This window comes from Psychrobacter sp. JCM 18902 (assembly GCF_904846615.1).
Taxonomy (GTDB): domain Bacteria; phylum Pseudomonadota; class Gammaproteobacteria; order Pseudomonadales; family Moraxellaceae; genus Psychrobacter.
Genome location: NZ_CAJHBK010000001.1, coordinates 230687 through 346029 on the forward strand (window position 1 = coordinate 230687; position 115343 = coordinate 346029).

The 115343-nt window shown below is 43.5% G+C and carries 92 protein-coding genes and 2 tRNA genes (1 of these 94 cut by a window edge); 65 read left to right on the plus strand and 29 right to left on the minus strand.

The window, feature by feature from the left end:
- Positions 1 to 352, minus strand: partial view of a dienelactone hydrolase family protein gene (locus JMY05_RS01040; protein ID WP_201613926.1) — the 5' end (the start) only. 440 nt of this gene lie to the left of the window's left edge; only the first 352 of its 792 coding nucleotides appear in the window; its start codon is at positions 350 to 352; its stop codon lies beyond the left edge, outside the window.
- 312 nt (positions 353 to 664) lie between these two features.
- Here JMY05_RS01040 and JMY05_RS01045 point away from each other — a divergent pair, with 312 nt between their 5' ends.
- Both JMY05_RS01045 and JMY05_RS01050 read left to right on the plus strand, forming a co-directional pair.
- Entirely contained in the window at positions 665 to 2752 is a 2088-nt protein-coding gene (locus JMY05_RS01045; RefSeq protein WP_045444711.1) for a catalase, read from the plus strand.
- Between the two features lie 245 nt (positions 2753 to 2997).
- Complete coding sequence (locus JMY05_RS01050) at positions 2998 to 3786, plus strand: MBL fold metallo-hydrolase (protein WP_045444715.1); 789 nt, start codon at positions 2998 to 3000, stop codon at positions 3784 to 3786.
- 63 nt (positions 3787 to 3849) lie between these two features.
- Here JMY05_RS01050 and JMY05_RS01055 read toward each other — a convergent pair.
- The 7 genes from JMY05_RS01055 to leuS form a co-directional block, all read right to left on the minus strand.
- Positions 3850 to 3925, minus strand: a tRNA-Lys gene (locus JMY05_RS01055).
- A 160-nt stretch (positions 3926 to 4085) separates the two neighbouring features.
- Positions 4086 to 4161 (minus strand) — tRNA-Lys (locus tag JMY05_RS01060).
- Between the two features lie 338 nt (positions 4162 to 4499).
- Positions 4500 to 6449: a MacB family efflux pump subunit gene (locus tag JMY05_RS01065; RefSeq protein ID WP_045445145.1), complete on the minus strand. Its 1950-nt coding sequence runs from the start codon at positions 6447 to 6449 to the stop codon at positions 4500 to 4502.
- Positions 6450 to 6646: 197 nt separating this feature from the next.
- Positions 6647 to 7987, minus strand: coding sequence for an efflux RND transporter periplasmic adaptor subunit (locus JMY05_RS01070; RefSeq protein ID WP_045444717.1), 1341 nt, complete (start codon positions 7985 to 7987; stop codon positions 6647 to 6649).
- A 235-nt stretch (positions 7988 to 8222) separates the two neighbouring features.
- A complete protein-coding gene (locus JMY05_RS01075) occupies positions 8223 to 9299 on the minus strand; it encodes a DNA polymerase III subunit delta (protein WP_201613929.1) in 1077 nt (358 codons plus the stop codon).
- Between the two features lie 58 nt (positions 9300 to 9357).
- Entirely contained in the window at positions 9358 to 10077 is a 720-nt protein-coding gene (gene lptE, locus JMY05_RS01080) for an LPS assembly lipoprotein LptE (protein WP_227678063.1), read from the minus strand.
- 73 nt (positions 10078 to 10150) lie between these two features.
- The gene (gene leuS, locus JMY05_RS01085) at positions 10151 to 12838 is read right to left on the minus strand and encodes a leucine--tRNA ligase (protein ID WP_201613931.1); all 2688 of its coding nucleotides are present in this window, start codon (positions 12836 to 12838) and stop codon (positions 10151 to 10153) included.
- A gap of 143 nt (positions 12839 to 12981) precedes the next feature.
- On the opposite strand from leuS, the gene JMY05_RS01090 reads away from it, so the two are divergent.
- Both JMY05_RS01090 and JMY05_RS01095 read left to right on the plus strand, forming a co-directional pair.
- Positions 12982 to 13593, plus strand: coding sequence for a hypothetical protein (locus tag JMY05_RS01090; protein ID WP_045444720.1), 612 nt, complete (start codon positions 12982 to 12984; stop codon positions 13591 to 13593).
- Positions 13594 to 13631: 38 nt separating this feature from the next.
- The gene (locus JMY05_RS01095; protein ID WP_201613933.1) at positions 13632 to 14003 is read left to right on the plus strand and encodes a Spx/MgsR family RNA polymerase-binding regulatory protein; all 372 of its coding nucleotides are present in this window, start codon (positions 13632 to 13634) and stop codon (positions 14001 to 14003) included.
- Positions 14004 to 14034: 31 nt separating this feature from the next.
- Here the strand turns inward: JMY05_RS01095 and JMY05_RS01100 are convergent, their stop codons facing one another.
- From JMY05_RS01100 to JMY05_RS01125, 6 genes are all read right to left on the minus strand, one after another.
- Positions 14035 to 14268 carry a hypothetical protein gene (locus JMY05_RS01100; protein ID WP_045444725.1) on the minus strand — a complete coding sequence of 78 codons (234 nt, stop codon included), beginning with the start codon at positions 14266 to 14268 and terminating at the stop codon, positions 14035 to 14037.
- A gap of 12 nt (positions 14269 to 14280) precedes the next feature.
- Positions 14281 to 15195 (minus strand): acetylglutamate kinase, encoded by a 915-nt coding sequence (gene argB / locus JMY05_RS01105; protein WP_201613935.1) that lies wholly within the window; start codon positions 15193 to 15195, stop codon positions 14281 to 14283.
- 82 nt (positions 15196 to 15277) lie between these two features.
- The gene (locus tag JMY05_RS01110) at positions 15278 to 17056 is read right to left on the minus strand and encodes a phosphomannomutase/phosphoglucomutase (protein WP_045444728.1); all 1779 of its coding nucleotides are present in this window, start codon (positions 17054 to 17056) and stop codon (positions 15278 to 15280) included.
- 90 nt (positions 17057 to 17146) lie between these two features.
- Positions 17147 to 17611, minus strand: a complete 465-nt coding sequence (dut, locus tag JMY05_RS01115) for a dUTP diphosphatase (protein WP_045444733.1) — start codon at positions 17609 to 17611, stop codon at positions 17147 to 17149.
- Positions 17612 to 17673: 62 nt separating this feature from the next.
- On the minus strand, positions 17674 to 19077 hold the full coding sequence (gene mgtE, locus JMY05_RS01120; protein WP_201613937.1) for a magnesium transporter: 1404 nt from the start codon (positions 19075 to 19077) through the stop codon (positions 17674 to 17676).
- Positions 19078 to 19193: 116 nt separating this feature from the next.
- Positions 19194 to 21227, minus strand: coding sequence for a UvrD-helicase domain-containing protein (locus JMY05_RS01125; protein ID WP_060490569.1), 2034 nt, complete (start codon positions 21225 to 21227; stop codon positions 19194 to 19196).
- 901 nt (positions 21228 to 22128) lie between these two features.
- On the opposite strand from JMY05_RS01125, the gene ndhC reads away from it, so the two are divergent.
- The 14 genes from ndhC (at position 22129) to JMY05_RS01195 (ending at position 39557) form a co-directional block, all read left to right on the plus strand.
- A complete protein-coding gene (ndhC, locus tag JMY05_RS01130) occupies positions 22129 to 22752 on the plus strand; it encodes an NADH-quinone oxidoreductase subunit A (RefSeq protein ID WP_055124534.1) in 624 nt (207 codons plus the stop codon).
- A gap of 120 nt (positions 22753 to 22872) precedes the next feature.
- Positions 22873 to 23541 (plus strand): NuoB/complex I 20 kDa subunit family protein, encoded by a 669-nt coding sequence (locus JMY05_RS01135; RefSeq protein ID WP_025653094.1) that lies wholly within the window; start codon positions 22873 to 22875, stop codon positions 23539 to 23541.
- A 245-nt stretch (positions 23542 to 23786) separates the two neighbouring features.
- Positions 23787 to 25562 (plus strand): NADH-quinone oxidoreductase subunit C/D, encoded by a 1776-nt coding sequence (gene nuoC, locus JMY05_RS01140; protein WP_201613939.1) that lies wholly within the window; start codon positions 23787 to 23789, stop codon positions 25560 to 25562.
- Positions 25563 to 25749: 187 nt separating this feature from the next.
- The gene (gene nuoE / locus JMY05_RS01145) at positions 25750 to 26259 is read left to right on the plus strand and encodes an NADH-quinone oxidoreductase subunit NuoE (protein WP_045444735.1); all 510 of its coding nucleotides are present in this window, start codon (positions 25750 to 25752) and stop codon (positions 26257 to 26259) included.
- Positions 26256 to 27680: an NADH-quinone oxidoreductase subunit NuoF gene (nuoF, locus tag JMY05_RS01150; protein WP_045444737.1), complete on the plus strand. Its 1425-nt coding sequence runs from the start codon at positions 26256 to 26258 to the stop codon at positions 27678 to 27680. Before nuoE ends, nuoF begins: the two co-directional genes overlap by 4 nt.
- A gap of 10 nt (positions 27681 to 27690) precedes the next feature.
- Positions 27691 to 30747 carry an NADH-quinone oxidoreductase subunit NuoG gene (gene nuoG / locus JMY05_RS01155; RefSeq protein ID WP_045444740.1) on the plus strand — a complete coding sequence of 1019 codons (3057 nt, stop codon included), beginning with the start codon at positions 27691 to 27693 and terminating at the stop codon, positions 30745 to 30747.
- Positions 30748 to 30799: 52 nt separating this feature from the next.
- Positions 30800 to 31792, plus strand: coding sequence for an NADH-quinone oxidoreductase subunit NuoH (gene nuoH / locus JMY05_RS01160; RefSeq protein WP_045445151.1), 993 nt, complete (start codon positions 30800 to 30802; stop codon positions 31790 to 31792).
- A 68-nt stretch (positions 31793 to 31860) separates the two neighbouring features.
- Positions 31861 to 32409: an NADH-quinone oxidoreductase subunit NuoI gene (gene nuoI / locus JMY05_RS01165; RefSeq protein ID WP_045444743.1), complete on the plus strand. Its 549-nt coding sequence runs from the start codon at positions 31861 to 31863 to the stop codon at positions 32407 to 32409.
- Entirely contained in the window at positions 32406 to 33152 is a 747-nt protein-coding gene (gene nuoJ, locus JMY05_RS01170; protein ID WP_201553484.1) for an NADH-quinone oxidoreductase subunit J, read from the plus strand. The genes nuoI and nuoJ overlap by 4 nt, the downstream gene beginning before the upstream one ends.
- Before the next feature lie 98 nt (positions 33153 to 33250).
- Positions 33251 to 33559 carry an NADH-quinone oxidoreductase subunit NuoK gene (gene nuoK / locus JMY05_RS01175; RefSeq protein WP_045445153.1) on the plus strand — a complete coding sequence of 103 codons (309 nt, stop codon included), beginning with the start codon at positions 33251 to 33253 and terminating at the stop codon, positions 33557 to 33559.
- Positions 33560 to 33563: 4 nt separating this feature from the next.
- A complete protein-coding gene (gene nuoL / locus JMY05_RS01180; protein ID WP_045444746.1) occupies positions 33564 to 35438 on the plus strand; it encodes an NADH-quinone oxidoreductase subunit L in 1875 nt (624 codons plus the stop codon).
- Position 35439: 1 nt separating this feature from the next.
- Positions 35440 to 37065, plus strand: coding sequence for an NADH-quinone oxidoreductase subunit M (gene nuoM, locus JMY05_RS01185; protein WP_201539525.1), 1626 nt, complete (start codon positions 35440 to 35442; stop codon positions 37063 to 37065).
- A gap of 3 nt (positions 37066 to 37068) precedes the next feature.
- On the plus strand, positions 37069 to 38547 hold the full coding sequence (nuoN, locus tag JMY05_RS01190; RefSeq protein WP_201613941.1) for an NADH-quinone oxidoreductase subunit NuoN: 1479 nt from the start codon (positions 37069 to 37071) through the stop codon (positions 38545 to 38547).
- Positions 38548 to 38714: 167 nt separating this feature from the next.
- On the plus strand, positions 38715 to 39557 hold the full coding sequence (locus JMY05_RS01195) for a ferredoxin--NADP reductase (RefSeq protein ID WP_045444749.1): 843 nt from the start codon (positions 38715 to 38717) through the stop codon (positions 39555 to 39557).
- Positions 39558 to 39697: 140 nt separating this feature from the next.
- Here the strand turns inward: JMY05_RS01195 and JMY05_RS01200 are convergent, their stop codons facing one another.
- On the minus strand, positions 39698 to 40477 hold the full coding sequence (locus JMY05_RS01200) for a hypothetical protein (RefSeq protein ID WP_045444752.1): 780 nt from the start codon (positions 40475 to 40477) through the stop codon (positions 39698 to 39700).
- 516 nt (positions 40478 to 40993) lie between these two features.
- Between JMY05_RS01200 and JMY05_RS01205 the strand changes: the two genes are divergently transcribed.
- The gene (locus JMY05_RS01205) at positions 40994 to 41881 is read left to right on the plus strand and encodes an energy transducer TonB (RefSeq protein ID WP_060490580.1); all 888 of its coding nucleotides are present in this window, start codon (positions 40994 to 40996) and stop codon (positions 41879 to 41881) included.
- Positions 41882 to 41989: 108 nt separating this feature from the next.
- The gene (locus JMY05_RS01210; RefSeq protein WP_045444758.1) at positions 41990 to 42865 is read left to right on the plus strand and encodes a mechanosensitive ion channel family protein; all 876 of its coding nucleotides are present in this window, start codon (positions 41990 to 41992) and stop codon (positions 42863 to 42865) included.
- Positions 42866 to 42882: 17 nt separating this feature from the next.
- Here JMY05_RS01210 and ybeY read toward each other — a convergent pair whose 3' ends face one another.
- Together ybeY and JMY05_RS01220 are read right to left on the minus strand one after the other, a co-directional pair.
- Positions 42883 to 43497 carry an rRNA maturation RNase YbeY gene (gene ybeY / locus JMY05_RS01215; protein ID WP_045444761.1) on the minus strand — a complete coding sequence of 205 codons (615 nt, stop codon included), beginning with the start codon at positions 43495 to 43497 and terminating at the stop codon, positions 42883 to 42885.
- A gap of 152 nt (positions 43498 to 43649) precedes the next feature.
- On the minus strand, positions 43650 to 44744 hold the full coding sequence (locus JMY05_RS01220; RefSeq protein WP_045445157.1) for a PhoH family protein: 1095 nt from the start codon (positions 44742 to 44744) through the stop codon (positions 43650 to 43652).
- Positions 44745 to 45367: 623 nt separating this feature from the next.
- Between JMY05_RS01220 and JMY05_RS01225 the strand changes: the two genes are divergently transcribed.
- The 6 genes from JMY05_RS01225 to JMY05_RS01250 all read left to right on the plus strand — a co-directional run bounded on the left by JMY05_RS01225 (position 45368) and on the right by JMY05_RS01250 (position 51413).
- On the plus strand, positions 45368 to 46675 hold the full coding sequence (locus tag JMY05_RS01225; RefSeq protein ID WP_227678064.1) for an FAD-dependent monooxygenase: 1308 nt from the start codon (positions 45368 to 45370) through the stop codon (positions 46673 to 46675).
- 73 nt (positions 46676 to 46748) lie between these two features.
- On the plus strand, positions 46749 to 48017 hold the full coding sequence (locus tag JMY05_RS01230) for an FAD-dependent monooxygenase (RefSeq protein WP_201613943.1): 1269 nt from the start codon (positions 46749 to 46751) through the stop codon (positions 48015 to 48017).
- A 38-nt stretch (positions 48018 to 48055) separates the two neighbouring features.
- A complete protein-coding gene (locus JMY05_RS01235; RefSeq protein WP_045444767.1) occupies positions 48056 to 48775 on the plus strand; it encodes an OmpA family protein in 720 nt (239 codons plus the stop codon).
- Positions 48776 to 48808: 33 nt separating this feature from the next.
- A complete protein-coding gene (locus tag JMY05_RS01240; protein WP_227678065.1) occupies positions 48809 to 49444 on the plus strand; it encodes an OmpA family protein in 636 nt (211 codons plus the stop codon).
- Positions 49445 to 49504: 60 nt separating this feature from the next.
- Entirely contained in the window at positions 49505 to 50704 is a 1200-nt protein-coding gene (locus tag JMY05_RS01245) for a hypothetical protein (RefSeq protein WP_201613945.1), read from the plus strand.
- Positions 50705 to 50774: 70 nt separating this feature from the next.
- Positions 50775 to 51413: an OmpA family protein gene (locus JMY05_RS01250; protein WP_201613948.1), complete on the plus strand. Its 639-nt coding sequence runs from the start codon at positions 50775 to 50777 to the stop codon at positions 51411 to 51413.
- Between the two features lie 27 nt (positions 51414 to 51440).
- On the opposite strand, the gene JMY05_RS01255 is transcribed toward JMY05_RS01250, so the two are convergent.
- Positions 51441 to 52352 carry a lysine exporter LysO family protein gene (locus JMY05_RS01255; protein WP_045444775.1) on the minus strand — a complete coding sequence of 304 codons (912 nt, stop codon included), beginning with the start codon at positions 52350 to 52352 and terminating at the stop codon, positions 51441 to 51443.
- A 269-nt stretch (positions 52353 to 52621) separates the two neighbouring features.
- On the opposite strand from JMY05_RS01255, the gene JMY05_RS01260 reads away from it, so the two are divergent.
- From JMY05_RS01260 to JMY05_RS01270, 3 genes are read left to right on the plus strand one after another with little or no spacing between them, the layout of a single operon-like run.
- A complete protein-coding gene (locus tag JMY05_RS01260; protein ID WP_201613950.1) occupies positions 52622 to 55408 on the plus strand; it encodes an alpha/beta fold hydrolase in 2787 nt (928 codons plus the stop codon).
- Complete coding sequence (locus tag JMY05_RS01265; RefSeq protein ID WP_201613952.1) at positions 55401 to 56615, plus strand: patatin-like phospholipase family protein; 1215 nt, start codon at positions 55401 to 55403, stop codon at positions 56613 to 56615. Before JMY05_RS01260 ends, JMY05_RS01265 begins: the two co-directional genes overlap by 8 nt.
- Positions 56616 to 56623: 8 nt before the next feature.
- Entirely contained in the window at positions 56624 to 57439 is an 816-nt protein-coding gene (locus tag JMY05_RS01270; RefSeq protein WP_201613954.1) for an SDR family NAD(P)-dependent oxidoreductase, read from the plus strand.
- 7 nt (positions 57440 to 57446) lie between these two features.
- Here the strand turns inward: JMY05_RS01270 and JMY05_RS01275 are convergent, their stop codons facing one another.
- From JMY05_RS01275 to nadA, 3 genes are all read right to left on the minus strand, one after another.
- Positions 57447 to 58340, minus strand: coding sequence for a phosphatidate cytidylyltransferase (locus tag JMY05_RS01275; RefSeq protein WP_201613956.1), 894 nt, complete (start codon positions 58338 to 58340; stop codon positions 57447 to 57449).
- Between the two features lie 131 nt (positions 58341 to 58471).
- Positions 58472 to 60331 carry an L-aspartate oxidase gene (nadB, locus tag JMY05_RS01280; protein ID WP_201615309.1) on the minus strand — a complete coding sequence of 620 codons (1860 nt, stop codon included), beginning with the start codon at positions 60329 to 60331 and terminating at the stop codon, positions 58472 to 58474.
- A 1-nt stretch (position 60332) separates the two neighbouring features.
- On the minus strand, positions 60333 to 61472 hold the full coding sequence (gene nadA / locus JMY05_RS01285; protein WP_201613958.1) for a quinolinate synthase NadA: 1140 nt from the start codon (positions 61470 to 61472) through the stop codon (positions 60333 to 60335).
- Between the two features lie 285 nt (positions 61473 to 61757).
- On the opposite strand from nadA, the gene JMY05_RS13810 reads away from it, so the two are divergent.
- From JMY05_RS13810 to JMY05_RS01300, 3 genes are all read left to right on the plus strand, one after another.
- A complete protein-coding gene (locus JMY05_RS13810; protein WP_045444784.1) occupies positions 61758 to 62846 on the plus strand; it encodes an NUDIX hydrolase in 1089 nt (362 codons plus the stop codon).
- A gap of 170 nt (positions 62847 to 63016) precedes the next feature.
- Positions 63017 to 63877 (plus strand): carboxylating nicotinate-nucleotide diphosphorylase, encoded by an 861-nt coding sequence (nadC, locus tag JMY05_RS01295; protein WP_045444787.1) that lies wholly within the window; start codon positions 63017 to 63019, stop codon positions 63875 to 63877.
- 252 nt (positions 63878 to 64129) lie between these two features.
- Positions 64130 to 64771 (plus strand): MarC family protein, encoded by a 642-nt coding sequence (locus JMY05_RS01300; RefSeq protein ID WP_201613960.1) that lies wholly within the window; start codon positions 64130 to 64132, stop codon positions 64769 to 64771.
- A gap of 76 nt (positions 64772 to 64847) precedes the next feature.
- On the opposite strand, the gene JMY05_RS01305 is transcribed toward JMY05_RS01300, so the two are convergent.
- Positions 64848 to 66068, minus strand: coding sequence for an acetamidase/formamidase family protein (locus JMY05_RS01305; protein ID WP_045444790.1), 1221 nt, complete (start codon positions 66066 to 66068; stop codon positions 64848 to 64850).
- 204 nt (positions 66069 to 66272) lie between these two features.
- On the minus strand, positions 66273 to 66875 hold the full coding sequence (locus JMY05_RS01310; RefSeq protein ID WP_045444793.1) for a LysE/ArgO family amino acid transporter: 603 nt from the start codon (positions 66873 to 66875) through the stop codon (positions 66273 to 66275).
- A 167-nt stretch (positions 66876 to 67042) separates the two neighbouring features.
- Here JMY05_RS01310 and JMY05_RS01315 point away from each other — a divergent pair, with 167 nt between their 5' ends.
- From JMY05_RS01315 to JMY05_RS01325, 3 genes are all read left to right on the plus strand, one after another.
- On the plus strand, positions 67043 to 67786 hold the full coding sequence (locus JMY05_RS01315; protein WP_045444795.1) for a hypothetical protein: 744 nt from the start codon (positions 67043 to 67045) through the stop codon (positions 67784 to 67786).
- A gap of 256 nt (positions 67787 to 68042) precedes the next feature.
- Complete coding sequence (locus tag JMY05_RS01320) at positions 68043 to 68732, plus strand: hypothetical protein (RefSeq protein WP_045444798.1); 690 nt, start codon at positions 68043 to 68045, stop codon at positions 68730 to 68732.
- A 40-nt stretch (positions 68733 to 68772) separates the two neighbouring features.
- Positions 68773 to 69330 carry a hypothetical protein gene (locus JMY05_RS01325; RefSeq protein ID WP_045444801.1) on the plus strand — a complete coding sequence of 186 codons (558 nt, stop codon included), beginning with the start codon at positions 68773 to 68775 and terminating at the stop codon, positions 69328 to 69330.
- A 144-nt stretch (positions 69331 to 69474) separates the two neighbouring features.
- Here the strand turns inward: JMY05_RS01325 and rluB are convergent, their stop codons facing one another.
- Positions 69475 to 70422, minus strand: a complete 948-nt coding sequence (gene rluB / locus JMY05_RS01330) for a 23S rRNA pseudouridine(2605) synthase RluB (RefSeq protein WP_045444804.1) — start codon at positions 70420 to 70422, stop codon at positions 69475 to 69477.
- A 589-nt stretch (positions 70423 to 71011) separates the two neighbouring features.
- Between rluB and JMY05_RS01335 the strand changes: the two genes are divergently transcribed.
- The 17 genes from JMY05_RS01335 (at position 71012) to JMY05_RS01415 (ending at position 90778) form a co-directional block, all read left to right on the plus strand.
- Positions 71012 to 72103, plus strand: a complete 1092-nt coding sequence (locus JMY05_RS01335) for a polysaccharide biosynthesis/export family protein (protein ID WP_045444808.1) — start codon at positions 71012 to 71014, stop codon at positions 72101 to 72103.
- A gap of 6 nt (positions 72104 to 72109) precedes the next feature.
- A complete protein-coding gene (locus JMY05_RS01340; RefSeq protein WP_227678066.1) occupies positions 72110 to 72589 on the plus strand; it encodes a low molecular weight protein-tyrosine-phosphatase in 480 nt (159 codons plus the stop codon).
- A 31-nt stretch (positions 72590 to 72620) separates the two neighbouring features.
- Positions 72621 to 74882, plus strand: coding sequence for a polysaccharide biosynthesis tyrosine autokinase (locus JMY05_RS01345; protein WP_227678067.1), 2262 nt, complete (start codon positions 72621 to 72623; stop codon positions 74880 to 74882).
- Positions 74883 to 74931: 49 nt separating this feature from the next.
- The gene (locus JMY05_RS01350) at positions 74932 to 76935 is read left to right on the plus strand and encodes a nucleoside-diphosphate sugar epimerase/dehydratase (protein WP_201613964.1); all 2004 of its coding nucleotides are present in this window, start codon (positions 74932 to 74934) and stop codon (positions 76933 to 76935) included.
- A gap of 66 nt (positions 76936 to 77001) precedes the next feature.
- Positions 77002 to 78318 (plus strand): oligosaccharide flippase family protein, encoded by a 1317-nt coding sequence (locus tag JMY05_RS01355; RefSeq protein WP_201613966.1) that lies wholly within the window; start codon positions 77002 to 77004, stop codon positions 78316 to 78318.
- Positions 78319 to 78387: 69 nt separating this feature from the next.
- Complete coding sequence (locus tag JMY05_RS01360) at positions 78388 to 79404, plus strand: glycosyltransferase family 2 protein (protein WP_201613968.1); 1017 nt, start codon at positions 78388 to 78390, stop codon at positions 79402 to 79404.
- Positions 79397 to 80587: a hypothetical protein gene (locus JMY05_RS01365; protein WP_201613970.1), complete on the plus strand. Its 1191-nt coding sequence runs from the start codon at positions 79397 to 79399 to the stop codon at positions 80585 to 80587. The genes JMY05_RS01360 and JMY05_RS01365 overlap by 8 nt, the downstream gene beginning before the upstream one ends.
- A 13-nt stretch (positions 80588 to 80600) precedes the next feature.
- Positions 80601 to 81683, plus strand: a complete 1083-nt coding sequence (locus JMY05_RS01370; protein WP_201613972.1) for a polysaccharide pyruvyl transferase family protein — start codon at positions 80601 to 80603, stop codon at positions 81681 to 81683.
- A complete protein-coding gene (locus tag JMY05_RS01375; protein ID WP_201613974.1) occupies positions 81680 to 82693 on the plus strand; it encodes a glycosyltransferase family 2 protein in 1014 nt (337 codons plus the stop codon). The genes JMY05_RS01370 and JMY05_RS01375 overlap by 4 nt, the downstream gene beginning before the upstream one ends.
- A gap of 46 nt (positions 82694 to 82739) precedes the next feature.
- Positions 82740 to 83834, plus strand: coding sequence for a glycosyltransferase (locus JMY05_RS01380; protein WP_227678068.1), 1095 nt, complete (start codon positions 82740 to 82742; stop codon positions 83832 to 83834).
- Positions 83835 to 84021: 187 nt separating this feature from the next.
- Positions 84022 to 85062, plus strand: a complete 1041-nt coding sequence (locus JMY05_RS01385; RefSeq protein WP_201613976.1) for an EpsG family protein — start codon at positions 84022 to 84024, stop codon at positions 85060 to 85062.
- Complete coding sequence (locus tag JMY05_RS01390) at positions 85062 to 85925, plus strand: glycosyltransferase family 2 protein (RefSeq protein ID WP_045444829.1); 864 nt, start codon at positions 85062 to 85064, stop codon at positions 85923 to 85925. Before JMY05_RS01385 ends, JMY05_RS01390 begins: the two co-directional genes overlap by 1 nt.
- A gap of 57 nt (positions 85926 to 85982) precedes the next feature.
- Positions 85983 to 87152 (plus strand): glycosyltransferase, encoded by a 1170-nt coding sequence (locus JMY05_RS01395; protein WP_045444832.1) that lies wholly within the window; start codon positions 85983 to 85985, stop codon positions 87150 to 87152.
- Positions 87149 to 87760 carry a sugar transferase gene (locus tag JMY05_RS01400; RefSeq protein ID WP_201613978.1) on the plus strand — a complete coding sequence of 204 codons (612 nt, stop codon included), beginning with the start codon at positions 87149 to 87151 and terminating at the stop codon, positions 87758 to 87760. The genes JMY05_RS01395 and JMY05_RS01400 overlap by 4 nt, the downstream gene beginning before the upstream one ends.
- 10 nt (positions 87761 to 87770) lie before the next feature.
- A complete protein-coding gene (locus JMY05_RS01405) occupies positions 87771 to 88970 on the plus strand; it encodes a DegT/DnrJ/EryC1/StrS family aminotransferase (RefSeq protein WP_201613980.1) in 1200 nt (399 codons plus the stop codon).
- Between the two features lie 311 nt (positions 88971 to 89281).
- On the plus strand, positions 89282 to 90160 hold the full coding sequence (folD, locus tag JMY05_RS01410) for a bifunctional methylenetetrahydrofolate dehydrogenase/methenyltetrahydrofolate cyclohydrolase FolD (RefSeq protein WP_045444835.1): 879 nt from the start codon (positions 89282 to 89284) through the stop codon (positions 90158 to 90160).
- A gap of 99 nt (positions 90161 to 90259) precedes the next feature.
- Positions 90260 to 90778, plus strand: coding sequence for a phosphate-starvation-inducible protein PsiE (locus JMY05_RS01415; RefSeq protein ID WP_045444838.1), 519 nt, complete (start codon positions 90260 to 90262; stop codon positions 90776 to 90778).
- An 80-nt stretch (positions 90779 to 90858) separates the two neighbouring features.
- Here the strand turns inward: JMY05_RS01415 and JMY05_RS01420 are convergent, their stop codons facing one another.
- From JMY05_RS01420 to JMY05_RS01435, 4 genes are all read right to left on the minus strand, one after another.
- The gene (locus JMY05_RS01420; RefSeq protein ID WP_201613982.1) at positions 90859 to 92235 is read right to left on the minus strand and encodes a di-heme oxidoredictase family protein; all 1377 of its coding nucleotides are present in this window, start codon (positions 92233 to 92235) and stop codon (positions 90859 to 90861) included.
- A 323-nt stretch (positions 92236 to 92558) separates the two neighbouring features.
- Complete coding sequence (locus JMY05_RS01425) at positions 92559 to 94268, minus strand: chromosome condensation regulator RCC1 (RefSeq protein WP_201613984.1); 1710 nt, start codon at positions 94266 to 94268, stop codon at positions 92559 to 92561.
- Positions 94269 to 94559: 291 nt separating this feature from the next.
- Positions 94560 to 95774, minus strand: a complete 1215-nt coding sequence (corA, locus tag JMY05_RS01430) for a magnesium/cobalt transporter CorA (protein WP_045444841.1) — start codon at positions 95772 to 95774, stop codon at positions 94560 to 94562.
- A 74-nt stretch (positions 95775 to 95848) separates the two neighbouring features.
- Positions 95849 to 96238: a DUF2237 family protein gene (locus JMY05_RS01435; RefSeq protein WP_045451983.1), complete on the minus strand. Its 390-nt coding sequence runs from the start codon at positions 96236 to 96238 to the stop codon at positions 95849 to 95851.
- A gap of 479 nt (positions 96239 to 96717) precedes the next feature.
- Here JMY05_RS01435 and JMY05_RS01440 point away from each other — a divergent pair, with 479 nt between their 5' ends.
- The 13 genes from JMY05_RS01440 to JMY05_RS01500 all read left to right on the plus strand — a co-directional run bounded on the left by JMY05_RS01440 (position 96718) and on the right by JMY05_RS01500 (position 113553).
- Entirely contained in the window at positions 96718 to 98025 is a 1308-nt protein-coding gene (locus JMY05_RS01440) for an ATP phosphoribosyltransferase regulatory subunit (protein WP_201613985.1), read from the plus strand.
- Positions 98026 to 98150: 125 nt separating this feature from the next.
- Entirely contained in the window at positions 98151 to 99440 is a 1290-nt protein-coding gene (locus tag JMY05_RS01445; RefSeq protein WP_045444847.1) for an adenylosuccinate synthase, read from the plus strand.
- Positions 99441 to 99758: 318 nt separating this feature from the next.
- Entirely contained in the window at positions 99759 to 100175 is a 417-nt protein-coding gene (locus JMY05_RS01450) for a lysozyme inhibitor LprI family protein (RefSeq protein WP_045444850.1), read from the plus strand.
- A 438-nt stretch (positions 100176 to 100613) separates the two neighbouring features.
- A complete protein-coding gene (ndk, locus tag JMY05_RS01455; protein ID WP_193011877.1) occupies positions 100614 to 101045 on the plus strand; it encodes a nucleoside-diphosphate kinase in 432 nt (143 codons plus the stop codon).
- Positions 101046 to 101464: 419 nt separating this feature from the next.
- Entirely contained in the window at positions 101465 to 102706 is a 1242-nt protein-coding gene (gene rlmN / locus JMY05_RS01460; protein WP_045444853.1) for a 23S rRNA (adenine(2503)-C(2))-methyltransferase RlmN, read from the plus strand.
- Positions 102707 to 102919: 213 nt separating this feature from the next.
- Complete coding sequence (pilW, locus tag JMY05_RS01465; RefSeq protein WP_227678069.1) at positions 102920 to 103870, plus strand: type IV pilus biogenesis/stability protein PilW; 951 nt, start codon at positions 102920 to 102922, stop codon at positions 103868 to 103870.
- Positions 103867 to 104679 carry a helix-turn-helix domain-containing protein gene (locus JMY05_RS01470; RefSeq protein ID WP_201613987.1) on the plus strand — a complete coding sequence of 271 codons (813 nt, stop codon included), beginning with the start codon at positions 103867 to 103869 and terminating at the stop codon, positions 104677 to 104679. The genes pilW and JMY05_RS01470 overlap by 4 nt, the downstream gene beginning before the upstream one ends.
- Before the next feature lie 133 nt (positions 104680 to 104812).
- Positions 104813 to 105928: a flavodoxin-dependent (E)-4-hydroxy-3-methylbut-2-enyl-diphosphate synthase gene (gene ispG / locus JMY05_RS01475; RefSeq protein ID WP_045444859.1), complete on the plus strand. Its 1116-nt coding sequence runs from the start codon at positions 104813 to 104815 to the stop codon at positions 105926 to 105928.
- A 64-nt stretch (positions 105929 to 105992) separates the two neighbouring features.
- On the plus strand, positions 105993 to 107282 hold the full coding sequence (gene hisS / locus JMY05_RS01480) for a histidine--tRNA ligase (protein ID WP_201613989.1): 1290 nt from the start codon (positions 105993 to 105995) through the stop codon (positions 107280 to 107282).
- 55 nt (positions 107283 to 107337) lie between these two features.
- Complete coding sequence (locus JMY05_RS01485; RefSeq protein ID WP_045444862.1) at positions 107338 to 108123, plus strand: YfgM family protein; 786 nt, start codon at positions 107338 to 107340, stop codon at positions 108121 to 108123.
- A 243-nt stretch (positions 108124 to 108366) separates the two neighbouring features.
- Complete coding sequence (bamB, locus tag JMY05_RS01490; RefSeq protein ID WP_045444865.1) at positions 108367 to 109575, plus strand: outer membrane protein assembly factor BamB; 1209 nt, start codon at positions 108367 to 108369, stop codon at positions 109573 to 109575.
- Positions 109576 to 109952: 377 nt separating this feature from the next.
- Positions 109953 to 111395 (plus strand): ribosome biogenesis GTPase Der, encoded by a 1443-nt coding sequence (gene der / locus JMY05_RS01495; protein WP_045444868.1) that lies wholly within the window; start codon positions 109953 to 109955, stop codon positions 111393 to 111395.
- Positions 111396 to 111615: 220 nt separating this feature from the next.
- Positions 111616 to 113553 carry a sensor histidine kinase gene (locus tag JMY05_RS01500; protein ID WP_045444870.1) on the plus strand — a complete coding sequence of 646 codons (1938 nt, stop codon included), beginning with the start codon at positions 111616 to 111618 and terminating at the stop codon, positions 113551 to 113553.
- Positions 113554 to 113870: 317 nt separating this feature from the next.
- Here the strand turns inward: JMY05_RS01500 and JMY05_RS01505 are convergent, their stop codons facing one another.
- Complete coding sequence (locus JMY05_RS01505; RefSeq protein ID WP_045444873.1) at positions 113871 to 115037, minus strand: D-alanyl-D-alanine carboxypeptidase family protein; 1167 nt, start codon at positions 115035 to 115037, stop codon at positions 113871 to 113873.
- Between the last annotated feature and the right edge of the window lie 306 nt (positions 115038 to 115343).

The following is a 115343-nucleotide window of genomic DNA, read 5'->3' on the forward strand; positions in this document are numbered from 1 at the left end:
ATAATTCTCCAGTTAAACGTTTGTTTTCTTCAATAGAAGTAGGACGAACGCCTTGCCCGAACATGTCTGCCGCTAATACATTGTAGCCCTCGCCTGCTAACATATCAGCACGTTTGCGCTCATAGTCTGTCAATCCATCCCAATCATGAATGAGTAAGATAAAAGGCGCATTAGCCTTGTCGGCTTTGGCGTAATAGCCTTCGTATGCTTGATCATCCACGGTATAGGTAATATTTTTGGTTGTAATGGCGGCAGCCGTTTGGCTGAAAGTCAGTGCCATTAGTCCGATTGACGCACCTATTAGCAATGAGTGATAAGGTTTTTTGGACGTAGTTTTTGAAGTTGATAACATGGTAGGTCGCCTTATAATCGTATAAAAAAGATAAATAGTTGGCTAAAACCATGCCCATTTTATTTATCAACTGTTTTAATGCTTCATAAGAGCATACCTTAAAAAATCACCACATTACAAGAATCTATCGTCAACGTTGAAGCTCTGTTTAAATACGCTGAAATTACGGCTTTATCACGGCTGCAAACTTTAACCAAATATCAACAAGGAGTGCCATGAATTAGTCATATTTTTTGGCTAATATTAAAGACAGCTCTATACAAAGGTTCTAAAGAAATAGAGCCTACTTTTAATTACTAGCTAGGATGCATAATGAAAAATAATATTGATCATACTGACCCCGCTAAAGATATGAATACGGAACGTGGCAATGGCGGTGAGACTCACCAGCGCGCAGGGGATGACACTAAAGTGCTAACGACCCAACAAGGTGTCGTCATCTCTGACAATCAAAACTCTCTAAAAGCAGGCGCACGTGGGCCAACCTTATTAGAGGATTTTGTATTACGAGAAAAAATCCATCATTTTGATCATGAGCGTATTCCTGAGCGTATCGTTCATGCACGTGGTAGTGCTGCACACGGTTATTTTGAACTCACTGAGTCGCTCGAAAAATATACCACGGCGAAAATTTTGACTGAAACAGGTAAACAGACGCCTTTATTTACCCGTTTTTCTACGGTTGCAGGTAACAAAGGCTCAAAAGATACGCCACGTGATGTGCGTGGTTTTGCCGTAAAAATTTATACCGAAGAAGGTAATTGGGACATCGTTGGTAACAACATGCCGATTTTCTTTATTCAAGATGCGATGAAGTTTCCAGACCTCATTCATGCGGTCAAACCAGAACCAGATCGTGGATTTCCGCAAGCCGCTTCAGCGCACGATACCTTTTGGGACTTTGTGTCATTAAGTCCTGAGACCATGCATAATTTAATTTGGCTGATGAGTGATCGTGCACTACCACGTAGTTTACGCATGATGGAAGGCTTTGGTATTCACAGCTATCGTTTAATCAACAAAGAAGGCAAGAGCACCTTTGTCCGTTTCCATTGGAAACCTGTACTTGGTATACAGTCAACCACGTGGGATGAGGCGGTAAAAATCTCAGGCGCTGACCCTGATTATCATCGCCGTGATTTATTTGAAGCCATTAATAATGGCGACTATCCTGAATGGGAGTTTGGCGTACAGCTATTTACTGAAGAAGAGGCTGATAAATTCCCGTTTGATCATCTAGATGCCACCAAATTGATTCCAGAAGAGATGGTGCCCGTTAAAATCATTGGTAAAATGGTGCTAAACCGTTATCCAGATAATTTCTTTGCAGAAACGGAGCAAGTGGCGTTCTGTCCATCGCATCTGCCACCAGGTATCGACTTTAGTAATGATCCATTATTACAAGGTCGTCTGTTCAGTTATTTAGACACGCAGTTATCACGTTTAGGTTCGCCTAACTTTGCCCAAATCCCAATCAATGCGCCGAAATGCCCGTTTGCCAATAATCAGCAAGATGGTCATATGCAGATGCAAGTGACTAAGACTCGTGTACTCTATGAACCGCAAAGCTTAGATCCGACTAGACCGCGCGAAAGCGCCAAGCGTGGCTTTGAATCATTCCATGAGCAGTTGGATGATGGTGTGAAAGGTCGCGTGCGCGCAGAGAGCTTTGCCGATCATTATAGTCAACCGAGGATGTTTTATCGTAGCCAAACACCAGCTGAACAAGCGCACATTGCTTCTGCATATGCCTTTGAGCTAGGTAAAGTAGATACGGCGCATGTACGTACGCGTATGCTGAGTCATCTACCGCATATCGATGAAGACTTGGCAAATCGTGTGGCAAAAGCGCTAGGTATGGAACTGCCAGAGCCTGCTGATGCCGCTGCTCCTGTACAGGATATGGCGACATCGAAAGCAGTACAAACGATTGGTCTAACGCCTAAGAGTTTAAAAGGCCGTTTGATTGGTATCTTGGTCGCTGAAGGCTCTAAGCATAGTGAAATCAAAAAGTTCGAAGAGGCGGCAAAAGCGCAGGGTGCTAGCGTGAAAATCGTTGCGCCCAATAAAGAAGTTGTCTTAGATGACGACACTCGCATACAAGCAGATGAGCGTCTCGCTGGCGGTCCATCAGTGATGTTTGACGCTGTCGTTAGTATCATTATGCCAGACCAAGCTAAAAAGCTAGCAAAAGACAGCTCAGCACTAGATTGGTTTAATGATGCGTATGGTCATTGCAAAGCGATTGCTTATTGCGGCGCAACTGACGAATTTATCTTGAGTAAATTACCTATCGAAAAAGACAGTTTCGTGACGCCACTGGCTGAATTGGATACTTTTATTGAGAATGCCAAATCTCGTCTGTGGGAACGTGAGCCAAAGGTTCGTGATTTGGCATAAGGTAGTATTAAGTTTAAACTTCTGATACTTTTAAAATTTTACCGATTTAACGAAAACTCAGCCTTAGCGCTGGGTTTTTTTTATTGTAAGTTTTATAAAAAAGCAATTTATAGTCACAAGCGTTCACTCAAAGTCATTACAATTTGAATGGTGGGCGTTATACTAAATTCTATTAAGGCGCGTTAAAAGCGTCTCCTATAGTAGGGATATTATAACAGTGAGCAAGCATGTAGCAGGGAATGCAAATGAGTTTATGTGAAATTGTACGTTTAGAAGGATATATCCAAAGTACTTATCTTGCGGTATATCCAGATAAAATTATGCTGCTGGACGGTGGTTGCCGCCCTGATGTAGCGATGGTATTAGATTATATTAGAACGACGTTACAGCGACCAATCAGCGATCTAAAAGTCGTCGTGGTGACCCATATGCATCCTGATCATGCAGGGGGCGCTCATCAATTTAGAAAAGAGACGGGCTGTATCATTATTTCAGCAGAAAAAAAGCGTCAATGGTATAGCGGTATCGGTGGGCATGCAATGCATTTTGTGGATATAAATCTTGCGCATTATGTGGCGAGACGTCAAGGTCGCTCCCTTAAGAACCTGTATTATCCTGCCCATCTTACGCCTGATATGACCGTTAAAGATGGGGATAGTGTGCCGAAATTTGATGAATGGCAAGTGCTGGAAACACCCGGACATACAGATCGTGACTTGTCTCTATTTCATGTACCAAGTCGGCAAGTCTATACGGCCGACCTCATTATCAAACTGCGTCATAAGTTTGTGGCGCCTTTTCCTATTTATGATCCTAAAGTCTATATTCAGTCACTACAAAGAATAAAGGCGTTAAAACCTTCTATGGTCATGATGGCACATGGATGTGAGCTGGCAATAGATGCAGCAACTTTTGATATGCTGATTACGCAAGCACCTAAGCATCCACGGACGATCAAAGACACGATTAAGCATAAGCTACTGTGGCGAAAAGACGCTGACTTCACTATTTTTAAACGAAACCGTAAAAAATAAAGTGAAATTTTAAACAAAAAAAAGCCCAGTCACTATTAATATAATGACTGGGCTTTCTAAATATGGTGGGCCGACCGCGACTCGAACGCGGGACCAATTGATTAAAAGTCAACTGCTCTACCAACTGAGCTATCGGCCCTGAAGAGTGTATAAAAAAGCATGGCTTTTTTTAGCTCTGCAAGTGAATTTACAACTTCGTAAATTCGGTGAAGTTTTCTAAAAGAAAGCTTCTTAAACTTTGTTACTTATTATGCCAATACCTGATAGGGCAATGTACATAACAAGCATAATACTAAATATGGTGGGCCGACCGCGACTCGAACGCGGGACCAATTGATTAAAAGTCAACTGCTCTACCAACTGAGCTATCGGCCCTGAAGAGTGTATAAAAAAAGCATGGCTTTTTTAACTCTGCAAGATAAATTTCCTTAAAGGCAAACTTATTAAAACTAGACATCTAAAAAATGTCTTTAAACTTAATTTTTAATATTAGGTCAATCAACATTAAAAGAGGCATTAAGTTTGTTTCAACGTTTAAAGAATTTCTATCCCTAAACGTGAGAGCACATTATATACACTATCAGGACAATTACAACCCCGTAATATAAAAAAAGTGCAATTAATGCGAAAAAATGCGTTTTTTTATATAATTTGGCTTATTGGTGGCTGTTTCATGGCAGTAAATGCCTATTTAAAACGTCAGTCGCGACGTTTTAGTCCCTAGACAGTGCTTCAACAGGATCTAACTTGGCTGCATTACGTGCTGGTAAAAAGCCGAAGACAACGCCAATCAAGGTTGAACAAATAAAGGCAGCAATGATAGAGGTTGATGAGTAAATCACTTTAAAGCTATCACCAGCAAAATTATTAATGATTTCACCGATAGCAAAGGCCAGTCCAATACCTAATAAGCCGCCCAAAATACAGACGAGTACGGCTTCTATCAAAAACTGCTGCATGATATCGTTTTGACGAGCCCCAACTGCCATACGTACCCCAATTTCATTAGTGCGTTCCGTGACCGATACTAGCATAATATTCATCACGCCAATACCACCAACGATCAATGAGATAACAGCAACCGATGAGATGAGCAGTGTCATAGTACCTGTGGTCGATTCAATGGTCTGACGAATAGAATCTGAGTTAATAATATTAAAATCATCTTTACCATGGCGACCTTCTATTATGTCGGAAATAGCTGATTCAGCTACACTAGATGAGACACTATCATCTAACAGTGCTATAAAACTATCAATATTTGCACTACCAGTTATACGTGACATCACAGTGGTATAAGGCATATATATGACGGGTGTCGTGCTACTTGGTCCAAAGCCACTGTCGCTTGCCTCAAGGACGCCAACCACGCGTCCAGGCACACTACCGATGAGTATGACTTCTCCGATAGGGTTATCTATATCTGCAAAAAAAGCACTCTTGGCATTGTCATCGATAATAATATCTTGACTGCGAAGGTCGATACTTTGCGAATCGAAACCTTGACCTAATGCCAGCGTCTCACCAGTGACCTCTAGATAATACTCACCAACACCATTGATGGTCGAGTCTTCCTGCACGCTGCGATAGCGTACACTAGAGCTGGTATTGACTTGAGGGCTCACATTGATAACATACGGTTGACTGCTGACCGCTTCTGCATCTTCTGGTGTGAGGTTGTCGTCATTATATTTACGTCGCGGGTCGCCTCTAGGGTAGCCGTCATTCACTGTTATAGTATTGGTTCCTAGCGAGCTAATATTTGCGAGAATTTGCTGCTGAGAGCCTTGACCAAGACCAACGATAGACACAACCGCAGCGATACCGATGATAATACCTAACATAGTCAGCAAGGTGCGCATCTTGTGTGCACGCATGGCAAGTAAGGACATTTTAAAAGCTTCGAGCAAACGATCCACAAAACTGCCAAAGGCACTTTTACGATGTCCACCGAGGATAGATTCTGGGTGTTGAGTTGTCGGTTTATAATGCTCAGTTTTGTAATCTGCAATGACGTAGCCATCTTTTAACTCAATAACCCGTTCGGCTTGTGCGGCAAGTTTGGGATCATGAGTGACCATGATAATGGTATGACCTTTAGCATTTAGATCATGTAAGATCGCCATCACATCTTCGCCAGATTTGCTATCTAGTGCGCCAGTTGGCTCATCAGCTAAGATGACATCGCCACCATTCATCAAGGCGCGAGCAACAGAAACACGCTGCTGTTGGCCGCCTGAGAGCTGGCTAGGACGATTATTTACCTTTTCACCAAGACCTAGATCGGTCAAGAGCTTTTCTGCGCGATTGATTCGTGCCTCAGTATTCATACCAGCATACACGGCAGGGACGGCAACGTTATCTTTAGCGCTAATGTCACCAAGTAGGTGGTAGCGCTGAAAGATAAAGCCAAAATGCTCTCGGCGTAACTCAGCCAATTCATCTGCCTCTAGCTTGTTTGCTGATTGGCCATAAATCTTATAGTCACCTGCTGTCGCCTGATCTAAGCAACCCAAGATATTCATTAGAGTAGACTTACCAGAGCCAGATTGCCCGATAATCGCGACCATTTCACCTTGATTAATCGTTAAATTAACCTCGTGCAATACGCGAATGGTTTGCTCGCCGGCAGCAAACTCTCGAATAATACCCGACAGCTCCATAATTGGCTTGTCAGCGGTAGCTGCAGTATTGATATTATTCGGTGAGTCGTTTTCTATCGAAGCGCTACTGCTGTCAGTCGGCTGTTTATTAGATTGAGATATAGTCATAGCAATGTCTTTAATCAAAGATAGTGAGTGTCGTGATGAAAGGGCTAAGTTGCCCAAGCCCCTCCATCGTTACATAGTCAAAGAATTAATTACATCCTTGGAGTACCACCAGGTATACGAGTACGACCACCACCTTTACCTGAAGCATTGGCACTACCTTCGCCGATGATAACCTGCTCACCTTCTTTTAAACCACTTAAAATCTGCGCATTTACTCGGTTATCAATGCCTACTTCTACTGTGCGAGGTTCTACTGTGCCGTCATCACTTAGTACGCGTACAACCTTGCTGGTTTTTGCTTGACCTTCAGTTTGATTTCTCGCGGGTCTTTCTTGTATAGCTGCTGATGGCACAAGCAACGCGTCTTTGGCTTGATCGATGATGATATAAATCTGGGCGGTCATATCAATACGAAATAATCGCTCAGGGTTAGCTACTTCAACATAGCCAACATAGTAGATCGCAGAATCGGTTGAGCTGGTCTTGCTAATTTCCTCAGGTGCCGGCTCAATAGCTGTCAGTGTCGCATCATACTGCTTGTCTGGATTACCGATGATATTAAAGTAGGCGGGCATACCAGCATTGACATTGATAACATCGGCTTCGGAGATTTGTGCGTTGATTCTAACAGTAGACAAATCTGCTAAAGTTACGATGGTCGGGGCTGTTTGATTGGCATTGACCGTCGTGCCTTGCTCTGTGGTCACTGAGACGACAGTACCTGATATTGGCGCGCGAATCGTTGTATAGCTAAGGTCTTCTTGAGCCGTTGCGACATTGGTTTGAGACTTTCGTAATGCTGCTTGTTGGCTATTAATGTTTGCAGTGGCTGTTGCAATGGCGGCTTGTGCCGTATCAATAGCAGCGCGTGCATTGGCAACGGCTGCTTTTGCGGTCTCGACACTGGTCGCTTGTGTATCATATTCTTGTTGTGAGATAGCATCGATAGCGACTAATTCTTGCAAACGTGCAAAATCAGACTGTGCTTGTTTAAGCTCAGACTGACGGCTGGCAAGATCAGCATAGGCACTTTTTAGACTAGCTTGTTTGCTCAACGATTCTGCTTGCGCACTTTGTAGCGCGGCTTCGCTTTGCTCAAGACTGGCTTGTTCATTGCTCAGGCTGTTCTTCTGAGTCACTTGATCAATCTGTGCAATCAAATCGCCTTGTTTCACCTCGTCACCCACTTCTACATAGAGGTTTGTGACCTCACCAGAAACCTGTGCACCGACATCAACGGTATTAAGTGCTTTAACTTTACCTGATGCCATGACATTGTTTTCGATATCACCAACCTCAACAGGTGCGGTTAAATAACTGGGTTTTTCTTCCTCTGGTTTTAAAAAAGTATAGGCCAAAGCCCCTAATGCTACGATGATTAAGGCGATGACACCCCATTTGATAGCAGACTTTTTGCTTATTTTGCGCATAACAACAATCCAGTCACAATGAAATCAAGTGTACATATAGTAGAGGCTTGAAGTCCAAAAGGGAATGGTAGTTAGTTTAAGAAAGGTTAAGATAGTTTTTATGGAGGGAGACCAAGCACTGCGCTGAAAGTTATCAAAATTAAATTTTAGATAGGATGTCATCATAATAGAAGGGGATTAAAAATCGACTACGCAAGTAATGAAGACGTTGACGTATATTAAGAATAATTGCTATTTATCGTGCAGTAAACAGCCGCTTACCTGATAACTCAAGCGCTGCCTGCAATAATAACTCCCACGCTGGCTGACGCACGAGTCCTTTGATGGCTTGGTCACATTTATAAAGCAGGGCAGGCCATTCAGCCGTTTGAGTTTTTGACTGGCGACGGCAAGCTTGCTGGTACAACCCTTGTTTGCTACGCCAGATACCAAGCGCTTGCGGGTCTTGCCCATCCATCAACTGCATAATTTGCCGCATGTCTTTACTAATCGCCCATAATACCAAGGTGGTTGGCTCGTCGGTGGCTTTGAGCTGAAACATGATTTTAGCGACTTGCGTGCTGTTACCGGCAAGCATGGCATCCGATAAATCAAAGACGCTAAACTGTGCATCACTGACCAACGTGGCTTGTAGATCCTTAATGTCTAAGGCAACATTGTTTGGAAGTTGTGTAGAGTGATCAGCCTGATGATTAGACTCAATATTCTTAGCGACTAGCTGCGGCGCAAATAAGTAGGAGAGCCGCCATAAGGTCTGATAAGCGCTTAGCAGATGGTGCTCAGTATGCGACATAAGCAGCTGCCAGGCTTCTTGCGATAGTCGTAAACCAAACTGCTGAGCTTGTATTTGCAGGAGCTGCTGTCGTTGCTGCTCATTATATAAATTGCAATCAATGACATGACCATATTGAGCAAATGGCGTAAACCATTTGCTGCTTTGCGCTCGTTTGTCTTGTTTGGGCGTGAGCCACAATAAACTATGACTGTGCGTCCCTGTTTGAGCTTCAACGGCAAAGCGCTCAAGCTCAGTGATGACCGCCTTGTCAGGCTTATGGTTGCCTGTCACGATCAAGGCACTGGCATCATCAAATAAAGACTGGCTACCAAGCTCTGACAATACTTCTTGCCAGCTCTTGACTGATATCAGCTCAATACGCTTGATCGCGTAATTCTGCGCGCGCCAATGTGGTCGCAGGGCATCGATGAGCCATTGACTGAGTAGTGGCTCATCACCATGCGCCAGCCACAAGCCCGCGACTGCAACGGAAGGCTGTAGTAGCTTTGGGTAGGCTTGTATAAAAGTATCTTGCATAGGGTAATAAGTACACAGATTGATGAAAATAAACGTGGAATGTGTTGCGCATTATAAATTATGGGTTTGGCACCACCACCGCGATCGACGTTGAGCCATTACCGCTTTGCACAGATTGTCTGACTCCAGAAGAGCTGACCTTGGGTAGGGAGATGGCGACATATTGATCAGTAATTCGGCGTGCTAAACTGTCATAGAGCCAGTCACGAATTTGATCGCCTTGCTGATCATCAGTGCTTACCGATGCTTCATTATATTGATAGCTACGCTCGACTTGGATGGAGTTGCTTAGCGTAATTGGTTTACCATTTTCCATAGTCTGATAGCTGACATCTGCTGAAAGTACCAAGCGTATCTCTGTCAAGACACCGACCAGCTCATAACGCTTAAAACGCACGTTATTGATGGTGATAGCGGCAATAGGTTCAGCACTTACTTGTTTGTTATTGTTCGCAACATCAGCTGCTGTCATGTTGTCAATGACATCAACACCTAAAGTTTTTAGGCGTCTTGTCAATGGCAGCTTAAGCGGAAATGAGGTGCGATTGTCTTCGAGAATCACGGCTGTTTTGGCGACATCAAGCAGCATCGGCGCATCATAGCCACGCAGTTGAAAGCCGCAGCCACTAATAGCTGCCGTTGCACTTAGTAGCGTAAACATTGGCAGGGCAGTTAGAAAAGCCGCCGCCAGTTTTTGTCCGCTTGATTTTTTGGCAAAAGCGTCTTTTTTGCTTAAGCTGGCTTTGGGTGACTGACCTGCTCGATATTTATACGACATAATCGCTATCCTAATATTATAAAAAGGCTCAGACTAATCATTAAACTAATAAAAAGTACTGAGCCTAAAAAATCTAGCCTACCACCACGATGTTTACCAGCTTATTAGGGACGACGATTTCTTTTTTGATGTCGCCAGTCAAGAATTTTGCCACACTTTCCATTGAACGTGCTTGTGCTTTTAGCTGTTCTGGATCGCTATTTGGGGCTACATCCATTTTACCGCGCATTTTACCATTGACCTGTACTACCATCGTGATCATATCTTGTACCAGAGCGCTTTTATCAACTTCTGGATAATTCAAGGTAACGGTATCTAAACCCAATTGCTCAAGTAAATGTTCACCAATGTGCGGCGCATATACAGATAGCATAATCAGCAGATCCGTCAATGCCTCATGCTGTACCTGTAGGTCTTGCTTGCTATTGGCCTTAAAGCCAGTCAGCTCGTTGGCAAGCTCCATCAAACTTGATACAGGCGTGTTCAATGCCAAACGATCACCCAAATCACTATCAATTTTAGCAATGGTTTCATGGGTTTTACGGCGTAAGTTTTTGGCTTCTTTGCTTAAGCCATCAGTGCTCAAAGCTTCATTGTTCAGCGTCTCGATACTTAGGTTCGCGGCAGTAAGCGCTTGCATGTGTTCAGTAGCAATACGCCATACTTTTTTGACGAAGTTATAAGGGCCTTTGAGCGCATCATCTGACCATTCTAGCGTTTGATCCGCAGGTGCGGTGAAGAGCGTATAGAGACGAACGGTATCAGCGCCGTATTTATCGATGGTAATTTGCGGATCGACACCGTTATTTTTTGACTTAGACATTTTTTCGATTTTGCCAATGGTCACGGGCTGCCCATCAGATTTTAAGATGGCTTTAATCGGTTGACCACGTTCGTCATAGTCGATATCAATGTCTTCTGCAAAGTAGTAGGTGGTACTGCCATCCGCATTTAGGCGATAGAATGTCCCTGCCAATACCATGCCTTGCGTCATCAAATTAGCAAACGGCTCATTTCCTGACACCAAGTCTTCATCACGCATCAGTTTATGGAAGAAGCGTGCATAGAGTAGATGCATCACCGCGTGCTCAACACCGCCGATGTATTGATCGACAGGCAGCCACTTATTGGCGGCAGATTTGTTGACCATGCTTTGCGCATCATTTGGGCTTGCAAAGCGTGCATAGTACCAGCTTGACTCCACAAAGGTATCAAAGGTATCGGTTTCGCGCTCAGCAGGATTACCGCATTTAGGACATGTCGTATTGACAAATTCTGGAATGTTTTTTAACGGATTTCCGCGACCATCAGGAACGACATCAGTCGGCAAGACAACGGGCAAATCTTGCTCTTCGACAGGTACGGTGCCGCAATGCTCACAGTTTACCATTGGGATAGGGCAGCCCCAATAACGCTGGCGAGAGACACCCCAATCACGGAGACGGTATTGGATTTTTTTCTTAGCAAGCTCTTGTGGTTCTAGTTTGGTCAGCATCGCTTCAAATGCTTGCTCAAAGTCTAACCCATCAAATTCACCTGAATTGACCAAAGTATTGCGTTCGGTATAAGCACGATTAATCTCAGTATCGTTCGCCTTTGCATCTGTTTCCAACGCATCGAAATAGCCGACAGGGATATCGATGACTTGTTTAATGGGTAAGCTGTATTTAATCGCAAATTCATAATCACGCTCATCATGAGCAGGGACAGCCATCACCGCGCCTGAGCCGTAGCTCATGAGCACATAGTTAGCAACCCATACTGGCACTTCTTCGCCAGTGAGTGGGTGCGTGACCGTAAGACCAGTAGCCATGCCGATTTTTTCAGCTTTAGCTAGGTCTGCTTCTGCAACTGAGCCTTTTTTGCAAAGCGCACAGAATTGCGCAATCGCTTCATCATGCTCAGCCGCATACTGCGCTAGCGGATGTTCGGCCGCGACTGCCACATAAGTCACACCCATCAAAGTATCAGGGCGAGTAGTGAACACATCTAAGGTATTGGTCTCGCCAGCAAGCTCATAAGGGAAGTGTACTTCCATGCCTGCGCTACGACCAATCCAGTTGCGCTGCATGGTCAATACTTCTGATGGCCAGTGACCTTCTAATTGGTCTAAGTCATCAAGTAATTCGTCAGCATAATCAGTGATATTAAAGTAATACATCGGAATGTCGCGCTTTTCGACCGCAGCGCCACTACGCCAGCCTTTACCATCGATGACTTGCTCGTTGGCTAAGACGGTATTATCAACAGGATCCCAGTTGACGGTCGACAGTTTTTTGTAGACCAAGCCTTTTTTGTACAACTGCAAAAACAACCACTGTTCCCACTGATAATACTCAGGGCTGCAAGTGGCAAATTCACGTGACCAGTCGATTGATAAGCCAAGCAGTTTAAGCTGCGCGCGCATGCTGTCAATATTGGCAAACGTCCATTTGGCAGGCGGCGTCTGATTGGCAATGGCGGCGTTTTCTGCTGGCAAGCCAAAACCATCCCAGCCCATAGGCTGCATGACTTCATAGCCCTTGAGGCGATAATAACGGCTCAGTACATCAGAGATGGTATAGTTACGCACGTGACCCATATGCAGCTTACCGCTTGGGTAAGGGAACATCGACAGCATATAGCGACTTGGCTTATCGCTTGGCTCATTGCTCACTTCAAAGCGCTTGTCAGTTGCCCATTTGGCTTGCTGCGCCGCTTCTATCGCTTGTGGGTTATAATGATTGTTTTCAGCTTGGTCAGATGTCACAGTATTGCTCATAGTTGGCTCGAGATTGAATATTTTGATAAGAAATTAGATAGGCTAGAATAGCGCAAATCGGCAAAAAATGCGATGGGGCAGCGCAATAATAGAGCAGTATTAAATACTATATAAATACTTATGGACTTACAGTAAGGCTAGGCATGCAAAAACTAAAAAAAGGGCAAGTATTAACATATCCTATTGATTTGTATTTATCAAACAAACACATATTATTAATTTTGGCTTTGGGGTTGTTGATTTTTCCGCTGTATTATTACGGCGTACCTATAATGCAAGAGGAGGGCGGTTGGGTTGCCGTCATAATCTTGTTGTTACTTATAATACTTATCGTTTTAGGAGTAATAGTGTCATTACTGGCTTTACTTAGCGGTAAACCTGCCTTACAGATCAGTACGAATGGACTAACTATTTTGCAAGTTCTACGCAAGTCAAAACAAAAATCTGTGTTGTGGCGTGATGTTGAGTGTATAGATATAAGTTATCAGGTTTATGGTAGAACAGAGACTTGGGCATTGGTTATTCAACCCAAACAAGGTAAGGTCATACAGTATCCGTTAAAAACTATGAGGTACAAAGATACGCTACTCAATGAGATGGAGATTTATCATATTGTTAAACTCGCTTTTGAAGGAAAGCCTGCCATACATTATCAGTCGATTGAAATGGAAAGAATAAAGCTGATTACTAAAAAAACCAAATGGCTATTATTAATTATTTTTATACTGTTATCGCTCGTTTATTTTTTTCAGTAAATAAGCATTTAATTTATATTTGACGTTGAGGAGTCTCTATGACCATCACTATTTACGGTATCAAATCGTGCAGCACCATGAAAAAAGCTTTTACTAAGCTTGATGATCTAGGCGTTAGCTATGAATTTCATGATTATAAAAAACAAGGTATCGATAAAGATAGCGTTAAGCGTTGGGTAAATGAGATAGGTATTGATAAAGTACTGAACAAGCGTGGCACCACATGGCGCAAGCTGACCGAAGAGCAAAAGCAATCAGCAGATGCCAATATAGATAACGCGATTGACCTGCTAGTAGAGAATACCAGTATGATTAAGCGTCCGATAGTTGAAGGTGAGCTGACTGATAAAAACAAGAATATATTACTATGCGGTTATGATGAAGCTGAGTTTGATAAATTTTTTTCGTAAAAGAATACGGCTACCATCAATGAAGCCCGAGCTAAGAACCTCTTAGCTCGGGCTCTATAACACCTAAAATAAACCAAATCACACTTGCGAGCCATATAAGCAAGACGTAAAAGCGAATTTGTTCAGCATTCCAATCTAGAGCAAACCAATCAATGAGGAAAAATGACTTCCACCCCTCTATCCATTTTGCGCCACCATAGCCAATAATCCACCAGCAATACAGGCTTTCTAAGATAAAAAGTAGACACCAGAGCCACAATGCCATGATTTACTCCTGCTACTCGGCCAATGATGAGCCTAAATCACGACTGATTAATGTACCAACTCCTTCATTGGTAAAAATCTCTAACAGCGTGGCATGAGGCACGCGACCATCGACGATTACCGCGCTTTTTACGCCGCTACGTACCGCATCAAGTGCACATTGGATTTTGGGAATCATACCGCCTGAGATAGTGCCATCTTCAATGAGGCTGTCGACTTTCTTTGGCGTGAGTCCAGTCACGACTTCGCCGTCACGACCCAGCACACCTTTGATATTGGTTAGAAGCATGAGCTTTTCGGCTTGTAAAAATTCGGCTACTTTACCTGCAACCAAGTCGGCATTGATATTGTACGTATTGCCTTCGGTATCGACCCCAAGTGGCGCGATGACGGGAATAAAGTCAGAGGCAATGAGCATGTTAATCACGTCTTTATTGACACTGACTACATCACCGACAAACCCTAAATCGACGGGCACAGCAATCCCATCTGCGCCAATTTTTTCCATCATCAGTTTTTTGGCTAAGATTAAATTGGCATCTTTACCCGTCAAACCGATAGCGCGGCCACCGTGCTTGTTGATTAAGCTAACAATAGATTTGTTGACGCTACCACCTAAGACCATCTCGACGATATCCATGGTGCTTTTATCGGTGACACGCATACCATCGATACGGTCTGACTGACGCCCCAACTCTTTTAATAAGTTATCCACTTGTGGACCACCGCCATGCACGACCACAGGATGAATGCCAACAGTTTTTAACAAGACGATGTCGCGGGCAAATGAGCTCTCAAGCGCAGGATCCGTCATCGCATTGCCGCCGTATTTGACCACGATAAGCTTATCGACAAAGCGCTGGATATAAGGCAGCGCTGTGGTCAATACTTCAGCAGTGTTTTTGGCATCATCTAAATTAAGCGTCATTATAAACTCCTAAGTTATGGTATTAAAAAGTCATATTTTTATTTGACAGCAACTACTTTGACGGTAACTATTTTGCTCAAAACTATTCGGCAGGAATAGCGACAATTTGTTCCGCCAGTTTTTTATCAAATGGGCGACATAAAGCGGCAAATTTTGCTTGAATGTCGCGTAAGTCTTCTATGCTATCACCAGCAAAGCGTGCGGTAAGATTGTGACTGGTATTTGATTGGCGGAGCACCCCAAAACCATGGGCGAAATCCAAACGCACGCCATCAATACAGCTCAGCTTCGTCCCCACTGGCAATAAGCATTTGGCTTGCTTGGACGTCACATATTGCCGACTCATCGAACAACGGCAAAGCGATGGCTGGCTAGTAGCTATCCAATGATCACCAGAATCTTTTGCTACAGTCGCTTCCACGAGCTGGCGTAAATACTGACAAAATTTGGTCAGCTGCTCGACGATAGTATCGTCTTTTTTAAGGGTTTTAGGCATCGGCAAATAATGATCCGCCGTACTGACCATAGCAGGCAATTGCTCTGTAATATCAGTCAGAGATTTTTCACCCTGAGCATCGTAAGCCGCTAGCCAATGCAGCAATCGCAAGGCCGCGTACATGGCGTCATCATAAATAATAAAGCGGCTATCGTTAAATATGAAATGCCCTGACAATTCACCCGCAAAGACAATTTGACCAGCAGATTGCTGCATCTGTCGGCGCATAAAGCTGCTGCCCGTTTTACTGAGCACAGGTGTTGCGCCAAGCTCAGACAAGAGTTTCGGTAGATGATGGGAGCATTTAATATCAAAAAGGATTTGAAAAGGCAGTTGTGAACGGTCTGGGCTTTTAGAACACAGCGATTCGGGGTGTTCGGTCAGCGCCACTTGCGCTAATAAATATAGCAAGTGATCGGGCGTGACAACTTTACCGCTATTATCAACGATCATTAAGCGGTCGCCATCGCCATCAAAAGCGATACCTATATCTGCTTGATGTTGACGCACACTTCGCTGTAATTGTTTAAGACGGTGTGGTTCAGTGGGATCTGGATTGCCAGAGGGAAAACTGCCATCTGCGATGTCATTAATCATGATGACTTGCTGGCAAAAATGCTCAAATAAACGCTGGGCAATATTACTGGTCGCGCCATGCATACAGTCTATGACGATTACTACATCAAGGGTGCCAGATGGTTGTTGGTTATCTTTAAGAAGTAGTTTATTAGAGGGATGGATTTGCTTAAAAACTTGAGCGACAGCCTCAATATAAGTCGTCGTGACTTGTGCATCAGATAAATTGAACGGCTGATTGAAAATAGATTTAGCAATTGTATTTTTCAGCGTATTTTGAGCATCAACCTGTGCTTGAGAGTGATTGAGGTGGCAGGCATAGTTAGCCCGTGTTTTTTGCCAAAGCAACTGAATCTCTGCATGGCTCGGAGATTGATGGTTGACCAACCATTTAATACCTAAAATGTCTTTAGCAGAATGACTGGCGGTGACGATAATGCCATGACCAGAATATTGCTCTGCCCAAAAAACCATCATGGGGGTAGTAATTAACCCCAGCTGGATAACCTGTAGGCCATATTCAATCATTATATTAGCCAATCTCTGAGCGATAATATTACTACCGAGACGCACATCATAACCAAGCACAATGACGGTTCTTTTACGGTCGATACTTGGTTTTGGCAGGCAGGCTTTGACAGGAGCTGCTGTTGGGTTGCAATCTGCGACACTATAAAGCTGAGCAAATGCCTTGCCCAATGCTTGAATAAAGTCAGTGGTAAAATGCTGGCGTGAACCACGAATATCATAAGCACGAAATAAGCATTGCTGCGCAGCAAAAGACGGCATCGCTTACTCTCCTTATGGCGTGATTCACGTGATGGTGATTTTGTGATGACTAAAATACAATTAACATGGTAAATCAGTAATGATAACTGATTATTGGCGGCCTGAATGTCCAAAGCCGCCCGCACCGCGTGCACTGGTATCACTAAATTCTGATACCACTTCAAACTCAGGGCGGGCAACGGGTACGACGACATATTGTGCCATACGTTCCGCAGGATTCAACACAAAGTCTTCATTACTACGATTCCAAATACTGACCATCAGCTCACCTTGATAATCGGCATCAATCAAGCCAACCAAATTACCCAAGACGATACCGTGCTTATGACCAAGACCTGAGCGCGGTAAAATCATCCCTGCAAAGTTAGGGTCTTGGATATAAACCGCCAAACCAGTACCAATTAAATGCGTGGCACCTGCTTTAATCGTCAATGGCTCATCAATACAAGCGCGCAAGTCGATACCAGCGCTGCCATCAGTGGCGCGTGTCGGTAACGAGAACGCTTTATCTTCAGTAATTTTAGGGTTTAATACTTTAACTTGTACAGCTTGCATAACGCACTCACTTAACGGTTGGATAGTTTCTAAATAATATTGTTTGAACGTTGGCTATGTGATTATAGTATCAACACACTCGCCAAACCCAAGAATGACATAAAGCCGACGATATCCGTCACGGTGGTTAAGATAACCGAGGCGGATAGGGCAGGGTCAATATTCATGCGTTTTAGGAGCAGTGGAATACTAATGCCTGACACATTGGCGGCGGTCATATTAATGGCAATGGCAAAACCAATGACGGCACTGATTTTAATGTTATGAAACCATAGTTGGGCAATAATCGCCATGATTATCGCCCATATGATACCGTTTATCGCGCCAACCCACAGCTCTTTATTTAGTAACCACAAACGGTTGGAACCACCGATTTGACCCATCGCCATACCACGAATGACCACTGTCAGAGTTTGTGATCCAGCAATACCGCCCATACTCGCGACCACAGGCATGAGTATCGCCAGCGCCACCACTTTTGCCAGTACCGCCTCGAACTGACCAATCACAGCCGCAGCCAATAAGGCGGTACACAAGTTAATGCCTAGCCAAATACTGCGGCTTTTGGCACTGGTTAAAATAGGCGCAAACAGCTCTTCATCTTGGCTGACACCCGCGAGGTTTTTCATGGTGCTATCGACATCATCTTGGATAATTTCCATGATGTCCTCGCCATTTAACTGACCGACCAACTCACCATGGCTATTAATAACGGGGGCAAAACGAATATCCTCTGAGCGGAAAATCGCTGCGGCATCTTGGATGTCTAAGCGATCATTAATGGTGATGGCGTTATCAATCAATTCTGAGACTAAAGTAGTTTGATCATGTTTAATCAAATCGACCAGACTGAGCAGCCCAAGTAATTGTTGGCTTTGATCGACGACCAGCAGCTCTTGGCTTTCATCATCGAGCAAGTCGTCATTTTCTCGTAGCCAGTTCTGTACTTCTGCAAGGGTGATATCATCCCTGATCTGAATGAGGTCAGGATCCATATAACGACCGACTTCCCAGTCAGCATAGGTATCGAGCTTATTGACCTGTACTCGGATGTCTTCATCCAAGGTTGCCATGACCGAGGTACGCACACTTTCGGTGACAGTATCTAAAATCTCAGAGATGTCTTGCGCATCAAGGTCTTGGGTAAATAAGGAAATGTCTTTCGATGAGACGTTTTCTAACAGCGGCTGGCGTGTATCAAACTCTAACTCGGCAAGCACTTCGCCTTTGATATTTTCTGGTACTTGTGCCCAAATCAACAAGCGATTTTGGCTAGGGAACGATTCTAATAGGCTCGCAATCTCATATTTGGACTGCTTTTCTAAAAACTCAGTAATCGCCTCGTATGCCTTTTCAGCAACCAAACTTTGCAGGTATAGAAGCTTATATTCGCCGCTATACTCTGCTGGATTGTAATCTCCCTGTAGCGTAGATGGTCGTTCCTGATCAGGCATAGGGGTAGGCATAAAGGTTCCAAAGTTTTTAGAAAGTATAAATAATAACAAACACTAAAATGTCAAATAAGTGCTAATTTCTCATGTCGCTAACTGGTGATGCATGCTCTCAAGCGTTGAGCCTAACGCTAACGATTACCCAATAAAGCGCGAATATTAGCCAAGTATTCATCAGCAACGGCCTCAGGGTCTTTAGTCGCTTTTTTCTTTTTCGCCTTGGCTGGCCAGTCGATATGCTCTTCTGGTAACTCATCTAAAAAGCGCGATTCAGAGGTGACACGCATCTGACCGCCCGCACGGCGCTGAGTCGCTAGTGTCAATGTCAGCTCTCGACGCGCACGAGTAATGCCCACATACATCAAGCGCCGTTCTTCTTCGACCGTCTCGCTTAGGATGGAATTGCGGTGCGGTAGCATTTCTTCCTCAAGCCCCATGATATACACAAAATCAAATTCCAGACCTTTTGCTGCATGCAAGGTCATCAAGTTAACCTTGTTGGTGTTTTCTTCTTCTTGCTGTTGCTCGAGCATATCTAGCAACACCAGCTTACGAATGATGGTATCAATGGTGCGGTCTTCGTCTTCTTCGGCGCGATTAATCAGCGATTGAATACTAGTGTAGAGCATATCAATATTATCGATACGGTTTTTTTCTTGTTGCGGGGTTTTGGCGTCGCTACGCACAAAGTCGATATAACCCGTTTCATCAATCATCTGACGGACGATAGGCACAGGGTCAGGATGCTGATCCAGCTCACGCGTATAATGTTCAATAAACTCACCGAACTCCTTTATCGTACCATAAGCCTTCGACGGTAAAACATGCGCGAGCCCTGCGTGGGTACAAGAAGCGAGTAGCGAGATGCTATGCTCTTGTGAAAATAAGCCTAACTTTTCTAGCGTTGCTGGCCCCATTCCACGCTTAGGCGTATTGATAATACGCAAAAATGCACTGTCATCTTCGGGGTTCAGAATCAAACGCAGATAGCCCATGATGTCTTTGATTTCACTACGCGCAAAGAACGACTGACCGCCCGATAACTTATAAGGCACTTGCAATTGACGCAACTGCGCCTCTAGCATGCGCGCCTGAAAGTTACTGCGATATAGAACCGCATACTGCTCCCACTCATTACCGAAACGCAGTTTATGAGTGACAATCTCTTTTGCCACACGCTCAGACTCATCATCATCGTTACGACAGTTAATAATGCGAATTTTTTCGCCTTGACCTTTATCTGACCAGAGTTTCTTTTCAAATAAATGCTCGTTATTGGTAATAACGGCATTGGCAGAGGTCAAAATACGTGTGGTCGAGCGATAGTTTTGCTCAAGCATGACGATTTTTAGCTTAGGAAAGTCTTCCTTTAGCAACGCCATGTTTTCCGGTTTTGCACCGCGCCACGCATAGATAGATTGATCATCATCGCCAACGACGGTAAAACGCCCTTGCGGTCCGACTAAGTATTTAATCATCTCATACTGGGCGGTGTTGGTATCTTGATATTCATCGACGAGTAAGTAACGAATACGGTTTTGCCATTTATCGCGCAGCTCTCTGTTTTCACGTAATATCTTGGTCGGCAGGACAATCAAATCATCGAAATCAACGGCGTTATAAGCACGCAAATTGCGCTCATATAAGGCATAAAGGGTCGCAAAAATCATGTCTTCTGGATCGTCTAAGGTTTCCATCGCCTTATCTGGTTCAATCAGATCGTTTTTCCAGTCAGAAATCATTTTAATGGCTTTGCCGACCAATTCACGACTTTCAGCGCCGCTTAAATTGTCGCGCATCATCAGCTCCATCAGCAAACGCTTACTGTCGTCACTGTCCATAATGGAGAAGTTACCCTTGAGCGGTGTATGAATCAGCTCATAACGCAAAAACTGTAGCCCAAATTGGTGAAAGGTAGACACCGTCAACCCGCGAGTTTTTTCACTAGGCAGTAATTTACTGACACGGGCTTTCATCTCGCGCGCCGCTTTATTGGTAAAGGTCACTGCGGTAATGCGCTCGGCTGGCATGTTGCATTCTTCGATTAGATACGCAATCTTGCGGGTAATCACCGATGTCTTACCGGAGCCGGCACCTGCTAGCACAAGCAATGGACCGGATACGTAGAGCATCGCTTCTTGTTGTTTGGGATTAAGTTGACTCATAAGGTGACCTGTAAGACAAAAGCAAAAAGAAAGCAAAAAAGGCGAGTGTTGATATCAAGCGTTGCTCAGTGAGATAAAAACGGCACGTATGAGGCAGATCGATAGCGCAAGACGGCAACATAGCATTATAGCTTGTTGCATCATATCGATATCAAAACATAGCGTCGATAAGGTTAATCAACCTATCCGCTAATCACGCTCATGACCATTAATATTTTGTGACAATTAATCAAGAGAGCCATCGTTAAAACAGCCGCTGATACTACCATGCAATTAGGCGGGTTATTATAAAGCAAAAACCGTCACATTGGGGAGGAGTTCAAGGATCGACACCCAGTAAAAAAGCGTTAATTTTTCGTGACTTATGCTATATATACTAGCGTCCACTCAAAAATGTGGATTTGGGCTTAATATAAGGTAACGTCTATATCATAATTCATGGCAAAAAAAACATGTTTCTTTCACCTATAAAGTGACCGTTCAATACAGTTAAAAACTAGCTTTTAGGCACTGATATGCGTATAGTACGTAAATAATTTATGCCAGTTGTCTCGTCATTGTTGACCACGTGTAATGAGCTATTAAATCAATTAAATAAACTATCGAATATGATATTGATTTAATACGTTGATCTTACGTTGTTAGAAGATGCGTTAGGCGACCAGCCTTTCTCCGTTATATATCGGAGTATCTATAGTTGGTCATGTCTGACATCGTCGTCAATAAGCTTGATAATTGGTTATTACCAGCACAGTATCTATATGAGCCATTGAGTTATTAAGACCCAATGGCAGTTACTTTGTGTTTTCGTCTGCGTTATGCCAGTCGCTATTACCACTCTATAGTTTGTGAGTATGCGCGCTGCGCTTGACACTCGATTGGGTGAGGAGCACGTATTATCATGTCTGCTTTTAATTGGTCAGCCATTGCTTTTATCTTAGCCGCCATTGGGCTAGTGGTCTTTATGCTGGTTGTGCCGCGTTTGCTTGGCGGTCGCTCTCAGGGCTCACAAAAAGAAGAAGTATTTGAAGCGGGTGTTGTCGGAGCTGGCAACGCCCGTATTCGTTTGTCTGCCAAATTCTATTTGGTGGCAATCTTCTTCGTTATCTTTGATTTAGAAGCACTATATTTGTACGCTTATGCCGTTTCAGTACGTGAAGCAGGCTGGCTGGGCTTCGCCGCTGCCGCGATATTCATTACCATCTTGATTATAGGCTTGGTATACGAGCTCAGTCTGGGTGCGATGAATTGGGCACCATCGGACAAGCGTCGCAAGCAACCACGTCTATATGCAGCTCCGGCAGGTTTTAATTTGGCAGATATTACGCAGTTTGATGGCGTCGATGAGCTGATGGTCGATCCAACTGGCAAGATACCAGCCCAGTCTTCAGGGCAGATTAATGTCTCGAACAATATCGAGACCAACCGTCGTCACTTGCAAAATATCGATCATATTAATACTACTGGTAATGTGACTTCCATGGATTTTGCCACATCTGCGCAACAAGACAAAGTCAAACGCTAATCGCTTTTGACGGTCTTGTGGCACGTTACTGCAAAATGGTCGCTTATTAATAATAGAAGTTAAGGGGATAGCGGAAGCAAGATGATTGCTGCGCTTCGCCTAATATAAAGGTTGTATGTTATGAAATACACATTAACAAAAGCCAACCCTGATGCAGATGTCTATCCTGCACAGACCAGTCAAACGGTCAATGATCCAATCGAAGACGAAGTGAATAAAAACGTCTTTATGGGTCGTCTCGAAGACCTCGTCCATTCAACAGCAAACTGGGGGCGCAAGCACTCACTTTGGCCATTTAACTTTGGCACCTCTTGCTGTTATGTCGAATATGCCACCACCCTAACTGCCGTTCATGATTTGTCACGTTTTGGTGCCGAAGTTATTCGCGCATCACCCCGTCAGGCAGATGTGATGATCGTTGCTGGTACTTGTTTTGTCAAAATGGCACCGGTTATTCAGCGCCTTTATGAACAAATGCTTGAGCCAAAATGGGTTATCTCGATGGGTGCCTGTGCCAACTCTGGCGGTATGTATGATATCTATTCGGTCGTGCAAGGTGTGGATAAAATTATCCCTGTTGATGTCTATGTGCCCGGTTGTCCGCCGCGTCCAGAAGCGTTGATCCAAGGCTTGATGTTGCTGCAAGAGTCGATTACTAAAGAGCGTCGCCCGCTAGGTATTCATGTCAATGATCAGGGTATCTATCAGCCACAAATGACGCCTGAGCGTGACCGTAAGCAAGCAGATCGTATCGCTGTGAAAAACTTGCGTAGCCCAGACAGTATTTAATCAGCGAGCCTGTAGCCAAACTGCATGTGAGAACCAGCATTTAGGCATAAATTATTTGGCTATATCATGTTTTAGCTTGGCTCAATCATACACAATCCGTAAAAGTGCTCAGTACGCATATATTCATCGTAGTTCGCTTATGTTTAGCGTAGTTTAGTTATGATTAACATGGTTCAGTTATGATTAACATAGCTCGGTTAGGCTCAACATAGCTCAATGATGATTAATGAAGGAATACATCATTCATGGTCACGGTAGTCGAAAACATAGATCCTAACATTAAGCCTGTTCCAGCGGTTATCACCGAGCTGGAGCAGAAGTATGCCGGTAAGTTTGTCGTGCAGCACACTGTGGATGAGATTCCAACGGTTTGGGTGGCACGTGCTGATTTGCTGGATATTCTTCTATACCTGCGTAAATTACCCCAGCCATACGTCATGCTATTTGACTTGTCAGCGATAGATGAGCGTCTGCGTCAGCATCGCCAAGGTTTACCTGACAGCGATTTTACGGTGTTTTATCACTTGATGTCGCTTGAGCGTAATAGCGACGTACGTATTAAAGTCGCGCTGAATGAAGACGATGTCAATGTACCGAGCGCTACGCAGATTTGGCCAAATGCCAACTGGTATGAGCGTGAAGTGTGGGACATGTTCGGTATTGTCTTTACAGGTCATCCGCATCTAACGCGTATCTTATTACCAAAGTACTGGGAAGGTCATCCGCTGCGTAAAGAGTATCATGCGCGCGCGACTGAATTTACCCCGTATTTCTTGAATACCGCCAAGCAGCAATACGAGCAAGAGAACCTGCGTTTTGTCCCAGAAGAATGGGGCATGAAACGCTCAGGTCGTGATGAAGACTTTATGTTCTTGAACATCGGTCCTAACCATCCCTCTGCTCACGGTGCATTCCGTTTAGTGCTACAGCTTGATGGTGAAGAAGTCGTCGACTGTATTCCAGATATTGGCTATCACCATCGCGGCGCCGAAAAGATGGCTGAGCGTCAAACGTGGCACTCTTTTATTCCTTATACCGACCGTATCGATTACCTCGGTGGCGTGATGAATGAGCTGCCGTACATCATGTCGGTCGAAAAGCTTGCAGGGATTACGATTCCGCCGCGCGCTGAGACTATCCGCGTAATGATGAGTGAGTTTTTCCGTATTACCAATAACTTACTGTTCGTCGGTACGTTTATTCAGGATGCGGGTGGTATGACCCCGGTATTCTATATGTTTACCGATCGCCAAAAAGCCTATGACGTCATCGAAGCCGTGACTGGTTATCGTATGCATCCCGCTTGGTTCCGTATTGGAGGTACTGCTGCTGATCTACCACGTGGCTGGCAGCGTCTGGTTCGTGAGTTCTTAGACTGGATGCCAAAACGCTTGGACGAATACGTCAAAGCGGCATTGCAAAACAGCGTGCTCAAAGGTCGTACCCAAGGTGTTGCGCAGTATAATGCCAAGCAAGCATTGGCTTGGGGCGTGACGGGCGCTGGTCTGCGAGCGACAGGCGTTGATTTTGATCTGCGTAAAGCGCGTCCATACATGGGCTATGAGAATTACGATTTTGAAGTGCCAGTGGGTTACAACGGTGATGCTTATGATCGCTGTATGGTCAAAGTCGAAGAGATGCGTCAGTCGTTACGTATCATTCGCCAGTGCATGGATAATATGCCACAAGGCCCTTATAAAGCGGATCATCCACTAGCGGTACCACCGCCAAAAGACCGTACCTTAAACGATATTGAGACCTTGATTAATCACTTTATCTCAGTATCTTGGGGTCCTGTGATGCCAGCGGGCGAGTGTACGACGATTGTAGAAGCGACCAAAGGTCTGAACAGCTATTACATCACCTCAGATAAGGCGACGATGAGCTATCGTACCCGTATTCGTACGCCGACATTTGCGCATTTGCAGCAGATGCCATCGGTGATTAATGGTTCGCTCGTCTCTGATGCCATTATGTATTTGGCATCGATTGATATTGTGATGGCCGACTGTGATCGTTAGTGCTGTGATCGCTAGCACTTTAGTCTAATGCTTTGATCAGAAAATTATCGTTATTAAAGAAATACGTTTATCAATATATCATTGCCAAATGGCACACCAAAATGCTGATATCTTGCCATATAGCGACACTTATAAGACTGTCGCTATTAGCTGATAAAGCGTGATGAGTGAGGACAGATAGAAGACTATGAAAATTGTTTCCGACAAAATGCCAAAAGTAGATGTGGCAAGCATCCTCACTAGCGAGGAAATTGCGGCCATTCATGAGTTTATGCACCATTATCCACAAGCGCGTGCTGCTTCGCTCGATGCGCTAAAAATTGTGCAAAAGCGCAACGGCTGGGTCGATGATGCACAAGTGAATGCCATTGCCAATATTCTAGACATACCGATGTCAGATATGGACGGGGTCGCTACTTTCTTTAACCGTATTTATCGTCAGCCTGTCGGTCGCCACGTCATCCTTATCTGTGATTCAGTAGCTTGTTTTTTGACAGGCTATGAGGCGTTATCAGCTGAAATCAGATCGCAGCTGGGTATTGAGTATGGTCAGACGACGGCTGATGGTCGTTTTACGCTATTGCCAATTTGCTGCTTAGGTAACTGTGACAAAGGCCCTGCTGTGTTGATTGACGAAGACACGTATGGTCCTGTTCAGCCCGAAGAAGTCACGCAATTATTGGAGCTATACGCATGAGATTAACGCTTTCAGAGCAGATTGCTCAACGTAGCCAAGGCAAAGCGCCTAGCCAGCTCAATGAGCAGCGCATTCCAATTTATGGTGATAAAGCCACAGCGACTAGCGAAACCAAGCCATTAACATGGCGTCTAGCACATCATGATGCCGTACTAGATTTGACCACCTATGAGTCGTTAAAAGGTTTTGATGGCTTAAAGCAAGCTTTGAGTCAATCGCCTAAAGAAGTTGGCAATATGATCAAAGCTGCTAACGTCAGAGGTCGCGGTGGTGCAGGTTTTAATGCCGGTCTGAAGTGGACATTTATGTCACCACCCGATGGCTTGCCACGTTATCTCATCTGTAATGCTGATGAAATGGAGCCGGGCACCTTTAAAGATCGCCTATTGATGGAGCGCCTACCGTTTCAGTTAATTGAAGGTATGTTGATTACCGCTCATGCGATTGGTGCAACTGACGGGTATATCTTTATCCGTGGTGAATACATTTTAGCTGCCCAGCGTTTGGTCGCTGCTATCGAAGAATGCTTGGCCAATAATCTAATGGGCAAGAACATTCTAGGCTCAGACTTTAGCTTTAACTTGCACGTGCATACGGGTGCTGGCCGCTATATCTGTGGTGAAGAAACGGCACTGATTAATTGTCTAGAAGGTCGCCGTGCTAATCCACGTACCAAACCACCGTTTCCACAAATTTCTGGTGCATGGGGTCGTCCAACCGTCGTCAACAACGTTGAAACCTTGTGTAACATGCCAGCCATCCTAAACCATGGTGTTGAATGGTATCAGTCATTATCTAACATCAAAGGCAAGAGCCAGACACCGGGTACCAAACTGTTTGGCTGCTCAGGTTTAGTCAATGACCCAGGTCTGTGGGAGTTACCGTTTGGTTATACGGCACGCGAAATCATCGAAGATTTAGCGGGTGGTATGATCGATGGCAAAACGCTCAAAGCTTGGCTACCGGGCGGTGCTTCTACAGACTTTTTAACCACTGAGCATTTAGATGTGGTGGTGGATTTTGACACCATTCAAAAAGCAGGTAGCCGTATGGGTACTGGGCTAATTATGGTCGTGGATGAAACACAAGATATGGTGCCACTCGTTCGTAATCTTGAGATTTTCTTCCAGCGCGAATCCTGCGGTTGGTGTACGCCATGCCGTGATGGTCTGCCGTGGGGTGTCAAACTGCTTACTGCTATCAATGATGGTGAAGGGCAAGTGGGCGATGTCGAAAAACTAGAAGGCCTTACGCGTGACTTATGGATTGGTAAAACATTCTGTGCACATGCGCCGGGTGCGATGGAACCACTGATGAGTGCGATTAAATATTTCCGTCCAGAGTTTGATCAAAAAATCGCGCAGGCGGTTGGTGTCGATGTCATTGATGCGGCAGCCAATCAACAGCCAGAAGTGAAATAAGGAGAGCGGCATGGCAGTCATACATATTGATGGAACCACTGTCGAAGTAGATAGCGCAGATAACTTGCTACAAGCCTGCTTATCACTCGGCATTGATGTGCCGTATTTTTGTTATCATCCAGCCCTTGGCTCAGTAGGGTCGTGCCGCCAGTGCGCGGTCAAGCAATTCCAAAACAAAGAAGATATGGAAGCAGGTCGTGGTCGTCTTGTGATGTCATGTATGGTCGCTCCGGGCGATGACATGTATATCTCTGTTACTGACGATGAAGCCAAAGCATTCCGCAAGTCGATGGTTGAGCTACTGATGACCAACCATCCACATGACTGTCCAACTTGCGAAGAGGGTGGACATTGTCATCTGCAAGACATGACCTATATGTCAGGTCATAGCCGTCGTCGTTATCGCTTTACCAAACGCACCCATCATAACCAAGAGCTTGGCCCATTCATCGCGCATGAGATGAACCGCTGTATCGCTTGCTATCGCTGTGTCCGTTTTTATAAAGACTACGCAGGCGGCGAAGATTTGGGCGTTTATGGCTCAAATAACCGTGTCTATTTTGGTCGTGATAAAGATGGTCAGTTCGAAAGCGAATTCTCAGGCAACTTAACGGAAGTATGCCCAACGGGTGTCTTTACCGATAAAACCCACTCTGAGCGTTATAACCGTAAATGGGACATGCAATATGCGCCAAGCATCTGTCATGGTTGCTCAGCAGGTTGTAACATCTCACCAGGTGAACGTTATGGTGAATTACGCCGTATTGAAAACCGCTATAACGGTGAAGTAAACCGCTATTTCTTATGTGACCGTGGTCGCTTCGGTTATGGCTATGTCAATCGTGAAGATCGTCCAACGCAAGCGCTTGAACGTATCAATGATAAGCATGTCAAAATCAATATTGACTACGCACTCGATGAAACCATCAAACGTATCAAAGATAAAAAAGTTATCGGTATTGGTTCACCGCGCGCCAGTCTAGAGACCAACTTTGCACTAAAAAATCTGGTTGGCTTTGATAAGTTTTCAACGGGTCTCAATCATCAGCAGCAAGCACTGGTCAATAAATGCATCGAAGTATTAAGTACTGATGGCATTTATAACCCAAGCATGACTGATATCGAAAGCTATGATGCGGTGTTGGTATTGGGTGAAGATATCACCCAAACCTCATCGCGTGTCGCGTTGTCAGTACGCCAAGCGGCAAAAAACGAAGGCCTGAAAATGGCAGCGGCATTGCAAACGCAGCCGTGGCTTGCAGAGCCTGTTAAACGTATTGCTCAAGATGCGTTAAGCCCAGTTTATGTCATCGATGTGGTGCAAACTAAGCTAGAAGACATCAGTAAAGTCAGTGTCGTAGCAACGCCTGAAGACATCACTAAACTTGGCTTTAAAGTGGCTGATGAGATTGTCAATTTCGCTGATGATTTCGCAGAAATCGCAGACCCACAAGCGGCTGATCAAGATGTCAGTGCTGAGACAGATGGCATGCAAGCATTAGCTAAGCAAATCGCTTATGACTTGATTCAAGCAGACAAGCCATTGGTCATCTCGGGTAGTAGCTTATCTTCTACGGCTTTGATTGAAGCAGCGGCGCAGATTACTCAAGCATTGACGCAGAAACGCTCAGCCATTAAAGCGACTGAACAGCAGCAAGTGGACACGTATAATGCTCAAGTCCGTGATGAGCAAGCGCAAATAGAAGATAAAGAGCTATCTGCCAAGCCAAACAAACCTGAAACCGGTGTTGATACAGAAACGCAAGACAATGTAGAACGCGCTCCTGCTAAAAAACTTGAGCTGAAAGAAGTAAACAATAAATATCAGGCACAAGCAGGTATTTACCTAACGGTTACCGATGCCAATAGCATGGGTGTTTGCATGCTTGGCGGTCAATCAGTCGAAGAGCTACTGGCGACTGATTTTGATGTGGTGATTGTTGCCGAAAATCAGCTAACAGATGCCATCGATGCCAGTAAGTTGACTCAACTATTAGCCGATAAGACTGTCATTGCCTTAGATCACCAGCTGCTTGATTGGCATAAAGATGTCGATATCGTATTGCCAGCAGCAAGCTTTGCTGAAGCGGATGGTACGTTGATATCGGCTGAAGGTCGTGCACAGCGCTTCTTCCAAGTTTACGACAACGAATACTACCATCCAATGAGCAGTATTAAAGAAGGCTGGCGCTGGTTACATGCCGTGCATAGCAGCATCGAAGGTCGTGATGTCGATTGGACGCAGCTAGATGACGTCATCAATGCATTAATTGCTACACATCCTAAGCTTGCGGGTATTAAAAATGCTGCTCCTGATGCCGATTACCGTATGACTGGTCTGAAGATTGCTCGTCAGCCGCGTCGCTATTCAGGTCGTACCGCTATGCGTGCACCGATATCTGTGCATGAGCCGATGCAGCCAAAAGATTTGGATACTGGCTTAACCTTCTCAATGGAAGGTTATAGTGGTAAAGAAACGCCAAGCTCGATGATTCCTTTTGCCAATGCGGCAGGTTGGAACTCACCACAAGCGTGGAATAAATACCAAGACAAGGTCGGTGGTCATCTAAAAAATGGCGACCCAGGTGTGCGCATGTTCGATCAGCTAGCACGTTTAGAAACACGTCAATATGTTGCACCAGATGCTATGTCTGCGAAGACGACGGATATGCAGCAAGGACAAGCCAAACTGGTGCCTATCCATAATATCTATGCCAGCTCTATGATGGCGTCACGTAGCCCAGTGGTTGCGGAGCAACTGCCTGTTGCTGCATGGCGTATCGGGATGGATAATGCTAAGGACTGGAACATCGCTAATGGCGATTACTTAGCGATTGAAATCGATAAGCAACAAATCACCTTGCCAGTACAGATTGTCGGTTATTTAGCAGAAGGCTGTATCGGTTACCCAGTTGGGCAGGTGAGTATCATTCATCCATCAATGCCAGCGTCGGTTCGCAAAGTGGATGCACCAGTGACGATGATGGGTAGCATGGCTAACGATATGATGAACAATAACGATGCTGCGCAAATGAACACAGCACCGACCACCACACAGGAGGTGTAATATGCAAGTTACCCGTATTATCCCTGATGTGCCAAGCTTATTGGCTGATAGCATGAGCTTTGATGCTTGGTCCATTTTATTTATGGTCGGGCAATCACTGGTCATCTTCTTGGTCGTGGTTATGGTTGCCGCTATGATGATTGTCTATGAGCGCCGTATGCTAGCTTTATGGCAGGATCGTTACGGTCCAAACCGCGTCGGACCCTTTGGTTCGTTGCAGCTGGTTGCTGATATGCTCAAAATCTTCTTTAAAGAAGATTGGACGCCGAACTTTACCGATAAGTTCATGTTTACCTTGGCACCTGCGGTCGCGATGTTTACCGCATTGGCCTCATTTGCCATTATTCCTATCTCGCCAACGCTTGGTGTTGCTGACTGGGATATCGGTATTCTGTTCTTCTTTGCGATGGCAGGTATTGCCGTCTATGCAGTCATGTTCGGTGGCTGGGCATCAGCGAATAAATTCTCACTACTCGGCGGGCTACGTTCAGCAGCACAAACGATCAGTTATGAAGTCTTCTTGGGCTTATCGCTAATGGGTGTGGTCGCATTGACCGGCTCATTTAACTTGCGTGCTATTGTTGAAGCGCAAATCGACGGCTGGTATATCATTCCGCAGTTTTTTGGCTTTTTGACCTTTGTCGTTGCTGGTGTTGCAGTCACCCATAGACATCCATTTGATCAGCCAGAAGCAGAGCAAGAGCTGGCTGAAGGCTATCATGTTGAATATTCTGGCATGAAGTTCGGTATGTTTTTTATTGGCGAATATGTCAACGTTGTACTGATTTCTGCCTTGATGACTTGCCTATTTTTTGGCGGTTGGTTGGCACCTTTTAATTTAGATATTCCGTTTATTCCACCAGCTTTTTGGTTCATGATTAAAACGCTGTTCTTTATGACCATGTTTATTTTGGCTCGAGGCTCACTCATGCGTCCGCGTTATGATCAAGTGATGAACTTTGGCTGGAAAGTTTGTCTGCCAGTAACGCTGATTAATCTGTTGGTTACTGCTGCGGTCATTTTGATCTTTTCCCCAACGTTATAGTCATCACTAGTAGCCATTACTAGCCATCATTGATGAACTAGGGTAAAGCTGATAAGGATAATAATCCCATGTTTACTACCATAAAAAAGACCGTCATTGGACTATTTACCATTGTCCGCAGCATGTGGATGGTCAATAGTCATGCGCTCAGACCGCGTGACACCATCCTTTATCCTGAGGTGCCGGTACCTGTGCCGCCGCGTTTTCGTGGACGTATTGTCCTAACGCGTGACCCTGATGGAGACGAGCGCTGTGTGGCTTGTAACTTGTGTGCGGTGGCATGCCCGGTAGGGTGTATCTCCTTACAAAAAGCGGAACGTGAAGACGGTCGTTGGTATCCAGAGTTTTTTCGAATTAACTTTTCGCGCTGTATTTTTTGTGGCTTGTGTGAAGAGGCGTGTCCAACGACAGCCATTCAAATGACGCCTGACTTTGAGTTGGGTGAATATAAGCGCCAAGACTTGGTCTATGAAAAAGAGCATTTGCTCATTTCAGGGCCGGGTAAATATCCTGATTATAACTATTATCGTGTGACGGGTATGGCGGTAGCGGACAAACCAAAAGGCGCAGCACAAAACGAAGCTGCACCGATTGATCTAAGGAGCTTGCTACCATGATGAATATTTTGAACCATCCTGAACTGGCTGGGTTTTATTCGCTTGCAGCAGTGGCCATATTTGCCAGTCTGCGCGTCGTGACTCAAGCCAATCCAGTGCATGCTATTTTATCGATGATTGTGTCATTACTGGCAATCGCAGGGATATTTTTTGTACTAGGCGCGCCATTTGCTGGTGCGTTAGAGATAGTCGTCTATGCCGGTGCTATTATGGTGCTATTTGTCTTTGTTATTATGATGCTGAACTTGGGTATGAGCAATGATGAGCGTGAAGAGCGCTGGCTTGATGCGGGCACTTGGGCGCTACCGACAGGGTTAACGATTATTATCGCGGTTGTGCTGTATGCGATGATTGGTATGGGTCATGACGAAGCGGCAATGATTGGTGGCTCGACAATATCTGCCAAAGCAGTCGGTACGGTGCTATTTACTAAATATGTGATGTTGATAGAAGTGGCGGCATTGCTACTGTTGGCAGCCTTGGTCGCCGCTTATCATTTGGGTAAAGAGTCTATCGCTGATGAGGTTACTGTTAATGTAAACCACAGTAATGATAGTCAAGTATCTAATGCTAATGTCGCGAGTATCAAACACTACGATGATCACGGCATGCCTATAGATGCTGACGCGGCGAAAATGGCAGAACCTTACGAATATAAAGATGTTGACCCGCATGACTATGTAAGTATGAATGCAGGTACGCAGCTGGGTGTGAATAAAGTCACGCGCAAGGAGTCAGACTAATGGTACTAGCAGCGAGCGTGGCACAAGATGTGTCAAACGTGCCGTTTGCCCACGAGGTAGCAGGCTTAGTACAGCCAGTTGCTGAGGCGCAGAATGTACTGGGCATGATACCCATGAGCCATGGACTGATTTTGGCAGGTATCTTATTTGCCATTGGTCTGTGCGGCGTCATGGTACGACGTAATTTCCTATTTATGCTAATGAGCCTTGAGATCATGATGAATGCAACAGCATTAGCATTTGTGGTGGCAGGTAGTCGTTGGGTCGATCCAGATGGACAGATTATGTTTATCTTTATTTTGACCTTGGCAGCAGCAGAGGCCGCCATTGGTTTGGCAATATTATTGCGGTTTTATCATCAGCGTGGGCATCTCGATGTCGATAGCGCCAATGAGATGAAAGGATGATGTCATGAGTTTATTACCATTAACCTTTATATTCCCGCTCGTTGGCTTTTTGATTTTAGCCTTTATGCGCGACAAGCTAACAGAGCAGGTGGCAGCGATTGTCGGTGTCGGTAGTATGCTGTTATCAGCACTATGCACGTTAATCGTTAGTTATACTTTTTTAACCAATAATCCAGCAGGAACAGTCATAGAGATTCCGCTTTGGACATGGTTCCAAGTCGGAGATTTTGCCCCAAGTTTCGGTCTGAGCTTTGATGGTTTGGCACTGACGATGACGGGTGTCATCACTGGGATTGGCTTTTTAATCCATCTCTTTGCCGCTTGGTATATGAAAGGTGACACTGGCTTTGCCCGCTTCTTTAGCTATATGAATTTGTTTGTCGCCAGCATGCTGTTGCTAGTCTTGGCAGATAACTTGTTCTTGCTTTATCTTGGCTGGGAAGGCGTTGGTATCTGTTCGTACTTACTGATCGGTTTTTATTACCATGACCGCGCCAATGGTCTTGCAGCGATGAAAGCCTTTACGGTGACGCGCGTGGGTGATGTATTCTTAGCCTTCGGTCTGTTTTTATTATTCCGTGAATTTGGTACGCTTAATATTCAAGAAATTATTACTCGTGCACCAGAAGTGTTTGATATCAACAATCCAACGATGATGTTGACCACCATGATGTTGGTTGGCGGCGCGATGGGTAAATCAGCGCAGCTGCCATTACATACATGGCTTGCTGATGCGATGGCAGGTCCGACGCCAGTATCAGCGCTTATTCACGCGGCAACGATGGTCACGGCAGGTGTTTATTTAATCGCTCGCTTACATCCATTGTTTGAGCTGACCCCTGGTATTTTATTATATTGGGTCGGCGGCGTAGGGGCGTTGACGTTGGTCGTTGCTGGATTCTGTGCACTGGCACAAACCGACATCAAACGTATTCTTGCTTATTCAACGATGAGCCAAATCGGCTATATGTTCTTAGCACTCGGCGTTGGCGCGTGGCAAGGCGCAATCTTCCATTTGATGACTCATGCTTTCTTTAAAGCCCTGTTATTCTTATCATCAGGTGCCGTCATCCTTGCGGTACATCATGAGCAAAACATCTTTAAGATGGGCGGTCTACGTAAAAAGATACCGTTGGTATTTTGGTGCTATATCGTTGGTGGCGGTGCATTGGCAGCTATACCCTGGGTCACGGTCGGTTTTTACTCTAAAGAAGCGATTCTTTGGGAGAGTTATGCAACTGGTCACATGGTTTTATTCTATATGGGTGTATTCGGTGCTTTCTTAACCGCGCTTTATACCTTCCGTATGATTTGGATTATCTTCTTTGGTGAAGAAAAGACCCATGCTCATAAATTATCTGGTGTGTCATATTGGCTGCCACTTAGTGTGTTGCTCGTATTATCAACGGCAGTGGGTGCATTTATCACTCCGCCATTACAAGGCGTCTTGCCAGAGAGTGTTGGGCATTTATTGGAAGTCGCTGGTCAAGCGCATGGTAAGCATACGGCTGAGTTTATCGCCATGGGTGCGATGCTGGCTGGTCTAATAATAGCGGCGCTATTATATGTGGTGGATAAAGGTCGCATGCTCACCCGCTTTAAGCGCTCACGTGTTGGTGGGGCGCTATATCACTGGTGTTATCATGGTCTAGGTTTTGATGCGCTATACGATGTAATTTTTATAAAACCCTTTTTGTTCATCGGCCGCTTATTTAAAGCCGACCCTATCGATAAAGCGTGGCTCGTCTTGCCTAAGCTGGCATCTGCTGGTAATAAGGTATTGTCTGCGACGCAAACTGGGTCACTTCGAGGTTACGCTGCAAGCTTTGGCTTGGGCATGGCTGTATTACTAGTGCTGGTAATGATGACGGTGGTATAAGATGATTGAGTTACAACAAACGTGGATGCTACCAGCATTAATTGCAATTCCCTTTATTGCGGGATTGCTATGTTGGTTGGTCGAGCGCTTTAATAAACGTCTGCCGCGCTGGATTGCTCTAATCGGTATGACGTTGACCTTTGTATTGTCGCTAGTGATGTGGCAATACGGCGACTTTAGTGGCATGAGTAAGCAAGTGATTGCGCCAGACGCTGCTGTGCCTTGGGTCGCTGAATTTAGTGTGCCATGGATACCGAGCTTTGGTATTAGCTTCCATTTAGCGATGGATGGCTTGTCACTGATGATGGTGGCGTTGACAGGATTGCTCGGTATTGCCGCAGTAGCTTGTTCGTGGAATGAGATTCAGCGTCGAGTCGGCTTTTTCCATCTCAACCTTTTGTGGAGTTTGGGCGGCGTCATTGGTGTGTTCTTAGCCATTGATCTGTTCTTGTTCTTCTTCTTTTGGGAGATGATGCTGGTTCCTATCTACTTCTTGATCGCTATTTGGGGTCATGATGTGGTTGGCAAAACCAAGGAATACGCAGCGACTAAGTTCTTTATTTATACCCAAGCGTCTGGGCTTATTATGCTGGTCGGTATTTTGATATTGGTCATTATCAGCTACGCTCAAAAAGGGGTGGTGAGCTTTAATTATAATGATTTGCTCGGTACGTCACTTGGTGGCTGGGAATATCCGATCATGCTGTGCTTCTTTATTGGCTTTGCGGTTAAGTTGCCGATTATTCCGTTCCATGGCTGGTTGCCAGATGCGCATGCGCAAGCACCAACGGCAGGTTCGGTGGATTTGGCAGGGGTGCTCATTAAGACGGCTGCTTATGGTTTGATTCGCTTCGTCTTGCCATTATTTCCAGCAGCATCACAAGATTTTGCGCCGATTGCGATGACCTTGGGTACGATTGGTATCTTCTATGGTGCATGGCTCGCCTTTATGCAGACCGATATGAAGCGTTTGCTCGCTTATACCAGTATCTCGCACATGGGCTTTGTCGTATTGGCAATTTATGCTGGAACCTTACTCAGCTTGCAAGGTCTGATGATTCAGATGTTAGCGCATGGCTTAAGCTCAGCAGCGCTATTCATCATGGCAGGACAGTTATATGAGCGTCTACATACGCGCGATCTAACCTTGATGGGTGGTATGTGGGGTCAGTTCCGTTACTACGCACCGATACTGATGTTCTTCTGTGCGGCATTGCTCGGTATTCCGGGGACAGGTAACTTCATTGGCGAGTTCATGATTTTATTTGGTGCTTTTGCTCAGTATCCAGTATTTGTGGTCTTTGCAACATTCAGTCTGGTACTAGCAGGGCTATACTCGCTTATTTTGATTCACCGTGCATTATTTGGCAAAAACAACATCGAAGCAGTCGCCATGCAAGAAACCAAAGCACATGGTTTGCCTACGCGTCCATTAAAAGATTTGGGTAAGCGTGAGTTGTCATTGTTATTGATGCTCGCTGCAGGCTTGGTATGGCTTGGTCTATATCCACAGCCGTTCCTTGATACCTCAAGTCATGCGATGCAGTGGATCAATAACGCTTATATATACAGTCAAGTCACACAAGTAGATGCGTCGCAACTGCTTGATGCAATGGAGGCACGTTAAGTCATGAATGATATTACGATGAATGATTTGATGGGGTTATTGCCTTATGCGCCAATCATTGCCGTCGTTATTACGGTATTGGTGGTCATGATTGCCATCGCAATTAAACGCTCACATATGGTGACTGGTACGATGACGGTCGTCGGCTTAAATATTGGTCTGTTTACCCTCATTGGGCAAATGACAGGGATTGTGAATAGCGGTACTCTCATACCAAACGCTGAGCAGTTATTCGTTATTGATAACTTTGCTCAGTTTAATATGGTGATTATTTTTATCTGTGCATTGGCTTGTTGTACGCTCTCTTATGCGTATTTGGCAAATCTCAAGGATAATAAAGAAGAGCTGTATTTGCTCATGTTGCTATCGACGATTGGTGCTTTACTGATGGTCAGTGCTCAGCATTTAGCGTCATTCTTTATGAGCTTAGAGATGCTGTCTATACCGCTATACGGTATGCTGTCATATACCTATATGCGCAACCGCTCGCTAGAGTCTGGGCTGAAATACTTGGTGCTGTCAGCGACGGCATCGGCGACATTGCTCATGGGTATGGCATTTATCTATGCCGAAGTAGGCTCGCTCGCCTTTAAGCCAATCAGTATGGTATTGGGTGATGTTTTTGAGTCGCCACTTCTGATACTTGGTGCGGCGATGATGATGTTCGGTATCGCCTTCAAACTCTCTGCTGCGCCGTTTCATATGTGGACACCAGATGTTTACGAAGGCGCTCCAGCACCAATTGCTACCTTTTTAGCATCGGTATCAAAAGTAGCTATGATGGGCTTAGCGGTTCGTTTCTTAATCGATACGTCTTTATTGGCCTTACCCTCGGTACAGATGCTGCTCATGGTCATGGCAACTCTATCTATCTTAGTCGGTAACTTATTGGCAGTACGTCAAACCAGCCTAAAACGCCTATTGGGTTATTCATCCATTGCTCATATGGGTTACGTGTTGATTGTCATCGTCAGTATCGGCGCGGCAGCGGATAGTATCTCTAGTATGTATATGGCGGTTTATGCCTTGACCTCTATCGGTGCCTTTGGCGTCGTAACCTTGATGTCGAGCCCTTATCGCTTGTCTGGTGAAGCTGATGAGCTAACCCATTATCAAGGTCTATTTTGGCGTCGTCCTGTATTAACAGCGGTAATGACTATCATGATGTTGTCATTGGCAGGTATTCCGTTGACCGCAGGCTTTATTACCAAGCTATTTGCGATATTGGCAGCGGTACAGGGCACCAATTGGTTCTTGGCAGCGATGATTATTTTGGGCAGCTCTATTGGTCTATTCTATTACTTGCGCGTGATGCTTACACTCTTTAAGCGTCCAAAACAGTTCATTGAGTTTGACGTTTCAGGGCAGTGGGCTATCCGTACCGGAGGGATCATGGTTATCGCGGTAACCGCGATGATTATCTTCTTTGGTGTCTTGCCAAACAGTATGATCGAATGGGCAAGTCTAGCGCGTATTTGGTAAATAGCAAAAGGGTAAGTAGGGGTATACTGATACCGCTGCTTATCTGTTATTACGGTCAGAAACCCAAGATGCGCCAGCTTTGTGATAAGCTTGGCGCATCTTTTATTTTGTGTCGTTCGAAGTTTTGATAAAAATAATGATTACTAAAAAGTGAGTCGATAATTCTTATGAGTGATAATATTCAGACAGTAACCGTGCTTAGTAAGACTACGTGGACGCCAAACCTATTTAGCTTCACTGTCAGCCGTCCTGATAGCTTTAAGTTTACTGCGGGTCAATTTGTGCGTTTGGGCGTCAATCCCAGTCAATTAAAATATTATAAACAGCAGCGTGCAGCAGGTAATGCCGTTGCTAATGAAGAACAGAATGAAAAACTAAACGAAGACATCTTTCGGGCTTATTCCATCGTCTCTTCACCTTTTGATGAAGTATTAGAATTTTTCTCTATTGTCATCCCCGATGGTGCATTTACGTCGCAGTTGCAGCACCTAGAAGTCGGCGATGAGCTGCTGCTTAATACCATGCCGTTTGGTTTTTTGACGTTAGCACGTTATCAAAAACCGCTACCAAAAGATTTATGGCTGCTCGCGACTGGAACGGGCTTGGCACCATTTTTGTCGATGTTACAAGATTTGCAGACGTGGGAAGATTACGAGCACATCATCTTGGCTTATAGTGCGCGCTCGATAGAAGAGCTTGCCTATATCGACAAGATTGAAAGTTTGCAAGAAGACTTTGGTTCTTTGGTTGAAAATCCTGCAAAACTAATCTTTATTCCTATCGTTACCCGTGAACCTGTCGAAGGCGCCCTGACAGAGCGTCTGCCCAAGCTGCTGCTAGATGGTACGCTGCAAGCGCGAGCAGGGATTGCCTTGGATGTTGATAGCACGCACGTCATGTTATGTGGCAATCCAGACATGGTGGAAGATACCAAAGAAGCGCTCAAGACTTTAGGTTTGGTGATGAATCGTCGCGGCGAGGGCAATATTGCGGTAGAAAATTACTGGTAGTTGCATGATTGATGACGGCACGCTTTAGAAGCCATTGAAAATTTGCTTGATAAAAAAGCGCTGACGCTAAAAGACAACAATAGTCTCTAAGTGTTAGCGCTTTTTTGCTAAGTCAAAAACGTCTTTTTATACTGAGGGATTTATACTTGACTCGGTTCGGTAGCATCATCTATTGGGTTAATAGGGCCTTGCATCAGCTTAGGCTCATCATCATCGCCGATAATATCTTCGTTACTGCTGGCAGCCAATAAATCACGATAATTGATTTGAGTTTTTAAAATCATTTGCTCTTCTTCAAGCTCGCCATAGTTGACTTGAACTTTATGTAAAGTGCTCATGATTTTTTTGTTCTTTTTTAACCAGCGATTGATATCAAGGTAGATAACCTCGTCTTTTGCACGGGCGATATTGATATAGGAGAGAATAAAGCCTAAAGGATCTTTTTTCAGAATAGTGTGATAAAACCAAATAAACAGTTTGATACCTTGGCGCTTAATAAACGACTCACAACGTAGATTTAGCACATCAGTATAAGTCTGTTGACCAAAGACAAATCGCTGGACGTTACGATCGAGCTGTACATGAATCAAACTAAAATTACTCGCCACCTCTGCATAAATGCCACCAGCATCGACCGTACAGTATAAGCGAAACCAGTCATCATGCATCTCAACACGCAGCTCTAAGATGGCTTTTACATTATCAGTGACGAACTTCTGCAGCGCATCATTGACATAAATCTGTGCCACTGGCAGCGACAACTCATCTTCGAATTTATCAGTCGTTCTATGATATATCTGTTTGATTGATTGGGTAAGGCGCTCCCAACCATCGCTAAATGATTCGTCGAAACGATAGCCCATATTTTCAAAAAATTCATCAAAATTGTCTGAATTATCCCTGTTATCAAAATCACTCAAACTTATTATCCTTATAATTATAGGGGGGGGGTAGCTGACTCAATGGCATAAAGAGCGACTGATTAAAAAATGACAGACTGTTCTTTAATGAAAGCTGGCGAGTGGTCATTACAAGCATTTTTGCCAAATCAGCCCTGTCTATTTACGCCTGTTTAATCCGCCCTAATGACACAAAAATTATAAAACAGTATATAACAAATATGATGGCTTCAAAATGGACACATGGGTTTTGTCGGAAATCATTTAATTGGCAATGCTTATATGTTCAAAATACGGTCTAGCGATGACATACTGGCATTGGTGTTATATCATTTTTACTGGTTCAGCTTGTCAATAAATTGACCAAAGGAGATAAATACTGTGTGAGTGGATTAAAATGAGTCGGCAACGGTTGTGCTAGCGACAGAATTCTATGTCATGTTATGATAGCGCCAGCATAAATCCTGCCCATTATCATAACGCTTATTACTTGCTGTCTTGTATTTATAAGCTCATATTCATAAGCTGAGACCCATTGTGGCCTATATCAAAGATTCACAAAGCTATCATTTTTCCGCGCAAGCACCTAAGCGGGATGTTAGTTTACCAGTGGCCATCGTTATCGCTGTAGCCGTACACGCCATTATTATTTTTGGTATTGGCTTTTCGATGGGCAAAGATCCTGCAGCAATGATGCAAGATGTGGCAAAAGCGCTAACCGACAATATGCAGCCAAATGAAGACGCTCACTTTATTGCTAATGCCTCCCAAGAAGGTGGCGGCACAGTGGAGGAGCAATTAAGACAAGAGAACGACCAAATCAGCCCATTGTCTGCTGAGCAAATAAGTGAGACGCAAGATGTGATTAGCCTGCAGCGTCAAGTCCGCCAGCAGCATTACCAAGAAAGCTATCTGCGTACCACCTTAAGCTGGCGTCAAGCGAGCGTGGAGTCTGATAATGATAGCAAGCAAGCACAAGATGATATGATGGCGCAAGAAGAGCGTCTGCGTAAACAAATTGCTACTTTAGAGACACAGCTGTCTCAACGTCAGCAAGTCTATGCAACCAAATCAAAAGTCGTGACGGTCGATAGCAACTCGACGACGCGTGGTGCCGCGGCTGATTATATTAATACTTTCCGTGAGCATGTCGAACGCATTGGGAATTTGCATTATCCCATGCAGGCGCGGGCACAAGGTATCACGGGCGAAGTGCGCCTTATGGTCATCATCAGTAGTGATGGTAATATTAAAGCCATACGTCTGCTTGAAAGCTCCAACTCCACATTACTAGATGAAGCAGCAAAGCAATCGGTACGCCAAGCAGCGCCCTTTGGTAAATTCACCAAAGATATGGAAGATATCGTTGAGCTACGTTTGATACGTACCTATCGTTACAGCGATAAAGTGGATGTTACTTATTAGGGTGAATTCAATATATAGATGATAAGCGTTAGCTACGCTGCAAACAGATAAGATACCAATATTTATAACAAACGAATACCACACACCGCTATAAAATAAAGAGTCAGTATGGAATTTTTAGGTTTTACAATAGATGTTGCCAACTTAACCAGTAACGCATTAAGCTTGGTCATTAAAGTTGCGCTAGCGATATTAATATTCGTCGTAGGTCGCTGGCTTGCCAAAAAGGCAGTCACCGTTGCTCACAAAATGATGTTGCGTAGTCGCTTAGATGATACCGTTGCGAACTTTTTAGGTCGTCTAATCTACGGAGTGTTACTGGTCGTGGTTGCATTAGCTGCCTTGAGTAAGGTTGGCGTACAGACTACCTCAGTCGTCGCTATATTGGGCGGCGCTGCAGTAGCCATTGGTCTGTCACTAAAAGATCAGTTGTCTAACTTTGCCGCTGGCATCATGATTGTGACGTTTCGCCCCTTTGTGCGCGGCGATTATGTGCAAATCAGCAGCTACACAGGAACCGTAACAGAAATCACTTTGGTCAATACCCACCTGACGACGATAAACAATCACGATATCATTATCCCAAATAGTGATATTACGACTTCAGCTGTGACGAACTATACGGCGCTACCCAACCGCCGTGTCGATATCACGGTCGGTATTGGCTATGATGCCGATATCAAAACTGCCAAAAACGTGATGCTGAGTTTGGCAAAAAATAATCCGTTGGCCTTTACTGACCCTGAACCTATCGTACGCGTCACCAATTTGGGTGATAACTCAGTAGACTTGACGCTAAATATTTGGACAACCAATGCTGACTGGTGGACGATGCAGTGTGATTTGCTTGAGCAATTCAAATACGCCTTGGATGATGAAAAAATCGACATTCCATTCCCGCAGCGTAATGTCCATGTCAAAGGATTGGATCAAATGATTAATCAGATGAGTCAAGCACAAAAGCTACCGATGACCAAAGACTAGTCGCTAAAAAATATGAATTAAGTATAAGGGTTTGGAAGGCTGAGACCTGCCAAAATCTCAATTTCAAACCGTTCCATCTCATCTTGCTCGGCTTGTCCAAGCTCATGATCAAAACCCAATAAGTGCAGCACACCATGTATCAGTAAATGGCTAATGTGCTGTGCAGTTGTCTTTTCTTGCTCTGCGGCCTCACGTACTATGACACCATGACAGATGACCAGCTCACCGAGAGGTAGCGTTGGCATCAGCTCAATAATCGCGGCTGGCAGATCACTTGGGTAAGATAAAATATTGGTCGCATAATCCTTACCGCGTGCTTCCAGATTTAATGCCTGACCCTCAATTTCATCGGTAATATATATGTCTAATACTTTAGATTTCTCTTGCCATAGCTCAGGGTCGATATCTACAAAATAGGGTAGCGTTAGACCTTCTTTAATGCGCCCATCGATATAATCCAACGCTGCCATCATCACAGACTGTAAGTGCTTACGATCATAAAAAGTGTCTAGTATGTCATCATCAATACTACTGTTGGCACTGATATCAAGTGCTGCCAAACTGGCATCATCGCCAGCACGCTCATTTGTATCATGGTTGTCAAAGCTGTTGTTACCCTTCTCTTGGCTCATGCCATTATCCTTTTACTTTATTGTAAGATGGTGTGCTTTATCATCTGATAGAACTTATGACTAAATCTAAAAAGCTCTCGTCGTAAAAAACCGGATTACTGACAGTAATCCGGCTTTGCATTTTTATAACATTAAGTAGCAGGCTAGACCGTTTATAGCTTGGCTGCAGCATTAGCGATAACTTGTTTACGCTCTTGCTCTTTTCTGCGCTCAAACTTACGCTTTTCTTCTAACGCTACTTGTTCTTCATCATAAACATCGTAGGCTTCTACAATTTTCTGTACTAATTGATGACGTACCACATCTTTTGAATCAAACTTGGTGATATGAATTTCTTCAATACCACTTAAGATTTCCATTGCTTGTGCTAAGCCTGACTTATGACCACGTGGCAAATCGACCTGTGTAATATCACCTGTAATTACTGCTCGTGAACCGAAACCCAAACGGGTCAAAAACATTTTCATCTGTTCAGGCGTGGTGTTTTGCGCTTCATCTAAGATGACAAACGAGTTGTTTAACGTACGACCGCGCATATAGGCAAGGGGTGCGATTTCGATGACTTGTTTTTCAATTAGCTTGCCCACTTTTTCAACGCCGATCATCTCATATAGCGCATCATATAATGGACGCAAGTAGGGATCGATTTTTTGCGTCAAGTCACCTGGCAGAAAGCCCAGTTTTTCACCAGCTTCTACCGCCGGACGCACCAATAAAATCCGCTCAATCTCATTACGCTCAAGCATATCCACGGCGCAAGCCACGGCTAAATAGGTCTTACCCGTACCAGCAGGGCCAATACCGAATGAGACATCAGAGTTCAGTACGTTTTGGACGTAGGTCTGCTGATTGCCACCGCGAGGAATGATACGACCTTTACGCGTGCGTAAGCTAACTGGCGTAAACTCGTGAGCTGATTCTAAGTCCGCCTCAGCGTCTGCATTATCCTTGGCTTCTTGCTCATCCGCTTCCATATCTTCATCACGAGAAATGCTCGATTGGATAATAAGATGTAGCTCCGCTGCGCTAATGTCCTTGGTATTTTGTGCCTCGTCTACCAGTTTATAAATAATACGTTCACCGCGCTCGACATTCGATATGTCGCCACTCAAACAGAAGTCACCTTGACGCTGCATGATTTTGATATCGAGGCGTTGTTGAATATATTTCATGTGGTTGTTGTATTCACCAAGCACGGTTTTGAGCTGTGATGGTGTCAATGATTCAAACTTTATACGGCGGCTCATGGAGTCAGTCAAGCGATTATCCTTTTATTATGTACCCCAACGCTATGATTTGGTTTTGATGGCATTGTGGGTTTAAGAGATAAAATGGTCGGTCGTTATGGTCTTGGCTTTACGTTATAGAGATAGAAATGACGGTAGAATTATTATTCGTTTTAGGAGTGATGATAAGTAACGGTCTTGCCTTTATTATGGTTGATAGATTTTAAATTTCAAGCCATACGTCGAACAGATGCCACTGTTTTTGTACGACGATTGCAACCGCTTATCGACATTGATATTTTTATGTCTACTTTTGAGCGGGTTACGGCATGTCAAATAACGTTTAGAGCGTGACGAAATCAAGCGTTTCAGTTATACGTTTTGGCTACTGTTAAGGCGACAGAGTTGGAGGCGATTTGTGGTAATCTATGGGTGATGTCATAGTGCTTTATCGCTGAGTTTAAAATATGAATAAAATGATGAAAGCTGATGAAGGTTAGGGCGTATTACGCATTCGACTAAGGCTATGCCGGTGTATGAATGTTCAATACGCCCTAAAAAATTAAAAGAATTCTAGCGATTATTCATCGCTTATAGTGCGTGCGCCCAACAGCGTAAAATAGACATGAAAATTAGGAATAATAATGCAAAATACTGATGTGAATTTATCGAATGCTAAAAAAAAGTTTGAAGATAAAAAGGCAGCTACTGAGCAGCAAGTCCTCATCGCTGGTGGTGGTCATGTGGGATTGTCCTTTGCACTGTTACTAGCGCATCATGGTATTGCTAGCACGTTATTAGAAAAAAATAGCTACCCAACCATCAGTCCAAATGATGACAGCAATCGCAGCCATTATTTAGACAGCCGCAATACAGCACTGTCACGTCGTACGGTACAGATTTATCAAGAGATTGGGTTATGGGATGAGTTGCAAAGTCATGCTTGTCGTATCGATGCGGTGCAGATTAGTGAGCAAGGCAGCTTTGGGCGTGCACAATTAAACAAAGCTGAAGAGCGGGTCGAGTCATTTGGACAAGTGATGGAAAATGCGTGGCTCGGACGTAAGCTTTTATTAGCCGCGCAGCAAGAGCCATTAATCACTTTGATCGATAATGCCAGTGTTAGCGCCGTGACCCAACAAGCGGATGGGGTGACGCTCAGCTTTAACTATTATGGTGAAGAGGAACATGAGCAGCAATTGCAAGCTAGCGTTTTGGTCGCTTGTGATGGTCGCGATTCGACGGTACGCCAATTATTAAATATTGGCACGACGACTTATGATTATCAGCAAACGGCTATCGTCGGTGTGGTAGAAACTGACAAGCCACACGCACATGTGGCGATAGAGCGTTTTAGCCCAGCAGGGCCACTGGCGGTGTTGCCATTGACAGATCCAAACGGTGATGGCAATGATGACTATCAGACAGGCTATAGACGCTCTGTGGTTTGGGTTTGTCCAAAAGGGGAAGAAAATAAATACTTAGCAGACGATGCCCATTTCTTAGCGACATTGCAGCAAGCCTTTGGTGAGCGTGCGGGCACGTTTGTCGCTGCCGGTCGCCGCGGCGCTTATCCACTGACACGTGTGCTGGCACACAAGCAAGTAGAGGGTCGCTGTGTCATCATGGGCAATGCTGCTCATACCTTGCACCCTGTCGCTGGTCAAGGTTTTAACCTCTGTATGCGCGATGCCCATGTGCTGGCACAAATGATGAGCGCGCAAGTGCTAAAAGGCGAAGACATCGGCGATACGCAACTGTTAAAACGCTATGAGAAAGCACGGCTAAGCGATCAAAAACGCGTCATTCGCTTCTGTGATGCCGTGGTACATGGTTTTACCCATCCTAATCCAGTCATCAAGTTGGCGCGAAATGTAGCCTTGGTTGCCTTTGATAAACTGCCAAATATTAAGCCACTAGTCGCTAACTACGCGATGGGATTAAAATCCTAGTTTGCCATATTACGGTATATTAACGGTTTAGACCAATGTTCTATACGATTGCACTTAACTGTAGGAGTAACTTATGAAGAATAATCATACGCTGATTATAGGTAGCGGTATTGTTGGGGCAACGCTTGCTTTACAGTTGGCGCAAGCAAAAATGCCCGTGACGTTAATTGATGCTCGCCCTGCACGTGATGATTCAGAATGGCAACAGGTGCTTGGCAAGCGGGATGCGCGCGTTTATGCCTTGAGTCTTGCCAGTATTAATTTACTTAAAGGCGTGGGCGCATGGCAAAAGATAGCAGCATCAGAGCGCAAAGCCGATTATTCGCAAATGCAGGTATGGCAACTAAACGGTATGGGTGAGCTATTATTTGGCGATAGCGGCGATAATCATCCTAACAATCATTTACCGCAAATGCTCGGTAGCATGGTCGAGCCTGCTGTCATTGAGCATGCGTTATGGCAATGCCTGTATGAAGATGATGTCAGTGACTATCTAACCATTATCGCGGGGCAAAAAGTTACAAACATGGATTGGTTAGGTGCAGATCAAGGTTACCGGGTGACGCTAGACAATCATACTGCTATCGATGCGATGCTGCTGGTTGGTGCCGATGGTCGTGGCTCATTTGTGCGCCAACAAGCGGCGATTGGACTGGATACACTCGATTATAATCAAACCGCTATTTGCTGTGCGATTCACACCGAAAAGCCGCATCAAGCAACCGCCCGTCAGGCGATGCTGCCCACAGGTACGCTGGCACTATTGCCGTTAGCAGATATCACTGATGCAGATAAAGCCAAGCCGCAACACTGGCAGTCGATCGTGTGGACATTGCCGCGCAATCAAGCATTGGCGTTGATAGAGGAGGACGCGCGCGTCATTGCTGATAAATTGGCTGCTGCCAGTAACTATGAGCTAGGTGCTATCACTCAGATTGAGTCAATCGCTAGCTTTCCACTGACCGCGCAACAAGCGAAAAGCTACGTCGCGGACAACCTAGTCTTGATCGGTGATGCAGCGCATGGCGTCCATCCACTGGCGGGTCAAGGGTTGAATCTGGGCATGCTCGATGTACAGGCTTTAAGCGAGCAATTGGCACATGATTTTGAACGTAGTGGTGGAACCAGTTGGGGCAGCAATCAAACGTTGCGTAGCTACGAGCGTTTGCGCCGTCCACATAATAGCCTAATGATGCACAGCTTCTCGGCGCTTAACTGGCTATTTGCAGGGTCACTTGCACAGATGCGTCCTATTCAACAAATTCGTAGCGAAGGTATGTATCGCGTTGGTAAAATCAAGCCGTTGATGAGACTGTTTGCCAAGCAGGCGAGTGGGGTTTAAGGTTTGAATCAAGTTATTAACTAAACTAAGGATGGCGTATGAAGACTCAGTCATGGATGGCGATAGCCATCGTAATAGCTAGTTTTATTTTAGCCTCCTGCCAATCTACCCCTAAAAATAATACAATAGATAAAAAGGCAGACAACACACCTAAAGTATTGATAGAGCCACTTGCAGATACAGACAATGACGGCGTGCCCGATGAAATTGATAACTGTCCTAACACTGCTGAAGGGGTCAAGGTTGATCCCTATGGTTGTCCAGTGGCGGTCAATTTGATTGGGTCACTAGTAATGGATATTAGAGTCTATTTCACCTCAGATAGTCTTACCCTAACCAACGAAGCTTATTTAACTGAAGTACAAAAGGTCGCTGAAAAAACGCGTAACAACCCTAATTTAGTTACCATTTTATCAGGCCATATCTCCAAAGCTGAAGCTGAAAACCGTAAAGCCACTAACGCCACGCCTAATAATAGGCGCTTAGCGAGTAATCGCGTGAAATTAGTCAAAGATTATTTAGTAGAGCAAGGGATTGTTACTGATAAAATTTTGGCGTTTGATTGCAGGGATAAAATTCAGCTTGGTGTTAATAATGAAGGTGCTAATATTGAAACTGAAAAGCATGCTGCTGAAATGTCATTGTTGAATCAAAGAGTTTTTGGGGCGGTAATAGAAGCTGATAAAGCATATTCTAGGAATTACCCTGATGAGCAGCATTCTTTGAAGCATTATAAAGAAGTCTGTCAGCAGCTTTAGAAGAAATAATTTATGAATACGCTATTGAGAAGTATGCTTGTTGTTTTAATCAGCGTCTTAACGCTATCCGCATGTCAAACCGCTGACTTGTCTAAGCAAACAAGCCAAACTATTAAGATGCCAAATATAACGGTTAGTTTAGATAGCGACGGCGTGCCTGATGATTTGGATCAATGCCCAAATACCACAGAGAACGTGGTAGTGGACGAAAAAGGTTGTCCTGAGATTACAAGTCTTATTGGTATGCCTCCAATGATGGAGTATCGTGCTTTTTTTACCAAGGACAGCAGTGAATTATTGCCACAGTATCATGATGAGCTTGATAGAGTAGCAGAACAGATGAATAACTATGATACGGCTACTATAAAAATTGAATCTCATGTCTCGAAGGATGAGGTCAGTAAAGCTTCTACCTCAATGTTGCAATCAAACTCACTGGCTAAGAATAGAGCACTCATTGTCAAAAATTACCTAATTTTAAATCACAGAATTGAGCCTAGTCGTCTGACTACTCTCGATTGCGGTATCAAAGGTTCTATTGCACCTTCTGACACCGAGGAAGGCAGATCTATGAATCGTAGAGTTTATAGCTTAGTAACTGATTTAAAAAACTACAAAGCTAATTATCATCAAAATGACCTAGGCTCAAACAGGTGTATCGAGTTTTAGTTTTTGTCATTTATTAATAAATAACCATAAGATAAAAATAACTACTCGAAGGCAAATCTCATGCTCATCCCCAAATACTGGGCGCAACACAAACAGCGCTTTGAATCGCTAGAAACGTCTAGTAAACCTTCCAAGCAAGCTACTATCAAACGTTATGGTTGGTCAGATATCAGCCAAATGGAAGCGCTATCCCATGCTAAAGCGCGAGTAGATGACGCCCATGAGCGATGGCTGGCAGGTGAAGATATCTTACGTCGTGAGCGCGAGGAAGAGTATAACGAAGGCAATAGCATTCCTATTCGTGAAAAGATTATTTATGAGCATGATTTTCCAGAAAATGAATTATCGAATAATAGTGCAGCAGTAACGAAGCTTATCGTTACGCGTAACAGTTACGGCGCACAAGTCGCTAACGTCGATAATATTGCCATTATCGATGTCGATAATGATGATTTATTGCGTCATATCTATCCTGATGATTATACTCATCATAGTTTTATGCCTGCCTTTCTCGTTAATCAAAGCAATCCCGCCAGCAAAATTAAAATTTGGTTTTTTGTTATTGTCTTTATACTTATTGCCAGTGTTATCGCTTGGCTAGGACTATCATGGTTGTGGTTATTGGCTGTTATGATTGGTGCGACCGTCTATTTGTGGCAGCAAGCCAGTGCAAAAGACAAAACTCGCGCGCAAAAATATGCTGATGACGCCGCCTCGTTACTGCCCTATATGACGGATTTGATCAAAAAACGTGTTGTCAATCATCCTACCGAACGCTTTCGTTTATATCAAACGCCAGCAGGATTTCGCATTATTGCCACACACGATACTATCGTGCCAAGTGATAACGTGGTAGAAGATTGGTTTGCGTATTTCCATGCGGATACCAATTATGTGCGTCTATGTCAAGCGCAGCAGTGCTTTCGAGCACGGATTACTGCCAAGCCGTGGCGTATGAGTGAAGTTGAAAATAAGAAGTTGGCTAAAGATATCCCTGCTAAGGACTTTTGGTTTGGCTCCGAGAACACAGATATAGATAGTAGCATTGAGCAACGTCAAGATGAGTTAAAAGCGCGCAAACAATGGATGGCTGATTATGATAAGTATGCCAAAAACTATCGCGCCTGTCGTTATGTCGATAGTATGATTGGTAAAGAGGTTGCTAGGGAAAGTGGCAGTGGAGTACCTTCTCATATTGATGAGTTTATCCAGTGGCATGATAAGGCGTGTCAGGTGGAAAAAAATCTAGAGATGGCTTAGATTATACTTTTCTTAATTAATTTTTTACGAATGCTAAAGTAGTATTGAATTGTATAGAGGAAGTCTACTGATGAGACTTTATAGCGTTTTATTATTAATAGCATCTATTGCTTTAGCTGGCTGTCAAACTACTACAACTGCGCCGTCTAAGAAGATACCTAAAGATGAAAATATCAGGACGATGCAAGCAGAGACTGATTCAGATGGCGATGGTGTTTCGGACAAATTGGATTATTGCCCAAACACACCTTCAAACGTTATGATAGATGAGAACGGCTGCCCACCTTCATTAGAAATTACTGACAAGAATTTCATAAAAGGAGAAGTTAGAGTCTATTATGATGAAAATAGTAGTGAGATAGATAGCAAGTATTTTGAAGAGTTAGATAGAGTAGGTGCGCTAATGCAAAAGCGCTTAGATATAATGATAGTTATTGAGGCTCATATAAGTACACTCGAAGAAAGCAAGGGCTATCAAACCCTTGCCAACAATCGTGCCGGAAGATTTAAAAACTTTTTGATTTCTAAATATCAAGTCAATTGTAATCGCATTAAAACTCATGGTTATGGGGCAGAGCAACCTGTTGCTTCTTCTAATACTGAAGAAACGGACCAGTACAACCGTCGCCTATATGCAGTATTCATTGATACCAAAAATAATATTGAAAACTTCAATGATAGTAATGGAAAAAGCTGTCAGATATTTTGACTTTAATAGTTTTTGAAAGTAATAAAACTACCTCAACGCCGAAAATACCACCATCAGCACTGGCGAGACAATATTAATAATAAAGCCAAAACTAATCGCCAATGGCACGACCTTTAGACCACCTGATTGTTGAATGATTGGCAGGGTAAAGTCCAAGCTCGTCGCGCCGCCAAGTCCTACGGCTGCTGATGGATATTTACGCATAAACACGGGAATAAATATCAATGCAAAGAACTCACGTACCAAGTCATTAAATAGCGCGACACTGCCCCAAACCGCGCCATAAGCATCAGTCATCACAATCGCTGATAACGAATACCAACCAAATCCTGACGCCAGTGCCAAGCCTTTGGTCCACGATACCTCACTGAACATCAGCGCAAATATCAAGCCACCAACCAATACAGCTAGTGTAAAGATGACACTCATCTCAACGCCGCGCTTATTCAGCAGCACTTCTTTTAGCGTAATACCTGAGCCTTTTAAGCCAATGCCGACCAACAAAATTAATATCATCAGCATCACCGTCATGGTATTTTCAGGCGGCATATAATTGTCTGGTAAGAAATAACCAATCACCATACCAATGACCACACAAACGACTTGAGCGAGGCTACCACGGATACTCACGCGATGTTCTTTAGATTTTACGCTGGGTTTTTTGGCATGCCATGGACGCAGTCGGTCAAATAGCATCAGGGCAAACAAACCACTGCCAATTGTCAAAATCGATAATATGGTCACATATAGCGCAATTTCGCCTATCTGACTGCCAAGTCCTTCAACTTGTGACAACTCGATACCAATCAGCGCTAAGATGATAAATACCAGATAAGATAAGCCTTTATCAGCAAGCTTTGTCATGGTTGGATGAGAAGGAATGGCAAAGCCAATAAACATTGGCATTAATACCAGAACAAGGGTAACTAGGCTTTGCATGGTGATTGGCTCGCGGCATTTTCAAAGGCGTTTTTAAGAAGCTGGAAATTGTATCACATGAAACGATCAATACTGACATGAGCGGCTAAGATTCCTTGTAAAAGCCGACTGTTTAACGACCAAATATTCAGTGTTAAGATAAAATCGTGAATCACTAAGCCGTAAGTCAGGATTTCATTCATGATAATTTGACTGCTAACAACGCTTAAGTATTTACCTGACCAACTTTTGTTGCTACATTAATAGACTTACTATATTTGGCTTGCCTCATGTCGCTATATCAGCTCAAGTCTCAGTTTCAAGATCAGCTGCGTCCAATAAGTGATGTGTTGGTCGAGCAAAAGGTGACAGCAAATCAAGTGACGGTGTCAGCCGTATTATTGAGCCTTGGTACGGCCTATATGATTGCCAAACCCGCAACTGAGCAGCAGGCATTATGGTTGCTGTTACCTTCATCACTGTTTGTGCGTATGGCGCTCAATGCTATCGATGGCATGATGGCGCGTGAGCATGAGCAAGCCTCAAGGCTTGGGGCAGTGCTCAATGAAGTGGGTGATATCGTGGCTGATACGGCGCTTATCGCAAGTTTAGCTCCGCATGTTGCTAATGATAATGCGCAAGCGTCGGCAGTCAATTTACCAAACCGTATATCAATCCATCAGCGTCATATTATCGGACTGATTGCGCTTAGTATCAGCACTGAGTTACTAGGTATCACCAGTAATACGATGTTAGACATTAGAGCAAACCAAGGGCCTTTAGGCAAAAGCGATCGTGCTTTTTTACTGGGTTTGCTTGGCGCTTTCATGGCGACTAAAATGCCGATCATGCTATCGCATATTAAAGTGGGTCCACTATTGATACTGACAGAGGCGCTGCTACTAAAAACCTGCTTGAATCGCCTGCGTTATATGGCAGATTTATACTTGATGCGTAAACCACCCGCGCTTCGTTCAAATTACTCAGAAACTCTTGAGTTAATCCCAGAGCCATCGTACAAATCTATTTTTTCGCTTGGTTACCAAATGAATGTTGGTCAATCCAATACGCTATTTTTCGATGCTGTTTCATCAAATTATTCTTTATTAAGCTATCCTCTATCAAATTTTTCTTCATTAAATGCCTCTTTATCAAATTCTGCTATTAAAACTTCCTTTTTGGAGCCTAAGATAATGCCGACCACCCCTCTCAATAGTCATGAAAAAGTGGAGCAGGTTAGTGATACGCTCAATTTATCGTCTTCCAAATTGATAAGCGGTGAAAGTTGCTATAACGCTTACGATGGCACGGCAATATATTATCGCTATTGGTTAACGACACCTTTAGAGGGTATCAAACAAGCCAGTCAGCCTCTGCGTCAAGTCATTCTGTTACATCGTGGTCACGAGCATTCGGGACGCTTAGCAGAACTTGGGGAGCAGTTTGCCATGGCGGGCTATCAAGTATTTGCTTGGGATGCGCGCGGTAATGGGCGCTCGGGTGGTATCAAGGATCATGCAGAAAGCGTCACCGAGCTTGAGCGTGATTTAGATGGTTTTGTGCAATTGGTTATCGGGCAAACGGGCATTGCTATCGAGGATACCTTAATCGTCGCCAGTAGTATCGGTGCAGTACTCGCCGCAGCATGGGTACATGATTACGCACCCAACATTCGCGGAATGATATTGGGTACACCAGCGTTGAGTATCCGCTTGTACATGCCATTTGCCATACCATCGTTAAAGGTGGCTCGCGCGCTTGGACTGATGTCACGCGTGAGCAGTTACGTCAAAGCGCAAGTATTGACTCATGATAAAGACGCACAGCAAGCTTATAATGCCGACCCGCTGATATCTAATAGCATCTCGACCGACTTGCTCATCGATACTCATGCAACGGGTCAACGCTTGCTCGATGATGCTAGCGCTATTAATGTACCGACGTTTGTATTATGTGCGGGTAAGGATTACGTGGTCGATAAACAGGCAGAGCGCGATTTTTATGAGGCGATTAATACGACCAATAAACGCTGGCAGTTATATCCAGATAGCTATCATGCAATCTTCCATGAGACCAATAAGGCAGACGTCTTTGCAGATTGTATCGAGTTCGCTGAGCAGGTATTCAGTACGGATGTTAAGGTGCCTGATTTAAGCGCGGCGCATATGAATAGTGCCAGTAAAGATAAGGTTGACCGTTTAGCGATTAAGCCTTTTAATCCGAGCTTTGCCATTACTCGATTTGCCATGCAAAAATTTGGTCATGTCAGCGATGCTATTGCTACAGGACTGGAGCATGGCTTTGATTCGGGGCATTCGCTCGATCACGTTTATTATAATCAGCCTAGTGGTCAAAATAAATTTGGTCAGGCAGTTGATAAGTTTTACTTGAGCAATATTGGTTGGCAAGGGATTCGTATCCGCCGTGAGCATATATTGGAGCTGGCACGTGAAGCTCTGGCAGATATTGAAGATAAAACTAAAAATAGTGCTCAGCTATATCAACCAAAACTACTCGATATCGCTAGTGGACATGGCTTTTATGCCTTTGATTTACTGACAGATTTTACTAACTTGCACGCTGAGCTACGTGATTACGAGCAGCATAATATCCAAGCCTTACAGGCAAAGGCGGAGCAGTTAGAGATTGCTGATCGTGTCCTTACTTGTCAAAAAGATGCGTTTGACTCTGCCAGTTATTCTTATTTACAGAAGGCAAGTGACAATACTAAAGGCCTTGACGATAAAAAATTTGATATCGCCATTGCTTCTGGGGTCTTTGAGTTATTTTCTGATAATACGTTACCAGCTACCGCGTTATCAGGTATTTATGACAGTTTAAAAGCTGATGGTTATTTACTTTATACCAATCAGCCGTGGCATCCTGAGCAGGAATTTATCAGTAAAACCTTAAACAATCATCGCGGTAGCAGTTGGGTGATGCGCTGTCGCTCACAAGCGGAAATGGATCAATTGGTTGAGAATGCTGGCTTTAAGAAAGTCGCTATGCGTATCGATCGTTTTGGTATCTTTACCGTGTCATTGGCAATTAAAGTCACCTCAACCAATCATGAATAATACGCATGCCAAGCCTTATGAGCGCGTGCAACTGTTTTCAGGGGGCGGTTCACGTTTCGCCTATTATTTGGGCAGTTATGCTGCATTGGTGGCTCATGATTTGAAGCCAGATATCATCGTCGGCACTTGCGGTGGTAGTCTGTCGGCTTATTTGGTTAATTTAGCGCCTGATCCCAAGGATTTGCAGGCGCTCATGTGCAGCCATGAGTTGTATCATGTCATTAGTGCAATCAGACATGTCACGCCAGACGAAGCCAATAGACGTTTAAAAATACGTTATATGATGCAGGCGCTTAAACGTTGGCGCTTGTCACGGCAGGTTTCTAACCACCAAAAACAGCAGCAAGCAGATAACTATGAGCGACTATTAGATGAGTTGCAGCATTTAGCGATGTTTCGGATAGATAACGAAGGGCAATGGCTCGATGAATTGTCTCATTTTTCTTCCAAGCACAATAATAGTTTGTTTAATCCTACCGCGCCAGAGATAGCCGTTATCGCCAGTCGACTGTATCAAGCGCCCAATCAACCCAGTAATCAAATGCCTACTGCTGATAGTTCTGTTTACGATGAGTTTAAGCTGCAAGAATTGTTATTTGCGCCACCGCGTTTAACCGTATCAGAGCACTTTGAGCAAATGCTTAACTCACCTGCGCACATGTTTGCCGATGGGCGTATCCATCAGTCAGTAAATGTCGTAAAGCAGTGGGAATTCAATCCAGCGGTTCGCGCTTCTATGGCAGATATGTATTATCTACCGCCAACGCCTATAGACGATTTGGGGTGGTGCTTAGGCGGGGTGATTAATCTCACGCCCATTGAGCTGGCGTGTCAGTTAGGAAAGACTGTATTTGCAGAGACCAAGGCAGGTTATGATTCATGGCTGGCGGCACCAGCGATTCAGCGCGTTTTTGGTTTTGATCCCAATGAGCGTTTGGCACAGGTGCATGGTTATGAGTCAGCAGAAATACTGTCGCTCGCTGATTCTGCAGCAATCAAGCATCGAGTGAATCAGCTCCATTGGTTGCCCTTTGCAGATAATGGTCAGCAGTTGGCAGGACAGCATGTACAAAAGCGTTTTAATATAAAGCAAATGACGGTTGAACTCATTCACAGTGACTATGATGGCTTTGTGCAGCAAATGCAGGCGCAATGGCAATATGGCTATCAGCGTACGGCTGACTATATACAGCAGCATGGTCTATGAACTCTAAAATGAAAAACATCACACAGTCGACTTCAATTCATAAGCCATCGCATATTATCGTCTTTGGCGGTACGAGTGGACTTGGCTTGGCGTTGGCGCTGCATCATCAGGCGCTTGGCTGGCAAGTGAGCGTGGTTGGTCATAGCGTAGAGAAGATAGCCCGTATCAATAGTCAGTATCCTGATATTGCTACTCACTGCTGTGATTTAACCGATAGCGCGCAAACACAAACGTTGGTAGATAACTTGTCAGATATTAGTTTTCAAAGAGTAATTTATAGCGCGGGTAGTTACACCAATGAGCGTATTCATCATCTGAGTCAAGCTGACAGCGATAAAATGCTAGCGATTAATCTGCAAGCGTTCGAGCAAGTTTTTAGGTGGGCAAGTGAGCAATTAAAACAGCAAAGTTATTCAGTGGATTTTAATAAAAGCAACAAACTCAGCCTGATTTGTATCGCTTCTATCGCCGGTACTATGGATTATCCTTATGCCAGCCTTTATGCCAAAAGCAAACGCGCGATGATTGCGACTGCAAGCGCTTATCGAGCGGCACTTGCGCCGTATCACATCCAAGTCAACTGCATCGCCTCAGGCTATATCGATACTCAAGCATTACGCGATTTGAATGACGGCGATGCCAGTCATAAGCCATTCATAATAAATACGCAAACGGCGGTGAAGCATGTTATGCAAGCCATTGATAAAAATATTGAGCTGGCAGTATTTCCGCGCTCCACGCGTTATATTACTCGGGCGCTCAATCATTTGCCTAAGCCTGTGCTTAATTGGATATTGCGCAGTAGATTGGATAAAACGACTTGATAATAGCTTACCCAAGCAGCCAATAAAACAAGGTAAATAGCGGCACGCCAATGAGCAAGCTATCTACTCTGTCTAATACGCCGCCATGTCCGGCGAGCATCGTACCCGTGTCTTTCACCCCATGCTGACGTTTAAAGGCGGACTCTAATAAATCTCCAGCGATACCACTGACCGCTAAGCCGTAAGCAGCTAATAAGCAAATCCACCAGTTAAAAGGCGTGAGCCAAATGCCTAATAACGTTGCCAATATCGCTGCTAGCATACTGCCGAAAAGAGCGCCTTCGATACTTTTATTCGGGCTAATAATTGGGGCAAGACCACGCTTAAACAGTTTGTGACCAAGCAATCGTCCACATAAATACTGGGCAATATCATTAAATTGACTGGCGAATAACACAAAAAATAAAACGCCATACTGTTCGCGCTGCCAGATTAATTGTTGTAAAGCAATGAGACTGACAATCAGTGTGATAAAAGCAAAGCTAAAGACTAGGTCTAACCGATTTAGACGCGTATAAGCTGGAGTAGAATGGGAAGATGTTTGGCTAAAAGGCAATATCTTGGGTTGTAGACCGCGCGCTTGCAGTTTCTCAATCAACACAGCTTTGTTGCGCAGACACCATAAGCGTTTAATCTCGTAGCAGCCACGCAGACCAATCAAGATGAAAAAAGCGATGAGCAGCCATTGGTAGGGGTAGGTAGTAGGCTGTGAGGGTTGGTTATTATCCGTTATCTTAGCGATAACATAACAAAGGCAAAGTGCCGCTAACATGAGCCACCATGAGCGGGCGATCAAATAGATTTTCGGTAAGCGCTGCCGTAAGCGAGGTAGGGCAAGCATCGCCCAAACCGAACTGACGACTAGCATTAGAACGATCACAAACCGTAAATCAGAAGCCATGTTTTTAGCACTTTGAGTTCAATAGAAAACGGTGAATTACCGTCTTTCATGGCTAAAGTGGCAGCCTCCAATTGCTGTTAGATGTTAGCAATTGTATTTACCACTCTAGCCTCTGTGTCATCGATTATAGGCTAAAGCAGCCAATCAATGCCACCCTCTTTGCTGCCTGTTTTGTCAGCTTCTCTCAACTTCGATAATGGCACAATCACACTGGTTCGAGGTGTGGATGCCAAATGTGGATAGTCTTGACGATAGTGACCACCGCGACTCTCATAACGCTGATAAGCAGATTGAATAATCAAGGTCGCTAATTGTAATTGTCGTGCTAATTGAAATAGTGTCAGCTCATCAGCAGTGATAGTGCCATCTAAAGTACCCATACTGGACTGATTTAACCTGATTTTTTCAAGCCACTGTTGCCATTGCTGTATCTGTATTAATATTTGCTCTAATGATTCGGCATTTCGAGTGATACCCATATAGGAGGTCATTAAAACTTTTAATTCTGTGACTATTTTGCCAGCATGATCGTTGGTAACAATATCATTATCACAATGCGATGAATTAAATAGAATGGTAGGAGAAGAAGGAAGCTTAATAGTTTGAATATCTTTGAGCGTTGGTGCTGTCCAAATGGCAGTTGCTAATAAGTTCGAGTGATCATAACTGGTAACGTGATTTAGATTTTCTAATGCTTTTAAATATCGCGGTAAGTCAGCGGCGATATTGCGCCCAACGACTACGCATTCTAAAAGTGAATTACTTGCTAAGCGATTAGCACCATGCAAACCTGTATATGCCACTTCGCCTGCGGCATATAAACCTATCAAATCGGTTACACCATTGGCGTCAGTAACCACGCCACCGCAACTATAATGCGCAGTCGGGGCAACGGGGATAGGTTCCCTAGTCATATCAATGCCGAGGTTGAATAATGTTTGATAAATCTGTGGGAAATGCTCCCGTAAAAATTGCTCTGGCAAATGACTGACATCTAAATGTACGTAGCCAAGTCCGTTATTACTGATCTGCTCAGCGATGGCGCGAGCGACGATATCGCGCGGTGCCAATTCTGCCCGCTCATCAATTTCCAACATAAAGCGCGCACCGGTTTGTGGACAGGTCAGATGCCCCCCTTCACCGCGTAAGGCTTCAGATATTAAAAAACTGCTGTCTGCCACTGCTAAGCCCGTCGGATGAAATTGGATAAATTCTAAATTTGCTAAGCGGCAGCCTGCTTGCCACGCCATCATAACCCCATCGCCAACACAGACATTTGGTGCACTGGCTCGCTTGAATAGTTGTCCTAAACCGCCACTGGCTAAGACGACTGCGTGACTATAAAAAGTCAGCTGTCGTTGATTATTATGATCAAAAACTTGCGCCCCTTGGCACTGGTTATTTGGATTGGCACTGTTTGTTAAAAGGCTCAGCGCTTCATGATAAGGCAAAATAGTGATATTGGCAGCGTTTTGCGCCTTTATAGTCAAGGCTTCCATAATGTGTCGACCAGTCGCATCATCCGCATGTGCGACCCGCCTGCAACCATGCCCGCCTTCTCTGGTTAAATGTAAGTCAGTAGTTTGTAGTTCAGTCTGTAGTTTGGTGACAGGTTTTGCATTATCTTGTTGCGGTATTTGGGTAAAAGGCACGCCTTGCTCACATAGCCATTGAACGGCCTGTTGCCCAGCACTCAAAATGCGACTGGTATTACTAGCTTCGCATAACCCTGCGCCAGCGATTAGGGTATCGGCGATATGGTCAGCAACAGAGTCTTCTTTATCCAAGCTTGCTGCGATACCACCTTGGGCATAATGACTGGAGCAAATCTCTAAGGCGGCTTTGCTCAATATGGTAATGTTTAGCGATTTTGGTAATGCTAGAGCTGTGCTTAAGCCTGCTAATCCCGCGCCGATGATAAGCACATCCGTTTGTACCATAGCAGAAGGGCTATCGAGACCTAATGATTCCGCTGTCAATGCCGCGCTCATATTAGGCAGCCCCGACATTGGCAAATAACTCACGGTCTTTGACAATATCGCCGCTCGTTGCCACACGTTGCTTCTGCGTTTCGGCAAAGTCAAGCATGCGTTGCAAGGGTTTTCTAGCCGCGACTGCCAGCTCAGGCGTCATCAAAACTTCACCGCTGCGCTGCGTCAAGCATTGTTCAATACCTTTTAGACCATTCATTGCCATCCATGGGCAAAACGCGCAACTCTTACAACTGGCGCTTTCACCTGCAGTAGGTGCAGCCAAAAAACGCTTATTTGGCGAGCGCTTTTGCATTTCGTGCAAAATACCCAAATCGGTGGCGACAATAAAGGTATCGGCATCCATCTCATGAGTCGATTGCAATAGCTTACTGGTCGAGCCAACCACATCGGCGAGCGCCACCACGCTATCAGGGGATTCAGGATGCACCAATACTTTGGCATTTGGGTGTTCCTTTTTAAGTTGCATGAGCTCAGTTGCTTTAAATTCATTGTGCACGAGGCACGAGCCTTGCCAAAGCAGCATATCTGCACCCGTCTCAGTAGCAATATATTTGCCCAAATGACGGTCAGGACCCCAGATGATTTTCTCATCATTAGCATGCAAATGGCGAATGATGTCGATGCCAACCGATGACGTCACCACCCAATCGGCACGGGCTTTGACGGCGGCGCTGGTATTGGCGTAAACGACGACCGTACGCTCAGGGTGAGCATCACAAAATGCGGAAAACTCGTCAGCAGGGCAGCCCAAATCAAGCGAACACTCGGCTTCTAGGTCTGGCATCAGTACTGTTTTTTCCATACTTAAAATTTTTGCCGACTCACCCATGAAGCGGACGCCAGCGACCACTAAGGTCTGGGCGCTATGCGCTTGCCCAAAGCGTGCCATCTCCAGCGAATCACCCACACAGCCGCCCGTTGCCAATGCCAAATCCTGAATAAAGGGGTCGACATAATAATGGGCGACCAATACTGCATTATGCGCATTTAATAGCTGTTTAATGTTTTCCTCGACTATGAGACGTTCAGCACGCGGCAAGTCTGCTGGCATTTTAGCTTTGGCATATTCAATATTCATTTGAGTAGCAATACGATTGTCATTGCTCATGATGGGCGCGTCGTAAGGATAAGTTTTCATAAATGCAAACCTTTTAGGCAGTAACGACAAGCAATATGCCGCTAAAAATAAGTCAATTAATATCGTTGGCTAGTCAGATATTTTAATTATGCTCATTTTGAGCATAAATACAAGTATTTTTTATACATTTATGATTTGTACATTTATGATTTATAAAGACTCATTTTATATAATTACAACCACGAACTATGATAATCGTTGATTCAAGCTATACTGAGCAAATGGTCAACAGCTTAGCAGTTGAGCTTTATTTAATAATTAAAATAAAAGGTAATCACTAAAGTCATGACGTTGTCTTATTCACACGCGCATCAGCAAGGTAGTGGCACCACAGAAGTCGTGGCCGTGCTAGTCGCCATTACTGAGCATACCGCTCGGGTCTTAACCGTTGATCAAGGAAAGCTGTTACCCAATGGTCCATTGATGCCGTTGCATCGCTCATTGCAAGCGGGTGTGCGCCAATGGGTTGAGGAGCAAACACAGCAACCACTTGGTTATTTGGAGCAACTCTATACCTTTGTCGATACCAATAGGCGCAATGTTGATGGTCACGCACTGGTCTACGTGAGCTATTTGGGACTGGTGCAAGAGACACAAACGCCGCAGCTACAAAGCCAAGCATTGTGGCGCGATTGGTATGATTACTTTCCTTGGGAAAATCATTTGGATGGCATACCTAGCATCATTATGAATAATATTGTGCCAGCATTATTGAGTTGGGCAGATAGCGCTAAAGATTCAGGCATTCAGCAGCGCCGCCGTCAGCGTATTGGTCTATGTTGGGGTGTAAGTGAAGCGCTCTTAGTGGGTGATATGCCCACAAGTGAAAATGCGGATAATGAATACATAGCCTATGAGCATTATGAAAATAGAGAGTGGGTCGCTGAGCATGTGTTACTGCGCTATGAGATGCTGTATGAAGCGGGGCTGATACCGGAAGCACCAAACTATCCACCCAGCTATTCAATGAATCATCAAAGCGTTCATCAAAGCGCTCGCCAACCGAGCCATCAGAATAAGCTACCTGAAAACTGGTCACAGCTCATTGGTGTGCCGATGTATTATGATCATCGCCGAGTGATTGCAACAGCTATTTCACGGCTGCGTGCCAAAATTGAGTACCGACCGCTTATTTTTGGCTTGATGCCAGATGTATTTACCTTGTCACAATTACAACAAAGCGTAGAAGCGCTCTCAGGAGTGCGCTTGCACAAGCAAAATTTCCGTCGTTTGCTAGATTCACAAAAACTTGTGATGGAGACAGGGCAGAGTAGTAGTGCCCAACGTGGTCGCCCTGCCAAGCTTTATCGATTTCGTCATGATATTGAACTACAAAGCTTATTGATGGATAGTAAGTTGCCTAAGCGTAAATAGGAGTTAATAGACTACCTTGCTATCTTTATTTTTATGACTATAAAACCCTGTCGGCTGCCCAAAATGATGACGGTTCCTTGCGAGGCTGTTAACTTTACGCTATATTTATGCTCATTTTGAGTTTAATTGCATAAGCATATATGAACGCCACGTTTATTTAAGGGTTAAAGATGACAGTTAAAAAAGAACCAGCATTGGATGATGTATTGCTTAGACCTTTGGTTGAAGCTGCGCTAACTGAGGATTTGGGCAGACGCGGAGATGTCACATCACAAGCCACCATTCCAGCCGATATGCAAGCAAAGCTAGAGATTAAAGCGCGGCAAGCAGGCGTGATATGTGGTATGGATTTGGCACGTTTATCGTTTGCCATGGTTGATCCTCAGATTGAGTTTGTGGCTCAAGTTGCTGATGGTGAATGGGTTGATGCAGGTACAGTCTTGGCTAGTGTGCGTGGTAATGCGCGCCATTTACTGACAGCAGAACGTACCGCGCTCAATTTTATGACCCACTTGAGTGGCATTGCGACAGATACCAGAAAAATTGTAGATAGCGTTGCAGAGTATCCTGCGCAAATTACTTGTACACGTAAGACCATTCCTGGCTTGCGCATTGTACAAAAGTACGCGGTACGCTGCGGCGGCGGGCGCAACCATCGTTTGGGACTGGATGATGCTATTTTAATCAAAGACAATCATATTGCTATCGCTGGTGATATCAAGACTGCGATTAAACAAGCGCAAAACTTCGCTGGGCATTTAATTCCCATCGAAGTAGAAGTGGATACTTTAGAGCAGCTAGCGCAAGCATTAGATGCTGGTGTGAGCTTGGTGCTATTAGATAATATGTCCCCTGAAATACTAGCGCAGGCAGTAACGATGTGTAAAGGTCGTGCTAGAACAGAAGCTTCAGGTGGTATTACTCCTGAAACGGTGCAAGCAGCAGCAAAAACGGGTGTTGATTTTATTGCCATGGGTTATTTGACGCACAGTACCACGGCATTAGATATCGGTCTTGATTTTAGCGCATAATGTTCAACATGCCTTTTTTAACCGTTAGTCTTCATCAGCTTATCTACCCGCCAAATGACGGTTGACTGGTCAATGTTAAGTATCTGTTTTTATAGATAGTCTGCTGTCAGAAAGTTAAGCAAAGTTAATGATTTAATTAGCTTATCTGCCTATGATACAATGACATTTTCAACCAACTATTGGGTCATCGTTGTACTTGCACGATGACCTTATCTTTTTGCCCGATTTGACTAATAGACAAGCGAGCGCTCAGTGAATACTGAAATCATCAAGATAATCTTAGCCTTTATGGTACTGATTAATCCCTTTAGCGCTTTGACGTTATTTTTGGATTTGACCCGTGGTTATTCGATGAATAATCGACGCAAAGTGGCGCGTGTTGCTTGTTTGACGATTTTTATCACTATTAGTTTCTTTACGGTAGCAGGCGAGACATTACTAAAAGCACTTGGTATTTCTATCGGCTCGTTTCAGCTGGCAGGTGGTATCTTGGTGTTTTTGATTGCTCTTAATATGATGAATGGCGACGGTAATCCCGTGAAGCCCGATCAAGAAAACTTCGATGTTGACCATGTACAAGACGCGCCGCCCACCATGGCAGCAGCGGTTGTGCCTATCGCTATTCCAATGATGATTGGACCAGGTGGTATCTCGACGGTGATTATTTATTCTTCACAAGTCTCTGGTATTTTGCAGATATCTGCCATATTGATTGCTGGTTTATTTATCAGTCTGTTTTGCTATCTAGCATTGATGGCGGCAGGTCGTATCAGTCGCTTGCTGGGTGATACTGGATTGAACATCATGAGCCGAATTATGGGGATGTTATTGGCGGCAGTTTCTATCGAAATTATCGTTAATGGCTTACGCACTTTATTTCCTGATTTAGTGTAAAAACAAGCACTTAGCCTCCAGATAATCTACCTGCGTTAAGTGCTTGCTATTGTCGTATGAGAGACGCTTGTTTCACTTACTCTTCACTAAACTCTTTGAAATCCGCTTTACGAATTTTTGCGTGGATACCTTTCGTTTTATCGACGACTTGTGACACCTCAAAGTCGGTCGCCGCACTTAAATAAGCATAAGCCAACGCTTCATCAATACCATACTCTCTATTTAAAAAACCAATGGCTTCACGAGTCGATTTTTTCATGGCTTCATCCAAGTCTTCATCTAAACCCGGCGTAATCCAAAATTCAGCATTTTCACCCAGTGGTTGTGACAATGTCTTACCAGGTATTTTATCTTTACCAGCTTTTAGTAATGTAAACTTAAAGGTAGCACGGGCTGAGGCTTCGAGTGCGGTGAGTGCGACTTCGCCATCTCCTTGAGCAAAATGACTGTCGCCTGTATAGAAGAGTGCGCCAGGAACTTGCACAGGATAATATACCGTTGAACCATCGCCTAAATCATTGATGTCCATATTACCGCCGTGTATTGCAGGAGGAACAGAATGTACCAGTTCTGAAGTATTGGACGCCACACCCATCAGGCCCATGAATGGATTGAGTGGAAAGCGAATAGACTTACCAGATTCTGTCTTGATAATACCTTCATAATCACCGTTAGCATTTTTTTCTATAGGCGTAAAAACAGAGACATTACCAAAGCGTTCGGGATGATCTTTAGAGGCATTTTTTTGCTGTGATTTTTTTGGAAACTCTCCAACTAATGTCCCTTTACCATGGCGATTAGAGATAACACCATAGGGCACACGAGGTTCAATTTTAATAACTTCTACTTTTAAAATGTCACCTGGCATGGCGCCTTGTATTGCAAGCGGCCCCGTCACAATATGTGGTCCGTCTTTATGAAAATCATGCTCTAAGCTGGAGCCTGTAATCTTTTTTGCTTCATCCAAAACATAGTCAGCTTTGACGCCTTTTGACTTAAAGTATTTTTCTGCATCACGTCCTTGATCTTCGAGTAACCCCTCATGAGAAACCGTATCGAAGGTAACACGACTGCCAGATGGTACGCTCAAAACAGGCTTGGCGTCTCTATTAGGTAAATAGCCCCAGCTGATGGTTTGTAGGGTGGAAGGCACATAATAGTTACCTTGGTATTTGCCCTCTTTTAGTTGCGTGGGCTTATTTGTTATTTCCTTTAGCACTTGGAAGTCTTCTGCATTGGCAAACGATAAAGTAAACGTGCTTAAAATAAGTAGAGATAAAGCCGTTCTTTTCAACATAAATCATATCCTTAATTTTTTAAAAGCAACAATTTCATAACTGCTTTTTGATTAAGGCAAGTTCTATACCAATCCAAAAAAAGCGCTCATTTACGCACCATATTCAAAAAATCTTTATTCTACCCTTATAATAAGTTCTAACTTGGTGCTATAAAACCACTGACGAACGATTTTGGTGCATGAATATAAAATATTGAAGCAATACTAACTACTATATAAGTGCCACGCCAAATACAACATCAGTATCCCTACCAAAGCATCGAGTATATTCCACGCTTTTGGTTTGGCAAATAATGGTTTGAGTAATCGTGCCCCATAACCCAACGCAAAAAAGAAAAAGAATGAGGCGCTGACTGCACCGACTGCAAATGACAGCTTACTACTAGCACCTGTTGAAACCATGCCAACGAGTACCAATGTATCTAAGTAGACGTGTGGGTTGAGCCAAGTAAAGCCAAAACATAATAACAGGGCTTTTTTTAAGCTGGTGACGACTTGTCCCTCGACGGTGAGTGCATGTGTGACGCGCACACTGGCATATAAGCTCTGCAATCCATAGCCTAGCAAAAATACAACACCAGCGAATTTTGCGATATTGACCACTTGCGGATATTGCGCCGTGACCGCGCCAAAACCGCCAACGCCCGCAGAGATTAATAGCGCATCACTGACCGCGCAAAATAAGCAGACAAAAAATATGTGCTCGCGTTTGAGTCCTTGTTTGAGTACAAAGGCGTTTTGTGAGCCAATCGCGATGATGAGCGATAGCCCAAGTAAGAATCCAGAGGTGTAGTCGGTCGCATTCATAATAGTGTGCTTAGCAGGGGGCGGATGAGAGGTGTTGACATTTTGCTTACTGGCAGAGCGGTAAAAAGCTGTTAAGATACGCTATTGGATAAATCTATGCAATACGAGCGCAATAAGCGTGCACGGGACGAGGGGCAAGGTAGGTCATGGTGGTAAGTCTGACAAGAATGCTAAAGTCATTTGGGCAAGCTCAAGATGACCTGCCAACGCTAGCAGCCAAAAATGCTCAGGAGATGGCTATCAGTCAAGATATAGAGGTGACTGATAATAGTAGTAAAAACAATGATAAAAACGATCAAGCTGTCAGTCAGCGTTCTGTACTGACGCCGCCTGAGCGCAGCGAACGTATTTGTGATGCTTTGGCGCAAGTGAGTGATATCAGAACGCCGACACCATTGACTGATCGCTACCTGTCCAATCGCGCTCAGATGCGCCCGACCAATAGACCACCTTTTGACCCCGATACTTTATGGTATCTCAAACATGGACGCTGCCCGATTATGACTGAGCTTGTTGATGTGGTCGACGAAGCCACCCTAAACGCCATGCCCATCGAGGCGGTTGCGATACTAGACCGTATCAATGGTAAGTTAAAACGCTATCGTGAGTGGAGCAGTGAGCTCAATGAGCAGCAACAACAGCAGCATAATGAACGCCAATTTGTCATCGATAAGCTGGTGTCAGAGAGCATTCCAGAAGCCCTACATCATTACGAGCAATTACAGCGTTTTAGCCCGCACCGTACCAAAAACAGTATGGTGCAAGGAAAAATGACGGCAGGTGACATGCTGACGGATTTGTTTTTAGAGATTGATTATGAGCTTGATGAATTGTTAGATGAGCTGCACCAAACAGTGATGAATCGTTTGGCTTCAACGCACCGTTATGTCAAAAGCCGGACAAAAAGTTAATTACTAATAGATAATAGCTGTTAATTGGCATTATAAAATTAACATAATCCAGAGCTTTGATTAAATTGGGGACACGCCCTAACATGGTTTTCACACAAGCGACGCAATGCATAACAATATAGGGCTTTAATAGAGCCTTATTTTTTTGTTTAATAATAACTATCTATCTTATTTAGAATAATAAGCTATTTAAAATAAGAAGAAATTTACCAAGCCATTTAGCCAAGCCATTTTATTCAACAATTAGGATACTCTAATGACTCAAGTTACTGCGATGTTTGTCATGTTCATTTTATATGGAGTGTTACCAGTAGCTGGGTTATATCTGGGGTATCGTGGTATCAAAAAAATGACTGCGCCTAAAATGCTTGAGTACAAAGCGATGCCGCAATTGGGTTACATCCCAGAAAAAAGCTTGCCTGTTGAAGTCAAAACAGCACTTGACCAAATCAATGAAAAAGGGGAGAAGCTGCGGGTTATTTATGGCGATACCAATAATGATGGCAAGATAGACGATAAAGACACGGTCAATGAAACCTACATTATGATTCAAAACCTAATGGACAGGCATGTGCCACTTGCTGTGACTGACTATCGCCGCTTGCATGACCTAGATGTGGGCGATGGCGCGCGCGCTGACACGACCAAAATTAAGCACTCTAATGTGACTGGAAAAGAAGCGCTATTAGATGTATTACGTACCATTAATACTCAGTTTGATGATTTATTGAATGCCTCTTATCACCAAGATGGTCAAAAGCTGCTGGCGACTAACCGCTATCTACAAAAACGCTTTAATAATCCTGCTACTACGACAGATATTCAAAAGCTCGATAGCAATGTTAGTAGTGTCAGTAGTGCTAATACCGATATAGAAATTAAAGCGATTGAAAATCCAACTGGCGCAACTGGTAAGAATGTGAGTGCTGAGAATATTAAACTGTAAAGGCAAAGTGGTGTGATTAAACGATGAAGAGTAAGGGTATATGAGCATCTTAATAGGCATTGGCATTGTAACGACCGTCACCACCTTTTATTTGGGTAAAAAAGGCTGGCATGCGCTGCATAAAGCGGTCGGTATTTCGCCAGGTGTACTCACTTATCAGGATTATGATGCACCGTTGTCATTGTCCAAACTCAGTTGGCAGCAACTAAACTTAAATAAAAGATACCTGAAAGATTTGTCAGAGCCACAGCTGCGTCAATTAAAACGTATCGATGAAAAAGTAACCCGCTATCAAGCATATCAAAAATCACTACAAGCTCAGCATAAAACGCCTGCCGTAACCGAGCAGCAGTTTGTATTGAATAAAATGTTGCACACTAGGCTGCCTGAAATGCTCGCCAGTCATCATCATCTAGCGAATATTAATATAAGCACTGACAATGCGGATAATGAAAAAAAGGCGGAAGCCAATCAGTTATTACAGCAGGTATTTAATAATATCGAGCAGCGTCTAGATAGATTATTAGAACAAATGGAAAGTCAGCAGTTGCAAGAGCTACGAGTAATGAGGAATTATATTAATAGCCACGATAGCTAAATATAAGTCGTCAGGTTGATAGCTACCTTTTATATTATTTCTATAAAAAAGCTGCCAATGATTATTCATCATTGGCAGCTTTTTTGTGGTCTACTTTAAAACTATTGAAGATTCAAAGTCACACTACATTTTACATTCAGGCGATTAACGCTTGTCGTTGCGGTCACGAGTATTGCGCGTACCACGGCTGGCAGGGCTAGCACTACTTTTAGGCTTCGCGCTGCTGTTGCGATTGTCGCTACCACTGCGGCTATCGCTACGACTGTCAGTAGCGCGACGCGCTTTAAGCGGCTTGCTTCTGATACGCTCTTGTTTCTCTTTCGCTGCGCCATGCAGACCCGTACCATAACGAGGACGCAAGCTCACTAGATCGGTCAACGTATTGATGTCTTTTCTGTCGAGTTCTAAGAAACGACCAGTACGTAGCTCTTTTGGTAGGGCAATCGTACCGTAACGCGTGCGTAGTAGACGGCTTACTTTCAGGCCTTGTGATTCAAACAAACGACGCACTTCGCGATTACGACCTTCTTTTAGTTGGACGTGATACCACTTGTTGACGCCTTCACCACCGCCTTCTTTGATATCTTCAAACTTTGCAAGACCGTCTTCTAGCATGACGCCAGCCGTCAATGCACGGGCAATCTCAGGCGTGACTTCACCCAATACACGTACTGCGTACTCGCGAGTGACTTCACCAGACGGATGCATCAAGCGATGCGCCATCTCACCATCATTGGTAAACAATAATAGCCCAGTTGAATTGATGTCCAAGCGACCAACCATCACCCAGCGATCATGAGTCAGTTTTGGTAAACGCTCAAAAACGGTTGGACGGCCTTCTGGATCTTTAGCAGAGCAGACTTCGCCTTCAGGTTTGTAGTAAGCGATAACACGGCGACGCTTCTCGTTTTCAGAGGTGTATTTAATCTGACGACCATCAACGCGAATCTCGTCGCCTTGCTCGACGCGATCACCAATGGTCGCAGGTCCGTTATTAACAGTAACACGCCCTGATTTTATGACTTCTTCCATTTGACGACGTGAGCCAAGACCCATACGGGCGAGGGCTTTCTGTAATTTTTCATCTTTCATAATCATGTCCTTGAGTCGGTGGGTTTACATTTCTCAATGTAAAAAATTGGATTGACTATTCTACGCTATTTTGATGACTTTAGCACGCAAACCAGTATCTACAAACGGTATCAATTTATCGTTTTATATTAATAAAATAAAGTTTGCTAAATTAAAAGAGATTTATAAAACAAAAGTTGATTAGGGTGTTATAAAAGTAAGGTATTTGCACACAAATGCTTATATTTATTTTTTAATAAAACAGTAAGTTCTCCAAGTATTATTAAGATCAGTTAAGCAGCATAACCAATACCAAATTTCTATTTTCGGCAGCATGAACCCTAAAAAATACTGCTAACACCTTTTAATATGTCCTCCTATTTAGATTTTTCTGTCTTTTTGTTTTTATTGATATGCGCTATACATTATTTACGAGAAGGGCTTACGTAAAATAAATTAACTAAAAAAACTGTTCTTACATCAATGTTTATAAATATTGCGTTATGTATAGTTTAGGTGTATATTCAATAAATACATCCTTTTTTATGAATATATTGACAGCAGCAAGGCACTTATTTTTGATTCACGAATATAAATATGAGTAACTGTTATGGTTTATAAATATTTCATTTCTGTACAAAAGCGCTCCTTAATAGCGAGTGCGTCTTGCTTATTGCTGACAGTATTACTCAGCAGTTGCACCATAAATTCAGGACTTCAGTCTGGAAAATTACCTGAGTCAGGGACATTCACTGCAGAAAACGGTTTACAATTCTATATTCAACCTTTGAGTTTGGCTAATCTACCACCTAAAGAAGCCGTCAATCTTGATCGAGATTTATATCATTTAGTAAAAACATCTGGGCGTGTCAGCTATGGCATTGCTAAAGGGGATGTTCTCAATATTATCCTGACCAATTATCCAGATATTAATGCCTCAACGTCTAGTCTGACCGTTGACCAGCAAGGGTTTATACAATTCTCCTTAATAGGGAGAGTCAAAGCCAGCGGTCTCAGTGTGCCGCAGTTCACTGCCACTTTGCAAAGCAAGCTTCAACGCTATCTCAAATACTCAGATCCTCAGGTCAAAATCATCAACTACCGTGGTAGTAAGTTTTTCGTGGATGGTGAGGTCAAGCAGTCTGGTGAGTTTGTTATCGCAGATGTGCCCATCTCAGTATATGGCGCTATTTCTATGGCGGGTGGTACGACTGATAAGGGTGATTCAAACCATATCGTATTAAACCGTCAAGGCAAAAGTTACAAGCTCGGTATCCAATCATTGAATCAAATGGGGCTGTCTGCCAATCAAATATACTTACAAGACGGCGATGCTATTCATGTCAATAGCCAAAGCCGCAATAAGGTCTATGTATTGGGAGAATTTGGCAAAATTGAGCCCGTTGCTATTCCTGAGCAAGGGCTAAGCCTAGCGCATGTACTAGGTGAGTCAAATGGATTGAATTCTAATACAGCCAATGCGGCCAAAGTATATATTGTTCGGGATAATCCTAAGTATCAATACACCAATATTTATTATGTCGACATGCAGAGCATTACCAGTTTTGCCTTGGCCAGTCGTTTTGACATGCAAGCCAATGACATCCTTTATGTTGATCCAACTGGCTTGGCGCGCTGGAATCGTATTATCAGCGCCATACTGCCTTCAACATCAGCAATCAATGTGATTTCAGGGATATAGGAGTCAATGATGGGAGCGTTTGATCAGATCTTGGTTGTTTGTGTTGGCAATATATGCCGCAGCCCGATGGCCGCTGCCATATTAACGGCATATTACCCAGGAAAACACATCGACTCTGCTGGTCTGTCAGCGCTCGTAGGTCACGCAGCTGATGCCAAAGCGGTTGCATTGATGGCCACTCATAATATAGACATCAGTGCTCATATCGCCAAGCAAATTGATGAAGCGTTAGTCAGTCAGTCAGATTTAATTTTGACGATGACAACCAGCCAAACCAAATGGATTGAAAGTCAGTGGCCGCACTGTCGCGGAAAAATCTTTCGAATAGGGCATTGGCTTGATAAAGATATTGCTGACCCTTATCAGCAGGATGACTCAGCATTTGAGAAGAGTAGACAAGATATTATCGATAGTCTTGAACAATGGACTGACAAGATTAGCGACGCGCCATCGATTAGAGCGTTGAAGTTCAGCGAATGCTATTAAACGATCAACATTGAGCGATGAGTATATGGTTATGAATAATATGGATTCAAAAGACCTATCAACGTCTACGGGCGAAAAAAACAATGACGACATCGATTTAATGGCGCTGGTTTTAGTATTGTTACGCGGTTGGAAAATCATTGCTCTCATGGCGATATTGGGGCTTTTACTAGGGCTTTTGTATACCCGCTATGTGAATCCCATCTATAAATCAGATGCGCTGATACAGATTGAAGAAAATACTCAAGGAATAGAGGCGCTTGGTGAGAGTATCTCAGAGTTGGTTGGTGCAGAAGTCAGCAAAGCGGAGACAGAAGCAGAGCTGATAAGATCACGTATGATATTGGAGCCAGTGGTTGAGCGATTGCACCTGCGCATTAAGCTAACAGATACCAATATTGGTCATCTTGATAGAATAAAAAGCAATCGTACTTACACGCAATTAAACACACCGGATGATGTGTCACTTGATACCAAAAATGGCATAGTGAAAGTCCGCCAATTTGATGTATCACCAGCGTACTTAAACCAACCTTTCACACTAAAAAAATCTGCTACAGGGTTTGTTTTGAGCAATGGGTTTGATGAATTTAAAGGTCAGCTTGGTCAGGCGCATCATTTCAAAGGGTTGGACGGTCAGATTAATATCACTGTCACAGAGTTACCTGCTGATGGTTACCCAATTAATATTAGTAAGCAGACGATAAAGGCCACGACTGACGCTATCAACAGCGCCTTATCCGTTGAAGAAAAAGGTCAAAAAACGGGTATTATTCAGCTGTCGATGACGGGTCCCAACCAAGAGCAAATCACGACTATACTCAATCAGATCGTCCGATCTTACGTCGATCAAAACCAATCTCGCGGTTCTGAAGAAACGACCAAAACACTTGCCTTTATGGAAACGCAGATCCCTCTATTAAAAGAAAAATTAGAGACTTCTGAGGCACTGTTTAATGACTTTCGTAAAAAATATGGCACGATTGATGTGGGTAAAGAAGCCGAGTTGTTATTGAATGAGAAGTCTCGCATCGATGAGCAGCTCAATGAGCTTAAACTCAAAAAAGCAGACCTAACCACTTATTATACCGAAGAACATCCACTGGTCATCCAAATTAATGAACAGCTCAAAGTGCTCAATAATAGAACAAGAGAGATAGATAATACCATTGCAGGTCTACCTGAAATACAGCGAGAGTTTCTAAAGCTATCAGAAGATACGGCAATCAATCGAGAAATCTATCTGACGCTGCTCAAAAATTATGAGCAACTTAAAATCGTCAAGGCTGGTCAAATCGGCTATGCCCGTATTATCGATTCACCGACCAGTACCTTTAATGCCATTGCACCAAATAAACTACAAATCCTGATGCTGACCACATTGATAGGCATGATGTTTGGGTTAATGCTGGTGCTCTTGAAGAACCTTGTTAGAAATGTCGTAAAAGATCCAGAGCATTTAGAGACTACTACGGGCATCCCTGTCATTGCAACGATTCCACGCTCACCTTTACTGTCGAGGTTGAGTAAAAAGAAGAATACCACCCCTCGCATGCTCGCTCATGTTGATCACAGTAGTTTGAGTTATGAGGCGATCAAAAGCTTAAGAACCAATTTGATGTTTGGTATGCCAATGGGGGCAGCGGTTGGGCAGCCCGCGCAAGTCATATTGATTACTGGGGAGAGCCCTGGTGTGGGCAAGTCGTTTATCGCTGCCAATTTAGCAGAGGTATTTGCCCAGCTCAATAAAAAAGTCTTAGTCATTGATGGTGATATGCGTTTAGGTGAGTTGCATAAAATGTTTAATATGAGCCAACATGATGGTCTTGCCGATTATTTGTTGCAGGATAAAAAGCATTTTTCTCCGATTGATGGTACTCGATCAGACAGTGAGGTTTCTAGCTTAGGGGTCGAAAGCTTTATTCATCCCACTGGTATGGAGTTGATTGATTTCATACCGCGCGGACGGCAGCCGCATAATCCTACCTCCTTATTGATGGGCGAAAAATTCAATCATTTGATGGCAGAATTAAAAACTCAATACGATTATATTGTCATCGACTCACCCCCGATATTGGCGGCGTCAGATGCTATGGTACTTGCGCAACATGCAGACAAAGTACTCATCGTTACGAAGTTTAATCATTCAATAGAAGGGCAACTGGTTTATGCGATCAAGCAAATGAATAAAGCCAATGTACAAGTAGATGGCATTATTCTCAATGATGTACAGCAGGGTCTTATGGATAAATATAGCTATCACTATCATTATGCCTATGGAGATAACCGCTAGTTTGCGTGGTTGTCGCTCATAAGCAAACCAACTTAATTGGGTGGATATTATGTTTATAAAAACAGAGTCAAACAATGCTTATCAATCGTCCAGTGGTTTTAATCAATGGTCGAAGCGTGTGGCTCTGTATTTATTGTCATTACCACGCCTGACGAAAAGCACCCTCTTATTTAGTATAGATTTTACCATGTCGATCTTTTGCCTATTATTGGCATTGATGCTACGACAAGGCTATGTGGCCTCTCATATCAGTCTTGCAGCGTTGGCTTTTTATGCATTCGTGCCGGTTGCTAGCTTATATCTTATTGGTTTTTATCGCAGCGCCTCTCGAGGGTTTTTTGATGCAGTGATGGGTCGTGTGCTGCAACTGTTTTTTTTACTTATTATTGTTTATCAAGTCATCATTTATTTGAGTCCATCAGCGATAATACCGCGCTCAGCCCCCGTTATATTTTTATTTCTATTTTTTATTTGGCTGTGGAATAGTAGGCTCATGATCCGCGCGTTACTGAAACGTCTACAGGGTGCAGGTCAAAACCGTCGTCCAGATGCCTGTTGTGACAATGTGATTATTTATGGTGCAGGAGAAGCTGGTAGAGAGTTGCTAGAAAGTTTGAGACATTCTTATCAGTACAATGTGGTGGCATATATCGATGATGACCCGCAGCTTACAGGGGCTTATTTACATGGCAAACAAATATATGCAGCTCACGCGCTTCCGTGGTTGATAGAAAAACTCAATGTGGCGCAGGTGATTTTGGCCATGCCCTCTATGAGCCGTGGTCGTAAAAAACAGATTATGGACAGTCTGTCAGGTATCTCCGTTAAGATAAAAGACTTGCCAAGCTTACGTGAGCTTGCTGATGAGATAGTAACTGTCAGTCATATACGACCCGTTGACATATTAGATGTGCTCGAACGAGAAACAGTCGAACCTGTTGCGGAGTTGCTACAAAAAAACATCACGGGTAAAAACGTTCTCGTTACAGGGGCAGGTGGTTCAATCGGTAGTGAGCTGTGTCGGCAAATCATCAAAAATAAGCCTAAATGCTTAGTGCTATATGAACAGTCTGAGTATGCTTTATACACCATAGATCAAGAACTTAGTAACCTCAAAAAAGCGGATGCTGATTATCAAAATATTGAGATTATTAGCATTATCGGCAGTGTCAGTAACGAAAAAAAATTAATCAATATATTCGAAAAAAACCATATAAAAACGATTTATCACGCTGCAGCCTATAAGCATGTGCCTATTGTTGAGTCCAATCCCTTTGAGGGCACCATCAATAATACCAAAGGCACCTACCATTGTGCCCGTGCTGCGATACAGGCCCGCGTTGAGACTTTTGTGTTGATTTCTACTGACAAAGCCGTGCGACCTACCAATGTCATGGGAGCGTCCAAACGCTTGGCTGAGTTGGTCTGCCAAGGATTGAGCCAAAGTAACAGTCAGACTTGTTTTAGCATGGTGCGTTTTGGCAATGTTTTAGGGTCATCAGGCTCTGTGGTGCCGTTATTTACCAAACAGATTGAGCAAGGCGGTCCGATCACCATCACTCATCCAGACATCACGCGCTATTTTATGACGATTCCAGAAGCGGCCAGTTTGGTTATTCAGGCAGGTGCGATGGCATTCGGTGGTGAGGTGTTTGTGCTTGATATGGGTGCACCCGTCAAAATTGTTGATCTGGCAAAACGTATGATTCGTTTGACAGGTTGTGAGCTAAAAGATGATAGCAATCCCAATGGCGATATCGAAATCGTATTTACTGGCTTGAGACCGGGTGAAAAGCTCTACGAGGAGTTAATCATTGGTGAAGACAATATCGAACCTACTTTTCATCCATTGATTATGCAAGCAATGGAGCACAGCTTTCCTTTGCAAGATATCGAAAATATTTTATTTGAATTTGCAGAAAAAGCAAAGCAGCAGGATGTGGTCTGGCTGAAAACACAGTTTAAGTTTTTTGTCGAAGGTTACCGAGAAGGATCTGATAAAGATGGCGAGGTAGAGAAAGTAGATACCACACTGACAGATGAAATGGGTTAATAGAGAGAGGCGCGCTGTCATAAATTCCTTACAAGTTCTGTGAGTCACTAAATTGGACAATATGTCATGAGCTCTGGAGTATTTTCATCGATACAGAGCACAATAAACAGGTTGAAAACCAGTCACTTTGTGCGAGATGTGGTCATGGTCGGTGGCGGGATTGCTGCTGGACAGGCCATCGCCATGATTTTTATGCCATTTCTCACAAGACTGTACAGACCTGAGGATTTCGGTATCGCTGCTGCCTTTACTGCTATCGTCAGTATTATTACGCCGATTGCCACTATGGGCTATGCAAATGCAATCGTGATGCCAGACAGTGACGAGGATGCTGCGGCCATTGCCCGATTGTCTATATTGCTCAGTGTGGTTATAGCTGTCTTCTCATTCATTGTTGTCTATGTCGGTAAGTTTCATTTGGCAAGTTGGATGGGTATGGAAAGCACACCAAACATGCTATATCTCATACCATTAACGCTATTAGTCGGTGCTTTTCTTTCTGTCGCTGATCAGTCTGCTATTAGGGTGGGCTTATTTAAAGCGAAAGCTCGAGCTTATGTGGAAAGCAAGCTTGTGACAGATAGTAGTAAGCTGATAGGCGGTATGCTAGCACCTTCAGGGATGTTACTTATTTTATTGACGATAGCAGGGCAGCTCACAAACTTTATCATGCAGATGCTTCGTGTACCTAGAGTAGGTGTATTAAATGTGCGTCATTGGTTTGGTACTAAGGGTATTCGACATGCCGCCATATCGCAGCGTGATTTTGCGATATATCGTATGCCACAAAGTATCCTGAATGCAGCTTCAGTGGGGTTGCCAACTATCTTGTTAGCGTCATTATTTAGTGCCTCTTCTGCAGGGCAGTATTCGTTGGCTGTCCTTGTGCTTGGTGCACCCGCGATGCTGTTAGGTCAGGCGGTTGGAGAGGTTTTCTATCCTAAAATTACGCGTGCCATCACAGCAAATTCATCTGAGGCTTATCAATTTTTATTAAAAGTGACGTTGATTTTATTGGTGGTAGGTATTATGCCATTCGGTACAGTGTTCGTTTTTGGCGATTATCTTTTTTCTTTAGTGTTCGGTGCAGAGTGGGCATTGGCAGGTAGTTATTCGCAGTGGCTGTCTATTTGGCTTTTGACCAGTTTAGTGTCTGGTGCGAGTACTGCGGCATTGCCAGCATTACGTTTACAGCGATTCCTTTTGATTAGAGAAGTGTTTGCAGTGGTATTTCGTGCTGCAGCGCTGTATGTAGGTTTTTACGTTTTTGAGTCAGATATGATAGCCATTGCCCTTTTCTCATTTGTTGGGGTTTTGCTCAGTTTATCTATCATTTATGTCGCTTTTCGGCGTCTTGTTCATATCGATGAAGTGGAGCAGTAGGTACATTTTTTGACTGCTTTAAATGTCACAAAGGATATGTATAAGAAGTCTCAACTTGAGAGGCTCACTATGATTTCAGTTATTATCGCCGCATTCAATGCCGCTGCTACTATTGATCGTTGTATTAATAGTATTGACGTTGCGAAAAAGAGTCACGACATTGAGCTGATAGTCATTGACGATGGTTCTAAAGATAATACTGCTAGCCTATTGCATAGCTGGGCGAGTGCTAAGACATGGATTACGGTGAAATATCAAAAAAATGGTGGCGTGGCAGAGGCTCGTAATACTGGGCTCGATATAGCAACCGGCAATTACATCGTTTTTATAGACGCGGATGACACCATTGATGATTGGTATTTTGATTTTGTCTTTGATCAAGCTGTAGATCGAGATGTCGAGATGTTGGCATTTGGTCATAAACGCATGATGCTGGATGGCTCTGTTATTGAGCGTCCTAATAGTGCGGCAGAATACTCACGGCAAGATATCGAAATGCTACAACTGAGAGTGACAGAGAATAGACATATATATTGGTACGCTTGCACCAAGGTGTATAGCAAAAATTTAATTGCAGAGCTGCGTTTCGATAGCGATGTCAAATTTGGTGAGGATGGTATTTTTAATATCGCATGTCTAAGCAAAGCGAATCGTTTATCGATGCTGCCAGACTGTCCATACAACTACTATGAAAATGCGACCTCTATAACAAGCTCACAATACAAATCAGGGCTTTTGGAATCCATTGAAGCGGACTATACAGCCAGAGTCAGGATACATGATTGGTCGATCAGTGCTACTGAAAAGCAGGTGCTATTATCAGACTTTGCTCGTAGTTATGTCGAGCATATGCTGCCATATTTACTTAATAATTTGGCGCATATCAGCATGAAAAAACGTCGTGCAGAGCTAGTTAAAATACGCCAGTCTTTCGTTTATCAGAACTGTTTGCCGCATTACTATCAACGACATCCAGCCCGCGGCATTCGTGTATTGATTTTATGTTTTTCACGGCGTTGGTATGTTATGACGCTGGTTTTTCTTCAACTGTCTTGGTCTAAAGCAAAGGTGAAAAAATATGCTTAATATTGATGTGTTGCCTCAGCCTTTACGCAGTGATGAAAACGGTCAAAAGCGCTGTTGTTCGCTGCAACAGACAACAGCTAGCGGGCAAATGACTGAGAAGGCATTGTGGTTTGTATATCCAGCGAACTTGCCAATGCCAGAAGACGATGATTGTGATGCTTATTTACTGGCCACATTGTTGCCCGCGATGCAGATGCGAGCAGCCATTCATGTGCATGGTAGCGTGTCGCAGGAGCTATTAGCCAACCTGACAGAGCTACAGTATGTTTGGAATAAGTGGTTGCCAGAGCGTTATTTTTTGATTGATATACAAGTTGATCGTATTAGAGAGAGCGACGTACAAGTAGATGGTGCGATTGCTGCATTTTCTGGTGGCGTTGATGCTCAGTTTACCGCTTATCGTCATGCGACAGGCAGAGCAGGATACGCCACACGAAATATTAAAGCAGGGGTTTTTGTGCATGGCTTTGATATACCTTTAGAGGATACAAAAGGCTTTGCCAGTGCAGCAAAAACAGCGACAAAAGTACTTGCAGATATCAATATCGATTTGGTCATTGTGAAAACAAATATTCGAGGACTTTGGGACATCAACTGGGAAGACTATCATGCTGCTGCTATTGCCTCAGTATTATGCGGCTTGAAACGATATGCAGGAATTGGGCTCATTGGTAGTGGTGATTCTTATGATGTATTAATTAGTCCTTGGGGCTCACACCCAATCACTGACCCGCTGCTAAGTTCTGGCGACTTTAGACTCATTCATGATGGTGCAGGCTTTAGTCGTTCAGAGAAGCTTCAAACTCTTTCAGCATGGCCCTTGGGTATAGAGAATTTACGTGTCTGTTGGGTTGGAGATAAGCATGATAGCAACTGTGGTCGCTGTGAGAAATGTGTTAGGACGCGTCTCAATTTTTTGGTTGCAGGTATAGATAACCCTCAATGTTTTAGCGAGCCCATGGACTCATCACTTTTTAAATCAATGGCTCTAAAGGGCAGGGCTGTCAGCATAGATTGGAAGTTAATTCGTCATGAGATGATTAAAACGGGTAGAGGTCTTGAATGGCTGCCATACATTGAAAAAGCACTCAAACGTAACCCGCCTCCTAACTTGAATAGATTGTTTCCTGTTGGCTCAAGGCGTCGTATGTGGGTGAAGAAGCTGTTAATGAGAAACGAATAAGGGAGCATTAAAAATGAATATTGCTGCTATAAAAAAGCTCATTCCGCTCAGATTAAAAAAACACTTAGCCGCCTATATGGGAGCGAGAGGTTTACCGTTACCACCTGGCAAACGGTGCTTTATTTTTCTTGCCGCTGACTATGGCAATATTGGCGATATTGCTATTTCTCACGCGCAAAAGCAGTATTTGCAACGTGTGCTGAAGGATTATGATGTTGTTAGTGTTGCTATCAGTCAAACCAGATTTGTACTCAATTCAATTAAACAGCAAATAAAAGAGACGGATATCGTCACTATCATAGGCGGCGGTAATATGGGTGGCACGTATCCTGATATTGAGGAGCTGCGCCAATTAGTCATCAAGTCATTTTCAGCCAACCTTATCGTTTGTTTTCCTCAGACATTAGATTGGAATGATTCTATTCAATCTAAACGTGCCTTGCAGCGTATTGTGAACGTATACGCCAAGCATCCAGATATACATGTTTTTGCCAGAGAGTCGATAACAGCGGCAAAACTCATCGAGCTTTTTGCTGAGTACAGTAATGTGCATATTGGTCTCGTACCAGATATTGTGATGAGCGCGAATGCAACAGTGCTGGGTACGACAGATTGCTTAGCGCCTTCAGGTATTTTGCGCTGCTTACGAGATGACAAAGAAGCCGCATTATCAGCTGAGCAATACGCCATGATAGACAAAGCCTTAGCAGATACTGGCTATCAGATTGAAAAGACCGATACACATGCTGGTGGTTCGCAACTCGATGAGGCACATTGCACAAAATTACTGACTGACAAGCTTAGTCAGTTTCGTGCTGCAAAATTGGTCGTGACTGACCGGCTGCACGGCATGATTTTATGTTTGCTATCGGGTACGCCGTGCTTGGTACTCCCGAACGCCAATCATAAGATAAGACAGACGCAGTTGGACTGGTTAGGCGGTCATCCAAGGCTGGTGTTTTTAGAATTGGAAGAGATTGCTGATATTGCAACATTCATCGATAGCCTTTTGTCTGTGCCTCACGGTACGATGGATGAGTCTCCAGTTGATATAGCTGAGTACGATGACCTAAAAAAAGCGTTAGTAGCGATATGACGACTATCGAAACGCCATTAGTAAGTATCATCGTACCAGTGTATAACGTTGCGTCATATATCGATGCTTGTTTGGCATCCATCAAGCAGCAGACTTATCAGAATATTGAAATTATCGTTGTAGAAGATTGCTCCACTGATGATTCAAAACAAGCACTTGCGTCACATCTCATAGATGAGCGCATCAAAGTCATTCAGCATCATGAAAACAGCGGTCTTTCTGCGGCTCGTAATACTGGTATCAAGTCTGCGATAGGCAAATACATAATGTTCGTTGATTCTGATGACATTATAGACACTCGCTTGGTGGCAGCGTGTGTGGATTGTGCGCTCACCACGCACGCAGAGGTCGTGACGTATGGCTTTACACCATTCAAAGATGGCATCACAGAGACAGATCTGCCGTATCCCGCTAGCAATTTAGCATTTGAGGCAACCAAAATAGACGGTTCATATTTTAGCTTACCGCATTTTGCATGGCTCAAATTTATTAAATCTAGCGCAGTGCGGTCGGCCTCGTTACAGTTCCCAGTGGGTCTGTACTACGAAGATTGGCCTTTTCATTGGCATCTTGGCTTAGCTACTAATATTAAGTATCACCTGCCCATTGATTTTTATCTATACAGACAGCGTGGCACGTCGATCACAGGGTCAACAGATAAAAAGCTATTAGACCTTTTCGTTATCCATGCAGAAGTCATCAGTTTAGTAGAGGACTATCAAGCGGATGAGGTTAAAAAAACGCTCGCCAATAAAATTAAACAAAGTCATTGGAGTATCCTTACTCGTATAGATAATGACTATTTAGCAGCTGCAGTAGCACAAGCTAAAAAAGCAGATAAAACGTTACGACTAAAGGGTTATAAGAGCGATTTGACCGTAAGAAATATGATGATTAGTAATATCGTACGTATGCCGACGCAAGTTGCCTTGCTGATGTTACAGGTGCTTCGTCAAGCGCTAGACAAAAGAGCAAGGGTTAAAGGTCAAGGGATGACAGATTCAGAATAGTTTTGAAAAATACGTTTGGTTTTATGGCTTCTTAATAGGTAAAGAGATGACTATTCAGAGAGTGCTGCACATCGTGGGAAAAATGGATCGGGCTGGGGCAGAGACCATGCTCATGAATCTATATCGTCATATAGATCATAGCCAGATTCAGTTTGATTTTATCACTTTTACCGAGGAGGTCGGTGACTATGATGCTGAGATAATAGCGCTGGGCGGTAGGATTATACCGATTTTAGCGGATCATTCATTAGCGAGTATGTGGAAGCTTAGAAACTTCCTTAAACAACATCCTGACTATCAAATCATTCATGCTCATATGCTATTAAACAATGCTTTTCATCTGCTGGCTGCCAAAGGTGCTGGCGTGCCGCATCGCATTTCACATTCTCATAGTACCAGTAATGGTAAAACCAATATTGTTAAAAAAATATATGAACAGTGGGCGTTCATTACCAATCGTAAATTGGCCACGGATAAAATTAGTTGCGGTGAACAAGCGGCAAATTACCTATTTGGCAGCATAAAAGACGTGTGGCTACTGCCCAATGCTGTTGACATACAGCAGATGGTGACAGTCGCTAACCAATCAAGACAGTATATCGACCAAGAATTGGGCGATGAGGGGCTAAAAATTATCCAAGTTGGTCGTCTAAATGAGGTTAAAAACCATCAGTTTTCTTTAGAGATCGCTGAGCAGTTAAAACAACGTCAGATCGCCTTTACCTTATATATTGTTGGACAAGGTTCATTGGATATGAGGCTCAGGCAACAAGTAGCAGATAAGTCACTCCCAGATACGGTCAAGTTTTTGGGGATGCGTACGGATATCACAGAATTAATGGCCAGCGCCGACTATATGATGATGCCTTCGTTGCACGAGGGTTTCCCTGTCGTCTTGGTCGAGAGCCAAACAGTTGGGTTAAAGGCGTTGGTTTCTGACCAAGTATCACCTGAAGTAGATTTAGGACTTGGATTAGTACAGTTTTTACCGATTCACTCAGCCAAGGATTGGGTTGATTGCTTATTAGCGCCTAAACAGCCAAAGCCCAATGAAAAAGACATAACCGCAGCGCTGAATTTATACGGATTTAGTGCTGCTACCAATGCGCAAATACTAATGCAAAAGTACTTGAATATGTGACGGAGTAGTTGCTTCTCATTTATAGTCGTTTTAAGGTAGTTTGGACGGAATGAGAAAAAAATCGAGGTGGCTAGGAAGGCTATAGTTATATAGGTATTGGACGGTACAAAAGATACTAGACGGTGTAAACCTGCCACCATATCCGATTTATATAAGATTGACGACATCTACTTTTATAGAGGGTTAAATGCTTCCATACCTGCTGGTTCTTAGCCTTGTTATTTTTTGGATCGTACTGGAGAAAAAATCTCTCAATCGTACGTCTTTTTGGCTGCCGCTAATTATATTGACATTGTTTGCAGGCCTTCGTAGCTACCGAGTCGGTACGGATACAGGAAACTATACGAGAAATTTCAACAGTCAATTGAATGCCGAGTACTTTAGGTTCAACGAAGACATTGAGTTCGGCTATCAGTTATTAGAGTATGCGTTGTTACGTATGACCACTCATTATTTTTGGCTGCTTGTTATTACCAGTTTAATTATTGTCTATTGCTATCTTAGAGTGATTAAAAAATACAGCGTAAATTATTGGTTTTCCGTATTTTTATTTATTACGCTGGGCGTTTATACTTTTTCTTTTAATGGACTGCGTCAAGGATTGGCAATGGCGATCTTTACCTTGGCCATTCCTTATCTGTTAGAAAAACGATTTATTCCATACCTGCTGATTTGTGCAATTGCTTCATTGTTCCATGTAACCGCGTTATTTATGATTCCATTTTATTTCATCGTCAATTTAAGAATAAAACCCTTATATAAGATTTTGGCAACATTCTTAGGATCGCTATTAGTAAGTGGGGTATTGGTCGCTTATATTTCTTCTACTAACGATAGATATGAGGGCTATGCGAAAGCATCCGATGAAGCAGGCGGGTTTTTAACGCTTGGTTTTTACACGGCTATCATGATTTTAATCATCTTGGTCAGTTATCTGTATAAAATTAAAGACAAAGATTTTCAAAAACTCATAACGTTTTATGCATCAGGCGTGGTTTTTATCATACCGTTAGCGATGTTGGGTACCAGTCCTTCAGGTCCTCAAAGGCTGCTTGCGTATTTTACATGGATATTGGTTTTGATACTGCCTATGATTTTAAAAAGAATTAATAATATTTATTTATATATAGCGAGTATCGTTATTTTTCTCATGTATTTTGTCTTGACGACATCGAGATTTAGTAACTTGAGTCCGTATATTATCAATCCGATATTTGAGGTTTTCTAATGAAAAATCAGACATATATATCTATTGGTATTCCCATTTATAATGCTGAAGCGTACTTGGAAGATGCTATCAAATCCATATTGGCTCAAACGCATGAGTTATGGGAGCTTATATTAATTGATGATGGCTCTACTGATGCGTCATTGGCCATCGCCAAGCGTTTTGAAGAGTCTGACCATAGAATAAAGGTCATTGCTGATGGCATAAACAAAAAACTGCCTGCTCGATTAAATCAGCTTATTAAAGAAGCGAACTATGATTATATAGCGCGCATGGATGCCGATGATCTCATTCATCCAGATAGACTAGCGATTCAATTAAGTTTTTTAGAAAAAAATCCAGATTATGATTTGGTATCTACAGGTGTCGTGTCTATTGATAATTTTAATAAAGTTTATGGTTGCCGTCATGTCGATCAAATTTATACAGAATTTAAAGAAATAGCCGCTGCTTATCCTATTGTACATGCTGCTGTTTTGGCAAAAAAGAGTTGGTACGAACGAAATAAATATAATGAAAATTATCCAAGGTCTGAAGATTATGATTTATGGTGTAGAGCTATCTCAAATCAAGATTTAAATTTAGCGGTATTGCCTGATTTATTATATTATTATAGAGAAGAAGGGAATTTATCGTTATCTAAAATAACCAGATCATATAAAGACAGTTTTAAAACGTACTGTGAATATAAGGGAAACAGTTATTTAGGTTCTTTGAAATTATCAGCAAAACTGACAACAGTCACTTTTTTAGATTCGATAGGATTATTACAAAAGATAGCCAATAAAAGAAATAAATTAACAATATCTGACACGCTAAGAAATCATCATCAGTCAGTGGTAAATAGTATTTGTGCTAAATGACATTGTTTATAAAACGTCACTGATAAAATAATATATAAAAAATGCTGAGGTGCTGAAATGACATTGAAGATATGCTTTCTAATGACAGATGCGGTGTCATTTAATGTGCTATATCGTGATCAGCTTGAATACATTAGAGACCATGCGGATGTTGATATCACCTTAATCTGCGGTGGCGATAAACAGCAGTTAGATATTTTACGTGAGCGCAAAATAGGCAAGGTGATTAATTTACATTTTCAGCGTAAGCCTTCTTTGCTTAAAGATGCTCAGTCACTCGCGCTTTTAACCCGTTATATGCTATCGAATCGTTTTGATGTGGTGGTTTATTTAACGCCTAAAGCCTTGTTATTAGGGAGTATCGCAAGTGCTGTTACATTGCAAAAGAGACGAATTGCTTTTAGCGTGGGTAGAGCCTATGAGAATTTCTCAGGTTTAAAAAAGAGGGTGTTTCAGGGTCTGGATATATTAAGCTTTGGCTTATCTCACGAGGTTTTATTTGTTTCTGAGTCTTTGCTCAGCGTATGCCTAGAAGAAAATATCCTCAAAAAAAGTAAGGCAACTGTCATTGATAATGGCTCATTTAACGGCATCGATACTGATTTGCTGCAACCTGTGGCTCAGCTAGAAAAAGAGGCATTAAGAAAGAAGTACAAGGTACCTGACAATAGCTTTGCAATTTGCGTGGTAGGACGAGTTTGTGATGATAAAGGCTTCAAAGATATTGAGTATATATCCGAAAAACTAAGAGCAGAAAACGTCTACTTTATGTTCATAGGAGACTGTGAAGACGACGTAGGAAAAGTAGTCGTTGAGAAAGTTGTCAAAGATAATAGAGGTGTGTATATACCAGCCAATTCAAATGTACACGAGGTTTTTCAGTGTGCTGATTTACATTTATTTTTGAGCTATCGTGAAGGGTTTGGCAGTGTCGCTATTGAAGCAGCCAGTTGCGCTGTTCCAACCTTTGCCTATGATGTCGTTGGTGTAAAGGATAGTGTCAAAGAAGGTATCAGCGGTCGAAAATTTAATTTTAAGGATATGTCGTCTGTCGCCGAAGCGATCAGTGCTGCTGCTACTGATAAGGAATTTGAAAAGAGATATCCTGATGCAAGAGACTGGGCCATTGCAAATTTTGAACGCAAGCAATTGTGGCAAAGTTATTTAAGTTTTTATTTACGCAGTAGGGATGACCGCGTAAACGACAAAAGGCGGGCTGCAAAATGATAAAGCGACTATTTGACATCACGGCGGCCACGGCGGCCTTGGTAATATTATCTCCTGTTTATGCTATTACGGCTTATAAAGTCAAAAAAAACTTAGGCTCACCAGTGATATTTAGACAAACTCGCCCTGGTCTAAATGGCAAGCCGTTTGAGATGATTAAGTTTCGCTCAATGAAAAATTCTATCGATACAGAGGGTAATCCTTTAGAGGATGATGAGCGTTTGACGGCATTTGGTAAGACCTTGCGTAATAGCAGTCTCGATGAGCTGCCTGAACTATGGAATGTGATTAAAGGCGATATGAGTTTGGTGGGGCCGCGACCATTATTGATGGAATATCTGCCCCTATATAATGATGAGCAAGCGCGTCGCCACCGTGTACGTCCGGGTATTACGGGGTATGCACAAGTTAATGGTCGCAATGCGATTGGTTGGCATGAAAAATTTACGCTCGACACATGGTATGTCGATCATCAGTCATTATGGTTAGACATTATGATCTTGGTTAAAACAGTAAAAAAAGTCATTATCAAAGATGGCATTAGTGCTGATGGTGAAGCGACCATGAGCAAATTCACAGGTAATAGCGTCGATAAAAACACGCTTTGATGAGGAACGCATGCTAAATACTCCTTTTTCACCTTGGCCTAGTTTTACTCAGCAAGAAGCGGATGCGGTCAGTCAAGTATTGTTATCCAACAAGGTCAATTATTGGACAGGGCAAGAATGCCGTCAGTTTGAAGAGGAGTTTGCTGATTGGGCGGGTAGCAAATACGCGATTGCATTGGGCAACGGAACTTTGGCATTGGACGCGGCATTACAGGCACTTGGTATAGGTGTGGGTGATGAAGTTATCGTGACGCCGCGCACTTTTATTGCCAGTATCTCCTCAGTGGTTAATGCAGGCGCGACGCCCATTTTTGCGGATGTTGATGAGGCCACAGGAAATATCACTCCAGAGTCGATAGCGGCGGTATTGACGGACAAAACCAAAGGCATCGTCTGTGTGCATTTAGCAGGTTGGCCCTGTGATATGGATGGCATCATGGCACTGGCAGATCAGCATCATTTATATGTCATTGAAGACTGCGCACAAGCGCATGGTGCACGATATAAAGGGCGAAGCGTGGGCAGTATCGGTCATATTGGCGCGTGGAGTTTTTGCCAAGATAAGATCATGACCACAGGCGGCGAGGGCGGCATGGTCACCACTGATGACGAGCAGCTATGGCGAAAAATGTGGGCGTATAAAGATCATGGCAAAAGCTATGCGGCGGTCTATGAGACCGAGCAGCAGCCCGGCTATAATTGGCTACATGAGAGCTTTGGCACCAACTGGCGCATGACCGAGATTCAAGGCGTGATTGGGCGTATTCAATTGGCACATATGAGTGACTGGATAGCGAAGCGCCGTGCTAATGCTCAAGCGATATTAGAGGCATGTGCTAAATGGGAAGAAAAAGGCTATCTATCGGTGCCAACATTAGAGCAAGATTATCAGTTTCCAAACTCTACCCATGCCTATTATAAATTGTATGTTTACGTGCAACCAAATAACCTAGCTGAGGGTTGGACACGTGATCGCATCATTGAAGAAATAAATGCGTCAGGCGTGCCTTGCTATTCAGGGTCTGCCTCAGAGGTATATTTAGAAAAAGCATTCGATGATACAGGCTTGCGTCCAGAAAACAGACTGCCAATAGCAAAACAGTTGGGAGAGACCAGCTTAATGTTTTTAGTTCATCCTACCTTAACCACTGCCGAAATCGCGCAAACGATAGATGCAATCGATCGCGTTTTTGTTTCAATGATTCAGTAATGTGAGAATATCGCTTATTAAGGCGTATTGAGTATTTATAAATAGTTGCGGCTATGAACTTTTATTTGTGATTGGACTTTCTTATAAAACGGTAAAGGTTGTCAAGGTTGCATCGGCAATGACATGATATTACTGGATTGGCGAGTGATAGAAATTTATAAGTATCCAAGTCTTATCTCACGCTAGGATTTTTTAGTCCAGACAGGTACAATATCAGTCTTAATCATACATTGATCAAGCATAAGACAGGCATGCAAATAGTTGCGGGCGCTGTCTTTCTTTTTTTTATCGCACCCTCTATTGGAGTTACTATGTCAACTGCCCAAGGATCTGCTACCGTTTTGGACGGTAAAGCACTTGCTAAACAAATAGAACAGCAACTGAGTACGCGTGTAGACGCTATCAAGAATAAAACAGGACGCACCCCAAGCTTAGCGACGATATTGGTCGGCGACGATCCCGCTTCTGCGACTTATGTACGTATGAAAGGTAATGCTTGTAAACGTGTCGGCATGGATTCTATACGCGTTGAGATGCCAAGTGCGACAACCACTGAAGAGCTGATAGCGAAAATAGATGAGCTCAATAGTAATCCAGACGTCCATGGTATCTTGCTACAACATCCAGTGCCTGCACATATCGATGAGCGTGCTTGCTTTGAGCAGATTGACTTGGCAAAAGACGTCGATGGTGTGACCTGTCTTGGCTTTGGTCGTATGGCGATGCAGCAGAGCGCTTATGGTTCATGTACTCCGCAAGGCATCATGCATTTACTAGAGCACAATAATATTGAGCTTGCTGGCAAAGAAGCCGTGGTCGTAGGCCGCAGTGCAATTTTAGGTAAACCAATGGCAATGATGCTATTAAATGCCAACTGTACTGTGACGATTTGCCATTCAAGAACGCAGGATTTAGAGTCCCATATTAAGCGTGCGGATATCGTGGTTGGGGCAGTGGGCGTGCCTGAACTGATCAAAGCTAATTGGATCAAAGTGGGCGCTGTGGTTATCGATGCAGGCTTTCATCCAACGGATAATGGCGGCGTCGGTGACATTGAGTTGCAAGGTGTTGAAAACATCGCCAGTGCTTATACGCCTGTACCGGGCGGCGTGGGTCCAATGACCATTAATACCCTCATTCGCCAAACCGTTGATGCTGCTGAAAAATCTGCCGGTTTGAATATCGGCTAAAAAGAGGGTCATACGAATACTGATTGCCGATAAATAAGGGGCCTGAGGTAATATATACTCAGGCTAAATCAACCACATCTCAGTTGATAGGACCTAAACATGGCTAAAAAAAACGTAGGTGTTCATGCGCGACTACAAGGTATCGGTAGAGAGTTTGTCGATGTCTGTCATTACGTTATTTTATTTCTAATCAGTGTGGTTGTCGTTTGGACCGCTGGCAAAGAGTTCGTTGGTATTGTTCAAAAAGGCTCAGCGGATTTAAAAGACATATTGATGTTGTTTATTTACCTTGAGCTGCTGGCGATGATAGGTATTTATTTTAAAACCCATCGTCTGCCGGTACAGTTTTTGATATTTATCGCGATTACTGCTTTGTCACGACATTTGGTGGTCGATGTACAGGCGGTCTCAGACTATTTCCATTTATGGCTGCTGGCGACAATTTCTGTGGCCATTATGCTATTGAGCGGTTCTATCGTAGTATTAACTTGGACAGCAAAAACGTTTGGCCGTCCAGAGGACAATCTTGATAAACAGCATGCAAACTTAACGATTAAAGCGCTGTTACCTGATAATGCTCAAGCGCCTGATAGTCATACCAAGCATCGCCGTGAATAACTATTAAATAGCAGCATAAAAAAGGGTTACCACTGGTAGCCCTTTTTTGCCTTCTTAACTCTCACATTTTTGTTTGAGCGTTAAATGCCTTTTAAGAAGGTCATTAATGTTTGTTTTTGCGTGGCGGATAACTGTGTAAAGCGTGTCTTTGTACCTTCTGCTTCACCACCATGCCAGAGTATCGCTTCAGTCAAGCTGCTGGCACGACCATCATGCAAAAACCGCGCTTCTGGATCACGTGCCACAATGCCAATTCCCCACAATGGCGGTGTACGCCACTCAAAGCTTTCTGCATTTTTCTCCTTCACGCTGTCATCTAGTCCAGCACCCATATCATGCAGTAATAAATCAGTATAAGGATAAATGTTTTGCTGTGATAGGAGCGGGAAGCGCTCACTACTGCCTGTTTTTTGCTTGGGTGTGTGACAGCCAGCACAGCCGACTTGTGCAAACAGTTGCGCTCCTTTATTAAAATCTGATAAATCGTCTATTCGCCTTTCAGGTACGGCAAGGGCGGTCATAAAATCGGTCACGGCGTCTAGACTGCTGTCTGAGACTTCTGGAGAGCCGCCATTCGCTGCTGTCCAACAAATAGGCTGATTTACCGTACAGTTAGGATCCATAAATACCGAGGTGGTCAAACCCATATCTTGCGACATGGCATTGGCATTTTGGGTACGCAGGCTTGAGTTAATGGCCTTCCATCCAAAGCGGCCAATGCGCTGCTGTTTGCCATCTTGTACCCAATGTACGCGGCCACTGATACCGTCTTGATTGTTATCATCAGGGTCAGCTGCCGCAATGATATTCGCTTCAGGAATCAGGTCGAGCAAGCCCATGCCGACCAATTGCGGTGAGATACGTCCGCTAATCGCTGTATTTCCTAAGGGTTGATTAGGGTCAGTTGGAGTAAAGCTAAACTGTATGCCAGCAGGTTTATCATTTTGACTGGGCATCGCTGCGTAGCGCATGTTCCCTTCGGGATTGATACTTGTGGCAATACTTTGATGCTGCATCTGTTCACCGTAATAAGCATGTGGCAGGCCTTGCTTATTACCCAACCGGAATAAAATCGCATCACTCAGCTGACCATTGACTGCATAAATAGGTTTGCGACCTTCAGCGCTATGACATTGGGTACAGGCATTGGCATTTAACAGTGGCCCCACACCATCGAACAGTACGCGACCCTCATTTGCTGGTGTCCACTCTGTGATAAATAACTCACGTCCAGGTGATACCCCGCCTAAAGCGCTGCTCGGTAGATTGGGCATGATTTGCAAAAAAGGCTGTGATCCATTGGCGGCAATCGTAGCACTGCCGCCTGCTGGCTGCCAGTTGGTATCGATTTCTGGAGTGTCAGGAGTAGTGGGTGGGTTGGGTGCATTAGTATTGCCATCATTACTGGAATTATTTGAATCATCTGAGCCACCACAAGCAGTGAGCAGCAGCGCCATACTTACACTGAGTAGTGTGTTACGTATGATGGGAGGTAATGTATACAACGAAGAATTTGATATGGTTGACGAGTTTGATCGTAAAAACATGGGCTGACCTGAAATGGCTAAAATATAAGGGGTTAGGGTGTATCTTCATCGTCAGCCTATTTAGAGGGCTGTCGATTTAATTGAGGATATCCTGAGGATTATGCGATAAGCTACCGCTCAATAGTTAGGCATATTGACTCAAACAAGCATCAAAACGAGGCTGCTTGTTTGAGAATTTTATGATAGGAAATTCAACCAACTATGCACTGTTCGCTTAGTCATACTTAAAACACTTATAGCTGACTAGGTAAAGCAACTGGGATAGGGTTGTTATACATCCAAATATGAGTGGTGTCTTTGTTGCCGAGTGAGCCTTCAAAGCTCCAGCCCCACGTAAATAAATGACCAGCTTTCAGCGTATTATTATCTTGGTCAAACGATTTTTCATGAGCAATCAGATGCATGGCACCCATGGCCATATTATCGATATTCTTTAGATTCGGCAGCTTATTGGTTGGTTCATCTAGGTCGTTGTAAATGGTCTTGCCTGCGCCATTTGTCTCCCCAAACATGCCCCATGCATAGAGAATACCATCCGTTGTTGATGAGCCATTATTAGTGGCGACATTGTCCAGTAACGCATAGCTGGCATTGCCATTGGCATAGACGCGGCGAACTTCTTTATCTGTAAACCAAGGCAGTTTGGTCGGTGAGGTAATGATATCTGCCCATGCCTTTTCGCTGCCATTAAATGTCTCACCATTGTAGCCCAATTGACTAGTGGCATTTAACCCCCAACCATACACTGCGTCTTTATTGGTCAATGCTAAGATATGGTCTTTGCCAGCCGTCAATTGGGTCACTTTTTCTACATCTATAGCGGGTTGGTCGTCAGTTTTTTGAGTGGCGTCATCTGTCTTAGCATTAATGGCGTTATTAATCGTTTCATTAATGACATGAATACGTACAGGGGTTGCATTGACGTTGATACAGTTGGTTGTAGTGTTACAGACTTTGCCTTTGCCAAGGTTGGCGTAAGCATCGCTACCCCAACCCCAAACCTGACCTTTGTCATCTAAGGCATAAGAGCTATTCCCACTGACAACTACCTGCACGATATGTCCTGCCTCTGTGGCTGCTGTAAAGTCAACTTTGACAGGGGTGCTGCTATCCGTGCTGGTATTATTACCAAGCTGACCGTACCCATTGGCACCAAAGGCCCAAACCGTACCCTCTTCGGTCAATACCAAGTTATGGCTATAGCCGGGTGCGACCATGACGGCATTTTCGATACCTTCGATCGCGCTGATATCCAAACGACAGTCTGCAGTCTTGCTACAGTCATTACGACCCCCATCACCGCGACCCAGCTGCCCGTATTTGTCTTCGCCCCAACTATAAACTTGACCATTTTGAGCAATAGCGAGTGAATGATTTTGATTAAAACCAATAGATAACAAATCTTTTGGTGCGCTGTTCATTAGCATCGGCGTGTCTGGGTGTCCCATAATATCGCTGATTTTTGTGGTCAGACCGAGTCCTGTCTGACCATAGTTGTTGCGACCCCAACCATATAGCTGACCATCACGCAGGGCAGCGGTATGCGAACCACCTGCCGCTATGGTATCGCCTACGTAGATGGTTTTGGTTGAGCGCATGATATTACCAGCATTGTCTGTGGCTTCTAAGACAATGGTATTGCTACCTAGCGTTAATAAAATACGATCATCAAAATAACCATCAGTATCTAGCGTTAGCGCCTGGGCTGATTCGTTATTATGCATATAGGTCAATGATTTAACGCCGCTGCTATCTTGTACTTGTCCTGAGACAAATACCGCGGCAACCGCGCTATAGCCATCAGTAAAGTTGCTATCAGTGGTTAGTAGTGGCGGTGTCCCATCTATGATAGCAGTGGCTGTGTCGGAATCACTGCCACAAGCAGTAAGAATCAAGGCTGCGGTAACGACCGCGACAGCTTGAGTAAGACGGGATAAACGCATAAAAACCTCGATAGATGCAAATTGACAATATGTCAGTACGCCAGCCGTAAAATAACAAAACCGTCCCATACAAATCCGACGGTTGTAGGGTTTGTGCTATTGACTGAGTCAATCGTATATGATGGCATTGGAATAATAGAAATGGCGGCAAGAGTTTAGCAATAATAAATGTGAATAGTATTACAAATAAGAATTATTATCAATAATAAAGTGGAAAAACAGCACCATGAAGGATGCTGTTTTTAAAAGCTGAACGCTGACTATCAATGAAACATCAACTATAAATTTTGGTTATAACCATTTAAGCCTTTTAAAATTGTAATATAAATAGCCACATAATGACCCAATGATGAGCATGATGACAAAGTAGGAATATTGCCAATGCAGCTCGGGCATAAAATCAAAGTTCATCCCATAGATACCTGCAATGGCCGTCGGTACAGCTAAAATACCTGCCCAAGCAGCAAGCTTACGCACCACCTCGTTCTGTCCCATATTAACCATGGCCATATAGGTATTCATGACCACACTCAGCATCTCATTCAGACCATTAATGGCGTCTAATGAGTGTAGCAAATGGTCATTGACGTCGCGAAAGTAGGGCTTAGCGGCCTGAGAAAAACCAGAGACCATCTCGCTTTTTTTATGATTGATAAAAAAACTACAGATATCTTGTACTGGCAAAATAATCGCCCGCATATGTACGAGTTGCGATTTGAGCTCATAAAGGTTTTTTAATGTACCTTTATCAAACTCATAGGTAAACACGTAACGTTCTTGCTCACGCAAATAGCGACCTAAACGATCGGTAATCGGCATATAATTATCCACGATAAAATCGAGAATAGCATGCAGTACAAATATCGGCCCCATGCGCAGCTTTTCAGGGCGACGATGACAATGCTCACGGACAGGTGCGTAGGAGTTTGATGGACCATTACGGATGGTAATCAGGTAGTTTTTGCCCATAAATATCGCGGTGGTGCCATAGCGAATGACATTGTCCTCAAGCTTAGCGGTACGCAATACCACAAACACCATGTCATTGTCGTAGTTCTCGACTTTGGCACGCTGGTGATCGGCAAATGCATCCTCAATCGCCAACTCATGTAGCCCAAAGGCTTCTTTGACTTTGACCATGGTTTCTAGGCTTGGATTATAGAGACCAAGCCAAATAAACTGACCATTATTATTTAAGGCACGACTAACATCGTTTAGCGCCAATTTATCGAGATTTTCACCCGTTTTACGTGAGTAAGCATAGCAATTGACGACTTCATCGGCACTGGAAGAGTCAATATCCTCATAGCGTTCAGAGTCAGGATCGTAGACCGTCATGGTCTCGATGGTGTCCTCAGTGGTGGTATCAGCATCGCCATAGATATAGCTGTCATCATTGTCTAGATAGAGATGTTCATCATTCATATCGGCGTAAATACGATTGATATTAGAGTTAGGTGCAATACGCGCGGTTTTTTTGATCAACTGGTCGTTATTGTTTTCCATACACCCTCCCTTTATAAAGTAAAAAACGTGTCACAATCAGAACTTATAATGATTGTTGTTAATAATAATCGTTATTAAAGGGCGTAACTTTTCAAAGTATCAATATCGACCAAGCTCAATAAGCTTTCGTGGCAAGCTTCTAGTTTGATTTGCGGGGCAATATCAAAGTCCAAAGCTTCGACCCAGCGTAACGCGCAAATGCACCAATAATCACCAGGCTTGAGGCCAGAAAATCCATACTCAGGTAGCGGCGTAATCAAATCATTGCCGCGACTGGCAGAAAAGTTCAAAAACTCGCTGGTCATCTTGGCGCATACGGTGTGCTGACCGACGTCATGGTTGCCAGTATGACAAAAGCCGTTGCGGTAATAACCGGTAATAGGGTCAAAGCAGCAGCTGGCAAGTGCCGTACCTAAGACATTGGCTTGATTGTTGGCAGGGTTTGGGTGGTAATCAGATGACATAAGGCTTCCGAGATAAAAATATGGCTTAGTGTACCATGAGTCGGTATCGAAGGCGTCGTTCTCACTTTGCTCATTATTTTCTTTATGATATAAAATGATGGTAACCATTTTTGAGTCAACGATTACTTATATAGTCTATAGATAACCTTCATAGATTAAGTGCTGATAAGACGTAATTAGATAGTAATTGTGGCTAATTGTCACTAGGCGAACCTTGGCTGCTATGCTAAACTAAAGCATAAAGTGCCTTGATTATTTAACGCCGTTTATTAGCGCATAAAGATACTCGTCTTATCATTCTAAATTATACTTATTACTCACCCTTTTGCGGCTACCTAGTTTGTTTATAAATAATTGGGTCAATGATGTTGCGCGTTAAAAATAAAAATGCATGGCGTCAATGCAATTGTAAATATAACCTTTAAGTACCGCATCAGTACCGCGTTTTTGGTAAGCGATACGCCAAACAAGGATTTATTGTGTCTGTCAGTTCTGATTCTGCAAAACTTGCCCAGTTAAATACGACTAATGAAGCGGCGGCTCAGCCTGCTGAAAACACTGCTACCTCTACTAGCATGCCATATTTAAACAACTTTGCCAGCGACGTTGCCAATAGCTGGTTGCTGCCTGATGGGGTGGTGGATGTGCTGTTCGAAGATGCGCGTAAGCAAGAAGTGCTTAGGTATCAGCTGACTCAGCAGCTTATTGGTCATGGTTATCAGTTGGTTAATCCACCAATGATTGAATTTACTGAGTCATTGTTGAGTGGCGCCTCAGAAGATTTAAAGCGCCAAACCTTCAAGATTATCGATCAGCTAACGGGTCGCTTGATGGGTCTGCGTGCAGATATCACCCCGCAGATTTTGCGTATTGATGCGCATTGGGGCGGCACAGGTATTGCGCGTTATTGCTATGCAGGTGATGTGATTCATACCTTGCCATCAGGGCTATTTGGCTCACGTACGCCTTTGCAGCTCGGCGCTGAAATATTTGGCTGTGCTTCACTTGCCGCAGATATTGAGCTGATAGATGTTTTGTTTGGCATGATAAATAAGCTAAATATGAGTGCGACGCTGCATATAGACTTGGGTCATGTGGCGATATTCAAACGCTTGGCTGAGTTGGCAGCGTTGTCTGATAATGACACTGAGCAACTCATGCATTTATATGCCAATAAAAATCTACCAGAGCTAAAGCGTGTCTGCCAGTTATTGTCAATGGGTGATGATTTTTATGCATTGGCACGTTTTGGCCATGATATTACCAATCTATTGGCGAGATTGTCAGAGACTGCACAGCAGGACACGCAAGTCGCGACTGCTATCAATGAATTACAACGCTTAAAAACGCATCTACAAGACCAGTGGCAATGCCCTGTGAGTATCGATGTGACGGAATTATCAGGCTATCATTATCACACGGGTATTGTGTTCAACGGCTATATCAATAGTGAGACGCAACCTCTGGTACGTGGCGGTCGTTTCGATGGTATGCAAAGTGGCAACCAGTTGGCAATTAATCAGCCACGTGAAGCTACTGGTTTTAGTATGGATGTCAGTCGTTTGCTTGCACACACGCAGCTTGAGACGCCAATCATCGTATTGGTCGACTATGAAGCCTTGAGCAGTGCGAACCAAGAACAGAGACAGATACTGCTACAGCAGGTTGAGAGTCTACGTGAGCAAGGCTATCGCGTCACCATGCCATTGAATGCAGAAGATCGTCCCTCTGATATGACGCATCTTTTGAGCTTTATAGATAATCATTGGCAGTTACAGAGTATTTAAGCATTAATTTTTAATATTAGTATTATTACCATTTTTTAACGTCTTTAAAATCAAGATAACGAAAGTTATCACAGGTTTTAAACCGTTATTGCACACACCTCAATACATAAAGGTAAGGATTGATCATGGGTAAGAATGTCGTAGTTTTGGGTAGCCAATGGGGCGATGAAGGTAAAGGTAAAATCGTCGATTTACTAACCGAAAAAGCTTCAGCAGTTGCACGTTTTCAAGGCGGACATAACGCTGGTCACACGTTAGTTGTCGATGGCAAAACCACCATCCTACATTTAATCCCATCAGGTATTTTACGTGAAGGCGTTACCTGCTTCATCGGTAACGGTGTGGTATTAGCACCTGACGCCTTATTAAAAGAGATGAAAGAGCTAGAAGATAACAACGTACCTGTACGTGAGCGTCTGCGTATCTCTCCAAACTGCCCACTTATCATGCCGTATCATGTGGCACTTGACCAAGCACGTGAAGCAAAACGCGGTACCGGTAAAATTGGTACGACAGGTCGGGGTATTGGACCTGCTTATGAAGACAAAGTAGCCCGCCGTGCTATTAAGCTTGCTGACTTGTTCCGTGATGATTTAGAAGAAAAACTCCGCAACTTAATTGAATATCATAACTTCCAACTGACTCAATATTATAAAGTTGAAGCGATTGATTTTGATGAGACACTTAAGCTTTGCCAAGAGTGGAAAGAAGAGATTAAAGGTATGGTTACTGATGTAACCGAAGACCTTAATCAATTGCGTCTGGCTGGCAAGAACCTGATGTTTGAAGGCGCGCAAGGTACATTACTTGATATCGATCATGGTACATATCCGTTTGTGACCAGCTCAAGCGTAACTGCTGGCGGCGTGTCTACTGGTACAGGTATCGGTCCATTGTACTTAGATTACGTACTTGGTATCACTAAAGCTTATACTACCCGTGTCGGTAGTGGTCCATTCCCAACTGAACTATTTGATGATGTTGGTGCGCATTTGGCTAAAGTCGGTCATGAATTTGGTGCGACCACTGGTCGTGCGCGTCGCTGTGGTTGGTTCGATGCGGAAGCATTACGCCGTGCCGTGGTACTGAACTCTATGTCAGGTATCTGCTTAACTAAGCTTGACGTATTAGATGGTCTTGAAGAGTTACTAATCGGTGTGGGTTATAACTTGCCTGAAACTGAGTGTGCAGGCGCACATGATGCTGAATTCTATGAGTCAGTAACGCCTAAATATGAGACGATGCAAGGGTGGAGTGAGTCAACCGTTGGTATCACTAACTATGATGAACTTCCAGAAAATGCTAAAAAATACATCAAACGTATCGAAGCGTTGATTGGTTGCCCAGTTGATATTATCTCAACCGGTCCTGACCGCGAAGAAACAATTGTATTGCGCGACCCGTATGATGCTTAGTTTCTTATCATAAAACTTAATTAGTTTAAGCGTTCATAAAAAATCCCAGTGCTGAGCATTGGGATTTTTTTATGAGTAATGTCTTATGAGTAAATTCTCATCATTTTTTATTATGCTAACTATTATTAATGGCAAGTGATAAAAAGTGTTAATCACTATTAATTTCTAATGATAAAAAATCAAGATATCTGGCAATTGAATAAATTGAGATAAGAAAAAATAGTATAAAAGAGAGAATTGCTAACATTATTCTGGTTTAATTGGTATATTATGTCATAAATGAATGTAATTTTATCAATATATAAAAAGGAAAACGTGATGAAAGCGACTATTATCAAGCACTCTATAGGCAAAACAGCTTTAGCGCTGCTAACGTCTGCGGCTTTTATGTTTCCTATGCTGTCATGGGGCGCGCAAAACTGTGATAAACCCAACAATGATTTTGATGATTTATATTGCTTAACGAAAGTATATTTAGAAGCGGATAAAGAGCTGAATAATTCTTATGCAAAATTGGCTAAGCAGTTAAATAGCCAGCAAAAATCCAAATTAAAGCGCGCACAACTGGCGTGGATACGCGAGCGTAATGACCAATGTAGTTATAATAATGATGAAGGATTTTTTGTCAATATGGGCTGTGCGACTCGGGTGACAACTGAGCGAGTGAACTTCTTAAATGATCGTGTGCGTGAATGTAGCGCTGGCAGTTGCCGCGACAGCCGCTTAGGCGAGTAGTTGTTTTTTAGTATTGCTTGAAAGCAGTGACCTTCATAGCTGCGTATTAATAAAATCCCTTAGCATTATATGCTGAGGGATTTTTGTTGGTAACACTTACATAGAGTTTTCGCCAAGTTGGTTTTATGCTCATTAATGACAAAGATAGTTAGTGATGAGATACGTAGGGTAAGAATCTGCTATTGATGAATGCTCACTTTGTCTTAAGATAAGCTGCGGTAATAAATTTACTTTTATGCAAGGTGCGGTCATAAATTAACCCTATCATTTATAGCGCTAATCATTATAATAGGCAGCAATCCTGTGTTGGCGCTCATATTATCGCATTGATAGACCATGAGTTATTTAAATATGCCTAAGTCAACATTGCGGCCAAAGATAAAACAAAGTATTTACCATCTCATTTTTATCGAATTCATTATTTATTAGGAGCTTTTCATGGCTAACGAACGTACTTTATCTATCATCAAACCTGACGCAGTAGCTGGCAACAATATCGGCGCTATCTACGATCGTTTTGAAAAATCAGGTCTAAAAATTGTTGCCGCTAAAATGATGCAACTTGATGATAAAAAAGCGGGCGGTTTTTACGCTGAGCACGCTGAGCGTCCATTCTACAACGATCTAGTATCATTTATGACTTCAGGTCCAGTATTGGTATCTGTATTAGAAGGCGAAAATGCGATCGCTAAGCATCGTGATATCATGGGCGCTACTAATCCAAAAGACGCCGCTGAAGGCACTATTCGTGCTGACTTCGCTAGCAGCATCGATGAAAACGCGGTTCATGGTTCAGATTCAGCAGAATCAGCAGCACGTGAAATCAGCTACTTCTTCAATGAAGATGAAGTTTGTGCACGTACGCGTTAATATAGTAAACCAAATATAGGTTGTTACGGTGTCAGACTCGCTTAATGTACTCAATGTACAATTGGCGCTCGTCTTCCTTGTAACAGATCTATATTTGATTCACTATGCGCTAATGGTTTATAAAATTGATTTAAATTATTAGTGTAGCGAGACGGCTTATATCTTTTGGTATAAGCCGTTTTAGCTATTATAATAGTCTGACTATGCATTGAAATTTTAGTGTTGAAATTTCAACTTTTCTCCCTCATTATTGGTTTTATATAGCGTTATCAATCCTTTATCAGCATATTACTTTCGGTTTTTGGTAAAAAATGCGCTCATAACGGATTGCTTATGCACTCATATATTGAGTACGTCTAGCAACACCCATCTCAACAATTGCATCGCTTATACCAGTAGATGCAAAAAGGTTATTTATTATGTCAACTGCTCAAACTCCTATTCAAACTGACGTCCAACACGTACCTGCTAAGACTACTAAGAGTATAAAATTAGTAGACGAGGCGCAGGCGAAAACCAATCTACTAGGTATGACACAAGCGCAGCTGGCGGAATACTTTAAGAGTATTGGCGAAAAGCCGTTTCGCTCGACGCAAGTCATTAAGTGGATATATCAGCAGGGTGTCACTGATTTTGAGCAAATGACCAATCTGAGTAAATCTTTGCGTGATAAATTATCAGCCAATGCCTGCGTCATTCCGCCAAAAGTGATTCATCGTCAATACAGCGATGATGGTACGCGTAAATGGGTATTTGAAGTCACGGGTGGCTCGTTGGTCGAGACCGTATTGATTCCCGCAGATGATAGTAAATTAAACGGTCGTAAAACCTTGTGTGTCTCTTCGCAAGTGGGCTGTGCGCTCGACTGTAGCTTTTGTAGTACGGGTAAGCAGGGCTTTGAGCGCGATTTGACGGCGGCTGAGATTCTTGGACAGTTATGGGTGGCAAATGCCTCTTATATGACCGATGAAAATGATAGTTTAGAAAAAGTTGACCATAGTTTATGGGAAAACAACGTCACCAACGTCGTCATGATGGGTATGGGCGAGCCGTTATTAAACTATCGTCCCGTTGTCAGCTCGATGGAATTGATGCTCAGTGACCATGCTTATGGTTTATCAAAACGCCGCGTTACTTTGTCGACTTCAGGTGTGGTGCCAAAAATGTACGAGTTGGCACAGGAGCTTGACGTGGCTTTAGCGATTTCATTGCACGCACCAAACGACGAGCTGCGTAATGAATTAGTGCCGATCAATAAAAAATATCCATTAGAGCAGCTCATGGCGGCAGCGAGAAATTACGTTTTTGAAGTCAATCCGCGCCACAAAAAACACGTGACTATTGAATATGTGATGCTAGATGGTGTCAATGATAGTAATGAGCATGCTGAGCAATTGGTCGCATTATTGGGCGATTTACCGAGTAAGATTAACTTGATACCATTTAACCCGTTCCCTCATGCAAATTATGATAAGTCGAGTAATAATCGTATTCATGCCTTTAGCAACATATTAAGTGAAGCAGGTTTTGTTTGTACCATACGTCAAACACGCGGTGATGATATTGATGCGGCATGTGGTCAATTGGTTGGGCAAGTGGCTGACAGAACCCGTCGTTCAGCCGCGTGGCAGCAAAGCATCAAGGATCGTGAAAGTGTTTAGTATGATGGTCATATAAATGGTGAATAGACATTTTCGATGTAGCATCGTATTTGTCTTTTATCTGTCGCAATGGTAATAAAAATGTAGCAATAACGATTAGTTTGGATGTGCACAGCAATTAATGACAACTAAATTGTACTTATGCGGGCTAAATCTATTAAACTGATGCCTCGAGGATCGAACGCATTGAATCACAGTTTTATGATGGCGGCTATGATGACTTCTAGAAATTCTTGTCAGTTCAATTATCAAAAAATATTTTCTCAGACTTATAAGCGATTGAGTACAGCGAATGGACTAGGGGCTATTGACCCAGTAGCGATGTCGAAGCGTACGGTATTAGTGACGGCGTTGGTAGGGCTGCTGCTCACTGGTTGTCAAAGCACGCCGACCAATGATTTGACAAACATCGCGGCTTATCAAACGTCTACGCGACCCAATGACAATCGTAACTTAGATCAACAAGAAATTGCTCGCGTGCGCACTTCACTTGCCGCGCAATATATCCGCAAAAATGAGCTTGATACCGCTCAGCGCCAACTCGAAAAAGCCTTTGCTGCTGATAGCCGTTACGCGCCAGCCTATGATATGATGGGCGTTTTGCTGCAGCAAGAGGGCAGTCGACTCAATCTCGAAAAAGCCGATCAGTATTTTAAAAAAGCGATCACGCTTGATAAAGATTTTGAGCAAGCCCACAATAACTATGGCGTTTATTTGTCACAAATGAAGCGCTATCGTGAGGCGGCAGAGCAGTTTGAGATTGCAGGTTCAGCATTAGGTTACGAAGGTCGTATTGGTGCGCTAGAGAATCTAGGGCGCACTTACTTACAGCTAGGGGATCGCAGTGCGGCTGCTAAAGCATTCTTGCGGGCACTTGATGGCAATCGTAATAGTATTATTGCCCATATCGAGTTGGTCGACTTATTGCTTGAGCAGCAACGTGTTCCCCAGGCTCAAAGGCTTTATGATGAAACCTTGATACTGGTGCAAGGGCAGGGCATTAGCCCGCGCTTGCTATTACAAGGTATCAAATTGGCCGCTGCACAAAATAACATAACGACGCGCCAGCAATTGGCACAGCAGCTTTTATCTGCTTATCCTTTAAGTGATGAAGCAAAACAACTTAAGACTTGGCTTAACAATCCAGAGGCACCATGGAAATGACCACCCCATCATTAAACACTCAATCTAACGCTCAGGGATCATTTGGTGCCGTGTTGCAGCAAGCCCGTAAAAATAAGCAAGTCAGCTTAGACGAGGTAGCTGCCGAGTTATTTATTTTAAAGCGTCATTTGCAAGCGCTTGAGAATGAAAATTTTTCGGAGATGCCGCAAGCTGCTTTTGCCCGTGGGTTTGCCATCAATTATGCTAAGTTTTTGGGTTTAGATCCTGTAAAAATAGCGACCAGCTTTGATGCCGCTTATCCTACGGAGCTGAAAGCAAAGTCAGTGAATAACACGGATACGCCACTGCGACCTATGGGCACGTTGCAACGTGATACGCACAATCGTATTCGTTTTAACCCACTACTGATCATCGCCGTTATTGGTGTCATTATTTTAGCGATTTTCTTATTTCGCATGGTGAGTAATGCAAGTAAAGAGAATACCGAGCAGCCAGTATCGACGGTCGAAGACGTCTCAGCGATAGAGCAAGCGCAAGGGGCGGCAATCAATACTGATGAGATGGGCGTTGGTGCCTCTGGCTCTGCTCTAAACTTGGGCGGCGATGCAAGTCCAGCGTCTTTAGATGTCAAACTGACGGATACCGCCGTCGTGAGTATTACTGATGCCTCTGGTAGTAGTTTAATGAGTGGCTCGCAGACATCTGGGGATTATAAACTGTCAGGTACGCCGCCGTTTAATGTACAAATTGATAATGTTGATAATGTCAGCATAATGCTTAACCAAGAAGCAGTTGCGCTAAATACTTATGCAGCGGATAAGCAAGCCGATTTTGAGTTAGCGCCTTAACTTTTTAAGCGGCTGATTTTGAATGCTAGTCTTATCGACTGCTGTACAAGATTTATTTTTAAAAGTTGCTATCTGCAAGCTATTATAAGTGTGTTTTTTCTGCGTTTTTTCGCTTTAACTGAAGGGTTTGTCTATGTCAACGTCAGCGCCTATTAACCGTCGCCTTACCAAAAAAATATATGTCGGTGATGTCGCGATTGGTGGTGATGCGCCGATTAGTGTGCAGAGTATGACCAATACAGATACTTGCGATGTGGCAGCAACTGTCGCCCAAATCGAACGCTGCGTTGAAGCTGGTGCGGATTTGATGCGGGTGTCGACGCCAACGATGGATACGGTCAAAGCTTTTGGCGAAATTCGTAAGCTGGTCAGTGTGCCTTTGATAGCTGATGTGCATTTCGACCACAAAATTGCGTTAGCAGTTGCCGAAGCAGGGGCTGACTGTCTGCGTATTAATCCAGGTAACATCGGTAGCGATGCCAAAGTACGTGAAGTGGTCGCCTGTGCCAAATATTACAATATCCCTATTCGTATCGGTGTCAATGCAGGCTCGCTCGAAAAAGACATTCAGCGCAAATATACCGAGCCAACTGGCGAGGCGATGCTTGAATCAGCCATGCGCCATATTGATATATTAGATCGTCTAAATTTTGATCAATATAAAGTATCGGTTAAAGCCAGCAATGTGTTTTTGACCTTGGATGCGTATCGCCTGATTTCTGCCCAAATTGATAATCCGCTGCATTTAGGCGTCACCGAGGCGGGCGTTTATCGTACGGGCGCGGTTAAATCTGCGATTGCACTGGGCGGTTTATTATTAGATGGCATCGGTGATACCATTCGTATCTCACTGGCGGCAGAGCCTGAAGAAGAAATTAAAATCGGCTTTGATATTTTAAAATCGCTCAATATACGTTCTAATGGTGTCAACTTTATTGCGTGCCCAAGCTGCTCGCGCCAAGAGTTTGATGTGATTAGAGTCATGACCGCTTTAGAGTCGCGCTTAGAAGACATTCGTGAACCGATGAACCTGTCTGTGATCGGCTGTAAGGTAAATGGTCCTGGTGAAGCGAAAGAGGCCGATATTGGCATTGTTGGTGCCGCACCAAGATCCTTGGTATATCGTATGGGTGAAAAAAGCCATCTTATCGATACCGACAATTTGGTCGATGAAATAGAAGGTATGGTACGTGCACATGCCGAAGATTTGGCTAAAAAACGCGAAAATGAAATTATCCGCGTAAAATAAAACACTATTATGAGCAAAAAATAAAAGAAACACTTGTTAAAATTTTTAAGGATACGACCGTACCATGATTAAAGCTATCAAAGGGTTTAATGATATTTTGCCTGATCAGTCCGCAAAATGGCTGCATTTAGAAGCGATATTGGCTGAAGTACTGGGCAGATACGGCTTTGAGCATATTCGCTTGCCAATCGTTGAGCAAACCGATTTGTTTGCGCGTGCCATTGGCGGCGCGACTGATATTGTCGAAAAAGAGATGTATAGCTTTACCGATAAGTCTGAGCCACCAACGCCGTTGGCTCTACGCCCTGAAGGTACAGCAGGGGCGGTGCGTGCTGTGATTGAGCATAACTTGCTGCGCGGTGATACGCCTAAATTATGGTATATCGGTCCAATGTTTCGCTATGAGCGTCCACAAAAAGGTCGTTATCGTCAGTTTCATCAAATAGGTGTTGAAAGCTTTGGTAGTGCCTTACCAGATGCTGACGCTGAGCTGATCGCGATGACCCATCTGATGTGGCAGGAGTTGGGTCTAAAGGATGAGATGCGCTTGCAACTCAATAGTCTAGGCGAGCTGGATGAGCGTTATGCTTATCGCGAAGCATTGGTTGCTTATTTAACCGATAAAAAAGATCAGCTGGATGAAGACAGCAAGCGCCGCTTGACCACCAATCCGCTACGTATTTTAGATAGCAAAGAAGCAAGCACCCAAGCTCTATTGGTAGACGCGCCTAAGCTTGCTGACTTTTTAGGTGAAGAAAGCGTGGCGCATTTTGAGCAAGTACAAGCCTATTTAACAGAGCTGGGTATTAATTTTGAGATCAATCCACACTTAGTACGCGGTCTTGATTATTATAACAAAACGGTTTTTGAGTGGGTGACCGACAAGCTTGGTAGCCAAGCGACTGTTTGTGCAGGCGGCCGTTATGATGGTTTGATTGGGCAACTAAAATCCATCGGTACTGATGGCAATAAGCAAGTAAAATCTGAGCCTGCTGTTGGATTTGCCATGGGGCTTGAGCGTTTGTTATTGTTAATGGAAGCGGTTGCGCCGATTGCTGATGTTCCCGCTTGCGATGTTTTCGTGGTTGCGCATCCAGAAGTTTATAGTGCGGGTATTGGCTATGCCCAACGCCTACGCTATAGTCGCCCAGATATTCGGGTGAAAATGGCGAGTGCGACGAGCCTAAAAGCGCAAATGAAGAAAGCCGATAAGTCAGGTGCTGCATTGACCGTTATTATTGCGCAGCAAGAGCTGGATGATAATACCCTCAGCGTTAAAGACATGCAGACGGGCGAACAACAGACGGTTGCGACAGATTGGTTGTCGAGCAAAGAAAATTTTATCCGTCAGTAATCGATTGCGGTTTTAGCATTAGCAATTTAATAACACTTTTATCAGGTAAACACATATGGCTCTGACACCCAATTCGCCGAATGCAGACAATTCAATGCAAGCGTTAAAGCAGTATGGCAGCTATATTGTCACTGCGATTTTGTTGGCACTGGCCGCTTATTTTGGTTGGACATATTGGCAGGACAACCATGCGCGCGTAGACACCGTTGCAGCAGATCATTATGCAGACATTCAGCGGTTGAATGAAGAAGTCAGTTTGGCCTCACAAAACCCTGATTTGGAAGCAGAAGCACAAGCAGCACTTGCCCAAAGTCGCACCCAGCTAAATAAAGATATTGATGCGCTAGTCAGCAAGCATGGTGAGTCGGTTTACGCTTGGCAGGCACTGATGATTAAAGCGCGTCAGCAAGTAGATAATAATGAATTTACCGAAGCAAGTGAAACCCTCAAAAAAGCATTGGCTATTGACTTAGGTGATGCAGGTTTACAGGCAATTACTCGTTTGCGCTATGCGACAACGTTACTAGCGGCAGGCGATACGGATGCTGCATTAGCAGAAGCCAACAATGATATGCCAAGCTCATTTGAAGCCAGCCAACAAGAGTTGTTAGGGGATATTTATTTGGCACAAGATAATAAAGACTCAGCGATCAAGTCTTACAATAATGCTTGGGAGTTGTTACGCAATCGTCAAGAGACGCGTGCAGTATTGGCATTAAAGATGGAGAGTCTGGGCATCGTACCTGAGCCTATCGACGAACCAGTCAGTCTGATTCAAGAGTCAAGTAATCCTGCACAGCCCTTGGTGGAAGAAAATGCTGCTGCCGAGGTTGCGCAATAATTGTATAGTGACAAGCGCTGTTAACCAATAATAGCGTTTGCGTTCTACCTAATGCCTGATAATTGCTAGTCAATAGCGCGTATCTACAACCGTTCTACAAGCTAAGTGGTGCAGTAAAACAATAGCGTCGCATAGACCACTAGCACTCATTGAATGTGCTTGGTGAGTACTAATCGTCGATCTTACATTTACTGATAACCAATTTACTAATTAATAATAATTTATTTGTAGTGAGAACTCATAATGACTCAATCTATTCGCTCTAGCAAGATATCAAAAGCTAAAACCATCAAATCGACGGTGATGCATGTGGCAGTATTGGCAGTGATGGGCACTGCAGTGATTGGGTGTAATCGCGGTATTAAACCCGTCGTCAATGATCCAGTCAAGCTGGTACAGATTGCTGAGCCTATCAGTGTGTTGCAACCGGTTTTTAGCACAGATATTGGCAATAAAAAAGCCAGTAAGAAAGATCCATTAGACTTGGAAGTAGGTTATGTCAATGGCCAAATCGTCACTGCATCGCGCGGTGGGGACTTGACCGGCTTTAACAGTGCAGGCGAACGTTTATGGTCGATCAACGTTGGCGATCAAATCACGGGCGGTGTTGCTTTAGATGCTTTAAGCCAAACAGCGATTATTAGCACACGCGGCGGTCAAGTGATGGCATTTGATAGTGTGACTGGCGCAAAACGCTGGCAGAAGCAGTTATCAGGATCAGTATTGACACCCGCTTTAATTACCAATAACCGTGTCATTCTATCAGCGAACGATGGCTTTTTACATGGCTTGTCACTACAGACAGGTCAGTCTGTCTGGCAGTTTGCCACACAAGTGCCAGCCATCAGTGTACGCGGTAGTGCGGCGCCAACGTTATTAGATAGCAAAACGGCATTATTGGCGACTGCTGATGGTCGTTTACATGCGGTGACGACTGATAGTGGTTTACCGCAGTGGTCAAGACGTGTTGGCGTTGGCACTGGTAGTAGTGAAGTTGAGCGCATGAGTGATGTCGATGGTACGCCGATCGTCGATAAAAACCAGCTATTTGCCATCAGTTATAGTGGTCAGTTATTAGGTATTGATTTGGCTTCGCGTCAAGTCATGTTTGTCAACGAGCTTGCCAGCTTAAAGTCACTTGCTGTAAATAACCAGCAAGTGATTGGTACCAGCTTAGAGGGCAAAGTGGTTGCCTATAATCGCAGTAATGGTGAGGTTCTTTGGGAAAGTGAAGAGCTGGCTTATCGTCATTTAACCAATCCTGTAATGATTGGCAATTATATTGCCGTGGGTGATTTTGACGGCATGGTACACTTATTCGATCCAGCTAGCGGTAAAATCGTTAGCCGTGTACAAACTAAGGGTGCTTTGAGTAGCTTGCAAGTACAAGGCAGCCGCTTGATGACACAGAGCACATCAGGACAGGTTGCTATTTGGCAGTTAGCCCGCTAATCTTTTTATCAGTTAATGCTTACTTAGATAGTATGTTTGATATTATCGTTAAGCCAACTGATGGATTGCAATTTTAGAGAACACAAACGCTGCTTCGTCAGCGTTTAGTGCCTTGTGTAAATTGCTTGTTTAAATACAGGCTTTCGCGTACTCTATGCGACCGATGCGCCGTAGGTGCTATCCATATATATTATTTATCATTTAGTCATCTTATGTACCACTTGCTAATTGTAAAATAGCTGACTATTATTTTTACTATTGTTTTATCATTCATTTTAATTTGCGGTCAAGAGCAGCTTATTCACGACTACTGTTATATCACTGGTTATAAGAATAACTGTACTGCCCGCCATTGTGCCTTTCACTGAGAGTAACCCATGAGTATCAAGCCTGTGGTCGCCTTAATTGGTCGTCCAAACGTCGGTAAATCCACCTTATTTAATCAGTTCACAAAAAGTCGGCAGGCATTGGTTGCTGATTTGTCAGGACTGACTCGTGACCGTCAGTACGGTGATGCGACCTATGAAGACAAATCTTTTATCGTTGTAGACACTGGTGGTATTGGTGAGGCGGATGACGGTAGCGGCAACATTGATGACTATATGTCTGAGCAATCACATACGGCGATTCATGAAGCAGACATCATCGTATTTGTGGTAGATGCTCGTGCTGGTATGATCGGCGCAGATGCTGAGATTGGTAAGTTTTTACATACACTTGGCAAACCAGTCTATGTGGTTGCCAATAAAGTCGATGGTGCTCACGACGCTGCACCTGCCGAATTTTATGCATTAGGATTGGGTGAGCCATATCCGATGGCGGCAAGTCATGGTCGCGGTGTCGGTAATTTGCTTGAAATATTGACGGCTGATATGCCTGAGCAAGAGAATGTCGTAGAGCCAAAAGGTTTGAAGTTAGCGATCATAGGTCGTCCAAACGTTGGTAAATCGACGCTAGTCAATCGTCTATTGGGTGAAGACCGAGTAGTGGTTTTTGATATGCCCGGTACCACACGTGACAGTATTTATATTCCTTATACACGTGAGGGTAAGGACTACGTCTTAATCGATACTGCTGGTGTACGCCGCCGCGGCAGAATTGATGAAAAAGTAGAAAAATTCTCGGTCATTAAAACCCTGCAAGCAATCGAAGATTCTAACGTAACCGTTATTGTTATTGATGCGCATGAAGGTATCGTTGATCAAGATTTGCATATGATTGGCTATGCGCTTGATGCGGGTCGTGCTTTAGTTGTTGCGATTAATAAGTGGGATGGTCTGACTACTGATCAGAAAAATTATATCAAGATTGAGATGGATCGCCGCTTTAACTTTATCCCTTATGTAAAAGTGCATCTAATCTCAGCACTACATGGCACTGGTGTGGGTAATCTATACCCGTCTATCTTGCGTGCTTATAAATCTTCGATGTTTGAAGTATCAACCAATCGTTTGACTCAGATTCTGCAAGATGCGGTGACAGCCAATCCACCACCAACGGTTGCTGGTCGCCGTATTAAACTGCGCTTCGCTCACATCGGTGGTCACAATCCGCCCGTGATTGTCATTCATGGTAACCAGACCAGTGCATTACCTAAGAGCTATCAGCGTTATCTGGAGAACCAATTCCGTCAAGTATTTAAGCTCGAAGGCACGCCGCTCAACGTTGTCCTTAAACAAAATGACAACCCATATGCCAACAAGAGCGATACACCAACCAAAGCGAAGACGCAACAGTTGCGCCAACGCGAGCGTAATCGGGCACAGAAATTTACTACCAAAGATAAGCAGAAATTCACCAATAAAGATAAAAAGCGTTAATTTAGCAAAATGATGATGGTCTTTATATTGTTGTAGTAAATAAAGACTGTTTTATTCTATTGTTCATGCTTCTCTGTAATGCGCTATATCATGATGATTATATCGGTCATCATGATATATTAATACGTTGTTAAGTTTTATTAACATGTGATATTTCCCTCACTACTCCTACAAAATACCTGTACTATAATCAAAAGTTTTCTTAACTCAGTTAAGTAATATGAACAACCGTCCCTCTCAAACCATCTCTACGCTTATTTGGCGTTCTGTCGTACAAGCCATTATTTTGGCTGTGTTGGCAGGTTTCTTGATGTCTATCGTTTATGGTTTGTTATACCACTATAAAGAGAAGCGTCAGCATATCCAGCAATTGGCTACCATGTTGACCACTAGCGCATCGACAGCCGATGGTGCTGATATCGTGGCTGAGCAGGTTAGATTCTTGTTAGAAAGTGAACCCAGCATTAGAAGTATTTTATTTTATTCAACACCCAAACCTATTGATGAAGTTAATCAGTCCAGAGATGATTGGAAGAATGCCTTATTTGCAGATACTGTCAGCTTCAATTATCCCGTTACCAGTGACGATATCGGTGATGATAGCGCGCTAGATACGTTAAACATCAGTCAGCAATCGTCCATGACTTTATCAAATAGTGAGCAAGAATCGTCAGCGTCTAGTGAGGCCAATAAAAATAGCGCGTTAGTTGGATATATTAATCTCACTTTAGATGTGAACACCCTGCGTTCACATTGGTTTCGAAGCAATATATTGCTATGGCTTATCACCACGATATTGACGGTACTTTGGGTATTGTACATTCTGCGCAAACTCAAATGGCCAATCAGAGATATTGAAGCTTTGAAAGAAGTCTGTCACATCGTTGTAAAAAACCCAGAGCTTGAGCAGTTACCAGTGATTCCACAGCTTTTTGAATTTCAGGAACTGGTGCAAATCAAGCAAACTTTGGCTGTATTGTTTGATCGTTTACAGAAAGTCCAACAAGATTATGAGGCGCTTGCTATTTTTGAGCAGCAATTACACAACAAAGACGTATCCCTCGATGTGCAGCTGCATAACTTTCAAAGCATGATCACCCATGAGCTGAAAACTTCGCTAAATGCTATCGTAGGCGGTTTACAGCTGTTAGATTACGATACCCTCAATAGAGAACAAAAAGATGCGGTTGAAATTATCAGTGACGGTAGTGATAAATTGGTGTCGTCGCTTGATCATATTATTCAATTGAATCAAATACAAAAAGGTCAGATGAGTATTAATTGTATTGCGTTCAATCCATTGCAGTTAATCGCCGATCTGTTGGCAGAATATGAGCCTATTGCCCGGCAAAAAAGGCTAGAGTTGATCAGCCGTATTCATCATATAGACTATGGTTTGGAAGGGGATGCGGAAAAAATAAAACAAATATTATCGATATTATTGAGCAATGCGATTAAGTTTACTCCAGCGGGGCAGGTGACTATTACGTCGCAATTGACCCATTTTGATAAAAGCAATCGCTGGCAAATCAGTGTAAAAGATACAGGTATTGGTATCGATAGCACTCATATCGATGATATTTTTAATCCGTTTTTCCAAGTGGATTCATCACAAACTCGTCAATATGAAGGCTCAGGTGTTGGTTTGCCAGTCGTCAAGCAAATGGCTCAGCTGATGGGCGCTACTATAGAGGTAGATAGCACGTTAGGGTCAGGCACCCAATTCATGCTGACCATATCGATGACCAATAAACAGCAGTCTCGGCAGCAGCATTTATTGGCTGGATTGACTATTATTTACTATTATTATCATGAAGTTGGGTTTTTAGCGAAAGAGTTAGAGCGTTTAGGCGCGACGGTCATTTATCGTCAGCATGAAGCACTGGTTATAGAGGAGATGAGTATAAGACAGGTGAATATGGTGATGTTTGCGGAAGATATTTTTCCAAGTAAAGCTGAGTCGTTAGCCAAGCGTATTCGTCAATTTGAAAGTGAACATCGGGCTTTATTGGTATATTGGTATCCACCACATCGAGCGAAGCAGTTAGATAGCTTTGAGCATGGTTTAAAAGCAGCTGGTGTCGATTACTGTTATAGCGCCACTTATAAAGATAAAGCATTAAGCGACTTGCTTAAGCGCTGGTTGGTATGGACGTAATAGGTCAAAGTATTTGTCACGCTTACCGTACTAACCTCGTTTAATATACTCGATTGCCTTTCATTTACTCATTTACTGTAAATAGTTTCGAACATCGTATTTTCGACAAGGGTGCTTGCTTTTAATTTGAAAAATATGAGGAACGAGAGCGAATCTGCTAAGTCTAGTAAATCAGTGTTTATCACAGTTTGATGATGACACTACTTAATAGCAATAATAAAATCTGTGCGGTGAATGAAGACATAAAAAAGACGCCCAGTTTTGAGGCGTCTTTTTTGTCAGTAATGTTCTTGAGAAATAGCTTTTACTAATATTCTCTAAAACAGATTTTGTGCCCAACGTACGACACGCTGCCAAGTGCGGCTCATAAAGCCTGATTGCTCGATATCACTGGTCGCTATAATAGGCACTGAAGCCACCGCTTTACCATCAATAACGGCCATCATTTTGCCAATTTCTTGACCTTTTTTGATGGGTGCTTCTAGGCTCTCAGGAATATCTACCACAGTCGTGATTTTATTTTTTTGCGTTTTGCTGGTTAGAATTTGCAAATTATCCGCAGTGACTAGCTCGACTTCATCAGCTTCACCGAACCAGACTGGAACTTTGCTGACGAATTGTCCAGCAGGTGCTTTGGTGACAGTAGTGAAGTGGCCAAAGCCCCAGTTGAGCAGCTCACGTGATTGATCGGCACGTGCTTGCTGGCTCTCTGTTCCCATAATCACAGAAATCAAGCGCATGCCATCACGATTGCTTGAAGCCGCTAAGCAATAGCCTGCTGCATCAGTGTGGCCAGTTTTTAAACCATCGACGGTTGGGTCGGTTGCAAGTAGAGCATTACGGTTACCTTGAGTAATACCGTTATAGGTGAACTCTTTTTCTGCATAAATACCATAATAGTCGCCGCTATTCTTGATAATAGCGCGTGACAATTTGGCCAAATCTAGTGCTGATGCCTCATGCCCTTCGTCAGGCATACCAGTAGAGTTGACGAAATGGGTATTTTTCATACCAAGTTTTTCTGCTTGCTCATTCATCAAGATAGCAAATGAGGCTTCGCTACCAGCGATATGTTCCGCCATAGCTTTTGAAGCATCATTACCTGATTGAATAATAATACCGCGTAGCATGTCGATAACACTCGCAGATTTATTTACCGGCACATACATGCAAGACTGGCTGCTACTACCACGACACCAAGCATTTGGACTCATTATGACTTGGTCATCTTCTTTGAGGTCGCCTGATGCTAAGCGCTGCTCAATGATGTAACTGGTCATCATTTTTGTCAAAGACGCTGGCGGTAGCGACTCATTGGCGTTCTTTTGTGCCAAAATCTCACCAGTATTATAATCCATCAATACATAGGCGGTATTATCCATCTCAGGCGGCTGGATGGCTGCGTTTGCCATCACTGCACTCATAGAGATACTCACACCGACTACCAGCTGCACCAGCTGATTTTTTACACGCTTTACTGTCATATATCGTTACACCGCATCATGAAACCAAATGTATCTACCGCTTGTACCTTGCACTAAATCTTATGCAACATTTTAAGTAGCCTGTCTTAAACATTCTGTTTAAAAACAATGTATTAATAAGAGTGGTGATGGCCGAGCGACAGACATAAAATTAACGCCTTATCTTAGCAAAATGCCAACCGATGGGGAATCGATAAATGCAAAAAAAGACCCGATTAAAAAGAAAGAGTAGTAAGAAGTAAACGTTTGCTCAGACTAGGACTGCCACAGTGCCTTGAATAGAAATAATTCGACTGTCATAAAAAA

Coding starts and splice junctions, on each gene's coding strand:
- JMY05_RS01250 (WP_201613948.1), top strand. CDS start 50,775: ATGAGACTTTATAGCGTTTTATTATTAATAGCATCTATTGCTTTAGCT.
- leuS (WP_201613931.1), bottom strand. CDS start 12,838: ATGAGCAATACTGTGACATCTGACCAAGCTGAAAACAATCATTATAAC.
- dut (WP_045444733.1), bottom strand. CDS start 17,611: ATGCAAGCTGTACAAGTTAAAGTATTAAACCCTAAAATTACTGAAGAT.
- JMY05_RS01255 (WP_045444775.1), bottom strand. CDS start 52,352: ATGCAAAGCCTAGTTACCCTTGTTCTGGTATTAATGCCAATGTTTATT.
- JMY05_RS01505 (WP_045444873.1), bottom strand. CDS start 115,037: ATGACAGTAAAGCGTGTAAAAAATCAGCTGGTGCAGCTGGTAGTCGGT.
- JMY05_RS01360 (WP_201613968.1), top strand. CDS start 78,388: ATGATTTCAGTTATTATCGCCGCATTCAATGCCGCTGCTACTATTGAT.
- rlmN (WP_045444853.1), top strand. CDS start 101,465: ATGTCAACTGCTCAAACTCCTATTCAAACTGACGTCCAACACGTACCT.
- JMY05_RS01240 (WP_227678065.1), top strand. CDS start 48,809: ATGCTTGTTGTTTTAATCAGCGTCTTAACGCTATCCGCATGTCAAACC.
- JMY05_RS01135 (WP_025653094.1), top strand. CDS start 22,873: ATGAAATACACATTAACAAAAGCCAACCCTGATGCAGATGTCTATCCT.
- JMY05_RS01305 (WP_045444790.1), bottom strand. CDS start 66,068: ATGTTGAAAAGAACGGCTTTATCTCTACTTATTTTAAGCACGTTTACT.
- argB (WP_201613935.1), bottom strand. CDS start 15,195: ATGACGCTTAATTTAGATGATGCCAAAAACACTGCTGAAGTATTGACC.
- JMY05_RS01075 (WP_201613929.1), bottom strand. CDS start 9,299: ATGCAAGATACTTTTATACAAGCCTACCCAAAGCTACTACAGCCTTCC.
- JMY05_RS01070 (WP_045444717.1), bottom strand. CDS start 7,987: ATGCGCAAAATAAGCAAAAAGTCTGCTATCAAATGGGGTGTCATCGCC.
- folD (WP_045444835.1), top strand. CDS start 89,282: ATGTCAACTGCCCAAGGATCTGCTACCGTTTTGGACGGTAAAGCACTT.
- nuoC (WP_201613939.1), top strand. CDS start 23,787: ATGGTCACGGTAGTCGAAAACATAGATCCTAACATTAAGCCTGTTCCA.
- JMY05_RS01375 (WP_201613974.1), top strand. CDS start 81,680: ATGACGACTATCGAAACGCCATTAGTAAGTATCATCGTACCAGTGTAT.
- JMY05_RS01315 (WP_045444795.1), top strand. CDS start 67,043: ATGCTAAAGTCATTTGGGCAAGCTCAAGATGACCTGCCAACGCTAGCA.
- JMY05_RS01380 (WP_227678068.1), top strand. CDS start 82,740: ATGACTATTCAGAGAGTGCTGCACATCGTGGGAAAAATGGATCGGGCT.
- ndk (WP_193011877.1), top strand. CDS start 100,614: ATGGCTAACGAACGTACTTTATCTATCATCAAACCTGACGCAGTAGCT.
- pilW (WP_227678069.1), top strand. CDS start 102,920: ATGATGACTTCTAGAAATTCTTGTCAGTTCAATTATCAAAAAATATTT.
- nadC (WP_045444787.1), top strand. CDS start 63,017: ATGACAGTTAAAAAAGAACCAGCATTGGATGATGTATTGCTTAGACCT.
- nuoE (WP_045444735.1), top strand. CDS start 25,750: ATGAAAATTGTTTCCGACAAAATGCCAAAAGTAGATGTGGCAAGCATC.
- lptE (WP_227678063.1), bottom strand. CDS start 10,077: ATGTCGTATAAATATCGAGCAGGTCAGTCACCCAAAGCCAGCTTAAGC.
- JMY05_RS01230 (WP_201613943.1), top strand. CDS start 46,749: ATGAAGAATAATCATACGCTGATTATAGGTAGCGGTATTGTTGGGGCA.
- JMY05_RS01335 (WP_045444808.1), top strand. CDS start 71,012: ATGGTTTATAAATATTTCATTTCTGTACAAAAGCGCTCCTTAATAGCG.
- JMY05_RS01470 (WP_201613987.1), top strand. CDS start 103,867: ATGACCACCCCATCATTAAACACTCAATCTAACGCTCAGGGATCATTT.
- JMY05_RS01365 (WP_201613970.1), top strand. CDS start 79,397: ATGCTTAATATTGATGTGTTGCCTCAGCCTTTACGCAGTGATGAAAAC.
- JMY05_RS01195 (WP_045444749.1), top strand. CDS start 38,715: ATGAGTGATAATATTCAGACAGTAACCGTGCTTAGTAAGACTACGTGG.
- JMY05_RS01265 (WP_201613952.1), top strand. CDS start 55,401: ATGAATAATACGCATGCCAAGCCTTATGAGCGCGTGCAACTGTTTTCA.
- mgtE (WP_201613937.1), bottom strand. CDS start 19,077: ATGCCTACCCCTATGCCTGATCAGGAACGACCATCTACGCTACAGGGA.
- hisS (WP_201613989.1), top strand. CDS start 105,993: ATGATTAAAGCTATCAAAGGGTTTAATGATATTTTGCCTGATCAGTCC.
- JMY05_RS01260 (WP_201613950.1), top strand. CDS start 52,622: ATGTCGCTATATCAGCTCAAGTCTCAGTTTCAAGATCAGCTGCGTCCA.
- JMY05_RS01235 (WP_045444767.1), top strand. CDS start 48,056: ATGAAGACTCAGTCATGGATGGCGATAGCCATCGTAATAGCTAGTTTT.
- JMY05_RS01500 (WP_045444870.1), top strand. CDS start 111,616: ATGAACAACCGTCCCTCTCAAACCATCTCTACGCTTATTTGGCGTTCT.
- JMY05_RS01095 (WP_201613933.1), top strand. CDS start 13,632: ATGACCATCACTATTTACGGTATCAAATCGTGCAGCACCATGAAAAAA.
- JMY05_RS01345 (WP_227678067.1), top strand. CDS start 72,621: ATGAATAATATGGATTCAAAAGACCTATCAACGTCTACGGGCGAAAAA.
- nuoG (WP_045444740.1), top strand. CDS start 27,691: ATGGCAGTCATACATATTGATGGAACCACTGTCGAAGTAGATAGCGCA.
- JMY05_RS01245 (WP_201613945.1), top strand. CDS start 49,505: ATGCTCATCCCCAAATACTGGGCGCAACACAAACAGCGCTTTGAATCG.
- JMY05_RS01270 (WP_201613954.1), top strand. CDS start 56,624: ATGAAAAACATCACACAGTCGACTTCAATTCATAAGCCATCGCATATT.
- JMY05_RS01450 (WP_045444850.1), top strand. CDS start 99,759: ATGAAAGCGACTATTATCAAGCACTCTATAGGCAAAACAGCTTTAGCG.
- rluB (WP_045444804.1), bottom strand. CDS start 70,422: ATGAAAGATGAAAAATTACAGAAAGCCCTCGCCCGTATGGGTCTTGGC.
- JMY05_RS01485 (WP_045444862.1), top strand. CDS start 107,338: ATGGCTCTGACACCCAATTCGCCGAATGCAGACAATTCAATGCAAGCG.
- JMY05_RS01125 (WP_060490569.1), bottom strand. CDS start 21,227: ATGAGTCAACTTAATCCCAAACAACAAGAAGCGATGCTCTACGTATCC.
- JMY05_RS01400 (WP_201613978.1), top strand. CDS start 87,149: ATGATAAAGCGACTATTTGACATCACGGCGGCCACGGCGGCCTTGGTA.
- nuoM (WP_201539525.1), top strand. CDS start 35,440: ATGATTGAGTTACAACAAACGTGGATGCTACCAGCATTAATTGCAATT.
- JMY05_RS01310 (WP_045444793.1), bottom strand. CDS start 66,875: ATGAATGCGACCGACTACACCTCTGGATTCTTACTTGGGCTATCGCTC.
- nuoI (WP_045444743.1), top strand. CDS start 31,861: ATGTTTACTACCATAAAAAAGACCGTCATTGGACTATTTACCATTGTC.
- nuoL (WP_045444746.1), top strand. CDS start 33,564: ATGAGTTTATTACCATTAACCTTTATATTCCCGCTCGTTGGCTTTTTG.
- JMY05_RS01415 (WP_045444838.1), top strand. CDS start 90,260: ATGGCTAAAAAAAACGTAGGTGTTCATGCGCGACTACAAGGTATCGGT.
- JMY05_RS01395 (WP_045444832.1), top strand. CDS start 85,983: ATGACATTGAAGATATGCTTTCTAATGACAGATGCGGTGTCATTTAAT.
- JMY05_RS13810 (WP_045444784.1), top strand. CDS start 61,758: ATGACGTTGTCTTATTCACACGCGCATCAGCAAGGTAGTGGCACCACA.
- JMY05_RS01220 (WP_045445157.1), bottom strand. CDS start 44,744: ATGAGCCGCCGTATAAAGTTTGAATCATTGACACCATCACAGCTCAAA.
- ndhC (WP_055124534.1), top strand. CDS start 22,129: ATGTCTGCTTTTAATTGGTCAGCCATTGCTTTTATCTTAGCCGCCATT.
- JMY05_RS01100 (WP_045444725.1), bottom strand. CDS start 14,268: ATGGCATTGTGGCTCTGGTGTCTACTTTTTATCTTAGAAAGCCTGTAT.
- JMY05_RS01050 (WP_045444715.1), top strand. CDS start 2,998: ATGAGTTTATGTGAAATTGTACGTTTAGAAGGATATATCCAAAGTACT.
- JMY05_RS01045 (WP_045444711.1), top strand. CDS start 665: ATGAAAAATAATATTGATCATACTGACCCCGCTAAAGATATGAATACG.
- nuoH (WP_045445151.1), top strand. CDS start 30,800: ATGAGCTTTGATGCTTGGTCCATTTTATTTATGGTCGGGCAATCACTG.
- JMY05_RS01090 (WP_045444720.1), top strand. CDS start 12,982: ATGCAAAAACTAAAAAAAGGGCAAGTATTAACATATCCTATTGATTTG.
- JMY05_RS01275 (WP_201613956.1), bottom strand. CDS start 58,340: ATGGCTTCTGATTTACGGTTTGTGATCGTTCTAATGCTAGTCGTCAGT.
- JMY05_RS01435 (WP_045451983.1), bottom strand. CDS start 96,238: ATGTCATCTGATTACCACCCAAACCCTGCCAACAATCAAGCCAATGTC.
- nuoJ (WP_201553484.1), top strand. CDS start 32,406: ATGATGAATATTTTGAACCATCCTGAACTGGCTGGGTTTTATTCGCTT.
- der (WP_045444868.1), top strand. CDS start 109,953: ATGAGTATCAAGCCTGTGGTCGCCTTAATTGGTCGTCCAAACGTCGGT.
- JMY05_RS01390 (WP_045444829.1), top strand. CDS start 85,062: ATGAAAAATCAGACATATATATCTATTGGTATTCCCATTTATAATGCT.
- nuoF (WP_045444737.1), top strand. CDS start 26,256: ATGAGATTAACGCTTTCAGAGCAGATTGCTCAACGTAGCCAAGGCAAA.
- JMY05_RS01425 (WP_201613984.1), bottom strand. CDS start 94,268: ATGCGTTTATCCCGTCTTACTCAAGCTGTCGCGGTCGTTACCGCAGCC.
- JMY05_RS01210 (WP_045444758.1), top strand. CDS start 41,990: ATGGAATTTTTAGGTTTTACAATAGATGTTGCCAACTTAACCAGTAAC.
- nuoN (WP_201613941.1), top strand. CDS start 37,069: ATGAATGATATTACGATGAATGATTTGATGGGGTTATTGCCTTATGCG.
- JMY05_RS01445 (WP_045444847.1), top strand. CDS start 98,151: ATGGGTAAGAATGTCGTAGTTTTGGGTAGCCAATGGGGCGATGAAGGT.
- JMY05_RS01350 (WP_201613964.1), top strand. CDS start 74,932: ATGTTTATAAAAACAGAGTCAAACAATGCTTATCAATCGTCCAGTGGT.
- JMY05_RS01385 (WP_201613976.1), top strand. CDS start 84,022: ATGCTTCCATACCTGCTGGTTCTTAGCCTTGTTATTTTTTGGATCGTA.
- nadA (WP_201613958.1), bottom strand. CDS start 61,472: ATGAAAACTTATCCTTACGACGCGCCCATCATGAGCAATGACAATCGT.
- JMY05_RS01325 (WP_045444801.1), top strand. CDS start 68,773: ATGAGCATCTTAATAGGCATTGGCATTGTAACGACCGTCACCACCTTT.
- ybeY (WP_045444761.1), bottom strand. CDS start 43,497: ATGAGCCAAGAGAAGGGTAACAACAGCTTTGACAACCATGATACAAAT.
- nadB (WP_201615309.1), bottom strand. CDS start 60,331: ATGAGCGCGGCATTGACAGCGGAATCATTAGGTCTCGATAGCCCTTCT.
- JMY05_RS01065 (WP_045445145.1), bottom strand. CDS start 6,449: ATGGAGCTGTCGGGTATTATTCGAGAGTTTGCTGCCGGCGAGCAAACC.
- bamB (WP_045444865.1), top strand. CDS start 108,367: ATGACTCAATCTATTCGCTCTAGCAAGATATCAAAAGCTAAAACCATC.
- JMY05_RS01110 (WP_045444728.1), bottom strand. CDS start 17,056: ATGCCGTCTTTTGCTGCGCAGCAATGCTTATTTCGTGCTTATGATATT.
- JMY05_RS01405 (WP_201613980.1), top strand. CDS start 87,771: ATGCTAAATACTCCTTTTTCACCTTGGCCTAGTTTTACTCAGCAAGAA.
- JMY05_RS01340 (WP_227678066.1), top strand. CDS start 72,110: ATGATGGGAGCGTTTGATCAGATCTTGGTTGTTTGTGTTGGCAATATA.
- JMY05_RS01355 (WP_201613966.1), top strand. CDS start 77,002: ATGAGCTCTGGAGTATTTTCATCGATACAGAGCACAATAAACAGGTTG.
- JMY05_RS01370 (WP_201613972.1), top strand. CDS start 80,601: ATGAATATTGCTGCTATAAAAAAGCTCATTCCGCTCAGATTAAAAAAA.
- JMY05_RS01420 (WP_201613982.1), bottom strand. CDS start 92,235: ATGGCGCTGCTGCTCACTGCTTGTGGTGGCTCAGATGATTCAAATAAT.
- JMY05_RS01225 (WP_227678064.1), top strand. CDS start 45,368: ATGCAAAATACTGATGTGAATTTATCGAATGCTAAAAAAAAGTTTGAA.
- corA (WP_045444841.1), bottom strand. CDS start 95,774: ATGGAAAACAATAACGACCAGTTGATCAAAAAAACCGCGCGTATTGCA.
- ispG (WP_045444859.1), top strand. CDS start 104,813: ATGTCAACGTCAGCGCCTATTAACCGTCGCCTTACCAAAAAAATATAT.
- JMY05_RS01320 (WP_045444798.1), top strand. CDS start 68,043: ATGACTCAAGTTACTGCGATGTTTGTCATGTTCATTTTATATGGAGTG.